This window comes from Pseudomonas sp. URMO17WK12:I12 (assembly GCF_000514395.1).
Lineage (GTDB): Bacteria > Pseudomonadota > Gammaproteobacteria > Pseudomonadales > Pseudomonadaceae > Aquipseudomonas > Aquipseudomonas mucoides.
Genome location: NZ_AZVV01000015.1, coordinates 1 through 115343, shown reverse-complemented (window position 1 = coordinate 115343; position 115343 = coordinate 1). Strand labels below are relative to the sequence as shown.

Below are 115343 nucleotides of genomic sequence, written 5' to 3'. Positions count from 1 at the left end.
CCGCCGACGGTCGTTTCACCCTGCTGCCGGTCTGCTGCCTCGGCAACTGCGACAAGGCGCCGGCGTTGATGATCGACGACGACACTTTCGGTGATGTGCAGCCTGCCGGCGTTGCCAAATTGCTCGAGGGCTACGTATGACCCTGACTTCCTTCGGTCCTGCCAACCGCATCAAGCGTTCGGCCGAGACTCACCCGCTGACCTGGCGTCTGCGTGACGACGGCGAAGCCGTGTGGCTCGACGAGTACCAGGCCAAGAACGGTTACGCCGCTGCGCGCAAGGCCTTCGCCGACATGGCTCAGGACGATATCGTCCAGACCGTGAAAGATTCCGGCTTGAAAGGTCGCGGCGGTGCAGGCTTCCCCACGGGCGTTAAGTGGGGCCTGATGCCCAAAGACGAATCCATCAACATCCGCTACCTGCTGTGCAACGCGGACGAGATGGAGCCGAACACCTGGAAAGACCGCATGCTGATGGAGCAACTGCCCCATCTGCTGATCGAAGGCATGCTGATCAGTGCTCGCGCGCTGAAAACCTACCGTGGCTACATCTTCCTGCGTGGCGAGTACACCACTGCCGCCAAGCACCTCAACCGTGCCGTGGAAGAAGCCAAGGCAGCCGGCCTTTTGGGCAAGAACATTCTGGGCAGCGGCTTCGATTTCGAGCTGTTCGTCCACACCGGCGCCGGGCGTTACATCTGCGGTGAAGAAACCGCACTGATCAACTCCCTCGAAGGCCGCCGCGCCAACCCGCGCTCCAAGCCGCCCTTCCCTGCCGCCGTTGGCGTGTGGGGCAAGCCGACCTGCGTGAACAACGTTGAAACCCTGTGCAACGTGCCGGCGATCATTGCCGACGGCGTGGACTGGTACAAATCGTTGTCCCGTGAAGGCAGTGAAGACATGGGCACCAAGCTCATGGGCTTCTCCGGCAAGGTCAAGAACCCGGGCCTGTGGGAACTGCCATTCGGCGTCACCGGTCGTGAGTTGTTCGAAGACTACGCCGGCGGCATGCGCGACGGCTTCAAGCTCAAGTGCTGGCAGCCTGGCGGCGCCGGTACCGGTTTCCTGTTGCCGGAACACCTGGACGCACAAATGTACGCCGGCGGCATCGCCAAGGTGGGCACCCGTATGGGTACCGGCCTGGCCATGGCGGTGGACGACAGCGTCAACATGGTGTCCCTGCTGCGCAACATGGAAGAGTTCTTCTCCCGTGAGTCGTGCGGTTTCTGCACCCCGTGCCGTGACGGTTTGCCGTGGAGCGTCAAGCTCCTGCGTGCGATCGAGAACGGTGAAGGGCAAGCCGGCGATATCGAGACCCTGCTGGGTCTGGTCGGTTTCCTCGGCCCTGGCAAGACCTTCTGTGCTCACGCACCGGGCGCCGTGGAGCCGTTGGGCAGCGCAATCAAATACTTCCGCCATGAGTTCGAAGCCGGCATCGCGCCCACCAGCGCCGTCGTCCCGCCTCTGGCAAGGCCGATCGTAGTCGGCGCGTAAACGCTTAAAAAGGCGAAGGGTCCGTGCCCTTCGCCTTCTCGTTCGATGACGCCTTTTATGGGCTGTTTGGATTCGAACGAATAACAAGATTCCATTAGCCACGCCCGCTGACACCGGGCCAACGAAGAACTTTGAACCATGGCCACTATCCACGTAGACGGCAAAGAGCTCGAAGTCGATGGGGCAGACAACCTGTTACAGGCATGTCTGTCGCTAGGCCTCGATATCCCTTATTTCTGCTGGCACCCAGCCCTTGGCAGCGTTGGCGCTTGCCGCCAGTGCGCGGTCAAGCAGTACACCGACGAGAACGACAAGCGTGGTCGTATCGTCATGTCGTGCATGACGCCGGCGACCGACGGCAGCTGGATCTCCATCGACGACGAAGAAGCGAAAGTGTTTCGCGCCAGCGTCGTTGAATGGCTGATGACCAACCACCCTCACGACTGCCCGGTCTGTGAAGAAGGCGGTCACTGCCACCTGCAAGACATGACGGTAATGACCGGCCACAACGAGCGCCGTTACCGCTTCACCAAGCGTACCCACCAGAACCAGCAACTGGGCCCGTTCATTTCCCACGAAATGAACCGCTGCATCGCTTGCTACCGCTGCGTGCGCTTCTATAAGGATTACGCCGGCGGCACCGACCTCGGTGTGTTCGGCGCCCATGACAACGTGTACTTCGGTCGCGTTGAAGACGGCACCCTCGAAAGCGAGTTCTCCGGCAACCTCACCGAGGTCTGCCCGACCGGTGTGTTCACCGACAAGACTCACTCCGAGCGCTACAACCGCAAGTGGGACATGCAGTTCTCGCCGAGCATCTGCCATGGCTGCTCCAGCGGTTGCAACATCTCCCCGGGCGAGCGCTACGGTGAACTGCGTCGTATCGAAAACCGTTTCAACGGTTCGGTCAACCAGTACTTCCTGTGCGACCGTGGCCGTTTCGGCTATGGCTACGTCAACCGCGAAGACCGTCCGCGTCAGCCTCTGCTGGCCAACGGCGCCAAGCTGAGCCTCGACGAAGCGCTGGACAAAGCCGCAGACCTGCTGCGCGGTCGCAACATCGTCGGTATCGGTTCGCCGCGTGCCAGCCTTGAAAGCAACTACGCGTTGCGCGAACTGGTCGGCGCCGAGCACTTCTACTCCGGTATCGAAGCGGCCGAGCTGGAGCGCATTCGTCTGGTCATGCAGGTGCTCAAAGACAGCCCGCTGCCGATCCCGAACATGCGCGACATCGAAGACCATGACGCGATTTTCGTCCTCGGCGAAGACCTGACCCAGACTGCAGCGCGTATGGCGTTGTCCCTGCGTCAATCGGTCAAAGGCAAAGCCGAAGACATGGCCGATGCCATGCGCGTTCAGCCTTGGCTCGACGCCGCCGTGAAGAACATCGGTCAGCACGCGCTGAACCCGCTGTTCATCGCCAGCCTGGCTGAAACCAAGCTCGACGACGTCGCCGAAGAATGCGTTCACGCAGCACCGGACGACCTGGCCCGCATCGGTTTCGCCGTGGCTCACGCCCTCGACGCCAGCGCTCCTGCCGTTGAAGGCCTGGACGCTGAAGCCCTCGAACTGGCCAAGCGCATCGCCGACGCCCTGCTCGCGGCCAAGCGCCCATTGATCATTGCCGGCACCTCGTTGGGTTCCAAGGCGCTGATCGAAGCGGCGGCAAACATCGCCAAGGCCTTGAAGCTGCGCGAGAAGAACGGTTCCATCAGCCTGATCGTGCCAGAGGCCAACAGCCTCGGCCTGGCCATGCTCGGTGGCGACTCGGTCGACGCCGCACTGCAAGCAGTCATCGACGGCAAGGCCGACGCCATCGTCGTGCTGGAAAACGATCTGTACACCCGTACCGACAAAGCCAAGGTTGATGCCGCCCTGACCACCGCGAAAGTGGTGATCGTTGCCGACCATCAAAAAACCGCCACCAGCGATCGCGCGCACCTGGTTCTGCCAGCCGCCAGCTTCGCTGAAGGCGACGGTACCCTGGTCAGCCAGGAAGGCCGCGCCCAGCGCTTCTTCCAGGTCTTTGATCCGAAGTACATGGACGCGAGCATCCTGGTTCACGAAGGCTGGCGCTGGCTGCATGCCCTGCGCGCGACCCTGCTGAACCAGCCGATCGACTGGACCCAGCTGGACCACGTCACCGCTGCCGTCGCCTCGAGCACGCCGCAACTGGCGCGCATCGTTGATGCCGCACCGTCCGCCGCGTTCCGCATCAAGGGCATGAAACTGGCCCGCGAACCGCTGCGTTATTCCGGTCGTACCGCCATGCGTGCTGACATCAGCGTGCACGAACCGCGTACCCCGCAAGACATCGACACCGCGTTCAACTTCTCGATGGAAGGTTACTCGGGCTCGGTCGAACCGCGTCAGCAAGTGCCATTCGCCTGGTCTCCGGGCTGGAACTCGCCGCAAGCCTGGAACAAGTTCCAGGACGAAGTCGGTGGTCACATCCGCGCTGGCGACCCGGGCACCCGCCTGATCGAAAGCACCGGTGACTCACTGAACTGGTTCGCCGCTGTGCCGCGTGCGTTCAATCCGGCTCCGGGCACCTGGCAGGTTGTGCCGTTCTTCCACCTGCTGGGCAGCGAAGAGACCTCGTCCAAAGCCGCGCCGGTTCAGGAACGCATCCCGGCCGCTTACGTTGCCTTGGCCAAGTCCGAAGCCGATCGCCTGGGTGTCAATGACGGTGCCATGCTCAGCTTGAACGTGGCTGGCCAGACCCTGCGTCTGCCACTGCGCATCAACGAAGAACTGGGTGCCGGTCTGGTTGCATTGCCTGCGGGCATCGCCGGCATTCCGCCAGCGATCTTTGGCAAATCCGTTGACGGTCTGCAGGAGGCAGCGCAATGACTTGGTTCACTCCTGAAGTGATCGACGTGATCATCGCAGTCATTCAGGCCATCGTGATTCTGCTCGCCGTAGTGGTGTGCGGCGCGCTGCTCAGCTGGGTCGAGCGTCGTTTGCTCGCCCTCTGGCAGGACCGTTACGGTCCGAACCGCGTCGGCCCGTTCGGCGCGTTCCAGATCGCGGCCGACATGATCAAGATGTTCTTCAAGGAAGACTGGACCCCGCCGTTCGCCGACAAGATGATCTTCACGTTGGCACCGGTCGTGGCCATGAGCGCCCTGCTGATTGCCTTCGCGATCATCCCGATCACCCCGACCTGGGGTGTGGCGGACCTGAACATCGGCATCCTGTTCTTCTTCGCCATGGCCGGTCTGTCGGTGTACGCGGTGTTGTTCGCCGGTTGGTCGAGTAACAACAAGTTCGCCCTGTTGGGCAGCTTGCGGGCTTCGGCACAAACCGTGTCGTACGAAGTGTTCATGGGCCTGTCGCTGATGGGCATCGTGATCCAGGTCGGCTCGTTCAATATGCGCGACATCGTTGATTACCAGGCCCAGCACCTGTGGTTCATCATTCCGCAGATCTTCGGCTTCCTGACCTTCTTCATCGCTGGCGTCGCCGTGACTCACCGTCACCCGTTCGACCAGCCGGAAGCGGAACAGGAACTGGCAGACGGTTACCACATTGAATACGCCGGCATGAAATGGGGCATGTTCTTCGTCGGTGAGTACATCGGCATCGTGCTGATTTCGGCGCTGCTGGTGACCTTGTTCTTCGGTGGCTGGCACGGTCCGTTCGATATCCTGCCGCAGATCCCGTTCATCTGGTTTGCACTGAAAACCGCGTTCTTCATCATGATCTTCATCCTGCTACGCGCTTCGATTCCGCGCCCACGGTATGACCAAGTGATGGATTTCAGCTGGAAGTTCTGCCTGCCGCTGACCCTCGTCAACATGCTGGTGACCGCTGCGATCGTGTTGCTCAACACGCCCGCCGTCGCGGCTCAGTGAGGATAGAGAATCATGAAGTACATATTTGACATCGTGCATGGCTTCTTCACCCAGCTTCGCAGCCTGGTGATGATCTTCGGCCACGCCTTCCGCAAGCGCGACACGCTGCAGTACCCGGAAGAAGCCGTGTACCTGCCGCCGCGCTACCGTGGCCGCATCGTCCTGACCCGCGACCCTGATGGCGAAGAGCGCTGTGTAGCCTGCAACCTGTGTGCCGTGGCGTGCCCGGTGGGTTGCATCTCGCTGCAGAAAGCTGAAACCGAAGACGGTCGCTGGTACCCGGACTTCTTCCGCATCAACTTCTCGCGCTGCATCTTTTGCGGCCTCTGCGAGGAAGCCTGCCCGACCACCGCAATCCAGCTGACACCGGATTTCGAGATGGCCGAGTTCAAACGTCAGGACCTGGTGTACGAGAAAGAAGATCTGCTGATCTCCGGCCCCGGCAAAAACCCTGATTACAACTTCTATCGTGTTGCAGGCATGGCGATTGCCGGGAAGCCGAAAGGCTCCGCGCAGAACGAAGCCCAGCCGATCAACGTGAAGAGCTTGCTGCCTTAAGGAAGAAAGATGGAATTCGCTTTCTATTTCGCATCGGGTATCGCTGTGGTGTCCACGCTTCGCGTGATCACCAACACCAACCCTGTGCACGCCCTGCTCTACCTGATCATTTCGCTGATCGCCGTGGCCATGACGTTCTTCGCCCTCGGCGCACCGTTTGCCGGTGTCCTGGAAGTGATCGCCTACGCTGGCGCCATCATGGTGCTGTTCGTGTTCGTGGTGATGATGCTGAACCTTGGCCCGGCCTCGGTTCAGCAAGAGCGCGTCTGGCTCAAGCCCGGTATCTGGCTCGGCCCGGTCGCCCTCGGCACCCTGCTGCTGGTTGAACTGCTGTACGTACTGTTCAGCCATTCCAGCGGCCAGGCCATCGGCCACACCACTGTAGACGCCAAGGCCGTGGGCATCAGCCTGTTCGGTCCGTACCTGCTGGTGGTTGAACTCGCCTCGATGCTGCTGCTCGCTGCAGCCGTCACGGCGTTCCACTTGGGCCGCAACGAAGCCAAGGAGCAATGACGATGCCTGCTATCCCTATGGAGCATGGTCTGGCGGTCGCCGGCATCCTGTTCTGCCTCGGTCTGGTCGGCCTGATGGTCCGCCGCAACATCCTTTTCGTGCTGATGAGCCTGGAGGTCATGATGAATGCCTCCGCACTGGCGTTCATCGTTGCCGGTAGCCGCTGGGCGCAGCCGGATGGACAGATCATGTTCATCCTGGTGATCAGCCTGGCAGCCGCCGAGGCCAGTATTGGCCTGGCGATTCTGTTGCAGCTGTATCGCCGCTTCCACACTCTCGATATCGACGCTGCCAGCGAGATGCGCGGATGAATCTTCTCTATCTGACTTTCGTATTCCCTCTCATAGGTTTCCTGCTGCTGGCGTTCTCACGCGGCCGCTTCTCGGAAAACCTGTCGGCGCTGATCGGCGTCGGTTCCATCGGTCTGTCGGCCATCGTCACGGCTTACGTGATCTGGCAATTCAACGTCGCCCCGCCTGAGGGCGGTCACTACACCCAGGTGTTGTGGCAGTGGATGGCGGTTGAAGGCTTTACGCCGAACTTCGCGCTGTACCTGGATGGCCTGTCGGTCACCATGCTCGGTGTGGTCGTCGGCGTCGGCTTCCTGATCCACCTGTTCGCGTCCTGGTACATGCGCGGTGAAGCCGGTTACTCGCGCTTCTTCGCCTACACCAACCTGTTTATCGCCAGCATGCTGTTCCTGGTCCTGGGCGATAACCTGTTGTTCCTGTACTTCGGCTGGGAAGGCGTGGGCCTGTGCTCGTACCTGTTGATCGGTTTCTACTACAGCAACCGCAACAACGGTAACGCGGCACTCAAAGCCTTTATCGTCACCCGCATCGGCGACGTGTTCATGGCCATCGGCCTGTTCATCCTGTTCCAACAGTTGGGCACGCTGAACATCCAGGAGTTGCTGGTCAAGGCACCTGAGCACTTCAAGGTCGGCGACTTCTGGATCGTTCTGGCGACCCTGATGCTGCTGGGCGGCGCTGTCGGTAAATCCGCGCAACTGCCGCTGCAAACCTGGCTGGCGGATGCGATGGCCGGTCCTACTCCGGTTTCGGCACTGATCCACGCCGCAACCATGGTGACCGCTGGTGTTTACCTGATCGCCCGTACCCACGGCCTGTTTGCGTTGGCGCCGGACATCCTGCACCTCGTCGGCATCGTCGGCGGCGTGACCCTGGTGCTCGCCGGTTTCGCGGCACTGGTGCAGACCGACATCAAACGTATCCTCGCCTACTCGACCATGAGCCAGATCGGCTACATGTTCCTGGCGCTGGGCGTTGGCGCATGGGAAGGCGCGATCTTCCACCTGATGACCCACGCCTTCTTCAAGGCGCTGCTGTTCCTTGCCTCCGGTGCGGTGATCGTTGCGTGCCACCACGAGCAGAACATCTTCAAGATGGGCGGCCTGTGGAAGAAACTGCCGCTGGCCTACACCAGCTTCATCGTCGGCGGCGCGGCACTGTCTGCCCTGCCACTGGTCACCGCCGGTTTCTACTCCAAGGATGAAATCCTCTGGGAAGCGTTCGCCAGCGGCAACCACGGTCTGCTGTACGCAGGTCTGGTCGGCGCATTCATGACCTCGCTGTACACCTTCCGCCTGATCTTCATCGCGTTCCACGGTGAAGCGAAGACCGAAGCGCATGCGGGTCACGGTATCGCTCACTGGCTGCCACTGTCGGTGCTGATCGTGCTGTCGACCTTCGTCGGCGCCATGATCGTTCCGCCGCTGCACGGTGTGCTGCCCGAAAGCGTCGGCCATGCCGGCGGCGAAGCCAAGCACAGCCTGGAAATCGCCTCGGGCGCTATCGCCCTGGCCGGTATCCTGCTGGCCGCGCTGCTGTTCCTCGGCAAGCGTCGTTTCGTCACTGCTATCGCCAACAGCGGCATCGGCCGCTTCCTTTCGGCCTGGTGGTTCGCTGCCTGGGGCTTCGACTGGATCTACGACAAACTGTTCGTCAAGCCATACCTTGCGATCAGCCACGTACTGCGCAGAGACCCGCTCGACCAGACCATCGGTCTGATCCCGCGTATGGCCAAAGGCGGCCACACCGCCCTGAGCCGTACCGAAACCGGTCAACTGCGTTGGTACGCAGCCTCGATGGCAGCCGGCTCCGTGCTGGTCATCGGCGCCATCGTGCTGGTAGCGGTCTGAATATGAACCTTGCGAACTTGCGAAAGGAATTGAGCCCGTCATGATTCTGCCTTGGCTAATCCTGATCCCCTTCATCGGCGGCCTGCTGTGCTGGATGGGTGAGCGCTTCGGCGCCACCCTCCCCCGCTGGATTGCGCTGTTGACCATGACCCTGGAACTCGCACTCGGCCTCTGGCTGTGGGCCCACGGTAACTATTCATTTGCTCCGGCGCCTGGCGCCGATCCGACCTGGGCGCTTGAGTTCAAGCACATCTGGATCCAGCGTTTCGGCATCAGCGTGCACCTGGCCCTCGACGGCCTGTCGCTGCTGATGATCCTGCTGACCGGTCTGCTGGGTATCCTCTCGGTCCTTTGCTCGTGGAAAGAGATTCAACGTCACGTTGGCTTCTTCCACCTGAACCTGATGTGGATCCTGGGCGGTGTCGTCGGCGTGTTCCTCGCCCTCGACCTGTTCATGTTCTTCTTCTTCTGGGAAATGATGCTGGTGCCGATGTACTTCCTCATCGCGCTCTGGGGTCACAGTTCTTCGGACGGCAAGAAAACCCGGATCTACGCGGCGACCAAGTTCTTCATCTTCACTCAGGCGTCCGGCCTGATCATGTTGGTGGCGATCCTGGGTCTGGTGCTGGTCAACTTCAACAACACCGGCGTGATTACCTTCAACTACGCCGACCTGTTGAAGACCAAGATGTCGATGACCACCGAGTACATCCTGATGCTCGGTTTCTTCATCGCCTTCGCGGTGAAGCTGCCGGTCGTACCGTTCCACTCGTGGTTGCCTGACGCTCACGCCCAGGCGCCAACCGCAGGTTCGGTCGACCTGGCCGGTATCTTGTTGAAGACGGCGGCTTACGGCCTGTTGCGTTTCGCCCTGCCGCTGTTCCCGAATGCCTCGGCCGAGTTCGCGCCGATTGCCATGACCCTGGGTCTGATCGGGATTTTCTACGGTGCGTTCCTGGCCTTCGCCCAGACCGACATCAAGCGTCTGATCGCCTACTCCTCCGTTTCCCACATGGGCTTCGTGTTGATCGGCATCTATTCCGGCAGCCAACTGGCGCTGCAGGGCGCGGTGATGCAGATGCTGGCACACGGTCTGTCGGCGGCGGCACTCTTTATCCTCAGCGGTCAGTTGTACGAGCGCACCCACACCCGCGACATGCGTGAAATGGGTGGCCTGTGGTCGAAGATTGCTTACCTGCCGGCCATCAGCCTGTTCTTCGCTGCGGCGTCCCTGGGCTTGCCGGGTACCGGTAACTTCGTCGGTGAGTTCCTGATCCTGATCGGCACCTTCGCCGCTGCGCCGTGGATCACCGCGATCGCAACGTCGGGCCTGGTGTTCGGTTCGGTCTACTCGCTGATCATGATCCACCGTGCCTACTTCGGCCCGTCCAAGTCGGACGCGGTGTTGCATGGCATGGATGGTCGCGAACTGATCATGGTGGTCGGTCTGGCGGCGCTGCTGATTTACATCGGCGTGTACCCGCAACCGTTCCTCGATACCTCTGCCGCGACGATGCATGGCGTGCAGCAGTGGCTCGGCTCCGCCTTCACTCAACTCGCTTCGGCCCGGTAAGAGCGCTATGGAATTCACGACTCAACACTTTATCGCGCTAGCGCCGTTGTTGATCACCAGCGCCACGATCATCGTGGTGATGCTGGCGATTGCCTGGCGCCGCAACCACTCGCAGACCTTCCTGATTTCCGTGGCGGGCCTGAACCTGGCGTTGCTGTCGATCCTGCCAGCCCTGAAAGTCGCGCCATTGGCCGTGACCCCGTTGCTGCAAATCGATAGCTTTGCCTGCTTGTACATGGCGCTGATCCTGGTCGCCACCCTCGCTTGTGTGACCCTCGCCCACGCCTACCTCGGCGATGGCGGTTCGGGTTACCCGGGCAACCGCGAAGAACTGTACCTGCTGATCCTGATGTCCGCCGCCGGCGGCCTGGTTCTGGTCAGCGCGCAACATCTGGCCGGGTTGTTCATCGGTCTGGAACTGTTGTCGGTGCCGGTCTACGGTCTGGTGGCCTACGCCTTCTTCAACAAGCGTTCGCTGGAAGCCGGTATCAAGTACATGGTGCTGTCGGCCGCCGGTTCTGCGTTCCTGTTGTTCGGCATGGCACTGCTGTACGCCGATTCGGGCAGCCTGAGCTTCGTCGGTATCGGCCAGGCGCTGGCCGCCACTGGCCTGCCAAGCTCGCTGGCGCAACTGGGCCTGGGCATGATGCTGATCGGTCTGGCGTTCAAGCTGTCGCTGGTACCGTTCCACCTCTGGACCCCGGACGTGTACGAAGGTGCTCCGGCACCGGTGGCCGCGTTCCTGGCAACCGCTTCCAAAGTCGCGGTGTTCGCGGTAATGGTGCGTCTGTTCCAGATCTCCCCAGCGGCAAGCAGCGGTGTGCTGAGCGACGTACTGACCATCATCGCCATCGCGTCGATCCTGTTCGGTAACCTGCTGGCACTGACCCAGAGCAACCTCAAGCGTCTGCTGGGTTACTCGTCCATCGCCCACTTCGGCTACCTGCTGATCGCCCTGGTCGCGAGCAAGGGTCTGGCCGTGGAAGCCATCGGCGTGTACCTGGTCACCTACGTGATCACCAGCCTCGGCGCGTTCGGCGTGATCACCCTGATGTCCTCGCCGTACAACGGCCGTGACGCAGACGCGCTGTACGAATACCGCGGCCTGTTCTGGCGCCGTCCGTACCTGACCGCCGTACTGACCGTGATGATGCTGTCCCTGGCCGGTATCCCGCTGACCGCGGGCTTCATCGGCAAGTTCTACATCATCGCCACCGGTGTCGAATCGCATCAATGGTGGCTGGTCGGTTCCCTGGTACTGGGCAGCGCCATCGGCGTGTTCTACTACCTGCGTGTGATGGTCACTTTGTACCTGATCGAGCCGAACCTGCGTCGCCACGATGCGCAACTGCACTGGGAACAACGTGCAGGCGGCGTGATGCTGCTGGCTATCGCGCTGGTCGCGTTCTTCCTCGGCGTTTACCCGCAGCCATTGCTGGTCCTGGTTCAACAGGCCGGCTTGGCGGGTTGATCGCTTAAGCGACACTCGGTCGAAAACAGAAACGGCACCTTCGGGTGCCGTTTTTGCATTTGTGGGATGTGGTATGGCGGCCCCCCAAATACGCTTTTGTGCGGGTAGCAAATGCCTTTCCGGTTGAGCTTGATGGGTAGCACCTTTACGGCTGTCCGAAGAGACTTCAAACACGATAGGAAAAGTCTCTACGCGCCTCCAGAAAAAATTGCTAATCCGTTAATTATTGCGATTTACCGTACTAAACGAGCTGAACTATCTCTCATGCCATTCGACCCAATTGCGGACGCGAATGCATCATCAACCCGGGCTCTACCCCTATTTACGAATCACAATCGTCAATCGCCGATTGATGTGCACTTATTTCATTACAGCGACAATAACAACACTGAAACTTTCAGTCATTTTTGACCGATCATTTTCTAACTCATACAGTTGCTTCGTGCTTGATTTGGCACACTCACCAACCAACAACAAAGAGAGTCTAAACATGGGTTATCTCGTAAGCTGGAACGCCAACAAAGTCATCGACCTTGAACAACAGGACGCCCCTACTGCAGAGCAAATTGAAGAACTGCAACTGACCGAGACTGAACAGGCCGAGCTGGAAGCCGTTTAAAAAAACGGGGGGGTAATGCCCCCCGTTTTTCAAGGGAGTCAACCATGGACAGTTTCACACCTGCAGAACGAGACCTCACCCTTGCGCAGGCCGAACAGCGGATTTACGCCGAACTGGCGAGTCTGGGACTTCGCGCCGAGCCCCGCGTATTAGGCCAACAAATCGTCGCGGTGCAGGTCTGTGCCAGTTCCGGCAACCCGCGCGGCATCGCCCGGGGGGCGGGCAAGGGTTATCAGCCTCACGCCCATGTTGGAGCACTTTACGAAACACTGGAGCATTATTTAAGCGATCATTTCAATACGTCCGATATTGATTACATCGCCCCGTGTTATTTTGCCGAGTCTGAATTATTTATCGATGACACCGTCCTTTCCCCCCTGATCGAACAAAACAACGTATTGACAGCCTGCAGAACTTATTCGGATGTTTTCAAACAAACTTCATTCTATTACCCGGTTGCTTTATGCACTCCCGACTATTCATCCAACCCACTGAAACAAGACACAACACACTACGGTGTGTTGCGACGTTACGCCTCTAACAGTGGAACAGCCATTGGCGCCAGTTACAACGAAGCCGTCTTGCATGCCACCAATGAATGCATCGAACGCGATGCGGTCTCGTTGTTTCTGCTGGAGCATTTTTACTACGAAAACCAGCCAGCGCTGCGCCGGGTCGCTCGAGTGACGGATGACGAAGAACTGGGCCGATTATGGCGAGATGCCGAATCGGAGATCGGAGCAGAAATCGCCCTGGTCGACATCAGCACCGAATTCCTGCCACACACGTTCCTGGCGTTCTCTACCAAACCTGGCACCCACCCCAACGTGTTTGGGAGCGGTTGCTCAATCAGCCCCCGGCATGGCGCATGGCGGGCGTTGACCGAACTCGTCCAGCTGCATCACACCGCCTCGGAGCCAGAACTGCAGTATTTCCTGAGTAACGCGCAACGGCACCTGAGCAAATTTCCGCGCCTGCTTCGCTGCCTGCAATTCGATCTGTCTCCACTGCTGAGTCTGTGCGAGCAACTCACGGTTCAATTACCCGACGCAGTCAATGAGCGCCCGTTGGCGGAGCAAATCAACTTGCTGGCCAACGACCTGCAGCGGCATGGGCGCACGCTCGGGGTAACCCAGCTGCATCAGACCCAACTGGGGACCACGCTGGTGAATGTGGTCATTCCGGGGCTGGAACGGTTTTTCGTGATATCCAGTGGCAATGTGGTGATCCCGCAGGCACGCGGACGGCGCCTGCAAAAACATCAGGAAGTGGCAGCATGACTCCTGCCTTTCGTCGAGAGCGCCACCTCACTCATGCCTTCGCCCATCGCAAAGCAATGCCAGACGAACTCGATGTCCACATCGAACCCTTCGGCCCGGGCCTGCATCATTTGTTCGTTTTGCGCGTGAACGGCAACGATTGGGTAGGTCGCAAAGTCCTGCAACACCGCGACACTGACGGCTGGCACATCAGCAGCCTGCTCAAGCCCTGGATGCTGCTCGGGCCGTTGGCTGAATGGCAGTGGGGCAATCAAGGCGCAGTGATCTATTTCCGTGCGGTGTCTTTGCAGGAGAAGGAAACGGCGTTCACCAACGCAGTGGCGCAACCTGACGGCGAAGTGCGTTTCCCGTTTCCGCCCATGGATGACAGGGGTGTTGAATCGGTATGCCCGCCCGAGTATTGGCAGTGCAACGAGTCACTCGCCACACAGTTGAATGCCGACGAAACACATTTTCGCGAGCATTGCGCAAACCTGCTCAAGACCCTGTCGGATCCGGGAGCAGTGATCCTTGATCCGGCGTGTTCGACGGGCGAATTCATCGCTCATCTGGCCACCGAACTCCCGGACCGTCAGTGTCTGGGCTCTGATCGCTCAGCGTCGATGATTGAACATGCCAAGATGCGTCACGGCACGTCACCCGTCCGGTTCTACTGTGCCGACGCCGGCGACGTCGCAACAGCCGGCATCACATGCGATGTGCTGATACTGCGTTTCCTCAATGCCGAAGTGATGACGCGCGAGGACGCGCAGAAAGCGTTCCACGATTTGGCGGCATGCGTTAAGCCGGGCGGCACCCTTCTTCTTTTCGGCCATACACCGGTGCTGATCGCCGTGCCTTACATGGCGCAGCTGCTCAAGCTTGAGCTGATGTCCTGCGTTGCGGCCCGTCCAGGCCACACGGAACTGTTTCAGTTCTACCGGCTGAGGATGCCCCTCTGATGGTCAGAAACGGCTACTACCCGACAGACGACGGCCATCATCTCTATTGGGAGCGATACGGTACGCCAGGTGGCGAACCGATATTTTTTCTGCATGGCGGACCGGGTGGTCGCAGCAACCGCCATCACCTGGAGTTTTTCGATGAGCGTTGTTTCGACATCATTCTGTTCGACCAGCGTGGCTGCGGACGCTCCCTTCCCCAAGGCGAACTCCAGCACAACAATACCTGGCTTTGTGTCCAAGACATCGAAGCCCTGCGCCAGCACCTGGGCTTCGAAAAAATCAGCCTGCTCGGCGTCTCCTGGGGAAGCTGGCTGGCCATCCAGTACCAACAACGCCATCCCGAGGCTGTTCTGAAAACCACGTTGGTCTCTGTGTTCGTGCCGTTTGCGGCCAATGTAGGTGCCTACGATAAAGCCTTGAGCGACGGCTTGTCGGCAATGCCTCATGGAACCTGCGCCGCCAGTGCGGAGGCGATCTACCAAGCCCTGATTAACGGCTGTTCAACACAGCAGCGTCATGCGGCGCTTCACTGGTTGGGGGCGGCATTGCATTTGAATGGACAATCGATGCTCCCTGGCGCACTCGAAGATTTCGTTGACGACGACGCCGTGCGCGGCATCCGCCTGGAATTGCACTACCACGTTAACCGGTACTTCTTCAGCGTGGATGACGAAAACCTTTCGCTCAACGCCGACACCCTGGTGATACAAGGCATCAAAGACACCTTCGGCCTTTTCAGCCTGCGCTGGTTGCGCGAGCGCCAGCCCATTCACTGCCGCCTCCTACGCGCCGGGCACAACGCTTTCGAGTTGCCGGTACTAAAAACCGTGCGTCTGTCGTTGAAACGCGCGTATGCGCAGGCGACTCCGACATGACGAAATTGTAATGCCCTCATCACCTTCGCGTTATCCGCAGCTTGCAACGATGTGACCCGGCGACCATGCCGGCGGGCCGATGCCCGCCGAACAATAAAACCCACGCCGAAGCACGTTCCCGTTCTGCCGAACCCAAGGAGTGATTGATGGTTAACAATAAAAAAATGTCGATGGCCGCGTTGGCTGTAGTGGTCGGCTCAGGGCCGTCCATGGTCCTGGCGGAAGATAAGGCCGAGGGGTTTATCGAAGGCAGCAGCCTGACGGTGCTCAACCGCAACTTCTACTTCAATCGTGATTACCGCCATGGCCAGTCGAGCCCTACCGGCAATGGATATTCCGAGGCCTGGGCCCAAGCCATCATCAGCAAGTTCGAGTCCGGGTTTACTCAAGGCTCCGTCGGGGTCGGCGTTGATGCGTTTGCCATGATTGGCCTGAAGCTCGATACCGGTGACGGCCGCAACGGTGGCCGCAGTTCGTTCGACGTGCTGCCGGTCAACAGTGAAGGCGAAGCGCGGGATGAATACACCAAGGTCGGAGGCGCCGCCAAAATCCGGGCCTTCGATACGGTGGTCAAGGTCGGTGATGTGTTCCCTGCCGCCCCGGTCGTCGCGGCAGGTGATTCACGATTGCTGCCGGAAAGCTTTCGCGGCGTCACGGCGACCAACACCAGCCTCGAGGGATTGTCGGTTCAGGGCGGACGCCTGCATGCGATGAGTCAACCGGTGTCCAGTGACATGCGCGAAAACTTCGCGACGTTTTACGCCGGCCCGGTCAATTCGCCGTGGATCGCTTACGGCGGCGGCGATTATGCGCTGAACAAGAACCTCAGCTTCAGCCTGTATTCGAGCCGCCTCAAGGATGCCTGGAATCAGTATTACGCCGGCACCGCGTGGACGTATCCGCTGTCGGACGACCTGTCGGTGTTTGGCGGCCTCAACTATTACAAGGCAGTCGATGAAGGCAAGCAGTTGCTCGGCCGGTTCGACAACAACATATGGAGCGGCCGGGTCGGCGTGAAACTTGGTGCGCATTCCGTGGCGTTGTCGCACCAGCGCAACAACGGCAATGACGACTTTGACTACCTGCGCCAGTCCGACTCGATCTTCCTCGACAACTCCATCCAGTACAGCGACTTCAACTCGCCCAAGGAACGTTCGTGGATGGTGCGTTACGACCTCGACATGACGACCTATGGCGTACCGGGATTGTCGTTCATGACCCGCTACGCCCGTGGCACCGACGCCGACTATTCCAACGCCAACGCCGTGTACATGCGCCGCGATGCCGACGGTAATCCACTCACCGACCAGAAGCGCTGGGAACGCGACATCGAAGTCAAATACGTGGTGCAGACCGGCTCGCTGAAAGACCTGTCGCTGCGCCTGCGCCAGGCCAATACCCGCGCCACTGCATATGAATCGGATCTGGATGAAGTGCGGGTGATTATCGAGTACCCGTTGGCGATTCTCTGACTTTACGGGTTATAGGCATTCACCTTTAGAAGCTCCTGGCTCCTTTGGTAAGAGGTGAATTTTTTGGCGTCCTTTGGGGCGCCTTTTTTTTGCGCCCGGATTTGGCCGGCTCATCCAACCTCTTCATCGACTGACCCACTGCTATCGCGAGCAGGCTCACTCCAACAGGGGGTCAGCGGTGAATAGCCGACCGGATCAATGTTATCCAGTGCTTTGTTCACCGCCAGTTCGCCGAGCATGACGCCCTGCGCAATTCCCTGCAGCGTCCTGCGGTGGGTGCCTTCCACAACCTTAAACATCGCGAATTGAAGTACGCAATGTAAGCCTTACCCACCGCGCTTAGGGCAATCCCCAGCCACGGTGTATTTGAGGGTGTTGAGTTGGCCCTTGGAGTCTTCGTAGGTCATTGCGGCCGGCACCGCAGCGCAAGCCGCTTGCGGGCGCACCACACTGACCACTTTCACCACATCCAGCTTCATCCCGTACGCATAATCCTTAACCACCGGCGCAGCTTTACCCTGGTCGGCGGCATACTGTTCCATGGCTTTGGCATTGGCGCTGAGCGCACGCTCAAACGTGCGATCGCCGCCGCCCTCAGCAAACACATTCAGGGACATCGCCATCACGCTGGCGAACGTCATCAACTTGATCAATTTCATGTTCATCACCTTCATAAAAAAGCCCATCACCGGAATTCGATGACGGGCTTGTTCAAGTGCGGCACGCTTACAAGTCTTTGGTCTTATCGTCCTTCTTTTCATTGACGACGACGGTGTCGCGGGCCTGTTCCTTGGCGACGAACAGCTCAACGGAACGGTCTTTGGCCGCCATCATTCTTGCGAATGTCCTGTCGCCGCCACCGGCCGCCATGACCACAGAAGACATCACCAACGCCGCTGCAAACGCACCCAGTTTTACAAGTTTCATCTTTGATTCCTCGTTTAATTAACTAACGGGATCAAGGTAACAATCCGAACCTTTCGTGACGGTGGCGTGCAAATTACATATCCGTTATGTGCGCGCTAAACCTGTAGAAGTGAGCCTGCTCGCGATGACGGTGGGTCAGTCAATGAACGTTTGCCTGATAGACCGCTATCGCGAGCAGGCTCACGCCTACAAGGGATCAGTGGGGTCCTCATCCCTGCGATGGGCGAGCTGATACAGCGCCGGCAAGATCAGCAACGTGAGGAGAGTCGAGGACACGATTCCGCCGATCACCACCGTCGCCAGCGGCCGCTGCACCTCTGCCCCGGTGCCAGTCGCCAGCGCCATCGGAATGAAGCCCAGTGACGCCACCAGGGCCGTCATCAACACCGGCCGCAACCGCGTCAGCGCACCCACGTTGATCGCATCAGACAGCGAACGCCCCTCCTCGCGCAAATTGCGGATGAACGCGATCATTACCAACCCGTTGAGCACCGCCACCCCCGACAGCGCAATGAATCCGACGCCTGCCGAGATCGACAGCGGGATGTCCCGCAACCACAACGCCATGACGCCACCGGTCAAGGCAAACGGAATCCCGGTGAACACCAGCAGCCCGTCCTTGAGGTTGTTGAACATCATGAACAACAAGCCGAACACCAACAGCAGCGCCACCGGCACCACGATCTGCAAGCGCCTGGCCGCCGACTGCAACTGCTCGAACTGGCCACCCCAACTGGTCCAGTAGCCCGCCGGAACCTGCACATCGCGCTCGATCACCTCGCCGGCCTCTTTAACGAACGAACCAATGTCGCGCCCACGCACGTTCGCGCTGACAATCACCAGCCGCTTGCCATTTTCGCGACTGACCTGATTGGGTCCGAGCACCAGATCGAGGCTGGCGACGTCCTTGAGTGCGATGAAGCCAATCTGGCCGGCAGTGCCATTGAGCGGCGCCGGCACCGGGATCAGCAGCGCCGACAGGCCGTCGATGTCCTTGCGCATGGCATCGGACAGGCGCACCACCATGTCGAAACGCCGGTCGCCTTCATACAGCGTCCCGGCCTTGCGCCCGCCGACCGCCACCGCAATGGTGTCTTGCACATCGCCCACGTTGAGGCCATAACGCGCGGCCTTGTCGCGGTCGATGTTGATGGTCAGCACCGGCAGGCCGCTGGTTTGTTCAACCTTGACCTCGGAAGCGCCATCGACCTTCTGCAACGCTGCGGCCACCTTCGCCGCCGTGGCGTTGAGCACGTCCATGTCGTCGCCGAACACCTTGACCGCCACGTCGCTGCGCACGCCGGAAATCAGTTCGTTGAAGCGCAACTGGATCGGCTGCGACAGTTCATAGTTGCTGCCCGGCAACGTCGCGGCGGCTTGTTGCAGTTCGGCCATGAGGGTTTCACGGGACTTGCCGGGGTCCGGCCACTGCTCTTTCGGCTTGAGCATCACGTAGCTGTCGGAGATGTTCGGCGGCATCGGGTCGGAGGCGATTTCGGCGGTGCCGGTGCGGGCGAACACACGCTCGACTTCCGGCACTTTGCCAAGGATCAGGGTTTCCAGACGCTGCTGCATGTCGACCGACTGGGTCAGGCTGGTGCCTGGCACGCGCAGGGCTTGCAGGGCAAAATCGCCTTCGCTGAGGCTGGGCACAAACTCGCTGCCCATGCGGCTGGTCATGACCCCGCTGAGCACAATCACGCCCAAGGCCATGCCCACGGCCAGCGCCCGATGGCTCATCACCCAGGCCAACGCCGGCGCATAAACCTGGCGCGCGCCGCGCATGACCACCCCCTCCTCTTCCTTGACCTTGCCGGTCACGAACAGCGCAATGGCTGCCGGAACAAACGTCACCGACAACAGCATGGCGCCCAACAACGCGATGACCACGGTGAACGCCATCGGGTGGAACATTTTCCCTTCGACACCGCTCAAGGCGAAGATCGGCAGGTATACAACCATGATGATCAACTGGCCGAAAATCAGCGGACGCCGCGCCTCCTTGGCGGCGGCAAACACTTCGTGAAACCGTTCGGAACGGGTCAGCAATCGCCCGTGATGCTGCTGCGCATGGGCCAGCCGTCGCAAGGTGTTTTCAACGATCACCACGGCGCCATCGACGATGATCCCGAAGTCCAGTGCGCCAAGACTCATCAGGTTGGCGCTGACCTTGTTGCTGAACATGCCGGTGAAGGTGAAGAGCATCGACAGCGGAATCACCATCGCGGTAATCAGCGCCGCACGGATATTGCCGAGAAACAGGAACAGAATCGCGATCACCAGAATCGCGCCTTCGACCAGGTTTTTCTTCACCGTGGCGATGGCTTTGTCCACCAGGTGCGTGCGGTCGTACACCGGCACCGCGATCACGCCTTTGGGCAGGGATTTGTTGATCTGTTCGAGCTTGCTGGCAACCGCTTGCGAAACGGTTCGGCTGTTCTCGCCGATCAGCATGAACACCGTGCCCAGCACCACTTCGCGACCGTTTTCAGTGGCGGCACCACTGCGCAATTCGCGGCCGATGTCCACGGTCGCGACGTTCTTCACCCGGATCGGCGTGCCGTCGACATTGGCCATGACAATGTTGGCGATGTCCTCGGTGCTCGCCACTTGCCCCGGCGCACGAATCAACAATTGCTCGCCGCTGCGCTCGATGTAACCGGCGCCGACGTTGGCGTTGTTGCGCTCCAGCGCCGTCACCAGATCGGTGAGGGTCAACTTGTAAGCCGCCAGCCGTTTCGGATCGGGAGCAATCTGGTATTCCTTGGCGAAGCCACCGATGGTGTTGATCTCGGCGACACCCTGGACGTTGCGCAATTGCGGCTTGATGATCCAGTCCTGAATCACCCGCAGATCGGTCGGCGTGTATGGCGTGCCGTCGTCCTTCAGCGCCCCGTCCTGCGCTTCCACCGTCCACAGGAAAATCTCGCCGAGACCGGTGGAAATCGGCCCCATCACCGCCTCCGCGCCCTCGGGCAATTGTTCCCTGGCGATCTGCAATCGCTCGTTGACCAGTTGCCGGGCGAAGAACAGGTCGGTGCCGTCCTTGAAGATCACCGTGACCTGCGACAGCCCCGAGCGCGACAGCGAACGGGTCTGCTCCAGCGCCGGCAAACCAGCCATCGCGGTTTCAATCGGGAAGGTGATGCGCTGCTCGGTTTCCAGCGGGGAGAACCCGGGGGCGCCGGTGTTGATTTGCACCTGGACGTTGGTGATATCCGGCACGGCGTCGATCGGCAGTTTTTGATAACTGGCGATGCCGAGGCCGGCCATGAGCAAAACGGCGAGCAGCACGATGATGCGCTGCTCGATGGCAAACTGGATCAGGCGTTCGAACATGAGAACCTTCTCGTCGAGGGGGCGTATCGGTGGGAGTCTTCAGTCACTGTCTGCGGTGAGCGTCTTTAGTGAGCGTGCTCAGCCGAGGCTTTGCCCAGTTCCGATTTGAGGATGAAGCTGCCGGCAGCAGCGACCTGCACGCCCGGCTCCAGCCCCTGGATGATTTCCACCTGACCGGCCGCGCGACTGCCCAGCTCCACCGCTTGCGCCTTGAAGCCGTCGTCGGTGCGCACAAACACCGTGGGTTTGTCCTCGACCGTCTGGATCGCGGTTTCGGGGATGGCGACCTTGACCTGGCGGCTGTCGGTGGCGACCCGGGCAGCGACGAACAGTCCCGGACGCCACGAACCTTGCGGGTTTTCCAGGGTGACGCGAACCGTCGCGGTGCGCGTCTGTTCGCCGAGCAAGCTGCCGACGTAAGCCACGGTGCCGACGACTTCGGCGTTCAATTCCGGGGCGCTGACGGTGACTGTTTTGCCCACTTGCACCTGGTTCAGGTCCTTGGGCGACACGCCGAAGGTCACCCACACCCGCGACAGGTCCGAAAGCGTGAACGCCGCCGTGGTTTCGTCAACCACCTCCCCCGGCGTCAGGTGTTTTTCCACCACCACACCGTCGAACGGCGCGCGCAACTCATAGCGATTGCCGCCGGTGGCGACCACGCTGCCGCTGAGCACGCTGATTTTCTGCCGGGCATTGTTCAGGGCGATTTCGGCTTCCTCCAGCGCCTGGCGCGCCTGAAGGAAATCCTGCTCGGCGGAAATCTTGTCCTGCCACAACTGCTTCTCGCGCTCGTAAGTGGTGCGCGCCAATGTCAGGCGCCGCTGTGCAGCAGCTTGTTCGCTGCGCTGATCGGAGATCTGCTGACTGGCGATCACCGCCAGCAACTGCCCCTTTTTCACCGGCTGCCCGAGATTGACCGACACCGACTCGACCACCCCCGGGACGCGTGGCACAACGTGGGCGGTACGGTCTTCGTCGAAGCGCACTTCGCCGGGAAACGACAAACCGAGGCTGATGTTCTGCGCCCCGGCTTCGGCCAATTGAATGCCCGCTGTAGCAACTTGCTCGGCGCTCAACGTCAGGTGTCCTTCTTCGCCTTCGGCCTGTTCGCCGTCGGCAGCGGCGCCTGCTTCGGCGTGGTCGGCATGCTCCGCCGCCTCATCGGCGTGGGCGTCGACGGAGGCACTGCCCGTCCACATCGAACCGATGCCAATGCCCAGTGCCAACGTCGCCGCAGCGACAACAATCAGTTTTTTATCCATGGAAACTCCTCTGCGTCAGACCATCGCGCAGTCAGGTAAAAGGTGAAATTCAAGGGCTGACGGCGAGATCGCCAAAAATGCGTTCGATGCGCACCCGCGCGTCCGTCGCCTCGGCAACGGCCTGGATGTACTGGGTGCGGGCACTGATCAAGGTGCGCTGGGCATCGAGCACGTCGAGGAAGCCGAACTTGCCCATTTCGAAACCGCGGGTGGCGCTGTCAACGGCACTTTGCGCGGCGGGCAGGATGGTCTGGTTGAACGCTTTGACTTCGCCATTGGCGGTCTGCCATTGCTCCAGGGTGGTCTGGATTTCGGTGCGCAAGCGCAGCTCGGTGGCATTGCGCAGGTCCCGCGCCTGATCAGCGCGGCGCGCGGCGGCCAGCACGTTGCCCTGATTGCGGTTGAACAGCGGAATCGGCATCGACAGCCCCACCACGTTCACTCGCTCGCGCTCCGTTTCGCTGTACTGGCTGCCGACACTGACGGTCAGATCGGGCATCCGCTGTGCTTTCTCCAGCCCCAAAGAAGCTTCACGCTGATCGATCTGCAATTTGGCCAGCCGCAGCTCGGCGGTTTCGTTCAAGCGTTCGAGCAACCGGGTCGGCGGTGGTACGGCGGGCATGCCTTGAGGAGCGGCCTGCACATTCACCGACGTCGGCAGCGGTGAACCCATGACCTGCGCCAATTGCTGATAGGCATTGCTCTGATCCCGTTCGGACCGGCTCAACTCCAGCCGCACTTCCGACAATTGCACCTGCGCCCGCGTGCCTTCGACCGGTGACGATTTACCCGCCTCGATACGCCCTTGCGCCACGCGCACACCCTGCTCGGCGAGTTGCAGCGACTGACGGGACAACCGCAACCGCTGCTGGGCGGTCTGTGCGCCGGTAAACGCCTGGATCACATCGGCGCGCAAGGCATTGCGCTGGCGTTCCAGCTCGATTCCGGCGGCGTCCTGCGCGCGGCTCGCCACCTCGATACGTGCACCGCGCTTGCCACCCAGTTCAATCGGCTGGCTGAGCATCACCGTGGTGGTGCGCGAATCGCGCCGGGTATCTTCAGCCTCCCACGACACTTCGGGGTTGGGAATCAAGCCAGCCTGCTGCCGGTCCCCTTGGGCGATGCCGATTTCCCACTGCGCTGCCGCCAGGTCAGGGTTGCCGGCGAACGCCGTTTGCAGGGCCTGGTCCAGCGTCAGCGTCGAGCCGGGCAAGTCCGCTGCGAAACCTGGACCGGCCAGCCATAAAAAACAGGTGGCACTCACCACCCGCCGCGTTTTTTTCAGGCGTGATCGCGCCGTCAGTTCTCTTAAACCGGGCAATGGAATACTTCCTTAAATCAAGAATCTTCGGTGCCGCCACGGTAAAGTTCTGAACTTATCGACAAGGTGACTGGAACATTACAAATCCGTTATCCACGGTTCCGGCAAGTTGTTTTGCTCTAGCATGCGAAGTACAAAAGCCAACATCGCAATACACAGAAACAAATGCTCAGTGGTTATCCGCCGAACAGTACTTGCCCGAACTCAGTTCTCATGCAGCGGATGAAATTTTGGACACATGCACTGCGACAAGCCGTCGCAGAGGGCCGGTTTAAAGGCACAGCACCGATGTTTTTGGTTGACCCTGTAGCCACTACAACCTTTACCTTGCACACATTGATACGGAGAACCGCTGAAGCAAAACACAAAACCCGTACAATTCGCCGTTATTGAAACCCGTCCGGACACCCTTACAAAAACAACAACTTTCCCGACCAACTTAGTTACATATCCTTTAAACAGAAGTGGTGATTAATCATGCGAATCCTTGTCGTCGAGGACGAGCTTAAAAGTGCCGAATACTTACATCAGGGACTGACGGAAAGTGGTTATATCGTTGACCACGCGGCAACGGGGGCCGATGGACTGCATCTGGCCCTGCAACAGGTTTATGACCTGGTGATCCTGGACGTGAATCTGCCCGAACTGGATGGCTGGGGCGTACTTGAACAACTGCGGCGCACCCGCTCCACCCGGGTGATGATGTTGACCGCGCGCGGTCGACTCGCCGACAAGATTCGTGGCCTGGACCTGGGCGCCGATGACTACCTGGTCAAGCCGTTCGAGTTTCCGGAATTGCTGGCGCGGGTACGCACCTTGATGCGCCGCAGCGAAAACATCCCGGTGCCACAGGTGCTCAAAGTCGCCGACCTCGAACTCGACCCGGGGCGCCACCGCGCCTTTCGCGGCGAGCAGCGCATCGACCTGACCACCAAGGAATTCGCGCTGCTGCATCTGCTGATGCGCCAGTCCGGCGAGGTGCTCACCCGCACCCAGATCATTTCGCTGGTGTGGGACATGAACTTCGACTGCGACACCAACGTGGTCGAAGTCTCGATCCGGCGCTTGCGGGCGAAAATCGATGACCCCTTCGACAACAAGTTGATTCATACCCTGCGCGGTGTCGGCTACGTGCTGGAGGCGCGGGAATGAAGCCGGTGAGCCTGTCGCTGCGCCTCGGCCTGACGGTGAGTATTCTCGGGGCGCTGTTGGTGGTGTTTCTGGCGAGCTTGGCGTATTTCGCCCTGACCCATGAGCTCAATTCACTCTCCCGGGACAGTCTGGAAAAGAAAATGGCGCAGGTGGAACACAGCCTGTCGCTGTACATCGATGCCAATGAAGTCAGTGGCAAACCGCACATTCTGCTCGATCAGGTCATGGGGCATGACAACCTGACGCTAACGATTTATGACCGCTCGAACCTGCGATCACCGTTGTTGAAGTCCGGCTCCGGCATGGCCGATCCGCGCGTCGAACTGAAGGTCATGCGGGCGGCCACCGATCAGTTGGCTTACTCCACCAGCACCGATGCCCAAGGCGTAAAGTTTCTGACCGCCTCCCGATTGATCCGCCTGAAGGACGGCACCAGCGTCCCGGTAATGCTGTCGATGGACAATGCCCACGATCAGGCATTGCTCAGTGCCTATCTGCGCACGACGCTGATGGCGTTGCCGTTGCTGCTGATCCTCATCGGCCTCTGTGCCTGGGCGGCCGTGCAGCGTGGCCTGGCACCGATGCGCGAGTTTCGTAAAGTGGCGGAGATGGTGTCGACGCAAGACCTCGACCATCGACTCTCGGTGGTGAACATGCCGCAGGAACTCAGTGAACTGGCGCAGGGCATCAATTTCATGCTGCATCGCCTCGACAGCGGCGTGCAGCAGTTGTCGCAGTTCTCCGATGACCTGGCCCACGAACTGCGCTCGCCGATCAACAACCTGATGGGCAAGGCACAGGTGACGCTCTCCCGTGAACGCACGACGGATGAGTACAAGGACGTTTTAGTGTCGTGTACCGAAGAACTGGATCGCCTTGCGCGGATTGTCTCGGACATGCTGTTTCTGGCGCAGGTCAGCCACCCGGCGGCGCTGACGCCTTTCGAGCTGATTGCGCTGGAAGATGAAGCCCTGAAAGTCGCCGACCTGTTTTCCCTGTCCGCACAGGACAAGCAGATTCAGTTGACGGTCATTGGCAGTGCCCGGGTGATGGGCGACCGGCTGATGATCCAGCGGGCGATCTCGAACCTGCTGTCCAACGCCCTGCGCCACTGCCCCGCCGGGCAAACGGTGTCGCTGCTGATTGAACAAGGCGCGACGCAAGTTTCCCTGCTGGTCAGCAACCCCGGTGCGGGCATCGAGGCGCAGCATCTGCCCCATCTGTTCGACCGCTTTTACCGCGTCGACAGCAGCCGCTGCCGCGCACACGGCAGCACTGGACTGGGCCTGGCCATCGTGCGCTCGATCATGAGCCTGCATCAGGGCGTGGCGGAGGTTAAGAGCCTGCCGGGAGTGATGACGGTGTTTCGGTTGGGGTTTCCTGCGATTGAGGGGGTGGCGCACTGAAGCATCGGATTTGAGATATCCGCTGCCGGGGCCGGCCTCATCGCGGGCGAGCCCGGCTCCCACAGTGATCACCGTCGTCCGCAGCATGTGTGCCCCCGCTGAAACCTGTGGGAGCGTGGCTTGCCCGCGATGGCGGTGGGTCAGGCACCCACAAAAACGGCACCTTTCGGTGCCGTTCGCCTTGCTCAGTACAGAGGTTTACTTACGCGCATCCGCCCACGATTTCAGCAGCTCGTTGTAGCTCACGGTTTCGCCTTTCGGCTTCTCGTTCGCCAGTTTCGGCTTCGGTGCGCCCGGTTGATCGAACCAGTATTGCGCATCGCGCTCGGGGTTCATTTTCGGGGCGCAGGTGGTTTGCGCCTTCGAACGTTCCAGACGGGACATGATCGCGTCCTGATCCTTGGCCAGACCATCAAGTGCCTGTTGCGGGGTTTTCTCGCCGCTGGCCGCTTCGGCGATGTGGCTCCACCACAGTTGCGCCAGACGCGGGTAGTCCGGCACGTTGGTGCCGGTCGGGGTCCATTGCACGCGGGCCGGGCTGCGGTAGAACTCGACCAGACCACCGAGTTTCGGTGCCAGGTCGGTCATCGCTTGCGAGTTGATGTCCGACTCGCGGATCGGCGTCAGGCCGACGATGGTTTTCTTCAGCGACACGGTTTTCGAGGTCACGAACTGCGCATACAGCCACGCCGCCAGTTTCTGCTTCTCAGGCGTGGACTTCATGAACGTCCACGAACCCACGTCCTGATACCCCAGCTTCATGCCCTCTTCCCAATACGGACCGCGCGGCGATGGCGCCATCCGCCACTTCGGCGTGCCATCGGCATTGACCACCGGCAGGCCCGGCTTGGTCATGTCGGCGGTGAACGCGGTGTACCAGAAGATCTGTTGGGCGATGTTGCCCTGGGACGGCACCGGCCCCGACTCGGAGAAGGTCATGCCCGCCGCTTCCGGTGGCGCATAGGCCTTGAGCCAGTCGACGTATTTCTGCGTGGCAAAGACTGCCGCCGGGCCGTTGGTGTCGCCGCCGCGGGTCACGCTGGAACCCACCGGGTGGCAATCCTCGACGCGGATGCCCCACTCGTCCACCGGCAAACCGTTCGGCAGGCCTTTGTCGCCGCCACCGGCCATGGAGAACCAGGCATCGGTGAAGCGCCAGCCCAGGGACGGGTCTTTCTTGCCATAGTCCATGTGCCCGTAGACTCGCTTGCCGTCGATTTCCTTGACGTCTTCACTGAAGAATTTGGCGATGTCTTCATAGGCCGACCAGTTCACCGGCACGCCCAATTCGTAGCCGTACTTTTCCTTGAACTTGGCTTTCAGCTCCGGCCGTTCGAACCAGTCGGCGCGGAACCAGTACAGGTTGGCGAACTGCTGGTCAGGCAGCTGATAGAGCTTGCCGTCCGGGGCGGTAGTGAAGGAAATACCAATGAAGTCCTTCAGGTCCAGGGTCGGCGAGGTGAAGTTCTTGCCTTCGTTGGCCATCAGGTCGGTGATCGCTTCGGTCTTGCCGTAGCGGAAGTGCGTACCGATCAGGTCCGAGTCGTTGACCCAGCCGTCATAGATGCTCTTGTCCGACTGCATCACGGTCTGCAGTTTTTCCACCACGTCGCCTTCTTGCAGCAGGTCGTGGGTCACCTTGATCCCGGTGATCTCGGTAAAGGCCTTGGCCAGCACCTTGGACTCATATTCGTGGGTGGTCAGGGTTTCGGAGACGACTTTGATGTCCATCCCTCGAAAAGGCTCGGCTGCCTTGATGAACCACTTCAATTCCGCGAGCTGCTGCTCGGCCGTCAGGGTGGACGGTTTGAACTCGGCGCCAATCCATTTCTTCGCAGCGTCTTCATAGGCGTCGGCCCAGGCCGCAGCGCTCAACCCACTGAGTGCCAGCATGGCTGCCAATGAAATGCTATGTCGCAGCTTATTGTTTTTGTCGAACATAGAGACCTCCTGTTTGATTTTCGGAGCAACATTGCCGAGCGATTCGACTAGCCCCAACGCATCACAGCCAACAGCCACACCAGGGACAACGCGGACGCTACCCAGATGCTCCAGTCGGTGACGCCGATTACCAGCAAATGCAGGTAGGCGCTGCCGAGAAGACCGATAAACAGCCGATCGCCACGGGTGGTGGCAATCGGCAACAAACCCCGCCGAAGAATGCTCGGCGAACGCAATTCCCAGGTCGTCATGCCCACCAGAATCAGGCCAATGACGATGAAGAACGCCGCGGTCGGGACCGTCCAACTCATCCATTCCATCATCAGCTCCTCATACCCGGCCGAGGGCAAAGCCCTTGGCCACGTGGTTGCGAACAAACCAGATCACCAGCATGCCCGGCAGGATGGTCAACACCCCCGCCGCCGCCAGCACGCCCCAATCGATACCGGACGCCGATACCGTGCGCGTCATCACCGCCGCAATCGGCTTGGCGTTGACCGACGTCAGCGTGCGCGCCAACAGCAACTCGACCCAGGAAAACATGAAGCAGAAAAACGCCGTGACGCCGATCCCGGAACCGATCAGCGGGATGAAAATCTTCACGAAGAACTTGGGAAAACTGTAGCCGTCGATGTAGGCGGTTTCGTCGATTTCCTTGGGAACACCGGACATGAAGCCCTCAAGAATCCATACCGCCAACGGCACGTTAAACAGGCAGTGAGCCAGGGCCACGGCGATGTGGGTGTCGAACAGCCCGATCGAGGAATACAGCTGGAAGAACGGCAGCAGGAACACCGCCGGCGGTGCCATGCGGTTGGTCAGCAGCCAGAAGAACAGGTGCTTGTCACCGAGGAAGCGATAGCGCGAAAACGCATACGCCGCCGGCAGCGCCACGCTCAGGGAAATCACCGTGTTCAGGCTCACGTAATACAGCGAGTTGAGGTAACCGGTGTACCAGCTCGGATCGGTGAAAATCACCTTGTAGTTATGCAAGGTGAAGTCCGAGGGAAACAGCGTCAGGCCGCCGAGGATTTCGGTGTTGCTCTTGAAGGACATGTTCAGCAGCCAGTAGATCGGCACCAGCAGGAACAGGATGTAGATCAGCAGTGGAATCAGCTTTCTCTTGCTCATGATGGGCCTCAGCGGTTGGCGTCAGAGTGAGTCATGGCGGTGTAGAACAACCAGGACACCAACAGGATGATCAGGAAGTACACCAGCGAAAACGCCGCTGCCGGTCCCAGGTCGAATTGCCCTACGGCCATCTGGGTCAACGTCTGACTGAGGAACGTCGTGGCATTCCCAGGGCCGCCACCGGTCAGTACGAACGGCTCGGTGTAGATCATGAAACTGTCCATGAAGCGCAGCATCACCGCGATCAGCAGCACGCTTTTCAGCTTGGGCAACTGGATGTGCCGGAACACTGCCCACGCCGAGGCCCGATCAATCCGCGCCGCCTGGTAATACACGTCCGGAATCGCCCGCAGCCCGGAGAAGCACAACAGCGCCACCAGCGACGTCCAGTGCCACACGTCCATCACCAGCACCGTGACCCAGGCGTCCATGGTGTTCGACGCATAGTTGTAGTTAATGCCCATGGCATTCAGGCTCGAACCCAGCAGGCCGATGTCGGCGCGGCCGAAAATCTGCCAGATGGTGCCGACCACGTTCCATGGAATCAGCAGTGGAATGGCCAGGATGATCAGCACCAGTGACGACCAGCGGCCCTTGGTCGGCATGGTCAGGGCGATGGCGATGCCCAGCGGGATTTCGATCAGCAGCACGCAGGCCGAGTAGATGAACTGCCGCAGCAGCGAGTCATGCAGGCGCGGATCGAGCAGCACCTGCTTGTACCAGTCGGCGCCGACGAAGTAGCGGCTGGACTGGTCGAAGATGTCCTGCACCGAATAGTTGACCACCGTCATCATCGGGATCACCGCACTGAAGGCCACCAGCAGGAACACCGGCAACACCAGCCACCAGGCCTTGTTGTTTTGCACCTTGTTCATGGCTGTGTCTCCAGCAGGTAATCATCGGCATAGACCATCAACCACTGCGCCGGAAAACTGATGTACGCCGTGCCTTCGGGCACCGGTTTGTCTTCGGCCAGGCGCACTTTCAACGGCGCGCCGTCGAGGTTCAGGGTCAGGATCTTGTAGGTCCCGAGGTCTTCGATGTGTACGACCTGTGCTTGCATCGCGTCATCAAAGGGTTCTTCCCACACGTGGACGAACTCCGGACGGATGCCGACTTTCAGGGTTTTCCACTCGGACTCGGCGATGCGCTGCTGTTGCGCCTCGGACAGCGGCAGGTGCGTCGAGGCGAACCCCACGCCACCCGGTTGCGGCGTGACCTCGATCAGGTTCATCCCCGGGCTGCCGATGAAATAGCCGACAAAGGTGTGGCTCGGCCGTTCGAACAATTCCCGCGGCGTACCGAATTGCACGATCTGCCCGCCGTACATCACCGCAATTTTGTCAGCGAAGGTCGAGGCCTCCAGCTGATCGTGGGTGACGTAGACCATGGTGATGTTGAACTGCTCGTGAATCTGCTTGAGCTTGCGCCGCAGCTTCCACTTCAGGTGCGGATCGATCACGGTCAGCGGTTCGTCGAAAAGGATCGCCGAGACGTCATCGCGCACCAGCCCACGGCCCATGGAGACTTTCTGTTTTTCATCGGCGGTGAGGTTGCTGGCCTTTTTGCTCAGCAACGCCTGCAGGTCAAGGACCTCGGCGATTTCCTGCACCTTGCTGTGAATTCTCGCCTCGGCCATGCCCTGGTTACGCAGCGGAAACGCCAGGTTATCGAACACCGTCATGGTGTCGTAGACCACCGGGAACTGAAAAACCTGGGCGATGTTGCGCTTCTCCGGCGTCAGGTCGTTGACCGCTTTGCCGTCGAACAACACATGCCCCTGCGAGGGGCTGAGCAGCCCGGAAATGATGTTGAGCAAGGTCGACTTGCCGCACCCCGATGGCCCGAGCAACGCATAGGCGCCGCCCTGCTCCCAGATGTGATCCATCTCGCGGATCGCGTAATCCTCAGGGCCGGTGGGGGTTTTGGTGTAGCTGTGGGCGAGGTTCTGCAAACGGATTTCGGCCATCAGGCAACCCTCGCAATACGGCGGCCGGGCGCCTGGACCAGACGTCCCTGCGCATCGAACACAAACAGTTTATGGGTCGGGATATAGATGCGAATCGGTGCATCGACGTCGTATTCGTGAACGCCAGGCAAGTGCAGCACCAGCAGGAAATGCTCGTTGCGCACGTGCAGGAAGGTTTCCGAACCACTGATCTCGGCGACCTCGACGGTCACGGCCAGCTCCAGGTCATCGTCGTTGCTCGGCACCAGCGAGATGTGGCTCGGCCGCACGCCAAAGCGGAATTCGCCCTCGCCCACCGGCCGCAAATCCACGTTCAACGGGAAGTGCACGAAATTGGCGAAGCTGACTTCGTTGCCGGCAATGCGCCCCGGCATCAGGTTGATCGGCGGCTCGGAGAACAGCTCTGCCGCGAGCACGCTTTGCGGCTGGTGATAGACCTCGGACGACTTGCCGCTCTGGATCACCCGGCCTTCGTGAAGAATGGTCGTGGTGCCGCCCAGCGCCAGGGCTTCGTTGGGTTCGGTGGTGGCGTAGATGGCGATGGTGTGGCGGGCCTTGAACAGCTCGCGCATTTCCTGGCGCAATTCTTCGCGCAGCTTGTAATCGAGGTTGACCAGCGGCTCGTCGAACAGGATCAGCTCGGCGTCCTTGACCAGCGCGCGGGCCATGGCCGTGCGCTGTTGCTGACCGCCGGAGAGTTCAAGGGGATGGCGCTGGAGAAACTTCTCGATGCGCAGCATCTTCGCGGTTTCCAGCACTTTGCTCTGGATCAGCTCATTGGACACACCGCCCTGGCGCAATGGCGAGGCAATGTTCTCGAAGACGGTCATGGTCGGGTAATTGATGAACTGTTGATAAACCATCGACACGTTGCGCAAACGCACCGGGCGCTGGGTGACATCGACGCCGTTCATGAGGATGCGGCCGCTGTCGGGCTTGTCCAGCCCGGCCATCAGGCGCATCAGACTGGTTTTGCCGGACAGCGTGCGCCCGAGCAAAACGTTGAAGGAACCGGGTTCAAAACTCAGGCAGGCATCGTCGATCCAGGTCTGGCCCTCGACGGTGCGGCTGACGTGCTCCAGGGTTAATGACATGGCTCGGCCTTTTTATTATTTGGAGTCAAGCGACCGGAGCTACAGAGCGAGTTTCGTGCCAGAAATTGCAAGCTATTGATCTGGTTTGAAAATCCTTCAGTGAAGGGTGTGAGCACTTTCGTTGCTGAACAGAAATGAACAACTGAGGCTGAACAACTGAACAATCCGCTGGTTGACAATGAACAATAGTGAACAACACTCTACACACCGTTTTACTGCGAAATATTCCGAATTACGCACGGCCCTGTAGCAGCTGCCGAAGGCTGCTACATGAATCGCGTTACTCACAACAAAAATAATAATGTTCAGAGATCGACTGCCATGGCCGCACCCGCCTCGCCGCTCTCCCACGACGCCGTCATTCAGGACTCCTGGAAGCGTTGCCGCGCCTTCGGGCTTGATCATCAGAGTGCGCCCGCGTTTGATCAGCTGCCGGCCGAAGGCATCGCACAATTGCTGGAGAGCCAGCATTCCCTGGTGCAAACCACGCATCAAGAAGTCCTGCCGTATTACGAAAACATCCTGAGCAATTCCAACTGCCTGATCATGCTCGCCGACAATCAAGGCCAGGTGCTCACGTCGTGGGGCACCCAGCGCTTTATCGAGCCGAGCCTGACCCGTGGTTTCAGCGCCGGCGCCAGCTGGATGGAGCGTTGCAGCGGCACCAACGCCATCGGCACCGCCCTCGCCTGCGAGCAGGCCGTGCACATCGAACACGATGAACACTTCCTGAAAGCCAATCGCTTCATGACCGGTTCCGCCGCGCCGATTTTCGATGCCGAGCGCAAAGTGATCGCGGTGCTGGACGTGTCCAGCGACAGTTACCTGCCGCCGTCCCATACCCTCGGCATGGTCAAGATGATGAGCCAGACCGTGGAAAACCGGCTGATTCTCAACCTGTTCCACGGCCAGCACTTTCAACTGACGTTCAACACCGGGTTGAACAACCTCGACAGCCAATGGGCCGGGCTGTTGATCTTCGACGAGACCGGCCAGGTGCTGTCCGCCAACCGCCGGGCCGACAATCTGCTGGGCATCAGCCTGTCGCGGGTCAGCGTCGAAAGCCTGTTCAAGGTGTCACTGCTGGAATTGCTGAACCAGCCCGACGGCCTGCCGTTCGCGCTGCAAGCCTCGGGGCGCAATCGCTTTCAGTGCCTGCTGCGGCGGCCGAAACAAGTACCGATTCAAGCGCGACTGTTTTCTGAACCCAAGAGCGCTGAACCGGTGGTCGTGGCGGCACCCGAAACGATCAGCCTCAACACCCTGCACTTCGGCGACAGCCGCGTGGAAAAAGCCGTGCGTCAGGCTGAACGCCTGCTGGAGAAGGACATTCCACTGCTGATCCACGGCGAAACCGGGGTCGGCAAGGAAGTCTTCGTCAAAGCCCTGCACCAGGCCAGCTCTCGCAGCAAACAACCGTTCATTGCGGTCAACTGTGCGGCGATCCCCGCCGAACTGGTGGAATCCGAGCTGTTCGGCTACGAGAAAGGCGCGTTCACCGGGGCCAACCAGAAAGGCAGCATCGGGCTGATCCGCAAAGCCGATAAAGGCACCCTGTTTCTCGATGAAATCGGCGACATGCCGCTGCCGACCCAGGCCCGGTTGTTGAGGGTATTGCAGGAACGCTGCGTGCAACCGGTGGGCAGCAGCGAGCTGTTCCCGGTCGATATCCGGATTATTTCGGCGACCAACCGTGCGTTGCGTGAGCAAGTGCAACTGGGGCGGTTCCGCGAAGACCTGTACTACCGGATCGGCGGTTTGACCCTGGAACTACCGCCCCTGCGCGAACGCAGCGACAAGCAGGCCTTGTTCAAACGTTTGTGGGAGCAGCACCGCGAGCCATCGCAGTGGGCCGGGTTGAGCCGTGAGGTGCTGGAACTGTTCGGCCGTCATCCGTGGCCGGGGAATTTGCGCCAGGTCAGCAGCGTGATGCAGGTGGCGCTGGCCATGGCCGAGGAGCAGCCGGTACGACCGGAGCATTTGCCGGATGATTTTTTTGTCGATCTGGAGATGGAACCGGTGGATTCGCCAGAAGTGTTGGCGGTGGATTTGAATGATGTCGAAGATTTGAATCGGCAGTTGCGGGCGGCTGGGGGGAATATTTCGCACTTGGCCCGGCGGTTGGGGGTTAGTCGCAATACCCTTTATAAGCGGTTGCGCCAGGCTGAGTGATGAGTGAACCGCAATCCTGGTGTTCGGCTTTAGACCATCGCGAGCAAGCTCGCTCCCACAGGGTTCAGTGTCGTGCGCAGAACTCAAACCAAGCGAAGATCAACTGTGGGAGCGAGCTTGCTCGCGATAGCGCCAGCCGGGACACCACAACCTTTGAGCCCTGCACATAAACAAAAACCCGCACAAGGCGGGTTTTGTTTTGCAGCGGATAACGCAATCAGTCAGCCAACCGCCAGGTCGTGCCGCCCTTGCCGTCTTCCAGCACCACGCCCATGGCGGTGAGCTGGTCGCGGATGCGGTCGGATTCGGCCCAGTCTTTACCGGCACGAGCCGCCAGACGCGCAGCAATCAGCGCGTCCACTTCAGCGGCATCCACACGCCCTTCAGCGCCGGCCTGCAAGAAATCATCGGCCTCAAGCTGCAACACGCCCAGCACGCTCGCCAGTTCCTTCAAGCGCGCTGCCAGGCCCGCCGCCGCATTGAGATCGCTCTCGCGCAGGCGGTTGATCTCACGCACCATTTCGAACAGCACCGCGCAAGCTTCCGGCGTGCCGAAGTCGTCGTTCATCACCTGGGTGAAGCGCTCGACAAAGGCCTCGCCACCGGCCGGTGCCACGTTCGGCAGACCTTTCAACGCGTGGTAGAAACGCTCGAGCGCGCCTTTGGCGTCCTTGAGGTTGTCTTCCGAATAGTTGATCGCGCTGCGGTAGTGGCTCGACACCAGCAGGTAACGCACGACTTCCGGGTGGTACTTTTCCAGCACATCGCGAATGGTGAAGAAGTTGTTCAAGGACTTGGACATCTTCTCGCCATTGATGCGAATCATGCCGCAATGCATCCACGCGTTGGCGTAGGTCTTGCCGGTGGCCGCTTCGCTCTGGGCGATTTCGTTTTCGTGGTGCGGGAACTCGAGGTCGCTGCCGCCGCCATGAATGTCGAAAGTCTCGCCGAGGCAGCAGGTCGACATCACCGAGCATTCGATGTGCCAGCCTGGACGACCGTCGCCCCACGGCGAAGGCCAGCTCGGCTCACCCGGCTTGGCGCCTTTCCACAAGACGAAGTCCAGCGGGTCCTGCTTGGACTCGTCGACTTCGATCCGCGCGCCGATGCGCAGGTCTTCGATTTTCTTGCGCGACAGCTTGCCGTAGCCCACGAACTTGGCGACGCGGTAGTACACGTCGCCATTGCCCGGTGCGTAGGCATAGCCCTTGTCGATCAACGTCTGGATCATGGTTTGCATGCCAGCGATGTGATCGGTGGCCCGCGGTTCCATGTCCGGCTTGAGGATGTTGAGGCGCGCCTCGTCCTCGTGCATCGCGGTGATCATGCGCTCGGTCAGCGCCTCGAACGGCTCGCCGTTCTCCTTCGCCCGATTGATGATCTTGTCTTCGATGTCGGTGATGTTGCGCACGTAGGTCAGGTTATAACCGCTGAACCGCAACCAGCGGGTCACCAGGTCGAACGCGACCATGCTGCGGCCATGGCCAATGTGGCAGTAGTCGTACACGGTCATCCCGCAGACGTACATGCGCACATTGTTGCCATCCAGAGGCTTGAAGACTTCTTTGCTCTTGGTGAGCGTGTTGTAGATCGTAAGCACTTTAGTTTCCTTGAATCACTGGCCCCACGAATCACGCAAGGTCACGGTACGGTTGAACACCGGATGACCTGGTTTCGAGTCCTTGATATCCGCGACGAAGTAACCTTCGCGTTCGAACTGGAAACGGTCTTCCGGCTGTGCATTGCCAAGCGAAGGCTCGGCACGACAACCGGTGAGGACTTGCAGCGAGTCAGGGTTGATGTTGTCCAGGAAACTGGCGCTGTCTTCAGCCTTCTCAGGGTTGGCCGAGCGGAACAGGCGATCGTACAGACGCACTTCGCACTCGACGCTGGCAGCGGCCGGCACCCAGTGCACCACGCCTTTGACCTTGCGGCCTTCAGGGTTCTTGCCCAGGGTTTCCGGGTCGTACGAGCAACGCAGTTCGACGATGTTGCCATCGGCGTCCTTGATTGCTTCGTCGGCGCGGATCACGTAGCTGCCGCGCAGACGCACTTCGCCGTTGGGTTCCAGGCGTTTGTAGCCTTTTGGCGGCTCTTCCATGAAGTCATCGTGGTCGATGTAGATTTCACGGGCGAACGGCAGCTTGCGCACGCCCAGTTCTTCTTTCTGCGGATGGCGCGGCAGTTCGAGGTTCTCGACCTGGTCTTGCGGGTAGTTGGTGATCACCACCTTCAACGGACGCAGCACGCACATGGCGCGCGGAGCGTTCTGGTCCAGATCCTGGCGGATGCTGAACTCGAGCATGCCGAAATCGACGACGCCGTCAGAACGGTTGGTGCCGACCATGTCGCAGAAATTGCGGATCGACGCAGGCGTGTAACCACGGCGGCGGAAGCCCGACAGCGTGGACATGCGCGGATCGTCCCAACCGAACACGTGCTTTTCATCGACCAGTTGCTTGAGCTTGCGCTTGCTGGTGATGGTGTAATTCAGGTTCAGGCGGCTGAATTCGTACTGACGCGGGTGCGCCGGTACTGGCAGCGCGTCCAGGAACCAGTCGTACAGCGGACGATGGCTTTCGAACTCCAGGGTGCAGATCGAGTGGGTGATGCCTTCGATGGCGTCCGACTGACCGTGGGTGAAGTCGTAGTTCGGGTAGATGCACCACTTGTCGCCGGTCTGGTGGTGATGCGCGTGACGGATGCGGTACATGATCGGGTCGCGCAGGTTCATGTTCGGCGAGGCCATGTCGATCTTGGCCCGCAGCACACGGGCGCCGTCCGGGAACTCGCCGGCACGCATGCGGGCGAACCAGTCGAGGTTTTCTTCCACGGAGCGATCACGGAACGGGCTGTTCTTGCCCGGTTCGGTCAAGGTGCCGCGGTATTCCTTGGCTTGTTCCGGGCTGAGGTCGTCGACGTAGGCCTTGCCGGCCTTGATCAGCTCGACGGCCCAGTCGTGCAACTGGTCGAAATACTGCGAGGCGAAGCGCACGTCGCCGGACCATTCGAAGCCCAGCCATTTGATGTCGCTTTCGATCGCGTCAATGTATTCCTGGTCTTCCTTGGCCGGGTTGGTGTCGTCGAAACGCAGGTGGGTGACGCCGCCGAATTCCTGGGCCAGGCCGAAGTTCACACAGATCGACTTGGCGTGACCGATGTGCAGGTAGCCGTTGGGCTCAGGCGGGAAACGGGTGACGATCTGCGTGTGCTTACCCGAGTCCAGGTCCGCCTGGATGATCGGGCGCAGGAAATTGACCGGCACGGCAGGGCCGGTCTTGGCATTCGAGGTAGGGTCGACAGTGGGCTTGCTCATAGGATCCTTGAACGTACAAGTGCGTGGCCGGAACGAAAGGCCTGACAAAACAAAGCCGCTATCATAGCCGATGCTGTCAAGCTGCTGACAGAGCGGGCCCTAAAACAGGTGCGTTTAATGCACCTGTTTTGAAAAACAGCCTCGAAATTAACGCCTGTCGCGCTAAACTGCGCACCTTGGCTGCTGTTGGCCGGACCGGTTAAGGGCCCTGACGCCCCGAAACCCACGAATTCATTAAAGAGTACCGATCATGACCCAAGTCAAACTGACCACCAACCATGGCGACATCGTCCTGGAACTGAACGCTGAAAAAGCCCCGATCACCGTGGCCAACTTCATCGAGTACGTGAAAGCCGGTCACTATGAAAACACCGTTTTCCACCGTGTCATCGGTAACTTCATGATCCAGGGCGGCGGTTTCGAGCCAGGCATGAAAGAAAAGAAAGACAAGCGCCCAAGCATCCAGAACGAAGCCGACAACGGCCTGCCGAACGTTAAGTACAGCGTGGCCATGGCTCGCACCATGGAACCGCATTCGGCTTCCGCCCAGTTCTTCATCAACGTGGCTGACAACAGCTTCCTGAACCACAGCGCCAAGACCACTCAGGGCTGGGGCTACGCCGTGTTCGCCAAAGTCGTTGAAGGCACCGACGTGGTCGACAAGATCAAAGGTGTTGCCACCACCATGAAGTCCGGCCACCAGGACGTACCAGCAGACGACGTGATCATCGAGAAAGCCGAGATCATTGAGTGATACTGCTGATTTCAGACTTGCATCTGGAAGAGGAGCGCCCGGACATTACCCGGGCGTTTCTGGATTTGCTCGCCGGACGCGCCCGCTCGGCGAGTGCGCTGTACATTCTGGGCGACTTTTTCGAAGCGTGGATTGGCGACGACGCCATGACGCCCTTTCAGCGTTCCATCTGCCAGGCCCTGCGCGAATTGAGCGACAGCGGCACGGCCATTTTTCTGATGCACGGCAACCGCGACTTCATGCTCGGCCAGGCCTTTTGTAAACAGGCCGGCTGCACGCTGTTGAAGGACCCGAGTGTCGTGCCGTTTTACGGCGAACCGGTGCTACTGATGCACGGTGACAGCCTCTGCACTCGCGACGAAGCCTATATGAAGCTGCGTCGCTACCTGCGCAACCCGATCAGCCTGTTCATCCTGCGAAATTTACCGCTGCGCACCCGGCATAAGCTGGCGCGCAAGCTGCGCAGTGAAAGCCGCGCGCAAACGCGGATGAAGGCCAACGACATCGTGGATGTCACGCCGGAGGAAATTCCGCGGATCATGCAGGAATACGGCGTGAAAACCTTGATCCACGGCCATACCCATCGCCCGGCCATCCACAAGTTGCAGTTGGGCGAACAAGCGGCCAAACGCATTGTGCTGGGGGATTGGGATCGCCAGGGCTGGGCGTTGCAGGTGGATGAGAACGGGTTTGCACTGGCCCCCTTCGACTTCACCCCGCCACCGCAATTGGCCGCTCCCACTCACTGACTGCCGAACACAAAACCCTTTGTAGGAGTGAGCCTGCTCGCGATAGCGGTGGATCAGTCAACAAAAGTGTTGAATGTGAATCCGCTATCGCGAGCAGGCTCATTCCTACAGTGGATTGTGTTTAGGTCAGTGACCGGAAGCCGCCGGCCCCGCTTTCGCTGCAAACGGCGGTTTCGCCAGCCATACAATCAGAATCAACCCCATGAACCCCCAGCCCAGCAACGTGAAGTAATCCACGGTGGAGAGCATGTACGCCTGACTCGTCAGCACATGATCCAGCTGCGCATAGGCCGGGTTACCCGCCCCGCCCAAGGTGTTCAGTGCATCACGGGTGGCCGGATCGAATGTGGTGATGCTTTCGCTCAGATACGCGTGATGCTGATCCGCCCGGCGAATCCAGATCCAGGTGGTCAGTGACGCCGCAAAACTACCGCCCAGTGTGCGCAGGAACGTCGCCAGGCCCGCGCCGTCGGCGATCTGGCTCGGTGGCAGGTCCGACATCAAGATGCTCAGGGTCGGCATGAAGAACAGCGCCACGCCAATGCCCATGAACAGTTGCACCAGGGCGATGTGCTGGAAGTCGACTTCATTGTTGAACCCGGCGCGCATGAAGCAGCTCAGGCCAATGGCCAGGAACGCCAGCCCGGCCAGCAATCGCAGGTCGAACTTGTGCGCGTACTTGCCGACAAACGGCGACATCAGCACTGGCAGAATCCCGATCGGCGCCACGGCCAACCCCGCCCAGGTCGCGGTGTAGCCCATCTGGGTTTGCAGCCATTGCGGCAGGATCAGGTTGATGCCGAAGAACCCGGCGTAGCCGAGCACCAGCACCAGCGTGCCGATGCGGAAGTTGCGATACGCGAACAGCCGCAGGTTCACCACCGGGTGCTTATCGGTCATTTCCCAGATGATGAACACCGCCAGCGCGATCACGGAGATGGCCGCGCCAATCAGGATGAAAGTCGACTCGAACCAGTCCAGGTCATTGCCCTTGTCGAGGATAATCTGCAACGCACCGACGCCAATGATCAACGTGATCAATCCCACGTAATCCATCGGTTGGCGGCTGGTTTCCACCGGGCGCGCCTTGAGTTGCTGGCGCACCACCATCACTGCGAAGACGCCGATCGGCACGTTGATGAAGAAAATCCACGGCCAGCTATAGCTGTCGGTAATCCAGCCGCCAAGAATCGGCCCTGCAATGGGCGCCACCACCGTGACCATCGCCAGCAACGCCAGGGCCATGCCGCGCCTCGCGGGGGGATAGACCGCGATCAGCAGCGTCTGGGTCATCGGGTACAACGGACCGGCCACCAGGCCTTGCAGCACCCGAAAACCGATCAGTTCCGGCATCGAGGTCGAGATGCCGCAGAGAAACGAGGCCAGCACGAACAGCACCGTGGCCCAGAGAAACAGCTTCACTTCACCGAAGCGGCGGCTGAGCCAACCGGTCAGCGGCAGCGCAATCGCGTTGCTCACGGCAAAGGAAGTAATCACCCACGTGCCCTGCTCCGAACTCACGCCCAGGTTGCCGGAAATGGTCGGCAGCGCCACGTTGGCGATGGTGGTGTCGAGCACTTGCATAAAGGTCGCCAGCGACAGGCCGATGGTGCTGAGCAACAGGCTGGGCGGCGTGAAAGAGGCGTTATTGCTCATCGCGAATCCTTTGAAACCGGGAGGGCGCGGCGCCCATTAACGGAGCGCCGCTGAGGGATTGGCGAATCAGCGTTGCGCGGTCTTGCTGACCGCCGCGCTGTTGTCGTGGATCAACTGAGTGATCATCGCGTCGGCTTCAGCCAACTGACGGTCGTAGACGTTGGTGCTGAACGAGGCCTTTTGCGGTGGCTGTTGCGCCAGCACCGGGCCGCTCTGGTCGTGCAGGTTCACGTCAACCTGAGTCGACAGCCCCACGCGCAACGGGTGCCTGGCCAGTTCTTCGGCGTTGATGTGGATCCGCACCGGCACGCGCTGGACGATTTTGATCCAGTTACCGGTGGCGTTTTGCGCCGGCAGCAGGGCAAATGCGCTGCCGGTACCGGCGCCGAGGCTGTCGATGGTGCCGCTGAATTTCACGTCGCTGCCGTACAGGTCGGCCTGGATGTCCACCGGCTGACCGATGCGCATGTCACGCAATTGGGTTTCCTTGAAGTTGGCGTCGATCCACAGTTGATCCAGCGGAATCACCGCCATCAGCGCGGTGCCCGGCTGAACCCGTTGACCCAATTGCACAGAGCGCTTGGCCACGTAACCAGTGACCGGCGCGATCAAGGTGCTGCGCGAGTTGTTCAGGTAGGCCTGACGCAGTTGCGCGGCGGCCGACATCACGTCCGGGTGCGACGAGACCACAGTGTCATCGACCAGCGCACTGGTGGTTTTCAATTGCTGCCTGGCGTTGGCCAGGGCGTTTTGCGCCGAGGTCAGGTCGTCGCGAGCGTGGGACAGTTCTTCCTGGGAAATCGCACCGCCAGCGGCGAGGTTTTTCCGGCGATTGAAGTTGTCCTGAGCCTTCTGCACTTCAGCCTGCTGGGCGTTGACCTGGGCTTTCATGCCGTCAACGTTGCTGTACAAACCGCGCACCTGACGCACGGTGCGGGCCAAATTGGCCTGGGCACTTTGCAGGCCGACTTCGGCGTCATTCGGGTCGAAATTGATCAGCACCTGGCCTTCGTGGACCAGGTCACCATCATCCGCGCCGATGCTGACCACGGTGCCGGTGACCAGCGGGGTGATTTCCACCACGTTGCCGTTCACATAGGCGTCGTCGGTGCTCTCGTTCCAGCGCCCGAAGAGTTCGTGATAACCCCAGACGCCGACACCGGCGAGGACAACCACGATGGCCAGAACGACCAGCATGACTTTGCGTTTACGCGAATTGCTCGTGTCTTGAGCGTTGTCTGGTGATGTGTTGGTTGGAGCAGCAGATGTATCGGCAGTGGCCATGACAAATACCTTGAATTAGTTGTGCTGCGTGGCTGGGAGGGCGTTGGCTGCGGTCAGGGTTTCGCCCTGAAAACCGCCGCCCAGCGCTTGCATCAATTGGATCGACAAGTCGATCTGCTCGGCATTCAGGTTGGCCAGCTGACGCTGGGCCTGGAGCAATTGCTGCTCGATGCTGAGCACGTCCAGGTAGTTGCCGATGCCGGAACCGTACCGCTGGACCACGGTGTTGTAAGAATCCTGGGCAATGTCGGTGGCATGCTGCTGGGCACCGATTTGCCGGCCGATATCGCGCAACTGGTTAATGGTGTCGCTGACATCGCCGAGCGCTTTCACCAGGCTTTTGTTGTACTGCGCCACCGCGAGGTCGTAATCGGCGTCGCGGGAATCGAGGTCGGCGCGCAGGCGGCCACCGTCGAAAATCGGCACAGAAATCGTGGGGGCGATGTTGAAGAAACGGCTCGCCGAACCAAACATTGCATCCCCCAACAACGATTCGGCACCGGCCGCGGCGCTGAGGTTCAAGTTGGGATAGAACTGGGTTTTGCCGGCGGCGATGTTCTTGCTCGCGGCTTCGACCCGCCACCTAGCGGCCACCAGGTCGGGACGACGGCCGAGCAATTCGGCGGGCAGCACCGATGGCAAAGCGACTACGCTGGCCTGAAGAATTTTCGGTCGGGCGATTTCGTTGCCGCGGTCCGGACCTTTGCCGAGCAGTACCGCCAGGGCGATTTTGGCGCTGTTCAAGCGTTTTTCGGCGTCGATCAGGCTGGCTTCGGACGTGGCTTCCAGGCTTTGGGTCTGCTGGAACTGATACTGACTGTCGATGCCCGAGCTCAGGCGACGCTGACCCAAATCGAGCATTTGTTTAGTGCGCTTGAGGTCTTCATTGGCCAGGTCGTAGACGATGTGCGCCTGCCCCAAGTCGCTGTAGGCGCGGGCGACGTCGGCGGACAGGGTCAACTGCGCGGCCTGTTGATCGACTTCGGCGGCGCGAGCTTGCCCCAATGCAGCTTCCCAGGCTTCACGCTGACCGCCCCACAAGTCGAAGTTGTAATTGAAGCTGGCACCGATGTTGCGCACGGTGGCGTAAGTGCCGCCCTGCCCGGTCGGGTCCTGATCGCGGGCCAGACGCGAGCGGCTGACACCGGCGCTGGCATCGAGGGTCGGCATGCGCGCGGCGTCGGCGGCATAGGCAGCAGCGCTGGCCTGGTGCGCGCGGGCGTCGGCGATTTGCATGTCGGGGCTGTCGTGCAAGGCTTCGCGGATCAGACCGTCGAGTTGCGGGTCGCCGAGGCTTTTCCACCAGTCGTTTTTCGGCCAGGCCGCTGGCGACAGGCTTACGCCGCTGAGGGATTGTCCGGCCTTGAGGGTTTTCGCATCGAGGCTTTTGCCTTCTGTGGTCAAGCCGCTGTAGCTGGCGCAACCGGCCAGGGTCATGGCGGCCAGGACCAGGCTCAACCCGGTGCGCAGAGTTTTACTGTTCATTTGTCACCTACCCGCAGCAGGGTGATCGAATCACCGGCGGCTATCAGGATTTTCTTGAGGAGGTGTTCCAGGGTTTTCAGCTCATCGGGGGTGATGGCGCCGGCCAGTTCGTTCATGGCGTCGGCGCCAATGTGCGGCAGGCGGTCGGCAAGGTTCTGGCCTTCTGCCGTCAGCACCAGTTGAACCTGGCGGCGATCCGCCTCGCAGCGTTGGCGGATGAGGAAACCTTTCTGTTCCAGGCGATCAAGCATGCGGGTCATCGAGCCGCTGTCCAGCGACAGGTGACGGCACAACTCGGCCGGGGTATCGACGCCGAACTGGGCCACGATGATCATCACCTTGAACTGAGCGGCGGTGATGCCGTGGGGTTCCATGTGGGTGTCGATGATCCGGTCTTTGAGCAGAGCGGCACGTCCCAGCAGGAGACCGAGGTGGCAGTTTTCGAAATCGTCTGGGGTGAAATGCTTCATCTGACCACCAATTAGCTGCCTAAGCAGTGAATGTATGACGAGATGTTACTGCCTAGGCAGCCAATGTCAACGTAATAGTTAGGTTGCTTTGTATTTGACAGATAAATGGCGCAGCACAAAAGCAAAAAATCGCAGCCTACGGCAGCTTCTTCAGGTTTTTATGTACCCCTGTAGAAGCTGCCGCAAGACTGCGATCTTTATGCTTTTTGCTTACAACGTTGCCGCAGTGGCCGACCCAGGCTTGAACCAAGTCGGCGCGAGGCTACTTACTCAAACGTGCACTGCTCCGGCGCCACGCCCGCGCAACGAGGCAGCACGCTGCCATCGGCCTGGGTCTGGTTGGTCCAGGCAGCGCCCACTGGCTTCACCGCGTCAGCGGATTTCAACGTCATTCGCACACCTTCGCGTTTTGGTCCCACGTAATCGCAGGCTACGAAGTTTTTCGCGTTGACGACATACGCTTCCTCGAAGGCTACGGCTATCAGATCCTCCTTTGCAGCTATCGGGTTCTCGCCTGTCCATTGCAGACCTTTACTGGCAGCTGCGGTGTAGACAAAGCCGCCGTCTTTCATCGCTGTTTGCTGGATCGCCCCGACAGTCGGGCAAGCGTTGCCGGCATAGGCATTAGCCATCAAAGCCATCATTACAACTACGCCAGCGGAAAATTTGTTGGTAATACCGGTCATGCTTGTTACTCCATGTGCACTTAAAGATTCGTCATCATCCATCTACGACTTGTTATTAGCCCAGTCAGATAAATCAATTGATCGCATCAATTGCGATGACGCATCCTAGTACAGAAACTCATTTCAACAAATAGCAGAGATGAGTAAAAAAACATCAAAACGTGTCAACTTACCCCACTACAAAACAATAACAAATAATAAAAAAATAAAATCCAAACTGACAGCCAAACCCCTAGACATCAATATCCTCAACACCTGAAGCGATCAAACCCTCATCAGCACATGCCTCACAAAAAAGACAAACAGACAGTTTCCCACAAGGAAACATCCACTCGCCCTACGAGAACAACAAAGTTAATCCCTCAAACCGCGACAACTTTTCTTATTCCTTATAGTGAATATCCCCACACACTAAAACCTCCCTCCTTACTTCACATTGTTATTACATGAAGAGGAGGGAGCATTTGAAGTTCTTAAATCAAAAATCCCGCTTGTAAAAGATGTCCAGCGAACTCGCCACGCCGCTCGCCGCTTCGAGGTAGACCTTCTTGCTCAGCTTGTAACGCAGGGCAATGGTGTTGGCCGGTTCAAACACGCCCACGCCATAACGCAAACTGAGTTTCTCGGAGATATTGCCGCTGGCCACGACGCTAGTGGCAGTGCCGCTGCCCTCGGTGTCCAGTTGGAAATCCTGGATTCCCAGCTCTTTGGCCAACCCGCCGGTCACCCCGGAACTGCCCATCAAACCCAAGCCAAGTGCAGCCTGGGCGAGCATGTTGTTGTCTTCGCCGTTGCTGCTCAGCGGGCGCCCCAGCACCAGATAGGACAAGGCCTGTTCCTGGCTCATGGCCGGTTCGGAGAAGATCTGCGTGGTCGGCTGCTCGGCACTGCCGCTCAGGCGAATACCGGCGATCACGTCGTCAGTCTGGCGAATCGCCTCGACGTCCAGGTACGGCTGATCGAGCGGGCCGGCAAACAACAAGCGCGCCCGGCGCACGGTCAGGCGCTGACCGTAGGCGCGATAACGCCCGTCGTTGAGCCACAGTTCGCCGCGTGTGTCCAGGTTGTCGCCGATGTGCACATGCCCCTGCACATTCGCGGTCAGGCCAAACCCGGCAAAGCTCAGCTTGTCTTCGCCCACCACCACATCAATGTCCATCTTCATGGCCAAGGGCGGTTTGCCTTCTTCGGTCTGTTGGCCGACGATCACTACGTCATCGGAGATTTTTACCGTGGAAGGCGGCAACTCGCGAATGGTGATCTCGCCTCTGGGCACCAGCACTTTGCCGGCGATCGCCAACTCATCGCCCTTCATCGAGATTTTCAAGTCCGGCGCGACTTCCAGCTTGGCGTACGGCTCGACCGTCACCGGTAGCTGCGAGCCCTTGAGCGCCAGGTCCACCACCAGCGCCTGTCCCCAGGCAATGTTGCCGTTGAGGGTGCCCTGCCCGGCCTTGCCGCTTTTCCAGTCGCCATTCAATTGCACGGTTTCACCGACAATCACTGCTCTCAGTTGCAAGGCGTGCAGCGCCATCGGCAGTTCCGCCCCGGAGACTTCACCGTCGCTGAGCAGCAGGCTGCCGTTGACCTGCGGCGCCAACAGGCCACCGGAAATCGTGCCGCTGCCATTCAGGCGCCCGGTGAGCTTTTCGACCATCGGGACGAACGGCCGCGCCACCGACAGGTCCAGCCCGCTCAAGCGGAACGAACCGGTGAGCGGTTTGTTTTTCGGCAACGGGTTGATCTGCGCCTGCACCATCAGTTCGCCCAGTTTGCCGCCGACGAAGTTGAGATCAGTGTCGATACGTTTCGGCGTGAGTTTGCTGGTGAGTTTCAGCGTCTGGTACGGGAAGTCCAGCCACTGGTCCTTCTCCTTCATGCGCAACGTGCCGCCGCTGGCGTCGATGCTGATCTGGCCGTTCGGGCCGCTGGCCGGCAGGTCCAGTTGCAGGTCGGCGTTGAGGCTGCCCTTCCAGGCGAAATCCTTCGGCAGCCACTGCGCCAGGCTTTCAATCGGGAATTGCTTGAGGTGGAAACGCAGCTTCGGCTCCGGCATTAAACGCTGGTCTTCACCGCACAGGCTGGCCGGGCCGGACATCCAGCAGTGGGCGCCGAAATTGATTTTGCCGTCCGCCAGCCGCTCCAGTTTCGCCGGGCCTTGCAGCTTCCAGTCTTGCCCACCGGTCTGGATATCGCCGCTGGCCAGGCGCCCGCGCCAGTTGCCTTTGTCCAGCGCACCGTCGAGACCGAGCGCCAGTTTCAGCTGCGGGCCTTGCAGGTCGAGGCTGAGTTTCTGGTGTTTGATGTCACCCTGGCCACTGGCGGTCAGCGTACCCAGTGAGGTTTCACCGGCCTGAATGCCGCTGCCCTTGAGGTCGATTTTCGCCCGTTGCGCGCTGTCGAGGGTGGCGTCGAGGTTGAGGCTTTGCAGGCGATTGTCGTCGAACGCCAATTGCGTGCCTTGCAGCCCGAGCTTGCCTTGCGGCGCTTTGAGCGTACCGGCGACATCGATGCGGCCGTTCAGTTGCCCCCGCAGTTGCGGCCAGAGCTGGGCCAGACGCGGCATCTTGATGTCGATCTGGCCGGCGAGTTTCTGTTGCAGGCTGCCCTTGCCGTTGATGCTGTTGTCGCCGAGGCGGATTTGCAGCGCGTTGAGGTTCCATTGCTCGCCGCCGCCATCCGCCTTGGCCTGGATTACGGCGGGTTGCCCACGCAGTTTGCCTTTCAGGTCGAGGTCGGCAGTGAGGCTGAGTGTGTCATTTTTCATCTCGCCTTTGCTGCGTAGCGGTCCGGCCAGTGTGCCCGGCAATTCCGCCACCCAGTACGCCGGGTTGATCGCCGACAGGTCGAGCGCGGTGTCCCAGGCAATGCCGTCGGCGAATTGCAGGTTCAGGTGCCCTTCGGCCTTGCCCTGCCCGGCCTGGAGCTGGATTTGTTGCAGGTAGATTTTCGTCAGGTCGCCGCTGAACGGGCTGTTCAGCGTGAAAGCGCCAGCCGGTCCATCCGCCGCTGCCTGGAAGCTGCCGAGGTACTTGCCGTCGGTGTAGGAGATGTCACCGTTGAAGCTGCGCAACGCCACTTCCGGTTCGTCGATCAGCGGATAGAGGCGGTGCCACGGGAAATCCAGCCAGGCGATTTTCGCGTCGGCGCTCAGGCCTTTGCTCCAGTCGAGGGTGCCGCTGAGCTTGAGGTTTTGCTTGTCGTTGGCGGTGAGGTCGAGGGCGGCGATCTGGGCGCCGTTGGCGTCGACCTTGCCTTGCAGCAGCAACGCGACCGGGCCTTGTTCGGCGGGCAGCGTGGCTTTACCGAGCAATTGGTAACCGTTTTTCAGATCGCCGTCGCCGGTGAGTTCCAGTTGATTGAGTTGCAGGGTGTCTGGCAGGTCGGCGGCGGGTTTGAAGCCGTCGGCGGTGATGCGTACCTTGGCCGGCAAGTTGTCCGCCAGCGGTTGCAGCTCGCCGGTCAACTGTCCGTTCAAGTAACCGCTGCTGTCGGCTTTCAGGTTCAGGGTTTTCAGCAGGTCGCCGTCGACCTTCAGCGCCAGCGTCCAGGGCGCGGGGGCTGACAGGGTCAGTTGACCTTCAACCTTGAGCGGCCAGTTGCCGGTGGGTTGCAGCAAGCCGGAGAGGTTCAGGCTCAGGTCATCGCGCTGCAACTTCACCGAGTCGATCTGCATCCCTTGCGCGGTCCAGTGCGCCGCCAGTTGCAGGCCTTTGAGTGCTTCACTGCCGTTGAACAGCAGGCTGCCGATCTGCACATCACCCAGTTCGATGGCCAGGGGTAGCTTCAGATCCGGAAGGCTGATCGGCCCGCTGCTTTCTTCTTCAGCACCGGGCTGAAATTGCAGGCTGACTTGATCAGCCTTCACTTGCTCAAGGCACAACGTCATGCGTGTCAGGCACAGCGGCGACCAGGCGAAAATCACCTTGCTCAGCTCAACCCGGCTGGTGTCTTGCTGCCACAGCACATGATCGGCGCTCCACTGCCCGCCCAAACGGCCCTGGAAATTCTCGACGGTCAAACCCGGCACGAAGCCCAACGCCCAGCGACTGCCCGTGGCCGTGCCCAGCACCGAGGCGATGCTCAGGACAACCAGCATCAGCAGCGCCAGAATCGCCAGCAGCGTTATTTTCAAACCACGATTCACAGCTCAGGCCCCATGGAAAAGTGCAGCCGAATGCCGCCGTCATCGTCCAGCGCGTGGGCCAGGTCGAGGCGGATCGGCCCCACCGGCGAGACCCAACGCACGCCGATGCCTACCCCGGTCTTGAGGTTTGGCAGTTCGAGTGTATTGAAAGAGTTGCCCTGGTCCACGAAGGTCGCGACCCGCCACTTCTCGGCGATGGAATATTGGTATTCGGCGCTGGCCGCGACCATGTAGCGGCCGCCAATGCGGTCGCCCTCGGAGTTCTCCGGGGACAGGCTTTGATAGTCGTAACCGCGCACGCTCTGATCGCCACCGGCGAAAAACCGCAGTGACGGCGGGACTGAGCTGAAGCCATTGGTGGCGCTGCCGCCCACCTGTACCCGGCCTAGAAAGCGGTGTTTGTCAAAGACTGTGGTCAAGCCTTTCACCAACGCGGTGCCGTAGAGCAAGTTGCTGTCTGAGCCCAGGCCTTCTTTCGCCACTTTGGACTCGAATTGCAGGCGATAGCCGTTGTGCGGGTCGATGCGGTTGTCACTTTTCAGGTAGGAATAGCTGACGCCGGGCATCAACAACGTACTCAAACCCGAGTCGTCGCCCAGGGAGTAATCCTCACGCTGCCATTTCAACGACACCACGCGCTGCCAGCCGCTGGGCAGTTTGCTGTGCCATTCCGGGCCGATGGTCAGCAGCTTGCTGTGGGTGTCGGTGCCGGCGATGTCTTCGTTCTGGTAACCACCGGCAAAACGCAGTTTGTCGGTCAACGGCGGGTCGAGCGGGATGTCGTAGAACAGCCCGACGTTTTGCCGGGGCGCCGACAGCTCGGCTTCCCAGCCATAACTGTGCCCCTGCGGATTGACCCAGTGTCGGGTCCAGTTGGCCTTGACCCGGGGACCGACGTCCGTGGAATAACCCAGGCCCAGGCCCATGGTTCGCGGCTTGCGCGTTTCGAGCTTGACCTCCACCGGGATCACGTCGTTCTTGGACGCCGTCGGTGCCGCATCGACGCGCACACCTTCGAAATAGCCACTCGATTGCAGCGCCTGGTTGAGTTCGGCGATGAGTTCGGAGTCGTAAGGCGCGCCTTGCTTGAACGGCACCATGCGTTGCAACAGGTCTTCGTCAAACGGCGTGTCGCCTTCGAAACTGACCTTGCCCAAGGCGTAGCGCGGGCCGCTTTCGTAGATCAGTTCGATATCGGCCACGCCGGCACGCGGGTCTACCGATAATTTCTGGCGGGTGAAGTGGCCGCTGAAAAAGCCGAAGCGCGAGGCTTGATTCTGGATCAGGCGCTTGGCGTCTTCGTAGTGGCCATGATTGAGCACCGCGCCGGTTTTCAGCGACGCGCCCTGGGGCACACGAAAGGATTTGAGGGAGGCCGCCGGGCCGTCGACGCGAATCGTGACAGTGCGCAGGTGCACCGGCTCACCGGGATCGATGTTGAGCACCAGGCGCGGCGTCTTGCCGCCCTTCACATCGCTATCGATCTGCGGCTGGTAATACCCCAAGGCCTGGGCGGCCTTGCGCGCCTGATCCTCGGCGCCACGACTGAAGCGCAGCAACGCTTCTTCGTCACGATCGCCGAGGTTGCCGATATAGCCTTCTATATTGGCTTTCAGTTCATCGTTGGACGGTTTTATCCGCACATCCAATTCACTTTGCGCCAGCGCCGCGCAGCTGGTGAACAGCATCAACGCGCCACTGGTAATTCGTCCTGGAAATTTCATAGGCGCGGATGCTATCACGAGCTTGGGAGCGTGATAGAGCCTCGCATGGCGTTAAAGTTCTACCGTTTATGCCGTTGCGGTTTGCAACACCTGCGGATTGGCGTGAAAAAACACGTGTTCGCGAATCGGTCCTACCGCGACCTCGCCGATTTCCTCATAACCCTGACGCTTATAGAACTCCAGATAGCGAGGATTCCCCGTGTCGAGGATCACCCCCTGGGAGGTTTCATCGACTGCGCACCAGTTATGCACCGCTTGCAGCAGTTGTTCGCCGAAGTGTTTGCCCTGGAATTGCGGGTGAATCCCCAGCAGCGGCAGCACGTGGACCGAATCACTCGGCACGCAGGCCGCGACGGCGGCGTGGTAATCGAGGTAGCGACGGGTGCAGCGAAACCCGGTACTGAGCACCATGCGCAAACGCCAGGCCCAACTTTCGGTGATACCCAGGCGTCGTTGCGGCGGCGCGATCAGCGCGATGCCGATCAAACGGTCATTGACCAGCAGGCCGATGGCTGGCAAATCCTGAAGGAAATGCTGTTTGACCAATTCACGCACGGTGGCCCGCACACGATGTTCATACCCGGGACGTTCGGCCTCGAACAGGTAACCAAAGGTCGGCTCGTGCCGGTAGGCGTGGTACAGCAGGGAGCGCGCTTCGTGGGCATAGCCGCTGTCGAGCATGTGAATGTCGGCGATGGCGGTCGAGGTTTCAGGCATAACGGTTGATCTCCCCGGTACAGCTCAAATGGCTGTGCTCTTCTTGGTACGAGCCTATCGGTGCTGACACAGTTCCCTACTGATCGATATCAGTGTTGACTGTGATGACGCCATCGCTAGCAAGCTCGCTCCCACAAAGGTATAGACCAGACTCGGACGATAGGAGTGAGCCTGCTCGCGATGAGGCCCGCATCAGCGATGAAAGACCAACCGCCGAACACGAATCCCCTCACCCTACACTGGCCCGATTCCTACATGTCAGCTAGCATCGCCCTTTTGCCAGGACTGCCGACCATGAAGATCGTCTCCTTCAACATCAACGGGCTGCGCGCTCGCCCGCATCAGCTGGCGGCGCTGATCGAAAAACACCAGCCAGACGTCATCGGCCTCCAGGAAACCAAGGTTCACGACGACCAGTTCCCGCTGGCCGAGGTACAGGCGCTGGGCTATCACGTTTATTTTCATGGGCAGAAAGGCCATTACGGCGTCGCCCTGCTCTCGCGCAAAGAACCGCTGGCCCTGCACAAAGGCTTCGCCACCGATGAAGAAGACGCTCAGCGCCGCTTCATCTGGGGCACGTTCGCCGACGCCAACGGCGTGCCGGTGACGATCATGAACGGCTATTTCCCACAGGGCGAAAGCCGCGACCACCCGACCAAGTTTCCGGCCAAGGAACGCTTCTACAGCGACCTGCAGCAACTGCTGGAAAGCCAGTTCAGCAACGATCAGCCGGTGGTAGTCATGGGCGACGTGAATATTTCCCCGGAAGACTGTGACATCGGCATCGGTCCGGACAATATGAAACGCTGGCTGAAAACCGGCAAGTGCAGCTTCCTGCCGGAAGAACGCGAGTGGATGGCCCGCCTGAAAAACTGGGGCCTGGTGGACAGTTTCCGTCACCTGAACCCGGACGTGGCCGACCGTTTCAGTTGGTTCGACTACCGTAGCCGTGGGTTTGAAGACGAACCCAAGCGCGGGCTGCGGATCGACCTGATCATGGCGTCCCATGGCTTGTTGCCACGGGTCAAGGATGCTGGCGTGGATTACGACCTGCGAGGGATGGAGAAACCCTCCGATCATGCGCCGATCTGGCTTGAATTGAGCTGATATCCAAATCTCAACACAATCCCCTAAATGTAGGAGTGAGCCTGCTCGCGATAGCGGCTGTACATTCAGCATCTTTATTGACTGACAGTCCGCTATCGCGAGCAGGCTCACTCCTACATTAGATAACTGTCATCTCTCGGAAATCTTACTGACTTATTCTCCCCGCACTTTCTTTGGTTTTTTAAGGTGCGGGCATGACGCTGCGCGTTTTGTTTCTATGGATGCTGTGCGCCGGCCTGCCCCTGACGGCATCGGCCGCTGATTTACCAATCTCCGCCAATGGCCCGGTGCTGCGCATCCAGGGCTCTAACACCATCGGTGCGGCATTGGGCCCGGCGTTAGTCGAGGGGCTGTTGCGCGAACAGGGCCTGCTCAAGGTTCACAGCGAAGCATCGGACACCGCGAACGAACTGCGCATCGTCGGCGAAACGGCACAAGGCCGTCGCGTTGTGGTGGAGGTGGCAGCGCACGGCTCCAGCACCGGCTTCACCGCGCTGAAGAATACCAATGCCGACCTCGCCGCCTCTTCGCGTCCGATCAAGGACAGCGAAGTGGTGGACCTCGAACCCTTGGGCGACTTCAAAAGCCCCGACGCCGAACAAGTCATCGCCATCGATGGCCTGGCGATCATCCTTCACCCGCAAAACCCGTTGAACCAGCTCAACACCGAACAACTGGCGCGAATCTTCAGTGGCGAAGCCAAAACCTGGGAAGAGCTCGGCGGCAGCGGTGGCGCGATTCATGTCTATGCGCGGGATGACCAGTCGGGCACTTACGACACGTTCAAGGAATTAGTCCTCAGCCGTCGTGGGAAAACCCTGAACGGCGCCGCGAAACGCTTCGAGTCCAGTGAACAATTGTCTGACGCCGTCAGTCTTGACCCGCAAGGTATCGGCTTCATCGGCCTGCCCTATGTGCGCCAGGCCAAAGCCGTGGCAATCGTCGATGGCCAATCCCAGGCGATGTTGCCGCTTAACAGCCTGATCGCCACGGAAGACTATCCGTTGTCCCGCCGGCTGTTTTTCTACCTGCCGCCCCATGGGGAAAACCCATGGGCCGAGGCCCTGGCGGTGTTCACGCAAAGCAGCAAAGGCCAGGCGATTGTCGCGGCCAACGGTTTTATCGCCCAGACGGTCCAGGCCATCACGGTCACGCCGAATGCGTTGATGCCGGAGGGCTATCAGGCACTCAGTCGTCACGCGCAGCGGCTGTCGGTGAATTTCCGCTTTGAAGAAGGCAGCGCAACGCTCGACAACAAGGCGCAACAGGACCTGACGCGGGTGCTCGACTATATAAAGCAGCATGACAAAACCAACCGCGAGGTCACGCTGGTCGGGTTTGGCGATGCCAAGAGCGATCCGGCACGCGCCGATCTGCTGTCGAAGCTGCGGGCGATGGCGGTGCGGCGAGAACTGGTGAAAAGCGGCGTGGTGTTTCGCGAGATTCGCGGCTTTGGTGCGGAAATGCCAGTGGCGGCGAATAACGCGGATGAAGGGCGGATCAAGAATCGACGGGTTGAGGTTTGGGTTTACTGAATCACACCGGCGCCCAACGCCACAAAACCGGCCTGTAAAGATACTAAAACTGATATTTCCTACAGGTTCACTTTGTTGATGGCAGTCGCTTAATGGTGGCATCCCGATCAAGGGTTTCTCACCAGAAAGGAACGCTGACATGACAAACCCCACTCAAGCGCCAATACCGTTGTCAAAGTCTGGTGATCTGGATCAGTCCTTTGGTTTTCTAGGCACTGTGCCGGGTCCTGCCAACGGCACTGTTCATTCGATTGTCTCTTCGGACAACGGCACGCTGACTTACGCCATCGAGGACGGTGTAGCATTTCAAATCCGCAGGAACCTCATCAATGGCGGTCGAGATACTGCATTTGGTGACGACGGTATTGTGACGGGACAGTTTGAAAGTGGCAGAAGATCCAAACCCTGCCGACTGATACTTCAAGAGCAAAAAATTCTGGTCATCGGCGATATTCTCACTGACCAAGGAAAACCAGGAGCACCGGCAGTTTTACGTCTCAATGACAGTGGCAGCCCTGACCTTGTTTTCGGCACCGTACAGTTGCCCCCTCCTGCATTCTCCTCAAATTACGATTCGACTGACGGATGCCTCCAGCACGACGGCAAAATCGTCGTTCTGACCCAGAAGATTGATGCCTCGGGTGTTGGCAATTTGGGGCAACTGACACGCTTGAAAAAGGATGGGAGAGGCGATAACAGTGACGGGATTGATCGCGATTTCGGTGAGCAAGGCAACGTCGAGATCAGTTTTGGCGAGCACCTCAGCCGAATGATTAGCGTGGTTATACAACCGGACAGCAAAATGGTTGTCGGTGGCCATTACGTCACGGCAAGTGCTTCCGTCTCCCAAATTGTGCTGGCGCGGTTTGACATTAACGGCACACGCGACAAGAGTTTTGGCAACGACGGATATGTGCGGTTAGGACCTGAAGACGGCCGGTATGAATTGGGTCAGTTGATCGTTCAGGCCGACGGGAAGCTGCTTTGCGCGGGTATGACCGGGCGTTCTGCAGCCCTGTTGATGCGATTTGACACCCATGGAAAACCTGACCAGACGTTTAACGGAGGTCAGGAATTACGTACGGAGCTAGGTCATCAAAACGCGAATTGGAGCGCACTGTCGATTCAGCCCCACGACGAAAAAATTGTCGTGGCAGGTTGGACGCCCGGGTTCCCCTCTTCAATGTTTTGGGGAAGGTTATTGCCTGACGGTACTTTTGACACAGGTTTTGGTAACACGGGCTGGATTAAATCATCAGTGCCGGGCACCCCGTATTCTGTGACCATTCAGGAACGCGGGAGGATCATCGTTGCAGGCAGGCGAGAAAACGCGTTTATGTCCGTCGTCTGCGGTGTGCAGGGCTGACAAACCTCGCGATAAAGACTCCCGGGACGCCAGCAGCGAAGCCGTCTGCTGGCGTACTCAAGGTTTTGTCAGTGCCCGCTACGCATCATTTCTTTCGGCACATACTTGCCAATCTCGAATTTGCCAATCGCCGCACGGTGCACTTCGTCCGGGCCGTCGGCCAGGCGCAGGGTGCGCTGCATGGCATACATGTAGGCCAGCGGGAAATCGTTGGAAACCCCTGCCCCGCCGTGGATCTGGATCGCCCGGTCGATAACGCGCAAGGCCACGTTCGGCGCGACTACCTTGATCTGCGCGATTTCGCTCTTCGCCACTTTGTTGCCCACGGTGTCCATCATGTACGCCGCTTTCAGCGTCAGCAGCCGTGCCATGTCGATTTCCATCCGCGAGTCGGCGATCTTGTCGATGTTGCCGCCCAGGCGTGCCAACGGCTTGCCGAATGCGGTACGGCTGACCGAGCGTTTGCACATCAATTCCAGCGCGCGCTCCGCCATGCCGATCGAACGCATGCAGTGGTGAATCCGGCCTGGGCCCAAGCGACCCTGAGCGATTTCGAAGCCGCGTCCTTCGCCCAGCAGGACGTTTTCGTACGGCACGCGGACATTTTCGAACAGCACTTCGGCGTGGCCGTGCGGCGCGTCGTCATAACCGAACACCGGCAGCGGACGGACGATCTTCACGCCCGGGGTATCCACCGGCACCAGAATCATCGAGTGCTGGGCGTGGCGCGGCGCATCCGGATCGCTCAGGCCCATGAAGATCAGAATCTTGCAGCGTGGATCGCAGGCGCCTGAGGTCCACCATTTCTTGCCGTTGATGACCCACTGATCGCCATCACGCACGGCGCGGGCGGCCATGTTGGTCGCGTCGGAGGAGGCAACATCCGGCTCGGTCATGGCGAACGCCGAGCGGATTTCCCCGCGCAACAGCGGTTCGAGCCAGCGTTGTTTCTGTTCTTCGTTGGCGTAGCGTACCAACACTTCCATGTTGCCGGTGTCTGGCGCGGAGCAGTTGAACGGCTCCGGGCCCAGCAACGAACGGCCCATGATTTCGGCCAGCGGCGCGTATTCGAGGTTGGTCAGGCCGGCGCCGAGTTCGGACTCAGGCAGAAACAAATTCCACAGACCTTCGGCCTTGGCCTTGAGTTTGAGTTCTTCCATGATCGCCGTCGGCTGCCACCGATCGCCTTCGGCAACCTGGCGCTCGAACACGGCTTCGGCGGGATAAACGTAAGTGTCCATGAACGCGGTTACGCGCTCACGCAGTGCCTGAACCTTGGGCGAATAAGCGAAATCCATGAGCATTTACCTTCTTGGGCAGAGGTTGTTTTTGGTCATGTATCGATGCTAGAACAGCGTTGATAATTTACCTAGCCTATTCTCGGCGTGTATTAACATTCATCACCGATATATGATCGGGTGATTGAGAACCAACAATAAGAGTGCAGCGCAATGAATCTGAGCAAGGTCGACCTCAACCTTTTCATCGTCTTCGACGCGATCTACACCGAAGCCAACCTGACCCGTGCCGGGCAGATTGTCGGCATTACCCAGCCCGCCGTCTCGAACGCTCTGGCCCGCTTGCGCGAGACCTTCAACGATCCGTTGTTTGTGCGCACTGCCCAAGGCATGGTGCCGACGCCCATGGCCCAGAACATCATCGGGCCGGTGCGTAACGCCCTCTCCCTGTTGCGGGTGTCGGTGCAGGAAAGCCGCATTTTCAACCCGTTGCAAGCGGTCAAGACGTACCGCATCAGCATGACCGACCTCACCGAAGCGGTGATCCTGCCGCCACTGTTTCAGCGCCTGCGCCGCCTGGCGCCGACGGTGATCATTGAAAGTTTCCTGTCCAAGCGCCGCGAAACCACCAAGGAACTGGCGGCCGGGCGTCTCGACTTCGCGGTGGATGCGCCGCTCAATACTGACCCGCAAGTGCGCCACGTCAAGTTGATGGAAGACCGGTACGTGTGCGCCATGCGCAAGGGCCACCCAATGGCGGGCAAAGAGAAATTCACTCTGGATGATTATCTGTCGCTGACCCACATCCATATTTCCAGCCGCCGCAGTGGTCTGGGGCATGTCGACCTGGCACTGGGGAAAATGGGCATTCAGCGCAAAATCGCCCTGCGCTCCCAGCATTACCTGATGGCCTCGCAAGTATTGCAGCAGACCGACATGGTCATGACCGTGCCGGAGCGCTTTGCCCGTCGCAATGACTTGCACGCCTTCAGCTTGCCGGTCAATGACGTGCCGCCGGTGGAAACTCATCTTTACTGGCACGAAAGCACTGACCAGGACCCGGCGAACCGCTGGATGCGCGAGCAGATGATCGAGTTGTGCCAGCAGGTGACGGCGCATGAGAAGAAGCTTGAAAAGGTGTAGGACTTGATACCGAGGTGCTCCCATCGCGAGCAGGCTCACTCCTACAGGGGATCTACGGTGACTAGTCAATCTATGTCGGTGCAGAGATCTCCTGTAGGAGAGAGCCCGCTCGCGATGAGGCCCTTAAGAAAACCATAGACCCCAGCCCCTTGACGTAAACGTCAACCTGCCATTAGCTTAGCGCCATGACCTTTTTCGAGCGCTTCCATGAGCAGCCAGACCTATAGCATTTCCGACCTCGCCCGCGAGCTCGACATCACAACGCGGGCCATCCGCTTTTATGAAGAGCAAGGCTTGCTCAGCCCCGAGCGTCGCGGCCAGGAACGTATCTACTCGCCCCGCGACAAGGTCAGCCTGAAGCTGATTCTGCGGGGCAAGCGCATCGGCTTCTCCCTGGCCGAGTGCCGCGAGCTGATCGAGCTATATGACCCCACAGGCGGCAATCAGAAACAACTGCAAACCATGTTGAGCAAGATCGCCGAGCGCCGCGAGCAGCTGGAACAGCAGATGCTCGACATCGAGCAGATGAAGCTGGAACTGGATACCGCGCAGGAACGCTGCACTCAAGCGCTGGAACAGACCATCCAGAACCAGAAGGTTATTCAATAGGGCCACACAATCCCCTTGCAGGAGTGAGTCTGCTCGCGATAGCGCCGGATCAGTCAATACATGTGTTGAATGTAAATCTGCTATCGCGAGCAGGCTCACTCCTACAGGGTTATTTGAACATTCAGACAATCAACACAGGTCGATTCCCATGTCTCTACCCACCCACGTACGCATGGTCGAAGTCGGCCCCCGCGACGGTCTGCAAAACGAAGCCCAACCCATCAGCGTTGCCGACAAGGTTCAACTGGTCGACGCCCTGACCGCCGCCGGCCTCGGCTATATAGAAGTCGGCAGTTTCGTTTCCCCAAAATGGGTGCCGCAAATGGCCGGTTCCGCTGAGGTTTTCGCACAAATCCAGCGCAAACCCGGCGTGACCTATGGCGCCCTCGCCCCCAATCTGCGCGGGTTTGAAGATGCGATGGCGGCCGGGGTCAAGGAAGTCGCGGTGTTCGCCGCCGCGTCTGAAGCCTTCTCGCAACGCAACATCAACTGCTCGATCAGCGAAAGCCTGGAGCGTTTCGTACCGATCATGGACGCCGCCAAGCAACACGGCGTGAGCGTGCGCGGTTACGTGTCCTGTGTGCTGGGCTGCCCTTACGAAGGTAACGTCGCCCCCGAGCAAGTCGCCCGGGTCGCGCGCGAGCTCTATGCCATGGGCTGTTACGAAGTGTCGCTGGGCGACACGATCGGCACCGGCACCGCTGGCGCCACGCGCAAGATGTTCGAGGTGGTCGCAGCCGACGTGCCCCGTGAAAAACTCGCCGGGCACTTCCACGACACCTACGGCCAGGCCATGGCCAACATCTACGCCAGCCTGCTGGAAGGAATCTCGGTGTTCGACAGCTCCATCGCCGGCCTCGGCGGCTGCCCGTACGCCAAGGGTGCCAGCGGTAACGTTGCCACTGAAGACGTGGTTTACCTGCTCAATGGCCTGGGTATAGAGACCGGTATCGACCTGGATGCATTGATCCTGGCCGGCCAACAGATTTGCACGGTGCTGGGGCGTCCAAGCGGTTCGCGCGTGGCCAAGGCTCGCAGCGCACAGTGAGTGTGTCCGGGTGTTACCGCGTGGACACAAAGGTGGGCGCAAGCGAGTAACACGGAAACAGATTCCAGGGTTTTCCCTGATACGGAAAACCCTACAAAATCTTAAAGCATTGATTTTAAAGGGTTTTAAAAAGTTGGCACGGCTTCTGCTATCTCTACTGCATAACAAGAACAAAAAAAGCAGCAAGCCCTAATAAAAATAAGACGTAACGACTCTGACATAACAAAAACAACACGGCAGAGACGCAGCTAACAGATTTTTTTGGAGAGGATGTGCTTTTCAGGGTGCTTTTCGAAGTTACCCGCAACCGGGCAGAGAACAATAAAACTACCCTCAGGTAGCTCCCGAACTGGTTGGATCGCTCAGCGAAAAAGTAGATCAGCGCTCAAAAAAATACGTTTGCTCTTGATCCCGGATGGGGATCGACAAAAACAGCGGTAAAGGGTCACGGTCACTAAAAACAAAAACAGACCGCCCCTCAATAATAAAAAAAGAGCACGCGCAACGACAAAATTAAAGGGGAGCTTCGGCTCCCCTTTGTGCTTTCCGGGATTTGTGATTTCCCCCGCTCTCTGTAGGAGTGAGCCTGCTCGCGATGGCGGCAGCACATCCAACATCGATGTCGACTGACTCACCGCTATCGCGAGCAGGCTCACTCCTACAGGGGGATGGGTTTAGCCTTTGTTTTCACGCAGTTCTTCGATACTGATCTCACGCATCCGGAATTTCTGGATCTTGCCGGTCACGGTCATCGGAAACTCCTCCACAAACTTGAAGTAACGCGGCGTCTTGAAGTGCGCGATGCGCTCCTTGCACCAGGCTTGCAGTTCCTGCTCGGTGGCGCTGTGGCCCGGGTGGAACTTGATCCAGGCAACTATCTCTTCGCCATAACGCGAGCAGGGAATGCCGATCACCTGCACGTCCGCCACCGCCGGGTGGGTAAAGAAAAACTCTTCCAGCTCCCGCGGGTAAACGTTCTCGCCGCCACGGATGATCATGTCCTTGTTGCGCCCGGCAATGCACACGTAGCCTTCATCGTTCATGCTCGCCAGGTCGCCGGTGTGCATCCAGCCGGCCTGATCGATGGCTTCCGCGGTGCCTTGCGGGTTGTTCCAGTAGCCGAGCATCACGCTGTAGCCACGGGTGCACAGTTCACCAATGGTGCCGCGCGGCACGAGATTACCGGCCTCGTCGATGATTTTGCTTTCCAGCTGCGGCTGGGTGCGGCCGACGGTGGTCACGCGTAACTCCAGCTCGTCTGACGGACCGGTCTGTAACGACACAGGGCTTGTTTCCGTCATGCCGTAGGCAATCTGCACTTCATTCATGTGCATTTCGTTGATGACCCGGCGCATCACTTCGATCGGGCACGTGGCACCGGCCATGATTCCGGTGCGCAGGCTCGACAGATCGAATTCGGCGCGCTGGGGCTGATCGAGCATGGCGATGAACATGGTCGGTACGCCATACAGCGCCGTGGCTTTTTCTTCGGCGACAGTGGTCAGGGTCAGCAATGGATCGAAGGCATCGTTCGGGTAAATCATCGTGCTGCCGTGGGTGATGCAGCCGAGGTTGCCCATGACCATGCCGAAGCAGTGATACAGCGGCACCGGGATCACCAGGCGATCATTAGCGGTCAGGCCGAGGCTTTCGCCGACCATGTATCCGTTGTTGAGAATGTTGTAGTGACTGAGGGTCGCGCCTTTCGGGAATCCGGTGGTGCCGGAGGTGTACTGGATGTTTACCGGTTGATCGAAATGCAGGCTGTCCTGGCGTTCGCGCAGCTGTTCATTCGAAACGCTGGCGGCCAGATCCGCCAATTGCGACCACGGCAGAAAACCTGAAGGTGGCTGCGCATCCAGGCTGATGACGCCGCGCAAATCAGGCAGGCGCTCACTGTGTAACTGTCCGATGGATTGCTCGGCCAGTTCGGGAACGAGCCCTTGCAGCATTCCGTGATAGTTGGATGTTTTGAACGCGCCGGCGCAGACCAGCCATTGGCAACCGGATTGTTTCAACACGTATTCGAGTTCGGAGCTGCGGTACGCCGGGTTGATGTTGACCAGAATCACGCCGATTTTCGCGCTGGCGAACTGGCTGATGCACCACTGCGCGCAGTTCGGCGCCCAGATGCCGAGTCGATCACCGGCCTGCAAGCCCAGCGCGAGCAGCGCTCTGGCATGCAGGTCAACGACCTCGGCCAGTTGCTGCCAGGTGTAGCGCAACTGTTGATGGCGCACGACCAGCGCCTCCCCGGTCGCCTGCTGCGCGACGGTGTTATCGAACGCCTGGCCGATGGTCATCGCCAGCAAGGCTTTGTCCTGGGAACCACGGGTATAGCTGCGCTGCGGGCTTGCACTGGGTTGATCCATGATGACCCCTATTGTCTTTATTAATGGGCTGGCGGCGCTCCCACAGGATGCCCGCGTTCTATCTTGAACTGGCTCTACTCTCGCTCAAGTTGACGTTAACGTAAAGGGTGATTGACAGCCATTCGTCACAGGCTTACGTTAACGTAAAGGTGAGAGCCGAATCATTGCCCTCCCCACCCTACAAAAAAGCCAAAAGGTGCCCCATGAGCTACCCATCCCTGAATTTTGCCCTCGGTGAAACCATCGACATGCTGCGCGATCAGGTTCAGTCCTTCGTCGCCAAAGAGATCGCCCCGCGCGCCGCTGAGATCGACATCGACAACCTGTTCCCCGCGGACCTGTGGCGCAAATTCGGCGACATGGGCCTGCTCGGCATTACCGTACCGGAAGAATACGGCGGCGCTGGCCTGGGCTACCTGGCCCACGTTGTGGCGATGGAAGAAATCAGCCGCGGTTCGGCGTCGGTGGCCTTGTCCTACGGCGCCCACTCCAACCTCTGCGTCAACCAGATCAACCGCAACGGCAACCACGAGCAAAAATCCAAGTACCTGCCGAAGTTGATCAGCGGTGAACACATCGGCGCCCTGGCCATGAGCGAACCGAACGCCGGTTCCGATGTGGTCTCGATGAAACTGCGCGCCGACAAACGCGGCGACAAGTACGTGCTCAACGGCAGCAAGACCTGGATCACCAACGGCCCTGACGCCAACACCTACGTGATCTACGCCAAGACCGACCTGGAAAAAGGTCCGCACGGCATCACCGCATTCATCGTCGAACGCGACTGGAAAGGCTTCAGCCGCAGCAACAAGTTCGACAAGCTCGGCATGCGCGGCTCCAACACTTGCGAGCTGTTCTTCGACGACGTCGAAGTGCCGGAAGAAAACATCCTCGGCGTGCTCAACGGCGGCGTGAAAGTGTTGATGAGCGGCCTCGACTACGAGCGCGTCGTGCTCTCCGGCGGCCCGACCGGCATCATGCAGGCGTGCATGGACCTGATCGTGCCGTACATCCATGACCGCAAGCAATTCGGCCAAAGCATCGGCGAATTCCAGCTGATCCAGGGCAAAGTCGCCGACATGTACACCCAACTCAACGCCAGCCGCGCGTACCTCTATGCGGTGGCCCAGGCTTGCGAGCGTGGCGAAACCACGCGCAAGGACGCTGCCGGCGTGATCCTCTACAGCGCCGAACGCGCCACGCAAATGGCCCTCGACGCAATCCAGATTCTCGGTGGCAACGGTTACATCAACGAATTCCCGGCCGGTCGTCTGCTGCGTGACGCCAAGCTGTACGAAATCGGCGCCGGCACCAGTGAGATCCGTCGCATGCTGATCGGTCGCGAACTGTTCAACGAAACCCGCTAAACGGAGCTGTCCATGGCTATCCTGCATACCCAGCTCAACCCCCGTTCGGCGGAGTTCGCCGCCAACAGCGCGGCGATGCTCAAACAGGTCGACGCCCTGCACACCCTGCTCGCCCAAGTGCAGCTCGGTGGTGGCCCGAAGGCTCAAGAGCGCCACACCTCGCGGGGCAAATTGCTGCCTCGCGAGCGCATTAATCGTTTACTCGATCCGGGCTCGCCGTTTCTTGAGATCAGCCAACTGGCGGCCTACGAGGTGTACGGTGAAGACGTTCCGGCCGCTGGCGTGATCGCCGGAATCGGTCGCGTGGAAGGTGTCGAGTGCATGATCGTCGCCAACGACGCCACGGTGAAAGGCGGTTCGTATTACCCGCTGACCGTGAAAAAACACCTGCGCGCCCAAACCATCGCCCAGCAGAACCGCCTGCCGTGCATCTATCTGGTGGACTCCGGTGGCGCCAACCTGCCGCGTCAGGATGAAGTGTTCCCGGATCGCGAGCACTTCGGGCGGATCTTCTTCAACCAGGCCAACATGAGCGCCATGGGCATTCCGCAGATTGCCGTGGTGATGGGTTCGTGCACCGCCGGTGGCGCTTATGTGCCAGCGATGGCCGACGAAGCAATCATGGTACGCCAGCAAGCGACGATTTTCCTCGCCGGTCCGCCGCTGGTAAAAGCCGCGACCGGTGAAGTGGTCAGCGCCGAAGACCTCGGCGGGGCCGATGTGCATTGCAAGATTTCCGGGGTCGCCGACCACTATGCCGAGAGCGATGAACACGCCTTGGCCATTGCCCGACGCAGCGTCGCCAACCTCAACTGGCGCAAGCTCGGCGAACTGCAACAACGCGCCCCGATTGCCCCGCTCTACGCCAGCGACGAGTTGTACGGCGTGGTCTCGGCGGACGCCAAGCAGCCGTTCGATGTGCGCGAAGTGATCGCGCGGCTGGTCGACGGTTCGGTGTTCGATGAATTCAAAGCGCTGTTCGGCACCACACTGGTGTGCGGCTTTGCCCACCTGCACGGTTACCCGATCGCGATCCTCGCCAACAACGGCATCCTGTTCGCTGAAGCCGCGCAGAAAGGCGCGCACTTCATTGAACTGGCCTGCCAGCGCGGTATTCCGCTGCTGTTCCTGCAAAACATTACTGGTTTCATGGTCGGCCAGAAGTACGAGGCCGGCGGCATCGCCAAGCATGGCGCGAAACTGGTGACCGCCGTGGCGTGCGCCAAGGTGCCGAAATTCACCGTGATCATCGGCGGCAGTTTTGGTGCCGGTAACTACGGCATGTGCGGTCGGGCCTACGACCCGCGCTTCCTGTGGATGTGGCCAAACGCACGCATCGGCGTAATGGGCGCCGAGCAAGCCGCCGGCGTATTGGTGCAGGTCAAACGCGAGCAGGCCGAGCGCAGCGGCCAAGGCTTCAGCGCCGAGCAGGAAGCCGAGATCAAACAACCGATCCTCGATCAATACGAAGAACAGGGTCACCCCTACTATTCCAGCGCACGGCTATGGGACGACGGCGTCATCGACCCCGCTCAGACCCGCGATGTGTTGGCCCTGGCCTTGTCCGCGTCGTTGAACGCGCCTATCGAACCGAGCCGCTTCGGCGTGTTCCGGATGTGATCGGGAGAAAACCATGAGCGACTTCAAGACCCTCGAACTGCTGACCGACCCACGGGGTTTCGCCACCCTGTGGCTCAGCCGTGAAGAAAAGAACAACGCGTTCAACGCAGAAATGATCCGCGAACTGATCCTCGCGCTGGACACCGTGGCCAGCGACGCCAGCCTGCGGTTCTTGCTGGTGCGTGGACGCGGCAAGCATTTCAGCGCCGGCGCGGACCTGGCGTGGATGCAGCAATCGGCCGAGCTCGATTACCACACCAACCTTGACGATGCCCGGGAACTGGCGGAGTTGATGTACAACCTCGCCAAACTGAAAATCCCCACCCTTGCCGTGGTGCAAGGCGCCGCCTTCGGCGGTGCGCTGGGCCTGATCAGTTGCTGCGACATGGCGATTGGCACCGACGACGCGCAGTTCTGCCTGTCGGAAGTGCGCATTGGCCTGGCGCCAGCGGTGATCAGCCCGTTCGTGGTGCAAGCCATCGGTGAGCGTGCGGCCCGCCGTTATGCGCTGACCGCGGAACGTTTCAGCGGGCAACGGGCGCGGGAAATCGGTTTGTTGTCGGAAAGCTATCCGGGCACCGAGCTGGAGCAGAAAGTCGATCAGTGGATCGACAACCTGTTGCTCAACAGCCCCGCCGCCATGCGCACCAGCAAAGACTTGTTGCGTGAAGTCGGCCACGGCGCGCTGACCCCGGCCCTGCGCCGTTACACCGAAAACGCCATCGCCCGCATCCGCGTCAGCCCTGAAGGTCAGGAAGGCCTGCGCGCCTTTCTGCAAAAACGTCCACCGAACTGGCAAGCCCCCACCACCAAGGAGCCACGTTGATGAGCGCACCTGTTCTCACCACCTTGCTGGTGGCCAACCGTGGCGAAATCGCCTGCCGGGTCATGCGCACCGCAAAGGCTCTGGGCCTGACCACCGTGGCCGTGCACAGCGCCACTGACCGTGACGCGCGACACAGCCGTGAAGCGGACATCCGCGTCGACCTCGGTGGCAGCAAAGCCGCCGACAGTTACCTGCAAATCGACAAGCTGATTGCGGCAGCCAAGGCCAGCGGCGCTCAGGCGATTCACCCGGGTTACGGCTTTTTGTCGGAGAACGCCGGGTTTGCCCGCGCGATTGAAGACGCCGGCCTGATCTTCCTCGGCCCACCCGCCTCGGCCATTGATGCGATGGGCAGCAAATCCGCCGCCAAAGCGCTGATGGAAACTGCTGGCGTGCCATTGGTGCCGGGCTATCACGGCGAAGCGCAGGACTTCGACACCTTCCGCGAAGCGTGTGATCGCATCGGTTATCCAGTGCTGCTCAAGGCCACCGCCGGCGGTGGCGGCAAAGGCATGAAAGTGGTCGAGGATGTCAGCCAGTTGGCCGAAGCCCTGGCCTCCGCCCAACGTGAGGCGAAGTCCTCCTTCGGCGACTCACGGATGCTGGTGGAGAAGTACCTGCTCAAACCGCGCCACGTGGAAATCCAGGTCTTCGCCGACCAGCATGGCAACTGCTTGTACCTGAATGAACGCGATTGCTCGATCCAGCGTCGCCACCAGAAAGTCGTCGAAGAAGCACCTGCGCCAGGCTTGAGTCCGGAGCTGCGCCGCGCCATGGGCGAGGCAGCCGTGCGTTCGGCGCAAGCCATCGGTTATGTCGGCGCCGGCACCGTGGAGTTTTTGCTGGATTCGCGCGGTGAGTTCTTCTTCATGGAAATGAACACGCGCCTGCAGGTTGAACACCCGGTCACCGAAGCCATCACCGGCCTCGACCTGGTGGCCTGGCAGATTCGTGTGGCCCGTGGTGAAGCGCTGCCAATGACCCAGGCCGACGTGCCGCTGATCGGTCACGCGATTGAAGTGCGGCTGTACGCCGAGGACCCGGCCAATGATTTCCTGCCGGCCACCGGGCGTCTGGAACTGTATCGTGAATCCGCCGCAGGCCCGGGGCGTCGGGTCGACAGCGGTGTTGAAGAAGGCGATGAGATTTCGCCGTTCTACGACCCGATGCTCGGCAAGCTGATTGCCTGGGGTGAGGATCGCGAACAGGCGCGGTTGCGCTTGTTGAGCATGCTTGATGAGTTTGCGATTGGCGGGCTCAAGACCAACATCAACTTCCTGCGCCGGATCATCGCGCACCCTGCGTTTGCCGCGGCAGAACTGGACACCGGGTTTATCCCGCGCTTCCAGGAGCAATTGCTGCCCGCGCCTTCGGACCTCAGTGATGCGTTCTGGCAAGCGGCCGCTCAGGCCGTTGCCCAGAGCCAGGCCGATTCACCGCGCGCAGATGACGTGAGTTCGCCATGGGCAATCAGCAATGGTTTCCGGGCTGGATTGCCGAAAGAAATCACCTTGCACTTGAGCTGCGAAGGCCAGGACCGCGCATTGACCCTGGGCGATGTCTGCACGGCCCAGCTTAAAGGCGAGCAATTGCTGACCGAACACCACGGTGTACGCCGCCAGCACCGAGCAATCCGTCGTGGCGACTCTGTTTATCTGCAATGGGAAGGTGAACTGCGCCGCATCGAGTCCTACGATCCGATCGGCGCCGTCGAAGCCAGCCACAGCCATCAGGGTGGGCTCACCGCCCCGATGAACGGCAGCATCGTGCGTGTGCTGGTAGAGACCGGGCAAACGGTCGAAGCCGGGGCGCAATTGGTGGTGTTGGAGGCGATGAAAATGGAGCACAGCATTCGTGCGCCCCACGCGGGTGTGATCAAGGCCTTGTATTGCCAGGAAGGCGAGATGGTCAGCGAAGGCAGTGCATTGGTCGAACTGGAAGAAGCGTGAAATGAAGATCGGTCCTACGTTCTAGGAGGACCGATCTGATTAGAATTTGGCCGTTGCCTGAACCACTACGCCGAGAATTCGGCATTCATCGGTATAAAGGGCTTTCGGATACGTCGGATTGAGCGGGACCAGGTAACGCTGCCCGCCCTCTTCGATCAGCTTGCGAAACGTCGCCTCGGTGCTGTCCGACCACTGCGCGATCACCAGTTTTCCGGGCTCCGGCACAATGGCCGGGTCCACCAGGATCATCATGCCCTCGGCGATGCTCACGCCCGTGGGTGCCGTCATCGCATCACCCACGACCACCAGCCAGAACGCCGCGCCCTGGGCGTGGTAGTCGGTGAGTTCGAAGCGTGGCTTGCCGTAGACCGCCAGCTCACCGTCACGCAGCTGCATCGGCTCACGCCAGTCACTGACCGGGTAACGGAAGTACGGGTTGTACTTGTGCGTCAGGCAAGGCTCGTCGTCCTGCAAGACCTCGCGAACCACCATCGCCACTTCCAGAAAATCCATCCCGAGCGCGCGCAAGACACGATTCATGTCTTGAATGCTCGGCTGACGGCGTTTATTCAGCCAGTGACCCACGCCACCCTGGGACATCCCGAGGCGGTCGGCGAGTACCTCTTGAGTGACTTTGAGGTCACTCATCTTGGCTTTGACTAACTCAATCCATTTATCCATGTGCGGCACGATACGTGGGGTACTCCGACCAACAAAACACAACTTGTAGTATTTAAATTCCAGTCACAAATACAGTTCGTACTAGGATGGATTCACGGATCTGAATCTATCACGGAGCTTGCCATCGTCATGACGTTACCCAGCAATGACCTGCCAGATATGCACATCGATACCACCCTGACCTCGCCCAAAGGCAACGCCGCCGCACAGCGAGCGCTGGATTATTACTTGAAACCAACTGTGTCCGAACCCGCTGCCGTGGAGCGGTTCTTCGATGTGAACCCGGGGATCAGCGCAGAAGAGGCGCTGGTTCATGCCTCGGATTTGTTGCGATGTGCCGCGGCGACTGCACATGAATCAGCCAGCAACCTGAACGGTCCCAGTCGCGACCTGGCCTATTCGACGGTGCACATGATCGACATGGCGAAGGCGATGATCGATCGGTCTTTGCAAGCGCATCGGAACGCATGAAACGGGTGAGCGTTTGGGGAGGACAGGAAAGAGCTTTCCTGTCGCGCAGATAAAATCATTTGACTCTCAAACGAGAATGATTATTATTGCATTCAACTGATCGCGAGATCAGTCGATTGTCCAAGTGACCTCAGGTCGGTCTCCTGGACTATCTCCTCATCAGGCTAATCACGGTTTTTAACCCGGCTTTTTGCCGGGTTTTTTTTGCCAGTTATTCTGGCTTTTACCTTCAGGCTAATGAAGTCTTTGGGGGCTGCAAATTCGATGGCGTGGATAATATCAAAGGAATATTGGTTGGCAAGAGAAGCCCGGCTTCATTGGGCCAAACGATTCTAAAAATAGCACTTGAGAATCAATCGCACAGTCTCTAAGCTGCGTCGGCGTCATGGAAGACGCCCCCTCTGCACCCCGCAATTCCCCTCGGTTTTACTTCGGCAAGCCGTCACGCTTTCGACTTTACTCTTGGCTGAACAACCTGCGATTCCTCACTCACTGCCGAGGTGACCATCGTCGCTATGATCGACTTCAGCGCCAACTGCCCGACCGGCTGCCCCTGACTGTCAGTGACCACCAATTCATCGAACCCCGCCTTAACCAGTCTTTTGACCGCTGACTCCAATGACGTCCCCATGGGTACGGTCAGCGTCGCTCCACCTTTCACCTGAACAATGGGCCGCATGATGGCTTCGACGCCGATCACCCGCCCCCGATTCACTTCTTTGACGAAGTTGGCAATGTAATCATCGGCAGGCGTCATGACGATTTCCTGTCGGGTGCCTTGTTGCACCACCTCACCGTCACGCAAGATCGCGATGCGATCACCAATGCGCAGTGCCTCATCAAGATCATGGGTAATGAATACGATGGTCTTCTTGATCTCTTTTTGCAGGTCCAGCAACACCGACTGCATGTCCATGCGGATCAGCGGATCCAGGGCCGAGAACGCTTCATCCATCAACAGAATAGGCGCATCACTGGCCAATGCCCGGGCAAGGCCGACGCGCTGCTGCATGCCTCCGGACAGCTGATTGGGATAGTGACTTGCGTAACCCTGGAGCCCTACCCGGTCCAACCAGCCTGTAGCGATTTCTACTTGCCTGTCACGGGACATGCCCTGGATCTCCAACCCATACACCGCGTTGTCGAGCACGGTGCGGTTTGGCAGCAGCGCGAACTTCTGGAACACCATGGAAATTTTATGTCGGCGAAACGCTCGCAAATCAGTCGGGCTCATTTTGAGCACATCCACGCCACCCACGATGACTTCGCCGGCGGTGGGTTCGATCAATCGGTTGATATGGCGGATCAAGGTCGACTTGCCCGAACCGGACAGCCCCATGATCACCTGAATCCCCCCGGACGGCATGCTGATATTGATGTCCTTCAACCCCAGCACATGACTGTGATTGCTCAACAGTTCAGCCTTGCTCATGCCCTGTTTGACCCGCTCGATACTGGCCTGTGCCTGGTAACCGAAGATCTTGTAGAGATGCCTGATTTCGATGCCGAAATCGTTGGTCAGATCAGTGGCCATGAACCCTCTCCAAATGCTTTTGCAGTCTTCGGCCATAGGCTTGGCTGACTCGGTCGAAGATCACCGCAATACCGACAATAGCCAGCCCGTTGAAAATGCCCAGGGTGAAATATTGATTGGAAATAGCCTTGAGCACCGGTTGGCCCAAGCCTTGAACCCCGATCATCGACGCGATGACCACCATGGCCAGCGCCATCATGATCGTCTGGTTGATGCCGGCCATGATCGAGGGCAACGCCAAGGGTAACTGGACGTTTTTCAGTTTCTGCCAACTGGATGAGCCAAAGGCGTCGGCGCACTCCAGCATCTCGGCGTCAACGTGACGGATGCCGAGGTTGGTCAAGCGGATCATCGGCGGCAAGGCGTAGATCACAACCGCAATCAGCCCCGCGACCTTGCCAATCCCCAGCAACATCACCACTGGAATCAAATAGACAAAGCTGGGCAGGGTCTGCATCACGTCCAGTACCGGGCTGACAAGGTTCTGCAGACGGTTGGAACGGGCCATCGCGATCCCGGTCGGCAAGCCGATGACGATGGATATCACCGTGCAGACGAAGATCATCGACAGGGTCTTCATCGTGTCAGACCACATGTCCAGATAACCGATTGCCATCAGTGTGAACACGCAACCCAGGACAATTCTCCAACTGCGGCTGGCGAACCAGGCAATCAAGGCGACCAGCACAATGATGATCGGCCATGGCGTCGTGGTCATGAACCTTTCGGACTGATTGAGGAAAACCTGCAACGGCTGGAAAAAGGCTTCAAAGCTGTCGCCGTAAGTGCTGGTGAAGTTACGAAAGGCGCCATCGATGGCCTTTTTCAAGGCCCGGAGTCTTTCGTCCTCCATGTGTGGAAAGCTGAGTAACCACTCCATGACATTCCCCTTTTGTAGAAGACCGTAGGAAGCTGGCAGGTCGTTTCAATACGTGGGTGTTTTTATTGTTATCGGTGCGCGAGGCTCAATGCAGCGCGAACAGGCGAGCTGCATCGACCCAAGTGGATTAAAGCGCAGCCTTGATCTTGCCGCTGGCTTCAGGGGTAACCCATTTAGTCCAGAGCGCTTCGTTGTTTTTCAGGAAATACTTGGCGCCTTCCTCACCGGTGGCCTGGTTGTCAGTCATCCAGGCAATCAGTTTATTCACCGTCTCGTTGGACCAGGCGCGCTTGTTCAGATACGCCATGACCGTTGGCGAGCGAGCGGCGAAGGACTTGGTGGTGAGGGTGTAGACCCGATCAATCGGCCAGCCATTCGGTTTGGGATCAGGACAGTCAGCAACGGTATTGCAACGTTTCCACTCCGCCGCATCGACCGGATGGCCGTTGTCCAGCTTCACCATGGGGTACTTGCCCAGTAAAGCCGTGGGCTCCCAGTAAAACCCAAGCCAGGGCGCCTTGCGCTCGTAGGCTTTGGCGATGGAACCATCCAGCGCGGCGGCCGAACCGGTGTCCACCAGGACGAAACCGGCCTTCTCGAAATCGTAGGCCTTATAAAACTGACTGGTGACCACGGTGCCGCCCCAACCCTGCGGGCCGTTGTAGATCGCGCCTTTTTTCTTGTCGTCAGGGGCCGGGAACAGTTCGGGATGTTTTTTCACATCCTCGAAGCTTTTGATGTCCGGATGGGCATCGGCAATGTACTTCGGAATCCACCAGCCCTGCGAGCCGCCGTCGGATAACGAGTTCGCCGCCTGGATCAGATTGCCACTTTGAATGCCGCTCCTGGCGACCTCCGGAACCAGGTCGATCCAGCCTTCGGGGGCGATGTCAGGCCGGCCCTTCTCGACCATGGAGGTGATGGTCGGAACCGTATCCCCGGTGACCAGATCGGCATTGCAACCGTAACCTGCGTTGAGAATCAGCTTGTCGACGTTGGCCATGACTTCAGCCGATTGCCAGTTCATGTTGGCAATCGTCACATCACCACACTCGGAGGCTGACACCCAACCGCTGAAGGCGACGATGCCGAGTGCAAGTCCCGTTTTCGAGAAAGACTTTAAATTCATAAACGCTAACCTCGATTGCGGCCAGAGTTAAGGAGGGCCAACTACCGCGTCATTGGACCTTCTTTCGTGTCAGCAGAATGGGCAAAGGGATTCATGCAACTGGCGACCGAGGCCGCTGAATCCAGACCTGCTTTTATTGTTTTATCGAATCCGCTGGCGAGCATGGCGTCGAGACCCGCCGCCGTGACCCCGCGATAATTGATGAGCGTCTGCAAGAGTTCGTCGACGGAGCGCCCATCGCCAATCAACTGACTGGCTTGCACCACCACTGCATGGCAAGCGCGCTGGGCGATTGCCGGTGGCAAACCGCTGCTCACGGCATGCTGAAACAGGCTGCGAGCCAACAATGCCGGGTAAGCAGGCCCTGTACCCACCAACGCCGTCAGGTAGTTCAAATGCCTTTCGCTGAAGACTTCATCGGCACCACCAAAGGTTTCGAACAAACACTGGGCGAACGCTTTTTGCTCTTCGCTGACCTGTTGAGTCGCCAGCCAGGGCGTATAGGATTTGCCGATTTCGGCGGCGGCATTCGCCATGGCGCGAATCACCTGCCGACTGCCGGTACGCTGCACCACATCTTCCAGAGAAACGCCTGCCATCAAGGAAATCACCAGCCGGTTTTCAGCGAAGATTTCTACCTCGGCAAACTGCTCGGGGCGCACGGACACGATGACCACCTCGCAGCGCTCCACCAACTCCTGGTTGTCGCTCGTTACCGTCACCTGTGACCACTTGGCACTCGTCAGCGGGTTGCTCGCACTGCGGTTCGAAAGCACCAAAGCCCCGGGCTGGACAAACGCCTTGTCGAGCATTGCCAGGGCAATCGAACGGCCAAGCCATCCCGATCCACCGATAATGCCTATCGTGGGTTCTTCGTACATGTGAACCTGCCTTCGTCAGTCAGACGTTGCGATCAGTCCTGGGTAGACGATGAAACCTCATCCATCACATACCCATGGCGGGAGTAGAAGCGTTTCAATTCACGCTCCAGGGGTTCCTGGCCGGTGAAGATCTTCACGTACTCGGGAATCCGCCGCATTCGCTCCCCGATATCCTCTCGGGTGTTGGTGCTGATGTAGCCAATCTGTGTCAGGTAAATCGTGCGGGCCCGCACATCGGCCCCCTCGTAGGTGTAGTCGAAGCGCATGAACATCCGGATCAAGGCTTCGCGGCGGGCAATGTCGGCCACGCGGATATGCTCGGACACTTCAGCGGACTGCAAGGCCCAACTGCGCATGGCAAATTCGAACTGTGAATCGAACAGATCGGGGTTCAGCCAACAGTCGAAAACATTGAGCATCGCTTCGGCAATGCTCTCGGCATAACACTCGGTCTGGGCGACCAGATTACCGGTGTTCTTCACCCGCCAGCGCTCGATCAAAGCAGCGAGCAGCTCTTCGCGGTCCTTGAAAAACCAGTAAAAGCTGGTTCTCGACAACCCCAGCTTTTTGGCCAGCGGCATCACCCGCACCGTGTCGACTCCGCACTCGGTCAGGCTTTCATAGGCTGCATCGAGCCACCCTTCCAGGGACCCTCTCCAGCCGGTTTCTACTGCTTTGGTTTGTTCGTTCATGGCTCGATCCTAGCCGCTCACACAACACCACGCAAGCAAAATGTACACCTGTGTCCATAGTATTGACACAGGTGTACATTTCACCCTAACGTAATTTCAACGCAGGTCCTTGCCCGCTTTCGGAGAGTCTTGACGATGCTGAATGATCCGCTCCTCCAGCCCTATCAGTTGAAGCACCTGACTTTACGAAATCGCATCATGACCACCGCCCACGAACCGGCTTATCCCGTGGACGGCATGCCCAAGGAGCTCTATCGCGCCTACCACGTGGAACGGGCGAAGGCCGGCGTGGCCTTGACCATGACCGCAGGCTCCGCTGCGGTTTCCCGGGACAGCCCGCCGGTGTTCAACAACATCCTGGCCTACAAGGACGAGGTGGTCGGCTGGATGCGCGACCTGAGTGACGCCTGCCACGAACATGGCGCGGCCGTCATGATCCAGTTGACGCACCTGGGCCGGCGCACGCGCTGGGACAAGGGCGACTGGCTGCCCGTGGTGTCACCCTCGTTCGAGCGCGAAGCCTCCCATCGCTCCTTCCCGAAGAAGATGGAAGACTGGGATGTGGAACGCATCATCAAGGACTATGCCGACGCCGCCGAACGGATGAAGTTTGCAGGTCTGGACGGCATTGAGCTGCAAGCCTATGGGCACCTGATGGATCAATTCTGGTCGCCACTGACCAACGACCTCGATGCCCCCTACGGCGGCTCCATCGACAACCGGCTGCGCTTTACCTTCGACATCCTCAGCGCCATTCGCCAGCGCGTCGGCCACGAGTTCATCGTCGGCGTGCGTTATACCGGCGATGAATTGACGCCCGGCGGGCTGACCGCGGCGGATGGGCTGGACATCTCCAGGCGCTTGAAAGACAGCGGCATGGTGGACTTTCTCAATGTTGTCCGCGGCCACATCGACACCGACGCGGGTTTGACCGACCTGATTCCGATCCAGGGCATGCGCAATTCACCGCACCTGGACTTCGCGGGAGAAATTCGCGCCGCCACCGACTTCCCCACCTTTCACGCGGCGAAGATTCCAGACGTGGCCACCGCCCGCCATGCCATCGCTTCGGGCAAGATCGACATGGTGGGCATGACCCGCGCGCACATGACCGATCCGCATATCGTGCGCAAGATTATCGAAGGCCGCGAAGACGATATTCGCCCCTGTGTCGGCGCCAATTATTGCCTGGACCGGATCTATCAGGGCGGTGCTGCCTATTGCATTCACAACCCGGCCACCGGCCGCGAAACCAGCATGCCCCATGACATTCCCAAGGCGGCGAGCAAACGCAAGATTGTGATTGTCGGGGCTGGCGTCGCCGGGCTGGAAGCGGCGCGAGTGGCGGCCGAGCGCGGCCATGAGGTGGTGGTGTTCGAAGCCGCCAATCAGGCCGGTGGTCAGGTTCGGCTCACCGCGCAATCGGAACGCCGACGGGAAATGATCAGCATCGTCGAGTGGCGCATGGCCCAGTGCCTGGCACGTGGCGTCAGTTTTCGTTTCAATACCTGGGCCGAGGCCAGCACCGTCCACGACGAAAACCCGGACGTGGTGATCATCGCCACCGGCGGCCTGCCCCATACCGAGATTCTCTCGACAGGCAATGATCTGGTGGTCTCCACCTGGGACATTATTGCCGGGGATGTGAAACCCGGGCGCAATGTCCTGCTGTTCGACGACGCCGGTGATCATGCGGCGCTGCAAGCTGCCGAATTCATCGCCAGAAGTGGCGCAAAAGTCGAAATCATGACGCCGGACCGGACCTTCGCGCCGGAAGTCATGGCAATGAATCTGGTGCCGTACATGCGCTCGCTGCAAGCTTTGGATACCACCTTCACCGTCACCTTCAGGCTGCTCGCAGTCGAGCGCGAGGGGCAGGATCTGCTGGCAACGATAGACAGCGATTACGGCAGTGCGCGCAAGGTCCGACGCGTCGATCAAGTGGTGGTCAACCACGGCACCCGACCGCTGGACGAACTGTATTTCGAATTGAAATCCGCTTCCAGCAACGGCGGTGTGATCGAACATCAGGACCTGATCGTTGGCAACCCACAACAGGTGGTGACCAACCCGGACGGCAGATTTCAGTTGTTCCGCATCGGCGATGCCGTGGCTGCGCGCAACACCCACGCCGCGATCTACGATGCCTTGAGACTGGTGAAGGACTTGTAAACGAACCCAGGTGAAAAACATGCCAAGCGATGAAACACCCTCATGGAAAATTGCCGGGAAAAACGGCATCCAGGGACCGGTTGAAGGCTCTCTTTATTATTCGTCCTCAATGGATGACTGGTTGCCGACGAAGGCTGAAGGCTTCTGGATCAAGCCGCTGTTCGAGGACAGCGAACGCGGCGAAAAAACCATGCTGATGAAAGTCGACCCTGGCGCCCAAGTCGCCAGTCATACCCATGAAGGCGAGCAGGAACAACTGTTCGTTTTGCAAGGCTCCTTCTACGACCAGGACCGCACACTGAACGTCGGCGACTACTGTTGCCGCGCTCCGAACGCGGCACACAGTGCGGGCTCGGTGCAGGGGGCCGTCCTGATGGTGATCTATACACGCCGATGACGGTTTCACCAGGGGCGATTTTTCCAACCGCCTAATCCCTTTCCAGCGTGTAAAGTAGCAGCCATACAATCATATTCAGGAACCGACTATGACCGTGGCCAAATCTTCCTTCGACATCAGTGCAAACTTCGACAGCGGCAACATTGAAGTGCTGGATATCAGCAACCCGCTTCAAGCGCTGCTGGCCATCAAACCTGACACCCGCAGCCCGCACTTCCAGTGGTTCCACTTCAAGGCCAGCGGTCTGCACGTCGGTCAAGAGCACTGGTTTCGCCTGAACAACGCCAGCAAGTCCTCGTACAACAAAGCCTGGGACGGTTATCAGGCTGTTGCGTCGTACGACCACGTCAACTGGTTCCGCGTACCGACTATCTTCGAAGGCGACTGCCTGCGCTTCAGCCTCGAGGCCACCGCTACTCACGCCTGGTTCGCCTATTTCGAACCTTACAGCCGTGGCCGTCATGACTGGCTGATCGAACAGGCACTGACCAAGGCCGGCACCGAGCTGCTGGCGACCGGCAAGAGTGTTGAAGGGCGCGACATTCAGTTGTTGCGCAAAGGTACCGGTGCCGAAGGCCGGCGCAAGGTCTGGATGATCGCTCAGCAACACCCTGGCGAACACATGGCCGAATGGTTCATGGAAGGCGTGATCGAGCGCCTGGAAAAGCACGACGACCCGGTGTTGAACAAACTGCTGGCCAGCGCCGACCTGTACCTGATCCCGAACATGAACCCGGACGGCGCCTTCCACGGTCACCTGCGCACCAACGCCATGGGCCAGGACCTGAACCGTGCCTGGCAGAGCGCCAGCCAGGAGATCAGCCCGGAAGTGCTGTTCGCGCAACAGCAGATGGAAAAATATGGCGTCGACCTGTTCCTCGACATCCATGGCGATGAAGAAATCCCGTACGTGTTCACCGCTGGCTGCGAAGGCAACCCGGGCTTTACGCCGCGCATCGAAAAACTCGAAGAGCATTTCCGCAGCCATCTGAAACACCTGACCAAGGATTTCCAGACCAAGCACGGCTACACCCGCGACGAGCCGGGAAAAGCCAACATGACCCTGGCCTGCAACAGCGTCGGTCAGAAATTCGACTGCCTGTCGTTGACCCTGGAGATGCCGTTCAAGGACAACGACGATGCTCCGAATGCGCTGACAGGCTGGTCCGGCAAGCGCTCCAAGCAATTGGGCAAGGACGTGCTGACCACCGTCGCCGACATGATCGACACCCTGCGCTGATCACCCGAATCCTGTACGTTCGGCTCATGTAGCAGCTGCCGAAGGCTGCGTTCGACAGCGGCTACATGAGCCGAACGCAGGCTGCGCCAGCTGCTACAGGGATCAGCCGCGGTCCTTGCCCCGCAACATGCTGTCCAGCACATCATCGCGCCGCACCCAGCCGTGAAACAACGCCGCCGCCAAATGCAGCAGCACGGTCAAGAACAGCAAATACGCCAAATACCCATGCGCCTTGCGTAAAAACGCAAACACCTGCGCATTGGCCGGCAGGATCGATGGCAACTGGAACGAGTTGCTGAGCATCACCGGATCACCCGCCGCCGAAATCATTGCCCAACCTAGCAACGGCAACACGAACATCAAGGCATACAGCAAGACGTGCGAGGCCTTGGCTGCCAGCGCCTGCCAGCTCGGCAAATCGGCCGGCAACGGCGGTTGTCGGGTGGAAAAGCGCACGAACAAACGCACGATCACCAGCAGCAGAATCGCAATGCCCAACGGTTTGTGCAGATGGATCAACCACTCATGGCGCTCGGACACCGAAGCCACCATCCCCGCACCGATAAACAGCATCGAAATGATCATCAGCGCCATCAGCCAATGCAGCAGCCGCGCCAATGGCGCGAAATGGTTCGGTTGGGCGCTCATTGTTGAGCCTCCTGTTTAGCGGTGGGCAACTGACTGACTTCACTGGTGCGGCGCAAGTAGGAACTGGCGTAACCGGCTGAACGAGCCGCGAGCAACGGGTCGTCGGAACCTTCGATACCACTGGGCAACACGAGCGGGTCGTAGTTGATGTCACGGCACTCGCCATTGAGTTGCGGCTGGGTACGTTCAAGGACCAGCGTGCCGGCGTTCAACACTTTGCGACCATCGGGCCAGGCCTTGCTGGCGTCGTTGACCGGGTCCCCCGGGTTGGCCAGCGTGATCATCAACTGCCAACGCAACGGTCCGGCCGACAAGCGCTGAACCAGGTCTTTCTCCAGAAAATCGCTGCCTTCAGGTGCTGTGGCGCCCGCCGCATCCTGTGCCACCGGCACCATGTTCCAACGCACTGCCTGGCGTTGACCGGCCGCATTCACCAGGTAGAACGCATTGACGCTGTTGTACGTCTCGGTCGCATAACTGGCCGACGGCTTGGCGGTTTTGATCCAGGCCAGGAACGGCGCCGCTTCCGGATGGGAGCCGAAGAATGCCGGGACCGCCGCCGGATCAGGTTTACCGGTGGTGGGAAGCGGCGACTGGGCTTGCTGCAATTGATAGAACGCTTCAGGCGTGCCCACCGGGAACACCGGCATGCTGTTCATCCCGGTGCGCCACTGCTGGCCGTTGGCCTGGGTAAATCGCAACGCCATGCTGCGAATCGGCACGGCGCTGTCAGGCGCGTAAGGATTGCCGGCGGGCAATGCGAACCGCCCGACCACCGGGGTCTGTGCTTCGCTGAACACCTGGGCACTGGAATAATTGCGCGCTTCACTGCTGCTTTCGAAATGGCCGATCACGCACACGCCTTTGGCGTGATTGCGCCGGAAACCCGGGTGCACGCCGTTGTTGGTTTCCAGCACATTGATCAGTTTTTTCGGTGTCAGACGTTGTGGGTCAAAGGTGCCGTTGACGTAGGCAAAGGCCCCGGCCAACGCGGCGACCACCACGGCAATGCCGGTCAGGCGTAACGTCAGGCTTGCGCCACTCAGCGGTGGCCGGGTGGGCCCGGTTGGCGGTGTTGAGCGATCAACCATGAAAGACTCCAGGGCCATCGGCCACAGGGGGAAGGAGCTATGAGACGAACGTCACGTAGGATTATTCCCCCTGAACTGTAGTTTCTTTCAAAGCGTCGCGAGCGACGAATACTCAAACCCCATCAGGCAGGGTTAAAACATGCCTCACGTTTATCGAGAAAAGCCTGCATGCCTTCTTTTTGCCCGGGGGTTGCAAACAACCCATGGAACGCCCTTCGCTCGTGCAACAGGCCTTCGCGTAATCCCGGCTCCAGCGCGCGATCAACCGCTTCGCGCGCTGCCATGGTGGCGGTTTTGGCGAAACCGGCGATGGTCTGCGCCGCCGCCAGGGATTCTTCCAGCAGGTCGGCGGCGGCAATGACTCTCGACACCAGCCCTGCCCGTTCGGCCTCCTGGGCAGACATCGAGCGGCCGGTCAGGATCATGTCCATGGCTTTCGATTTTCCGATCAGGTGCGTGAGACGCTGAGTGGCGCCCATGCCGGGCATCACGCCCAGTTTAATTTCCGGTTGAGCAAATCGCGCCGTATCGGCCGCAAAGATCAAGTCGCACATCATCGCCAACTCGCAGCCGCCACCAAACGCATAACCGGTGACCGCGGCCAGCGTGGGGGTGCGTAACGTGGCAAAGGCTTCCCACCCGGCAAAATAATCCTCGTGGACCATGTCCAGATAGGACTTTTGGCTCATCTCCTTGATGTCGGCACCCGCCGCGAAATAGTCCACGGTACCGGTCAGGACGAAACACCCCACCCCCGGATCCCGATCCAACCGTTGCAGGGTGTCCAGCAATTCGCGCATGACCTCATCGCTCAGGGCGTTCCGGGCTTGCGGGCGGTTCAGACGAATCAAGACGACTCGATCATGATGTTCGATCAATGTGTGCATGGTGACCTCTTTGAAAAATAGTTGAAGGGTTAATAGCCAGCGCTCACGTCAGGAATCCCAGATCGCGCCGTAGGCTGGAATGCCTCGACTCTCCATTTCCTCGACCACTCGCTGAGTCAGTGTCTGGTTGGAAATGCAGATCACGGCCTCTGCACCGAACGCTTGAACCGCGTCATAGGCCAGTTGCACCAGATCGGGTTTGCCGAGCACATCGGTGTCCCAGATCAAGGCGTCGGGCTGGGCCTGAAGAATCTCCTCCACCAGCTCGTCACCGTAGGTTTTTCGTGGATTGCGGGTCGACCAGATCAGATGGATCGGCACTTGCCTTGCGAGCAGATGGGGCAGCACCGGGCCGATACCGCTGCCGGTGGCGACATACACCACCGACTTGAACAGGGTTTCGATGTGCGCCACGCCAGCGGTGGTAATGCCTTTGACCCAGACGTGAGTTGGCATTTGCTCGATGAATTCGCCGGTCCAGTCCCCGGCCCGGGAAATGATCAGCCGAAAACCGGCCTCCCCCGGCGTGGGAATGTTGGCAAACGAATGCCATTCCAACAGCGGGTTGAGACTGATGGCGTTGGACGAACCGGCAAACGGCGTGACATGCCCGAACCGGGCAATGACGGCGTGGGATGAAGTCCTGAGTAACTGCACCGGCACTTTGCGCAAACGCAACCATGGCAACGCAATGCTGAACGTCAGCACCATCAGCATCCAGAAGGGCACCGAGGTGGCCAGCACCTCTTGCAGCGGCACTTGCGGGTTCTGATCACGAGCAAACAGAAGGGTCGAGCCCCAAAACATGACGAGTGCGGCCCAGCCACCGAAGCGGTGAGTTCGCTCGAACCCATTGTGGAAACGCGAACGAATCCACGGATGCGCCATGGTCGCCACCAGTAGCAACACCCCCAACAGCCCTGCATTCACCCAAAGCAGCGCGGTCGAAACGCCACCTTTGCCGTCAATCCAATGCCAACCCAATGAGCCCAGCAACGCCACGAACCAACCCATGGCGGCCAAGGCTCCGCCACTGTGCAGGCCCCCCAAGTGATAGACCTTGGCCAATGAGCGACGAATCATCAGTGGCCAATGGGTGGGGGCCCGGGTGGCCAGCCAGAACAGCAGATTGATGACGTATTGCTGGCGGATCAAAATCGCCATCGACAGATTCGCCACTACCAGCCCCGCCAGCGTTTCAAGGGCAATACCGGTGGATGTCCACCATTGCCCGGCGTTCAATCCATGCACCAGCGCGGCACCATTGAGTATCAGGACCAGTGCCACAAGCCGGTTGTAATGGGAAAACCACGGCAGCGTTCCAAGGCGTCGCCACAGCGCACGCTTGGCGGGTAAACCGCGAGCGGCGCTCATGCGCTCACCCTCGATACAGCGTTGGCATCAAGGTTGGCCTGCTGCGCCTGGGCCAGCAGCCGCCGCTTGTCGACTTTACCCCGTGAAGTCAGGGGAATGTGGTCCACGGCGATGATCAACGAAGGGACGCAATAATAGGCGAGGCGCGCCTCACAGCGACGTCGCGCCGCTTCGATGTCGGTGGACGCAGGGCTGACGAAGGCCACCAGATGACGACTGTCGAGTTTCAGCGTAACCGCTCGCTCGCAGGCGTCGCATGACTCCAGCACCGCCGACACACTGTCGAGCTCAACCCGAAAGCCCCTCACCTTGACCTGATCATCAACGCGTCCCAAGTGTTCGAGCTCGCCCTCCTCCGTCCAGCGCCCCAGGTCGCGAGTCCGAAACATCATCCGGTCCTGACCCAGAAATGGATCGGGTCGATAACGTTCGGCGGTGAGCGCCGCATTCCCCAGGTAACCCGCCGTTACGCAATCCCCGCCCGCCCACATTTCCCCTTGCACCCCAGTGGCACACGGTCGACCGTCTTCATCGAGTACGTATACCGTGTTATTGGGCGTGGGTTTGCCGATGGTCAGGGGCCTTCCGGCCTGATACCGCTGCATGGTGTTGACGATGGTGGTCTCGGTCGGGCCGCAGGCATTGTAAAACGTGCAAAACGACGACCAGTGATCGGCGAGTGGCTGTGGGCACGGCTCGCCGGCAACGGCCACGACCTTGGCCTGTTGGCAACGCGCGGGATCGAGTGTGCCGAGAATCGACGGCGTGGCGATCAGTACGTCGCATTGCTCGGCGGTCTGAGCAATGTCTTTGCCCCGGATCATCAACGTCGCGCCATGGGCCAGGCAACCCAGAATCTCCCACGCGGCCATATCGAAGGCGATGTTCAGCATCTGCCCGACCTTGAACCCAGGCTTCATGCCGAGGTTGCCCGGTTCCGTCAGCAGAATATTGCAGACATTGCGGTGGGTAACCCGAACCCCGTTGGGCTGCCCGGTGGTGCCGGAGGTGAACAACAGGAAGCACAGTAGATCCGGGATCGTTGACGGCGTACCGGCCACGTTCACTTCGTCCGATGAGGTGGTCGGGGCTGTCATGAAATCATCAAGGCATATGCAGTGCTGCGCTGCTGTCAGGGGAATCTGCGACTCAAGATTCGACAGCGTCAGCACAAGACGCGTGGCGGCAACCTCCATGATGTGGCGCAATTGTGTCGTGGGGGTGATCCCCACGTGCTGGGGAATGTAGGCCGCGCTCGCCTTCAATACGGCCAACATGCCCACCAGCATGGGGATCGAGCGTTCCACGAACAGGGCAACGTGATCACCGGGCTTGACGCCCTGGCTGATCAACACGGCAGCCAGTCGATTGGCCTGCCTGTTCAATTCGTTGTAGGTGATGGATTCACCTTGCCAAAGGGCCGCAATACCTTGTGGATGGGTCACGGCTTGCGCTTCGATTGCGTGATGAATCAAGGAGAACGCGGGCTTGACCGTCGGCCCACGGCCCAATGTCTGCCAAAGGTCATGATCCACAGCTGGCGCAGGCATCGGCGAAAAGACCACTGCGGGTTTGAGGGTGATAGCGTGCTCTTGCATGTCAAAAATCTCATCGGGCTCTATGTTCAAGCTCAAGACCGGACGGTGGCGCCGAGCCGACTGACTGGCTGGACGGAATGCCGCTTGCGCTTGTTACGAGGGTTGAGCCACGACGCTTGACGCAATTACAGGATTACAACCAATGAAGAAAAGTCCTACAAAAAACAGTCCGTGGGATTTTCTTTTACGGCAGAGGGAATAACCTGCGTCAGACGGCGTCTTCCTTGTCACTGCCGCCCTTCACTGACTCAGAACCCGCCCTATCCCATGAACGATATCGACGAACAACTCAGAGAAATCATTCCCAGGCTCCGGCGCTTCGCCGTGTCGCTGACGCGCAATCCCAGCAGCGCCGACGATCTGGTGCAGTCGAGTCTGGAACGAGCGCTGTCGAGTTGGGCGGACAAACGCCCCGAAGGCGACTTGCGCGCCTGGCTGTTTTCGATACTGTACCGGCAGTTTCTGGATGCCCACCGCCGTTCCCGGCGCTATGCGCGGATGCTCGAATTCTTTACCGGGCGTGACGACGCACAGCCCTCGGTCGAACGCACGGTGATTGCTCAATCGACGCTGCAAGCCTTCGACCGACTCACCACCGAACAGCGCGCCCTGCTGCTCTGGGTGTCGGTGGAAGGTTTGAGTTATAAAGAGGTCGCCGAGATTCTCGACGTCCCCACCGGCACCGTGATGTCCCGCCTGTCCCGCGCCCGCCAGGCCTTGCGCCAGCTCAGCGACGGCGAAATCATCAGCCCATCTTTGCGGATACTCAAATGATCAGCATGCCCCCGAGCGAGCGTGACCTGCACGCCTACGTCGATCACCAACTCAACGACGCCGACCGACGTCTGGTGGAAACGTATCTGGCCAGCCACCCGGAAACGGCCGCGCAAGTGCGCGCCTGGCAGCACGACGCCCAACAACTGCGCGCAGCCATGAGCGGCGCCCTGCACCACACCGCCAACCCGGACCTCGACCCGGCACTGATTCGCCAGCGTCTCAAACGCCAGTCGCGTCGTCATCTGGCCAGTGCAGCGGTGCTGTTGATTGCCGTCAGCGTCGGTGGGTTGAGCGGCTGGCAAGCGCGCCAAATGACCCTGCCCAGTCCCCCGCTGCCGATGACCGATGCGCTGCAGGCTTACCGGCTGATCGCCCAGCAGGGCATTCTGCCGGCCGACTACACGGTCAGCGACGATGGCGACATGCAGGGCTGGCTCGACCGTTATTTCACCCGCGCCAATCGCCTGCCGGACCTGTCGAGCGCAGGCTTCAAACCGGTCAGCGGCCGTTTGCTCAGCACCGAGCAAGGGCCGGCGGCGATGGTGGTTTACGAGGATCAGGGCGGGCACAAGATCAGCTTCTACGTGCGCCCACCGGGACCGAAAAACATTTTCCTGCCGCGAGGCAGTCGCAGCGATGGCGAGTTGCAGGCCGAATATTGGTCCGGCAGCGGCTACAACTACGCGATGGTCAGCCCGAGCGACACGCCGACGGCGCAGATGCTCAAGCAAACGGAGCAGTTCTGACCACCTAAAGGGATTCGGCGTCGATCACAAAACCTGGCCCCCCCAATCAACGGTAGGAGTGAGCCTGCTCGCGATAGCGGTGGGTCAGTCAACAGCAATGCTGGATGTACCGACCTCATCGCGAGCAGGCTCACCCCTGCAAGGGGTTCAGCGATCTGTTCAGCCCTGCCCAAACACCTGTGAAGGCCGGCGCAGCAGCGGATCGAATGGATTAATCCGCGGCCCGATCATCGCCGCTTCGCGCTTGAGCATCTCCACCACCGTCGGCAATCGATCCGGCCCCAGCCGGTCACTCACCGTCGCCACGCTCAACGCCGCCACCGCCCGCCCCTCTCGATCCAGAATCGGCACCGCCACCCCGGCCATGCCTTGCAGCACACCGGTGTTGCGCCCCGCATACCCCAACGCACGCACGTTCTCGACCTCCGAGCGCAGGAACACTTCGTCGTACAAATGGAAATCCTTGAGTCGCGGCAAGTTGTAGTGGATCACCGTATCGCGCTCCTCCTCCGGCAGGAACGCCAGAATCGCCAGGCTGCCCTGGCCCACGCCCAGCGCCACGCGCCCGCCGATATCGCCGGTGAACGTGCGGATCGGAAACGGCCCTTCGCTGCGGTCCAGGCAGATCGCGTCAAAACCGCTGCGCGCCAGTAAAAACAACGAATCCCCCAACGACGCCGAGAGCCGCAGCAACGACGGCCGCACCAGTTCACGCAGGTTGCCGGTATTGCCCGCTCGCGCCGCCAAGGCAAAAAAATCCAGGCTCAGGCGATAACGTTTGCTGCGTACATCCTGCTCGACCATGCCCTCGTCCATCAGGCTGCGCAACAAACGGTGCGTGGTCGGTTGCGACAAGCCAATGCGCTGCGCCAGTTGTGTCACGCGCTCCCCGCCCTCGACGGTGTCACCGAGGCTGCGCAACACGGCAAACAATCGGGAGACCGCACCGACACCGACTTCATTTTTGTTTTCATTCCGCTCAGTGGAATCTGACATGTGGTTTCTCGACAATAAATTTACTCAATGAATGAAATCGAAAATAATCATCGCTTCAGTGAAATAGGCCATTGAGCCCATCCTAGTCTTCGTCCTAATCTGCGTCCACAGGGGCGATTCGAACAACAGCGGCAGCCGACTCCAGTCGAGCGCCAACGCACCCCGCAAGACCTTTTCGTATCTGCCCATACAAAAAAGCGCGCCTTCGGGTGACGCATAACAATCTCAGGTGGAGCGCAGTCATGGCTTTTGTGCAACTTGAAGGACTCGGCAAACGTTACGGTGAGATCGACGCCGTCGTCGCCACTAACCTCTCGGTAGAGAAAGGCGAGTTCGTGTCCCTGCTCGGTCCGTCCGGGTGCGGCAAAACCACCACCCTGCAAATGATCGCCGGCTTCGTCGAAGTCACCAGCGGTCGCATCCTGCTCGACGGCCGCGACATCACCCACGCCAAACCCGCCAGCCGTGGACTGGGCGTGGTGTTCCAGAGTTACGCGCTGTTCCCGCACATGACCGTCAAGGACAACGTCGCCTTCGGCCTGCGGATGCGCAAAGTGCCCGCCGCCGAGTTGCAGCAACGCGTGGCCCGGGTGTTGAAACTGGTGCGCCTGGATCAACACGCCGAGCGTTATCCCCGCGAGCTTTCCGGTGGTCAGCGCCAGCGTGTGGCACTGGCCCGGGCCTTGGTGATCGAGCCGCCGGTGTTGCTGCTCGACGAGCCGCTGTCCAACCTCGATGCCAACCTGCGCGAAGAGATGCAGTTTGAAATCCGCCGCATCCAGCGCGAAGTCGGGATCACCACGCTGATGGTCACCCACGACCAATCCGAAGCGCTGTCCATCAGCGACCGCGTGGTGGTGATGCAGGCCGGGCGCATCACGCAAATCGACGCGCCCTACACCCTCTACGAACATCCGCGCACCGAGTTCATTTCCGGCTTCGTCGGCAAAGCCAACCTGCTGCCCGGCGAGCGTGACAGTGCCGGCGTGGTGCAGGTGCGCAGTGGCGGCGACCTGACCCTGAGCCTGCGCCCGGAAAAAATAGATCTGCGCGAACAAGATCACGGGCGTCTGCAAGGCAAGATTGCCAGCCGCTTCTTCCTCGGCAGCCAATGGTTATACGGCGTCTCCACGGCCTTGGGTGACATCAGTGTGGTGCGTCGCAACGACGGCTCGACGCCGCTGAACGAAGGCACGGCGGTCGGCCTCGACTGGGATGCAAAGTTGCTGCGGGTGCTGACGGTCGACGAGGTGTCGGCATGAGTACGTTGGCCGCCGTTCGCCAGGGGCGTCAGGGCTACTTGTTGTTGGCACCGGCCCTGGCGTTGTACATCAGCCTGTTGGCCATCCCGCTGCTACTGACGCTGGTGTTGTCGTTCAACGTCTTCGACTACAGCTCGGGGATCAAGAGCGACGCCTACACCCTCAGTCACTACAGCAGCCTGCTGGGCGACCCGTACTTCTACGAAATCTTTCTGCGCACGATGTGGATCAGCGCTCTGACCACCCTGCTGTGCGTGGTGATCGGCGTGCCCGAGGCTTACATCCTCAGCCGCATGGGCGCGCCGTGGCGTTCGATCTTTCTGATCTTGATCCTCACGCCGCTGCTGATTTCGGTGGTGGTGCGCGCGTTCGGCTGGAGCCTGCTGCTCGGCGCCGACGGCCTGGTCAATCAAACCCTGCAAGCCTTCGGCGGTTCGCCGATGAAGCTGTTGTACACGCCGTTTGCGGTGGTGATTGCGCTGGTCCACGTGATGCTGCCGTTCATGATCATTCCGGTCTGGACCTCACTGCAGAAACTCGACCCGGCCGCCGAACAAGCCGCGATGTCCCTCGGCGCCAGTCACTTCACGGTGATGCGCCAGGTGATTCTGCCGCAGATCATGCCCGGCGTTCTTTCCGGCACCTTGATCGTGTTCGGCCTCGCCGCCAGCTCATTTGCGATCCCCGGCCTGCTGGGCGGGCGTCGCCTGAAAATGGTCGCCACGCTGATCTACGACCAGTACCTGTCGGAGCTGAACTGGCCGATGGGCGCGGCGATTGCCGTGGCGCTGCTGGTGCTCAACCTGCTGATCATGCTGTCGTGGAACCGGATGATCGAAGGCCGCTACAAGAAGTCATTGGGATAACTCGTCATGTCCAAGAACGGTCCTTTCGCCCTGCTGTTTCACGCCCTGGTGGTGCTGTTCATGCTCGCGCCGCTGGTGGTGGTCTGCCTCGTCGCGTTCACCCCGGAAAACACCCTGAGCCTGCCGACCACCGAGTTTTCCCTGCGCTGGTTCCGCGCGGTGTTCGAGCGCGCCGACTTTGTCGATGCGTTCTACAACAGTTTGATCCTGGCGTTTTGCGCCGCCAGCCTGGCGACCCTGATTGCGGTGCCGGCGGCGTTGGCAATCACCCGTTTCGAGTTTCCCGGACGGGATTTTTTCAACGGTCTGTTCCTGTCGCCGATCATCATTCCACACCTGGTGCTGGGCGTTGCCTTGCTGCGTCTGTTTGCGCTGATGGGGGTCAACGGCAGCTTCGCCTGGCTGATTTTCGCCCACGTGCTGGTGATCACGCCGTACGTGCTGCGACTGGTGCTGGCGTCGGCCATTGGCCTGGACCGCAGCGCCGAACATGCCGCGCAATCCCTCGGCGCCGGGCGCTTCACGCTGTTCCGGGAAATCACCTTGCCGATGATTCTGCCGGGCGTTGCGGGGGGCTGGTTGCTGGCGTTCATCAACAGCTTTGACGAGGTCACGCTGTCGATTTTCGTTACCTCGCCGGCCACGCAAACCCTGCCGGTGCGCATGTACGTGTACGCCACCGAATCCATCGATCCGATGATGGCGGCGGTGTCGGCCCTGGTGATCGCGCTGACCGCGCTGACGATGATTCTGCTTGATCGGGTCTACGGCCTTGATCGGGTGCTGGTGGGAAAACAATGAGGGCGCCATGGCTTTGCTGAAACGACTGGCCGAGGGCGATCGCCCGGCCGTGAACTTTACCCTCGACGGCCAACCGGCCAGCGCCCTGCTCGGCGACACCGTGCTGACCGCGGTGCTGACCTGCAGCGAGCACCTGCGCGGCAGCGACTTCAGCGCCGAACCCCGCGCCGGGTTCTGCCTGATGGGCGCGTGCCAGGACTGCTGGGTCCGCCTGGGCGACGGCCGACGCGTCCGCGCGTGCTCGACGCTGCTTGAAACCGACCACCACATCACCCGCGAACCGGGGCGCTCGCTATGAACACCGTGTCTATCTGCCGAAACCTCCCCCCCTGTGGGAGCGGGCTTGCCCGCGATGGCGGACTTTCAGCCAACATCGATTTTGAATGTGCGATCGTCATCGCGGGCAAGCCCGCTCCCACAGGGATTTTGTGGCTGTCGGCTAAAGGGTGGTGGGTATGAAGAAGCCTGTGGTCATCATCGGCGCCGGCCCCGCCGGGATTCGGGCGGCGCAGACGCTGGTGGCACATGGCGTTCGCCCGGTGTTGCTGGATGAAGCCGCGCGCGGTGGCGGGCAGATTTATCGGCGTCAGCCGGCCAACTTCAAGCGCTCGGCGGTCAAGTTGTATGGCTTCGAAGCACGCAAGGCCAAGGCGCTGCATCAGACCCTCGACACCCTGCGCGAACAGCTCGACTATCGGCCCGACACCCTGGTGTGGAACGCCGAAGCGGAGGCGCTCGACACGCTGCATGAAGGCCGCGCCGCACGCATTGAGTTCTCCCGCGTGATTGTCGCCACGGGCGCCACCGACCGGATTCTGCCGGTGCAAGGCTGGACGCTGCCAGGCGTCTACAGCCTCGGCGCCGCGCAGATCGCCCTGAAATTCCAGGGCTGCGCCATCGGTGAACGCGTGGTGTTCGCCGGCAGCGGCCCGTTGCTGTACCTGGTCGCGTACCAATACGCCAAGGCCGGTGCGAAGGTGGTCGCGGTACTCGACAGTTCGCCGTTCAGTGCCCAGGTCCGCGCCCTGCCCGGCCTGCTCGCGCAACCGGCCACGCTGGCTAAAGGCATTTATTACCGCAGCTGGCTGAGCGCTCACGGCATCCCGGTGCATCAGGGCGCCACCTTGCAACGCATCGAGGGCGAACACCGCGTGCGGTCGCTGAACTGGTCCAACGCAAAGGGCGAACATCAAATGGCATGCGACGCCGTCGCGTTCGCCCATGGCTTGCGCAGCGAAACCCAACTCGCCGATTTGCTCGGCTGCGAATTTGCCTGGAACCCGCTCAACCGCGCCTGGCTACCGCAACGTGACAGCGCCGGACGCAGCAGTGTCGCCGAGGTGTACCTGGCCGGTGACGGCGCCGGGATCATGGGCGCCGATGCCGCGGAAATGGCCGGTGAACGAGCCGCCTTGGCGGTGCTCGAAGACAGCGGCCACCTGATCGCGCCACAGCGCTGCGTCCAACTCGAGCAATCGCTCACCCGGATAAACACCTTTCGCAAAGGGCTGGAACAGGCCTTCATCTTCCCCGAACACTGGGCAGCCCAAACCGCTGACGAGGTGATGATCTGTCGCTGCGAAGAAGTGCGCGCCGGTGACATTCGTCAGGTTGTGCGCGAGGGCCACTGGGAAATCAACCGGGTCAAAGCCCATTGCCGCGCGGGCATGGGTCGCTGCCAGGGGCGGATGTGCGGCGCCGCCACCGCAGAAATCATTGCCGGTGAGAGTCAGCGTGCCGTGTCGCAGATCGGTCGGCTGCGCGCACAGGCGCCGGTCAAGCCGCTGCCGTTTGGCCTGGAGGTCGAATCGTGATCGAAGTCGATGCGATCATCATCGGCGGCGGCATTGTCGGCGCCTCGGCCGCCCTGTTCCTGAGCAAAGCCGGACGTCGCGTGGCGTTGCTGGAGCGGGACTTTTGCGGCTCGCATTCCAGCGGTGTGAATTATGGCGGCGTGCGGCGTCAGGGTCGACCGCTGTCACAACTGCCCTTGTCGCAACGGGCACACGAGATCTGGGAACAACTGCCCCAGTTGATTGGCATTGACGGTGAATATCAACGCAGTGGTCATTTGAAGCTCGCACGCAGCCTCGACGACTTGCGTGCGTTGCAGGATTACGCCGCCAGCAGCCAGGGTTTCGGCCTCGATTTGCAGCTACTGGATCGCGCTGAATTGCGCGCACGTTTTCCCTGGGTCGGCGACGTCGCCGTGGGTGCTTCGTATTGCCCCGACGACGGTCACGCCAACCCGCGACTGGTCTCACCCGCCTTCGCCCAAGCCGCGCGGCGCCACGGCGCACAGGTGCATGAACAGTGCGCCGTCACTGCGGTGGAGCACGACGGCCAGTGCTTTCGGGTCAGCGCCCACAACGGTCTGGAACTGCACGCGCCATGGCTGCTGAACTGCGCTGGCGCCTGGGCCGACCGCCTCGCCGAACAGTTCGGCGAAGCAGTGCCCATGCACGCCGGGCACCCGGCGATGCTGGTCACCGAGCCGTTGCCACTGGTGATGAACGCCAGCACCGGCGTCGAAGGCGGCGGCATTTATGCCCGTCAGGTCGCTCGCGGTAATTGCGTGCTTGGCGGTGGACAGGGCTTTGCCCTCGACGCGGCCCGCGCACGCCCCGGCCAGCAGGCGGTGATCGAAATCCTGCGCCAGGCCGTCGAGCTTTATCCATTTCTTGAAGGTGCCCAGGCGATTCGCACCTGGAGCGGCACCGAAGGTTATCTGCCCGACCGCCAACCGGTGATCGGCCACAGCAGCACGCAACCCGGTCTGTTGCACGCGTTCGGCTTTGCCGGCGCGGGTTTCCAGATCGGGCCGGCGGTGGGCCAGGCGCTCACCGAGATCATCTGCAACGGCGCCTCGTCGACGTCGCTGGATGCGTTTTCCATCACCCGGTTTCACTCCATTTCCGTAGCTTGATAGAGGAAGGTCGCGCCAATGAATCATTTCAAACGCACTGCACTGCTCGGATTTTCATGCCTGAGCGCCCTGCTCACGGTGACCCAGGCTCACGCCGAGCCGACGCTTTACCTGGGCATGAACGGCGGGACCATGGAGCGGCTGTACGCCGACAAGGTGTTGCCGGTGTTCGAAAAAGCCAACAACGTCAAAGTGGTCATCGTGCCCGGCACCTCCGCCGACATCCTGGCCAAGGTCCAGGCCAGCAAAGGCAACCCGCAGTTGCACGTGATGTTCCTCGACGACGGCATCATGTACCGCGCCATCGCCATGGGCCTGTGCGACAAACTTGAGGACAGCCCGACCCTGGCGCAGATTCCGGCCAAGGGCCGAATCAAGGACCAGGCCGTGGCAGTGAGCCTCGGCGTCACCGGGCTGGCGTACAACACCCGGTTGTTCAAGGAAAAAGGCTGGAGCGCGCCGACGTCGTGGATGGACATGGCCGACCCGCGCTTCAAGGACAAACTGGTGTTCCAGTCGATGGCCTCGTCGACCTTCGGCCTGCACGGTTTCCTGATGTTCAACCGCATTCAGGGCGGCAGCGAAACCGACGTCGAACCGGGCTTCAAGGCCTGGCCGAACACCGTCGGGCGCAACGTGCTGGAATACATTCCGAGCTCGGCGAAAATTTCAGAAATGCTTCAGACCGACGAAGCCGCGCTGTTCCCGTTGACCCCGACTCAAGTCACCGCGCTGAAGCTCAAAGGTATGCCGGTCGAGTACGCGCAACCGAAGGAAGGCGCCGTGGTGCTCAACGTTGCCGAGTGCGCCATCGCCAACAATACCCAGCCGGGACTGGCACAAAAACTCGCCGCGTTCCTGCTGACGCCTGAAGCGCAAGCCGCCGCACTTGAAGACGGCGACCAGATCCCGTCCAACCCGAACACCCCGACCACCGACAAGACGCGCGGCCAGGTCGAGGCGATGAAGCATTACCTGGAAACAGCGATTGCCATCGATTGGGACCAGGTCAACGAACAGCGCCCGGCGTGGAACGCACGCTGGAATCGCAGCATCGAACGCTAGATAACCGCCCCCGCACCCAGCTCGGCAGCCACACGATTGATGTAGCAGCTGTCGAGCTCCAGGGGTCTACCCGATTCGTCCGTCGACATGACTGGATGGGTAATTACCCATCTGGTTACACTACGCCGCCGCTGCTCGGGGAGCCGGCTGACGACTTCGGGGTGACATGACAATGGCCGCTCGACTGCCCAACCGTTCGCGACTGACTCCACGCTTGCCTTCCTTGCGCAGCCTTTTCGGCAAGGCGCTTGCCGCCCCTGCCAGCGGTACGGCGGCCGGTAAAGCCGTCCACGATTACTTCCGCCAGAAAGCCCATGCCCAGGGCTACACCCTCAGTCACAGCCAGCAGCGAGTGATCGACTGCATGGCGCAACACGCCACGGCGCTGCTTGGCGCGTCGACAAAAACGCTTCCCGGTCTCTATTTGCATGGCGCAGTCGGTCGCGGCAAGAGCTGGTTGCTCGACGGCTTTTTCCAGGCGATTGCGGTCGAGGAAAAACAGCGACTGCACTTCCACGAGTTCTTTGCCCGCTTGCATCAGGGCATGTTCACCCACCGCGATCAGCCCGATGCGCTGGCCTTCACCCTCGATGAACTGCTGAGCGACTGCCGGGTGCTGTGTTTCGACGAGTTTCACGTCCATGACATCGGCGATGCGATGCTCATCACGCGGCTGTTCAAGGCGCTGTTTCGTCGCGGCATTCTGCTGCTGGTGACGTCCAATTATCCGCCGGAAGGTTTGCTGCCCAACCCGCTCTACCACGCCCGTTTCAAGCCGGTCATCGACCTGATCCACGCCCGCCTGCAAGTGATGGAAGTCGGGGGCCCGCATGACTACCGCAGTCAGGTCAGATCCCATGCGCAGCAGGTGTTTACCCAAGGCCGGTATGTCTGGCCGGGCAGCGTGACGCAACGGCAGGCGTTGAACCTGCCCGAACGCGTCACCCCGCCGCTGCAATTGGCGGTCGGCACCCGGCACCTTCAAGCGCGGCATTGCGAAGAGCGGACCATCGGGTTCACCTTTGGCGATCTGTGCGATCACCCCACGGCGGTCATGGATTATCTGGAGTTGTGCCGGCGTTTTGATCACTGGATCATCGACGACCTGCCCAACCTCGCCGACTGTTCGATGGCCGCGCAGCAGCGGTTCATCAATCTGATCGACGTTCTATACGATCAGGACAAACACCTGACACTGCTCGGCCAGCAATCGTTGCGCGAAAGCCTGGGCGGCGATGCCATCGACCTGGCGCGCACGCGCAGCCGCTTGGGTCAGTTGCTGGAAGTACGCGCACCGGCCTGACAGACGAGCCTCCTTTACCGCTATCATGTCGCCCATTTCCAGGCCACCGCGCCTTCCCCTGATCAATAGCGAACCCGCCCATGGATACCCTCGCCCAATTGCGCGCCGGCCAATTGACTGGCATCACCCGCCTGGACCTGGCCTGCGGCCTGACAGAGTTCCCTCGGGAAATCTTCGACCTGGCGGACTCGCTGGAGGTGCTCAACCTCAGCGGCAACGCCTTGCGCAGTCTGCCGGATGACCTGCATCGCCTGACCCGGTTACGCGTGCTGTTCTGCTCGGACAACCTGTTCACCGAACTGCCCGCGTGCCTGGGCCAATGCGCCGCGCTGACGATGATCGGCTTCCGCTCCAATGCCATCGAAACGGTCCCCGCCGCCGCGCTGCCGCCGTTGCTGCGCTGGTTGATCCTGACTGACAACCGCATCACTGAACTGCCCACGGAACTGGGCGACCGCCCGAACCTGCAAAAACTCATGCTCGCCGGCAACCGCTTGCAACGCCTGCCCCGCAACCTGAGCCAGTGCCATCGACTCGAGCTGATCCGCATCGCCGCCAATCAGTTCAAGGAACTGCCCGAATGGCTACTGGCCCTGCCCAGCCTGACGTGGCTGGCGTATGCCGGTAATCCGCTGGAAACCGAAGCGGATGCCGCAGCGCTGCAAGCCACTCCGCGGATTCCCTGGGAGCAACTGCACCTGGAGCAGCAATTGGGCGAAGGCGCTTCGGGGGTGATTCATCGGGCCACCTGGGCGCAACCGGAGCAACCGGCCACGCAGGTCGCGGTCAAGCTCTACAAGGGCGAAATGACCAGCGATGGTTCACCCCTGCACGAAATGAACGCCTGCATCACCGCCGGCCTTCACCCGAACCTGATCCGCGTCGAAGGCCGAATCGTCGATCATCCCGAGCAACAAGCCGGGTTGGTCATGCAACTGATCGATCCGAGTTATCGAAACCTGGCCGCGCTGCCAAGCCTGGCGTCCTGCACGCGGGACGTCTACACCGATGACACCCGCTTCAGCGCGGGCGTGGCATTGCGTATCGCCCATGGCGTCGCCTCGGTGGCCAGGCATTTGCACCAGCATGGCATCACCCACGGCGACCTCTACGGCCACAACATCCTGTGGAACGAGGACGGTGATTGCCTGCTGGGGGATTTTGGCGCGGCGTCTTTCCACGCAACCTGCGACAGCCCCGAAAGCCGGGCGCTGCAACGGATCGAGGTGCGGGCATTTGGGGTGTTGCTGGGGGAGTTGCTGGAACGCATCGACTCGGGGTTGAGCGAGGTTGCGCGTGAGGAGCTGGAGGTGTTGCAGGAGCGCTGCTGTCACCCTGAGGTGCTGAAGCGGCCGGGGTTTGGCGAGATTGTGCGGGAACTTCAGGATCGGTGACCGCTGCGGGTCAATCGTCGGAACGCCGCCCGGAGACAGGCTCACTCCTACCTTGGATCTGTGTATGACGCAGACCCGTGCAGGAGTGAGCCTGCTCGCGATAGCGGTATTACTGAAGCAACAAATTACCCAGCCAGACCGACAAACATATCCTGCACATCATCATGGTTGTCGAGGCCTTCCAGGAACGCTTCAACCTCAGCCATCTGCTCATCGCTCAAACCGCTGACCGGATTCTTCGGCTGGTAGCCCAGTTTCGCCGACAACACCGTGAAACCTTGCTCCGGCAGTGCTTTTTGCACCGCGTCCAGGTCCGCAGGTTCGGTCAGGAACAGGGTCGTGCCCTCTTCTTCGCCCGGTTCAAAATCCTGGGCACCGGCTTCAATCGCCGCCATTTCCGGATCGGCATCCGGAGTGTCCGGGGACGCTTCGATCATGCCGACATGGTTGAAGTCCCACGCCACGGAACCGGAAGCGCCCAGTTGGCCCTTACGGAACGCCACGCGGATTTCCGCTACGGTGCGGTTGATGTTGTCGGTCACGCATTCAACGATCAGCGGTACCTGATGCGGGGCAAAGCCTTCGTAAGTCACGCGATGGTATTGCACGGTTTCGCCCAACAGGCCCGCGCCTTTCTTGATCGCGCGATCGAGGGTTTCCTTGGGCATCGAGGCTTTCTTGGCCTGTTCAACCACAAGTCGCAGGTGTGCGTTGGTGGCGGTATCGGCGCCGTTACGCGCAGCAATGGTGATTTCTTTCACCAGTTTGCCGAAGATCTTGCCCTTGGCGTTGGATGCCGCTTCTTTGTGTTTAACCTTCCACTGTGCGCCCATTACTCACTCTCTTGATCTGTGGCGCCGAGACATCTATTGGCCGACGCGTTGCGCAAGTTTATACGGCCTAAAGTTGGCAATCGACCAAAAAATGCGCCGGGTCCACCGGCTTCACCGATCGACATTTTCGCCAGCACTCGTAGGGCGATTCTGAAACAGCGATTTGCGGTGACCATTGAGCGGCGCGGTTTCGTACCCTTCGCGTCCGCAATCCAAGGCAGAAGCGCACTCGATGCACAACGACAAGGAAAGTCTCTACACCCTGACCCTCCTCGACAGCGGTTTAAGCCTGCAGGTGTTGACATTCAGTGGCACCGAAGGCCTGAACCGGCCCTACCGGTTCGACATTGAAGTGATTGGCCTGGCACCGGCGATGAACTTAGACCCGTTGCTGCAACAACCGGCCCTGCTGACGATGGGCGATCGCACCGCTGTTCACGGCATTCTTCACAGCGCCAGCCGTGAACACCGCGGCCCGCATTGCATCGGCTATCACCTGGTGCTGGTGCCTTATATGCAAACCCTCGACCGTCACCGCTGTCGTCGGGTGTTTCATCACCTCAGCGTGCCGGCCATCCTGCGTCAATTGTTCCAGGAGCATGCGCTGCCCGAGGACAGCTATCGTCTGGAACTGGCCACCGTGCACTACCCGCCCCGGCCGTTTTGCATTCAATACGAAGAGTCCGACCTGACACTGATGCAGCGGCTGTGCGAAGAAGAAGGCATCCACTATCACTTCGAACAGCAGTGCAATGGGCATGTGCTGGTACTGGCGGATGACAGCCAGACATTCCCCCAGGAGCCGCTCGTGCTGCCCTTTCAAGAGGATGCGCCCAGCGAGACGTCTTTGCCGGTGATCAGTGAGCTGTCCCAACGTCATAACGCACGTGTCCTGCCCACCCGCCGCGTTGCCAGCAATCGAGGATTTCAGGCATCGGGTGACGGCGCCGCCAACCATACCTTGGCCAAGACATCCCCCTTCACCGGTCGCCCCGCCCCCGAGCAGGCGCACCTCGAGCAACTCAGTCGCCGGTCACTGGAGCGTCTGCGTTGCCAGCATCGACAGATTGAAGGCCAAAGTGATCACGCCGGCTTGCGCAGTGGCAGCATCGTGCAAGTGATGGAACATCCCCTGTCGGGCTTCAACGATCAGTGGCTGATCACCGACGTCCAGCACGGCGGGCAACAGCCTTCAATCCTCGCCGACCAACGTCCCCGTCGCTATAGCAATCAGTTCACCGCCATTCCCTGGTCAACGGAATTCAGGCCCGCGCTCACGCAACCCCGGCCGAGCATTCCAGGCTATCAGAGGGCGTTAGTGCTGGGCGTCGCCGGACAACCGGCAGCGCTGGATGAGCAACATCGAATCCACGTGCGGCTGTGGCCAGCACTGGAAGAGGACGCGGATGAATCCATCGGCCTGTGGCTTCCCGTGGCCCTCGCCACACCGCAAGGCGGGATTGATCCCTCCAGCCTGCCCCTCGCCGGCACCGAAGTGCTCATCAGCTTTCTCGACAGCGACCCGGATCGCCCGGTGTTGTGCGCCACCGTCTTCCACCCGACCAAGCCCCGCGCCGCCTATCCACCGCGCAGCGATGGGCGATTGCTGCTCGATTGGCTGATCAATCGCTAGCCCTTGTCCGCCTTGCCGGCCGCCGCGGCAAACTTGGCCAGGCGTACGTCCAGGTGCCGTGGCCTGCGGCCGTGATCTTCGGCGCGCTCCTTGCGGCGGATGGCGTTGCGCACCATCAGGGAACCGAGGTAACGAATCGGCTCCGGCGGAAAAAACCCTAAAGGACCGTTCACCAATGGTGAACGGGTCCAGGCATTGTCCAGCCCCAGGACCATCGAGGCCAGAATCTGCCCGCCCATGTGGCACGGGCCAACGCCGCTGCCGGAATAACCGAACCCGTAGAACACATTCCCGCTGGCGCTCATCTGACCAAAGAACGGCAGACCGGTGACCGAACGATCCGACGGACCATTCCAGGTCGCCTCGACCCTGGCGTCGGCAAACGCAGGAAAGAACTCGTTCAGGCTGTCTTTCAACAACCCGGCGTACGGAGACGGCTGATCGAACACCGGCAACATCCGCCCGCCATAGGCGAAGGTGTTGCCGCCCTTGCCGAGCATGATCCGGCCGTCCGGGGTGTTGTGGTAGTAGTGCACGAAAATCCGCGAATCAAGCACGGTGACGCCGCTGGTCAGGCCGATCTCGTCGAGCAGATCGGGGCGCGGCTCGGTGATCAACATGTCGCTGGAGACAATCGCCACGCTGCGCTCGAACTGCGGGAACGCCCGGGCCATCCAGGCGTTCATTGCCAGCACCACCCGGTCTGCGCGAACGGTGCCGTTGCGGGTTTGAATCCCCGCTGGCTTGCCCTCCTCCAACCCGGTCATCGCAGTGTTCTCATGAATGCTCACGCCCAACTGCAACGCCACCCGCCGCAAACCGCGCACCAGTTTCCCGGGTTGCACGCTGGCGGCCGCCGGGGAAAACCAGCCCTCCAGATGCTTGCTGGAACCGGCCATGCGTTGCACGTCGGCGACCGGGCGCTGGGTGAACGAGTTGATGCCGTTGCGCTCCAGCGCGGCAATCACCGCATCGGTCGAGCCACACTGGGCGCGATTGGTCGCGGTGTAGAGCGTGCCATCGAGGCGGTAATCGGCCTCCACGCCATACTGTTCGCAGAAGGTGCCAATCGCGTAAATGCTGCGCTCGGATTCCTTGACCAGACGTACCGCCTCCTCGACACCGAACAGTCGCTCGAGGGTGAAATACTTGGCCGACCACGACAACGCACAACCGCCGTTGCGGCCGCTGGCACCGGCCCCGCAGATGTCGGCCTCGATCAGCACCACATCGAGTTCCGGGTTCTGCTCCTTGAGCATGATCGCCGTCCACAAACCGGTGTAGCCGCCACCGACGATGCACACGTCTGCACGGGTATCGCCGTCCAGCGCCGGGCAAATGTCGGACGTATCAGCCTTTAAGGCCTGGTCCAGCCAAAAGGGTCTCATGGGGAAATCTCCAGTCAGATGCCCACACGCCAGCCTGCCGCCCGTGCAGCAGGCTGCGAGGGACAGGATTCAGGTACGCAGGGGTTTGATCGCCATCGCCCGATTGGGCACGAAGGGATAGTTGGTACGCAGGCCAGCCGGGCGGCTGTTCCAGTGGGGAATCAACACCAGGGCCGAGAACAAGGCGCAACCGGCGAAGACGATGAACACGGTGACCGAGTCGAAGTAGCCCGGCAGCAATCCGCCAAGAATCGCCCCGACCGAACCGCAACCATTGACGAAACCCGCTGCCGTCGCGCCCGCCTTGGCGGTGCCGAAATCAATCGCTGCCGCACCGCTGATCATCGAGTCCGGCCCGTACAGGGTCAGGCCCATGACAAACAACAGCACGACCACCAGCAAGACGCTGCCGGTGTGCAAGGCGCCCATGAACAAGGCCAGGGTCACGGTCAGCGCCAACAGGCTGAGGACGCAGGCCGGCATGCGGCGCGCACCGAACACTTTGTCCGATGCCAGACCCAGCAGGATCGGCCCGAGCAACCCGGCCAGTTCAAACGCGGTCGGGATGATCGCCGCGCCGACCTTGCCCACCGTCGGCATTTGTTCGAACACGATCACCGGGCCCCATAGCAGAATCGCGTAACGCGCCGGTTTCAGCAGAAAGTACGCCAGGCCCAGCACCAGCACCGTGCGGTTGCGCAGGATTTCCTTCAAGGGTTCCAGGATGCTGATCTTGCTTTGCGCGTCAGCCTCTTCGGCGGTCAACTCGGGTTCGATGTCCACCGCCGGCAGGCCGACGTCTTGCGGTGTGTTGCGTTGAAAAATAAAAAACAGCACGGCGACCAGCCCAACCACCGCCGCACTGGAAATGAACGCCGCATGCCAGGTGCCGATCAGCGTATACGCCCACCAGCCCGCAAACGGCGATGCCACTAGCCCACCAAAGGCATAGCAGGAACTCCATAACCCCAGCACCCTGCCGCGCTGTTGCGCGGGGAAGAAACTGCCGAGGTTTTTGCACAGCCCGGACCAGCCGGTGGACTGCGCCAACCCTTGAATCAACATGCAGGTGGCGAAGATCGGCAGTGTCGCGTAAGTGCCCATCACCAGCGCTGCCGCCGCCGAAATCAGTAACCCGCCGAGCACCACGACCCGTGGGCCAAAGCGGTCGGCGAGCATGCCCCAGGTGAACTGCCCGAGGGCGTACGCCGCCAGGTAGATCGCGTCGAGGTTGGCCATGGCCATTTTGTCGAGCATGAAGGTGGGGTCTTCGGCGATCCCCAGTTTGGCCACGGAAAATGCTTTGCGGGTGAAGTAGAAAGCGGCGTAGGCGAGCCAGGTGATCGCGAAGATCTGCACGCGCCAGCGCTTGATGGTGCCGATGGGATTGTTCATTGTGGTTCTGACCTCAGGGTGTGAGTGTGCCGGCAGAATTGGAAGAAAACGCCTGTGTTTTTATTGTTGAGCACTGCGGTATCGCGGATTCCCTGTCGCGATACCGGTCAGATGAGTCCTGCTGTTGCACGCACAGACTCATGGCCACCGCGGCTGTTCGACTGACCAGTCACCGGGGCTGAGGTGGATAAAAACAATTACTGATTAATAAGTGAAATCGATTTATCGTATTTCCAAAATAAGCTCAGCTTGTTACTGGAGGTTTCGATGTCGGTTTCCCACGCCCAACTCAAAGCCTTCCACGCCGTGGCCGTCCACGGAAGCTTTACCAAAGCCGCCGAGCGGCTTTTCCTCACGCAACCGGCGATTTCCGACCAGGTGCGCAAACTCGAGGAGCGCTTCGGTGTGTTGTTGTTTCACCGCAACAAACGCTCGGTGCGCCTGACGGATCTGGGCGAGCGCTTGCTCGCCATCACGCAACGGCTGTTCGTGATCGAGGCCGAAGCCCAGGAGCTTTTGCAGGACTCTCAAGCCTTGCAGACCGGCAGCCTGATCCTCGCGGTGGATGCGCCGGTGCACGTGCTGCCGCAGATCGCGCGGTTCTGCGAACGCTATCCGGGCATCAGCGTGAAGATTGAAACCGGCAACACCGATGAGTCGCTGTTTCGTCTGTTCAACTATCAGGCCGACCTGGCGTTGTTGGGCCGGGATGTCAGTGATGAACGGCTGATCTCGCTGCCATTGCGCAATGACCCGATGGTGGCGTTTGTTTCACGCCATCATCCGTGGGCGGATCGCGAATCGATCTGCCTTGCGGACCTGGATGACACGCCGTTGGTGCTGCGTGAAATCGGTTCGGTGACACGCCAGACGCTGGAAGAGGAAATGGCCCGGGCGGGGTTTCGCATTCGCCCGGCGATTCAGGTGGAAGGACGGGAAGCGGCGCGGGAGGCGGTGGTGGTCGGGATTGGGGTTGGGGTGGTGTCGGCCGCCGAGTTTGGTGCCGACTCAAGGGTTTGCGCGTTGCCGATTACTGATTGCAAACGGCGGCTGACGGAGACGCTGGTGTGCTTGCGTGAGCAGAGTTCGCGGCGGGTGGTGGCGACGTTTCTGGAGATGGTTCGCGAGAGTCTGGTGTAGGCAGGCCCGCGATAGCCGCACCTCGTTTCTAACTGACCGGCGCCAGATCAAAAAACGCCTGAATCAAGCGCAAATCCCGCCGCCGCTCCATGCACCCGATCATGTGCCGGTTAACCAACCCCTCGCCCACAATCGGCACCGCCGCCACCCGTGGGTCATGGCTGACTTCCACCGACGACACCACCCCCACCCCCAACTCCGCCGCCACCGCCTCGGTCACTGCTTCACGACTGTCCAGCTCCAGCAACACCCGTGGACTGACCTTCGCCGAATCGCAGGCCTGATCGAACGTGCGTCGGGTAATCGAACTCGGCTCACGCAACACCATGATCACCTGATCCAGTTCCTTGAGCTTCACGCTGGAAGCTTTCGCCCAACGATGACTTTGCGGCACCAATGCGCAAATCCGCGATTCGCTCAGTGCCTGTAAATGCAGGCCCTTGCGCGGTTCAACCTCGGTCAACACCGCCACGTCGGCGTGCTCGGACAATAACGCCGCCAGGGTTTCCTGGGCATTGCCCAGCCGCAGGTTGACGGTGATGCCGGGGTAGCGCGCGCGCAGACTGGCCAGCATCGGCATGACCATGTGCGGCCCGTCTGCCGCCACTTCAAGCCGTCCGGTCAGCAACTGCCGGTTCGCTTCGAGCATCACCTGTGCCTCTTCCGCCAGGCCGAACATGGCCCGGGTGATCGCGGCCAGTTTGGTGCCCTCCTCCGTCAGCTCCACCCGTCGTGCGGTACGGCGCAACAAGGTGATCTGGTAATGCTCTTCCAGGGCCTTGATGTGCCCGGTCACCGCCGGCTGACTAATGAACAACCGCGCGGCGGCGCGGGTAAAGCTGCCTTCGCGGGCCACGGCATCAAAGGCCCGAAGCTGAAACAGGTTCATGAATAACCCTCACTGATGGCTGGCATAACAACAAACAATTTGATTGATAGCACGGCAAATTGCAATTTATGTCCCGTAGCTTCATCCCATCGAATGCGAGGACACGAGAATGAGTACTGCCGAACCCATCCTGCTTACCCCCGGCCCACTGACCACATCGGCCCGCACCCGTCAGGCGATGATGGTCGACTGGGGTTCATGGGATGACCGCTTCAATCAACTGACCGCCAGCCTGTGCGAGCAACTGCTGGCGATCATCAACGGCGGCACCAGCCACCACTGCGTGCCCCTGCAAGGCAGCGGTACTTTCGCGGTCGAGGCAGCGATCGGCACGCTGGTGCCCCGCAATGGCAAAGTATTGGTGCTGATCAACGGCGCCTACGGCAAACGCCTGGCGAAGATCTGCGAAGTGCTCGGCCGCTCCTTCAGCACCTTCGAAACCGCTGAAGACGAACCGACCACCGCCGCCGACGTCGACCGTCTGCTGCACGCCGACGCCAGCATCACCCACGTCGCACTGATTCACTGCGAAACCAGCACCGGCATCCTCAATCCGCTGCCGGAAATCGCCAACGTCATTGCGCAACACGGCAAGCGCTTGATCATCGACGCCATGAGCTCTTTCGGCGCGCTGCCGGTGGATGCGCAACAGGTGCCGTTCGACGCCCTGATCGCCGCGTCGGGCAAATGCCTGGAAGGCGTACCGGGCATGGGCTTCGTCTTTGCTCGCAAAGAGTCGTTGGCCAACGCTGCCGGCAACTCGCACTCGCTGGCGATGGACCTGTTCGACCAGCACACCTACATGGCCAAGACCGGTCAATGGCGCTTCACCCCGCCGACCCATGTGGTCGCGGCGCTGCACGAAGCCTTGCTGCAATACAACGAAGAAGGTGGCCTGCCGGCGCGGCATCAGCGCTATGCCGACAACTGCAACGTGTTGCTGGAAGACATGGCCCGGCTCGGTCTGCGCAGCTTCCTGCCCGCCGCGATTCAGGCGCCGATCATCGTCACGTTCCACGCGCCGAAAGACCCGCGTTACCAGTTCAAGGAGTTCTACGAACGGGTCAAGGCCAAGGGATTCATCCTCTACCCCGGCAAATTGACTCAGGTTGAAACCTTCCGCGTCGGCTGCATCGGCCACGTCAACCAGGCCGAGATGCACGCGGCCGTGGCGGCGGTTGCCGAAGTCCTGCGCGAGATGGAAGTGTTAGAGATCTGACGCACAACCATCTGCTACACAAATTTGCTCATCATTCCAACAGACAGGATTTGAGACATGAACTACGCAAACCCAACCAAACTCCAGGCCGCCATCCTCGACTGGGCCGGTACCGTCGTTGACTTCGGCTCCTTCGCTCCCACCCAGATTTTCGTCGAAGCCTTCGCCGAGTTCGACGTCCAGGTCTCCATCGAAGAAGCCCGCGGACCGATGGGCATGGGCAAGTGGGACCACATCCGTACCCTGTGCGATCAGCCACAAGTCGCTGAGCGTTATCGCGCCGTGTTCGGCCGCGCACCGACCGACGATGATGTCACCGCTATCTACAAACGCTTCATGCCGCTGCAAATCGAAAAAATCGCCGAACACTCGGCCCTGATTCCGGGCGCACTGGACACCATCGCCACCCTGCGTCAGCAAGGGATCAAGATCGGTTCGTGCTCCGGCTACCCGAAACAGGTCATGGACAAAGTGGTCGAGCTGGCCGCCACCAACGGTTACGTCGCCGACCACGTGGTCGCCACTGACGAAGTCCCCAACGGTCGCCCTTGGCCGGCCCAGGCCCTGGCCAACGTCATTGCGCTGGGCATCGACGACGTCGCCGCCTGCGTGAAGATCGACGACACCGTGCCGGGCATTCTCGAAGGTCGTCGTGCCGGCATGTGGACCGTGGCGCTGATCTGCTCGGGCAACGCGCTGGGCCTGGACTACGAAGGCTATCGCGCCCTCGGCAGCGATAAGCTGGACAGCGAACGCAAGCGCATCCACGCGATGTTCGAAGGCTCGCGTCCGCACTACATGATCGACACCATCACCGACTTGCCGGAAGTAATCGCCGACATCAACAAGCGCCTGGCGAATGGCGAAATGCCGCAAAGCAGTTGATCGCGGTTTTCTGCGCATAAAAAAGCGTCAGCTCCATTACGGAACTGGCGCTTTTTTGATGTCGATCACCTGAACCAGAGCGTTATACGGCACAATCACCCAAGGCAAATCCGCCAAAGCGGATTACAGTTAAGGAACGCCGTCGGTCAAGAACGGTGGTTTCAGACCAGACCTGTGAGGAACACCGTATGCCCTGGAAGAATTCCGAATCACGCTACAGCACCGTATCGATCACGCTGCATTGGTTGATGCTGGTCTTGTTGGCGCTGGTTTATGCCTGTATCGAGTTTCGCGGGATCTTTCCCAAAGGCAGTGGCGGTCGCGCGCTGATTGTTGAATCGCACTTCATGCTGGGCCTGACCGTGTTCGTGCTGGTCTGGCTGCGCTTGTTCGCCCGCAGCCTGGGACCCGCACCGCAGATCTTCCCCGCCTCGCCCAAATGGCAAATTACGTTGGCGAAGTTAATGCACTGGGCGCTGTACATTTTCATGATCGCGATGCCGATTCTCGGGTGGCTGGTCACCAGCGCCAAGGGTAATCAAGTGATGTTTTACGGCTTTGACCTGCCAATGCTGGTTTCGGAAGACAAGGCGCTGGCCAAGCAGATCCAGGAGTGGCATGAACTGGGCGGCACCATTGGCTACTGGCTGATCGGCCTGCACGCTCTGGCCGGGATCTATCACCATTACGTGGTGCGGGATAACACCCTGCTGCGGATGATGCCCAAGCGCGGCTGAACACAGCTGAACGCGATCCTTGTAGCAGCTGGCGAAGCCTGCTGCGACAAGGATGGGGTGGTTACTGAAATCCCCGGCGGCCTTGCAAGCCGCCGGTGTGGATGAAGATCAAGCGTGTACCCTTTTCAAAATGCCCTGCCTCGACTTGCTCCTTGAGCATCAGCAACGCCTTGCCGGTGTACAGCGGCTCTAAAGGCACACCGCTGGCGTGTTCGGCTTGATCGATGAAGTCGAGTAACGACTGATCGACTTTGGCAAAGCCGCCACGGCTGGCGTCCAGCAGTTCGAAGTTACGCTGCGGCACACCGGCCTCTTGCAGTATCGATTCGACCTGTTGCGCAACGCCGTGATCGTCGGGCACCGCCATCGCGCCATACACACTGCGTTCACCCGCCTCGGCCAGCACCAGGCCGGCCAGGGTGGTGCCGGTTCCGCACGCCAGCCACCAGCCGTCGAAGTCGCTCCATCCCAAACGATTCAATTGATCGTCGACCATTGCCTTCAACGTTATGCACCCTCGCGCGCCACGCAGACCGCCGCCCCCTTCTGGCACTGGATACAGGTCGGGGTATTGCGCCTGCCAGGGCTGCCAGAAACCCGGTTCATGCCGCGCCCGGTAGCCGCCGTAGCCCAACCAGTGCAATTGCATGCCCAATGCCTGCAAGTCCTTCACCGTCGGGGTGTCTTGTGGATGGCCACGCAGCAGTCCCACGGTGGTGAAACCAAAGCGTTTACCGGCGGCGGCCAGTGCGTGCAGGTGATTGGAGTGAGCACCGCCCAGGCTGATGATGCCGTTGGCGCCGGCGAGGTTGGCGGCGTTGAGGTGTTCGATGAGCTTGAACCACTTGTTGCCGCTGATTAGCGGGTCGATTTTCTCCAGGCGCAGGATCGCGACTTCGATGCCGGCGGCGGTGAGCCAGTCGAGAGGGAGGGGGTCGAGGGGGGCTTGGGGTAGCCAGTCGCTGGGAGGGAGGAGCATTGGCGGTACGCATTCTGTCAAAAGACAGCAGCGTAGCAGCTGTCGAGCCCCAGCGAGGCTGCGTTCGGCTGCGAAGCAGTCGTAAAACCAACCACCGCGGTGTTCCAGATAAACCGCGGTGAATGGGTTGACGACTGCTTCGCAGCCGAACGCAGCCTCGCTGGGGCTCGACAGCGGCTACGAGGGATGTGACATGGCCTTAGAGTTCGGCGGCGAGGCGCGACCCCTGATTGATCGCCCGCTTGGCATCCAGCTCCGCTGCCACGTCCGCACCACCAATCAAATGCACGCTCTGCCCGGCCGCGACCAACCCGTCCTGCAATTCACGCAGCGGATCCTGCCCGGCACAGATCACGATGTTGTCCACCGGCAGCACTTGCGGCTCGCCGGTTTCGCCGATGCGGATGTGCAGGCCTTCATCGTCGATCTTCAAATACTCGACGCTGTTGAGCATCTGCACCTGCTTGTTCTTGAGCCCCGTGCGGTGAATCCAGCCCGTGGTTTTGCCGAGGCCGTCGCCGACCTTGGATTTCTTGCGTTGCAGCAGGAACACGTCACGCGCCGGTGCATGCGGCTCAGCCTTGATGCCCGCCACACCACCGCGCGCTTCAAGGTGAGTATCGATGCCCCACTCCTTCCAGAACGCTTCGCGGTTCTGACTGGTGGCGACGCCCTGGTGCACGAGAAATTCCGACACGTCGAAACCGATACCGCCCGCGCCGATCACCGCGACACGCTTGCCCACCGGTTTGCGCTCCAGGATCACGTCCAGGTAGCTCAACACCTTGGCGTTTTCCACACCGGGAATCGCCGGGGTCCGTGGCGCGATGCCGGTGGCGAGAATAATCTCGTCGTAACCGCCCTCGACCAGTCGAGCCACGTCGACGCGGGTGTTCAGGCATACCTCGACGTTGGTGGTCTGCAATTTACGGTTGAAATAGCGCAGGGTTTCGAAGAACTCTTCCTTGCCCGGCACGCGCTTGGCGATGTTGAACTGACCGCCGATTTCGCTGGCCGAATCAAACAGCGTCACCTGATGCCCGCGCTCGGCGGCCACCGTCGCAGCGGAAAGCCCGGCAGGACCGGCACCGACCACGGCGATTTTCTTGATCTGCTGCACCGGCAAGTAGTTGAGCTCGGTTTCGTGGCAAGCACGCGGGTTGACCAGGCAACTGGTCAACTTGCCGCCGAAGGTGTGGTCCAGGCACGCCTGGTTGCAACCGATGCAGGTGTTGATTTCATCGGCACGCCCTTCAGCGGCCTTGTTGACGAAGTCCGGGTCGGCGAGAAACGGCCGCGCCATCGACACCATGTCGGCATCGCCTTCGGCCAGAATCTGCTCGGCCACTTCCGGGGTGTTGATGCGGTTGGTAGTGATCAGCGGAATGCTCACCGAGCCACGCAATTTGGCGGTGACTTTGCTGAACGCCGCGCGCGGCACTTTGGTGGCGATGGTCGGGATCCGCGCTTCGTGCCAGCCGATGCCGGTGTTGATGATCGTTGCACCGGCCTGTTCGATGGCCTTGGCCAGGGTGACGATTTCTTCCCAGCTGCTGCCGCCTTCCACGAGGTCGAGCATCGACAGGCGGAAGATAATGATGAAGTTCGGCCCCACCGCTTCACGCACGCGACGAACGATTTCCACCGGCAGGCGCATACGGTTTTCGTAGCTGCCGCCCCAACGGTCGGTGCGGTGGTTGGTGTGGGCAGCGAGGAACTGGTTAATGAAATAACCTTCGGAGCCCATGATCTCGACACCGTCGTATTCGGCGGCTTGCGCCAGTGCCGAACAGGTCACGAAATCGCTGATCTGTTTTTCGATGCCTTCCTCGTCCAGCTCTTTGGGCTTGAACGGGTTGATCGGCGCCTGGATGGCGCTCGGGGCGACCTGTTTCGGGCTGTAGGCATAACGCCCGGCGTGGAGGATCTGCATGCAGATTTTCCCGCCCGCCTCGTGCACGGCGCGCGTCACGATCCGATGCTTGAGCGCTTCTTCCTCGGTGGTCAGCTTGGCTGCACCGGAATACACCCCGCCCTCGTCGTTAGGGCCGATGCCGCCGGTCACCATCAGGCCAACACCGCCGCGCGCACGTTCGGCAAAGTACGCCGCCATACGCTCGAAACCGCCAGGTTTCTCCTCAAGACCGGTGTGCATCGACCCCATCAGGGTGCGGTTGCGCAGCGTGGTAAAACCCAGGTCCAGCGGGGCCAACAGGTGCGGGTAGTGAGCGGCGGCCATTTGTAACTCCACATCGAGCGATCACGGAAAAAGTGCAGGAGCTCTTCGGCTCCCGTCAGTCATGGTGGACAGACTAAGAGTCGCATCGCTGTCACTCAATGACCGAAACTGACAAGTTAATGATCAAAATGCGCAGCCGCCCTTGGCAAGGGCCGACAGGAACCCCGGCCCTGGCCGCAAACCCTGCCATGGGTTTCAGTTGGATTGGAATTCTTAGCACTGGCGATACGTGTACCCGAGGCCTTTCTCACAACATTTACCCAGGTTTAACTCCCGACATAGCCTTGCTGATACTCACGCGGCGTGCAGCCAAATTCACGCTTGAACACCGTGTGCAGGTATTGCGCCGACTTGAAGCCGCAATCCTGGGCAATCTCGGCAATCCCGGACGTCGTGTTTTCCAACCCGGCAGCGGCAGCGGCCAGTTTGAAACGCAGCACTTCATCATGAACGCTGCGCCCCAACTTGCGACGAAAGTGCGACTCAAGAGATGACCGCGACACCCCCACATAATTCGCCACCTGCTCGGTCTTGATGCCTTGGCAAGCGTATTGCCGAATAAAGTGCAGCGCCTGCATGACATACGGGTCGTCGAGAGGTTGGTGCAAGCTGGAAGTCTGCACATTGATCCCTTCCGGCGGCACCAGGATCTGCGTGCCGGTCGAAGGCATGCCACACAGCATCTGGTGCAGCAAACGTGCGGCGGTACGGCCCATGCTGTCGGTACCCTGGATCACCGAACTGAGCGGCACCCGGGTCAGGCTGCGGGTCAGCGGATCGTTATCGATACCAATCAACGCCACCTGTTCCGGCACCGCGATCCCCGCCGTCAAGCAGGCTTGCAGCAGTTGCCGGGCCCGCGCGTCACTGACCGCGATGATGCCAATGGGTTTAGGCAGGCTGTGCAACCAGGCGATCTGCTGCGCGACGGCGCTGTCCCAAAGCGGTGCGCTGGTTTCCAGGCCACGATAAATTTCGGCGGGCAAGCCATCGCGCTGTAGCAGACGGCGGAAGGCACTCTCGCGCTCCTGCGCCCAGCGATTGGTCTGCGCTTCGGGCAGGCTGAAACAGGCAAAACGGGTCAGGCCGGCGTCGATCAGGTGTTTGTAGGCCAGATTGATCAAAGCGAAATTGTCGGTGGCCACATAAGGCATGTGCCGCGGGTAAGCGCGCTCATCCTCATAGGACCCCCCCACAGCCACCACCGGCAGCTTGATCCCCGCCAGCGCCTGACCAATGACCGGGTCGTCGAAGTCGGCGATGATGCCGTCGCCCTGCCAGCGCTCGATACCCTTCAGCCGGCAGAGAAAGTCCTCCTCCAGAAACAAATCCCAGGACGCCCGGGTGCTGCTCAGATAGTTGCCGATCCCGCTGATGATGCCGCGGTCGTAGATCTTGTTTCCATTGAACAACAGGGCGATGCGGTGGCTGGGCGGAACGGTTTTCATTGTTTTTGTCTCCAGGCCGGTCGGCACAGACTAGGCGCGCGGAGGCGGAATCTCAATACTCAAAATCGAACCCGTGTTTGGTGATTTTCGCAATCGGTCAGCGCCGGGGCGGCGTTACTATCAAGGTCAGTCAGGGCCGCTCTCAAATAACAAGGAAATTGCAGATGACCTACTTCCCCGCGGTCGTCCGGGTTCGCCACAGGACCGACCAACTGCTTCAGTCATCAGCGCTTTACGACCGGCTCCACAAGTAACCTCTCCCCCAAAGTGTTTCCCTGTGTCGCACCGCATGACCGCGACTCTCGAGACCGGACTGCTCGCCTGTACGCGCCGGTTCTCTTGTCCGCCATTGCAGTACGTTTCCAGTATCGATGTGCATCTAAACAACAATAAAAGGACATAACCCTATGAAGAACCTGAAAACCGCCCTGCTCGCCAGCTTCCTGGTCATGATCGGCAACTCGGCCATGGCTGACGCACAACACCCGAAAATCGGCTTTTCGATCGATGATCTGCGCCTTGAGCGCTGGTCCCGCGACCGCGACTACTTCACCGCCGCAGCCGAGCAATTGGGCGCCAAGGTTTACGTGCAATCAGCCGATGCCAACGAGCAGCGGCAGATTTCCCAGATCGAAAATCTGATTTCGCGCGGCGTCGACGTGATTGTCATCGTACCGTTCAACGCCACGGTGCTGAACAATGCGGTCTCCGAAGCCAAGAAGGCCGGGGTCAAAGTTCTTTCCTATGACCGCCTGATCCTGAATGCCGACATCGACGCCTACATCTCTTTCGATAACAAGAAGGTCGGCCAGATGCAGGCTGAAGGCGTGGTCAAGGCGCAACCCAAGGGCAATTACTTCTTGCTGGGCGGAGCGCCGACTGACAACAACGCCAAGATCTTGCGTGAAGGCCAGATGGAAGTGCTTCAACCCTTGATCGACAAAGGCGACATCAAGGTGGTGGGTCAACAGTGGGTGAAAGAGTGGAACCCGACCGAGGCGCTGAGCATTGTCGAGAACGCCTTGACCGCCAATAACAACAAGATTGACGGCATCGTTGCGTCCAACGATGCCACCGCCGGGGGGGCGATCCAGGCCCTCGCTGCGCAGAAGCTGGACGGCAAGGTACCGGTCTCCGGCCAGGATGCCGACCTTGCGGCGATTAAACGGGTGATCGCTGGCACCCAGACCATGACCGTCTACAAACCATTGAAACTGTTGGCCTCGGAGGCCGCCAAACTGTCTGTGCAATTGGCGCGCAACGAGAAGCCTACGTACAACTCGCAATATGACAACGGCGCCAAAAAGGTCGACAGCATCCTGCTCAAACCGACGCCTTTGACCAAAGACAACATCAACGTGCTTGAGGACGACGGGTTCTATACAAAAGCGCAGATTGCCGGGCAGTAATCGCCAGGTTTTCGACGCTTGCCTGACAATATTGGGCGGCTGACAGTCAGTCGTCGCAGGCAAGCGTTCGTCGAGAAGATTTCCAATCTTTGCTTTCGTTCGAGAGTTTTCAATGTCTGACTATCTGCTGGAAATGAGAGGCATCGTCAAAGCCTTCGGCGGGGTTCGTGCGCTGAATGGCATCGACATCAAGGTCAAACCGGGCGAGTGCGTGGGCTTGTGTGGAGAGAACGGGGCCGGTAAATCGACCCTGATGAAGGTGCTGTCGGCGGTCTATCCTTGCGACACTTGGGAGGGCGACATTCTTTGGCGTGGCCAGCCACTCAAGGCCTATTCGATCAAAGAGACCGAAGCCGCCGGTATCGTCATCATTCATCAGGAACTGACCCTGGTCCCTGATCTTTCCGTCGCCGAAAACATCTTCATGGGCCACGAACTGACACTGCCGGGTGGACGCATGAATTACCCGGCGATGATCCACCGCGCCGAAGCACTGATGCGTGAGCTGAAGGTGCCGGACATGAACGTCTCCCTCCCTGTGTCGCAGTACGGCGGCGGTTATCAGCAATTGGTGGAAATCGCCAAGGCATTGAACAAGAAGGCGCGCCTGCTGATCCTCGACGAGCCCTCCTCGGCCCTGACCCGTTCGGAAATCGAGGTGTTGCTGGACATCATCCGCGATCTGAAGGCCAAGGGCGTTGCCTGCGTCTACATCTCGCACAAGCTCGACGAAGTGGCGGCGGTCTGCGACACCATCTCGGTCATCCGCGACGGTAAACACATCGCGACCACCGCGATGGCCGATATGGACATTGCGCAGATCATCACCCAAATGGTCGGTCGGGAAATGAGCAACCTCTACCCCAGCGAACCGCACGAGATCGGCGAAGTGCTGTTCGAAGCACGCCACATTACCTGCTACGACGTCGACAACCCCGGCCGCAAACGTGTGGACGACATTTCTTTTGTGTTGAAGCGCGGCGAAATCCTCGGCATCGCCGGACTGGTGGGCGCAGGGCGCACGGAGCTGGTGTCGGCGTTGTTCGGCTCGTATCCCGGTCGCTATGAAGGCGAAGTCTGGCTGGACGGCAAACCCATCGATACCCGCACCCCACTGAAATCGATCAGGGCCGGTTTGTGCATGGTCCCTGAAGATCGCAAACGTCAGGGCATCATCCCGGACCTGGGGGTGGGACAGAACATCACCCTGGCAGTACTCGACAGTTTTTCCCGCATGAGCCGCATCGATGCCGAAGCCGAGCTCAGCAGCATCCAGCAGGAAATCGCCCGGATGCAACTGAAAACCGCGACGCCCTTTTTGCCGATCACCAGCCTCTCCGGCGGGAACCAGCAGAAAGCCGTGCTGGCCAAGATGCTGCTGACCAAACCCCGAGTGTTGATCCTCGATGAACCCACGCGTGGCGTCGATGTCGGCGCCAAATATGAAATCTACAAATTGATGGGTGCGCTCGCGGCCGAAGGCGTAGCGATCATCATGGTGTCGTCGGAACTGGCCGAAGTGCTGGGCGTTTCCGACCGAGTGCTGGTGATTGGTGAAGGCCAGCTGCGCGGTAACTTTATCAACCACGAATTGACCCAGGAGCACGTGCTCGCTGCGGCGCTCAGTCAGCCGAACGGGCATGACAACAACGATCGGAAATCTGCGTAAATGAATCAGGTTAAACAGTTGTTCACCCGCTACAAAATGCTCGCCCTGCTGATTGCCGTGATGATTATCTGGCTGTTTTTCAGCTGGCAAACCGAAGGCGGGTTTCTAACCCCACGCAACCTGTCGAACCTGCTACGGCAGATGTCGATCACCGGGATTCTCGCCTGCGGCATGGTGCTGGTAATCATCAGTGGCGAAATCGACCTGTCGGTGGGCTCGATGCTCGGCCTGCTGGGCGGGGTCGCGGCGATTCTCGATGTGGTTTATCACGTGCCGTTGCCGCTCAACCTTGCGATCGTCGCCCTCTGCGGATTGTTGATCGGCCTGGGCAATGGCTACATGACCGCCTACCTGCGCATCCCCTCCTTCATCGTCGGCCTCGGCGGTATGCTGGCGTTTCGCGGGGTGCTGCTGGGCATTACCGGCGGCACTACCATTGCCCCGGTATCGAGCCAGCTGGTCTACATGGGTCAGGGTTACCTGCCACAACTGGCGGGGATAATTCTCGGCGTGCTGTTGTTTGGCCTGGCCCTGTTCCTCACCTGGCGCCAACGCCTCAACCGCGCCCTGCATGGTTTGTCCATGCACTCGCTGCTGCGCGACAGCATACGTGTGGTACTGATCGGCGTGGTGCTGGCCGGTTTCGTCTACACCCTCAACAGCTACGATGGCATTCCGGTTCCCGTGCTGCTCCTGCTGGTCCTGCTGGGACTGTTCAGTTACGTCACCAGCCAGACCGTGTTCGGCCGCCGCATCTATTCGGTGGGCAGCAACATGGAAGCCACACGCCTGTCCGGCATCAATGTGCAGGCGGTCAAACTGTGGATCTTCGGCATCATGGGCGTCATGTGTGCGCTCGCCGGCCTGGTCAACACCGCCCGCCTCGCGGCCGGCTCACCCTCCGCCGGCAACATGGGTGAGCTGGATGCCATCGCGGCATGCTTCATCGGCGGGACGTCCATGCGGGGTGGCTCTGGCACCGTATATGGTGCGTTGATGGGAGCATTGGTGATCAGCAGCCTGGATAACGGAATGTCGATGCTGGACGTCGACAGCTACTGGCAGATGATCGTCAAGGGCAGCATCTTGGTATTGGCGGTTTGGGTAGATGTCAGTACACGGGCAGGACGTCGCTGACTCTCGTTGTCTTCGCCGTCTGGACGCCCCACTCGCAGGCAAGCCGGCATAAAGCCTGAATAGAGAAACGGCTTTTTCAACCTCGAGGGAGCCCAGGGTATTTGTCAGGTCGTTTGCCGTTCACATCCTCTGTTGTCCAGCATCGCAAACCAGGTGCGTGCGGTGCTCGGGCAACAGCAGGACCAGGGACTCATCCCGCTTGGTCTTGCTTTAAATTCAGTAGGGTTTGCCGCAATAGGCCAGGTCATTCGACCCGGCTTGTTAGCCCATTCGCAGACCACAACCCTTCGCTAAATGACGCACAACAGCTGGCGGACTCAACCCGCCAGCGTCCCCAATTGTCTGTCCGGTATTGTCAATTAACCCAGACGCACTGGACGAACAGACGCTACTGACGTCGATCACCACCCACCAGAATACGCGACTGGCGCACCGCTATGAGCAGCATAAAAAATGGGCAGCACAGGCTGCCCACACAAAAAAAAAAGCGGACAGCCTGGGCTGTCCGCAAATATGCGCACATAGAGAGGAGCTTATCGCAACAGCGTTAGAACACCGACTGAATTTTCAGGCCGGCCACCAGCGCGTTATCGACTTCATCAACACCGCCCGGGTGAGTGATGTATTGCAGGTTAGGACGCACGGTCAGCCAGTTGGTAACGTGGAAGCCGTAGTTGATTTCGTAGTTGTACTCGGTGGTCCGCAGTGGCGAGAACAGTGGGTTCTCGTAATCAGTGACATTGTTCGCCGCGTTCACCAGCTCGGCGTTTTTCTTCACGTCATCGTTGACGTGGGTGCGGGCGAAACCGATACCCATGTCATCTTTAGGACG

The 115343-nt window shown here is 60.1% G+C and carries 96 protein-coding genes (1 of these 96 running past the window's edge); 53 read left to right on the top strand and 43 right to left on the bottom strand.

Annotated elements, in window-relative coordinates; all coding sequences use genetic code 11:
* From nuoE to D882_RS0121290, 15 genes are all read left to right on the top strand, one after another.
* Positions 1-140 carry the 3' end of an NADH-quinone oxidoreductase subunit NuoE gene (gene nuoE, locus D882_RS0121360; RefSeq protein WP_008020715.1) on the top strand. The gene continues 358 nt to the left of window position 1, outside the view, so 140 of the gene's 498 nt are visible here — the last part of the coding sequence; its start codon lies beyond the left edge, outside the window; its stop codon occupies positions 138-140.
* Positions 137-1492, top strand: coding sequence for an NADH-quinone oxidoreductase subunit NuoF (nuoF, locus tag D882_RS0121355; RefSeq protein ID WP_027925111.1), 1356 nt, complete (start codon positions 137-139; stop codon positions 1490-1492). The genes nuoE and nuoF overlap by 4 nt, the downstream gene beginning before the upstream one ends.
* A gap of 138 nt (positions 1493-1630) precedes the next feature.
* Entirely contained in the window at positions 1631-4345 is a 2715-nt protein-coding gene (nuoG, locus tag D882_RS0121350; RefSeq protein ID WP_027925110.1) for an NADH-quinone oxidoreductase subunit NuoG, read from the top strand.
* The gene (gene nuoH / locus D882_RS0121345; RefSeq protein ID WP_027925109.1) at positions 4342-5349 is read left to right on the top strand and encodes an NADH-quinone oxidoreductase subunit NuoH; all 1008 of its coding nucleotides are present in this window, start codon (positions 4342-4344) and stop codon (positions 5347-5349) included. Before nuoG ends, nuoH begins: the two co-directional genes overlap by 4 nt.
* A 12-nt stretch (positions 5350-5361) precedes the next feature.
* Positions 5362-5907: an NADH-quinone oxidoreductase subunit NuoI gene (gene nuoI / locus D882_RS0121340; protein WP_007946418.1), complete on the top strand. Its 546-nt coding sequence runs from the start codon at positions 5362-5364 to the stop codon at positions 5905-5907.
* A gap of 9 nt (positions 5908-5916) precedes the next feature.
* On the top strand, positions 5917-6420 hold the full coding sequence (gene nuoJ, locus D882_RS0121335; protein ID WP_027925107.1) for an NADH-quinone oxidoreductase subunit J: 504 nt from the start codon (positions 5917-5919) through the stop codon (positions 6418-6420).
* A gap of 2 nt (positions 6421-6422) precedes the next feature.
* Entirely contained in the window at positions 6423-6731 is a 309-nt protein-coding gene (gene nuoK / locus D882_RS0121330; protein ID WP_007946416.1) for an NADH-quinone oxidoreductase subunit NuoK, read from the top strand.
* Positions 6728-8581 carry an NADH-quinone oxidoreductase subunit L gene (gene nuoL / locus D882_RS0121325; RefSeq protein ID WP_027925106.1) on the top strand — a complete coding sequence of 618 codons (1854 nt, stop codon included), beginning with the start codon at positions 6728-6730 and terminating at the stop codon, positions 8579-8581. Before nuoK ends, nuoL begins: the two co-directional genes overlap by 4 nt.
* Before the next feature lie 40 nt (positions 8582-8621).
* Entirely contained in the window at positions 8622-10154 is a 1533-nt protein-coding gene (gene nuoM / locus D882_RS0121320) for an NADH-quinone oxidoreductase subunit M (protein ID WP_027925105.1), read from the top strand.
* Positions 10155-10161: 7 nt separating this feature from the next.
* Positions 10162-11625: an NADH-quinone oxidoreductase subunit NuoN gene (gene nuoN / locus D882_RS0121315; RefSeq protein ID WP_027925104.1), complete on the top strand. Its 1464-nt coding sequence runs from the start codon at positions 10162-10164 to the stop codon at positions 11623-11625.
* A gap of 490 nt (positions 11626-12115) precedes the next feature.
* Positions 12116-12244, top strand: a complete 129-nt coding sequence (locus tag D882_RS1000000133240; protein WP_256218451.1) for a hypothetical protein — start codon at positions 12116-12118, stop codon at positions 12242-12244.
* A 44-nt stretch (positions 12245-12288) separates the two neighbouring features.
* Complete coding sequence (locus D882_RS0121305; RefSeq protein WP_027925103.1) at positions 12289-13524, top strand: YcaO-like family protein; 1236 nt, start codon at positions 12289-12291, stop codon at positions 13522-13524.
* Positions 13521-14465 carry a trans-aconitate 2-methyltransferase gene (locus tag D882_RS0121300; protein WP_027925102.1) on the top strand — a complete coding sequence of 315 codons (945 nt, stop codon included), beginning with the start codon at positions 13521-13523 and terminating at the stop codon, positions 14463-14465. The genes D882_RS0121305 and D882_RS0121300 overlap by 4 nt, the downstream gene beginning before the upstream one ends.
* Positions 14465-15343, top strand: coding sequence for an alpha/beta fold hydrolase (locus D882_RS0121295; protein WP_032833625.1), 879 nt, complete (start codon positions 14465-14467; stop codon positions 15341-15343). The genes D882_RS0121300 and D882_RS0121295 overlap by 1 nt, the downstream gene beginning before the upstream one ends.
* Positions 15344-15489: 146 nt before the next feature.
* A complete protein-coding gene (locus D882_RS0121290) occupies positions 15490-16815 on the top strand; it encodes an OprD family porin (protein ID WP_027925100.1) in 1326 nt (441 codons plus the stop codon).
* Between the two features lie 326 nt (positions 16816-17141).
* On the opposite strand, the gene D882_RS0121285 is transcribed toward D882_RS0121290, so the two are convergent.
* The 5 genes from D882_RS0121285 to D882_RS0121265 form a co-directional block, all read right to left on the bottom strand.
* Complete coding sequence (locus D882_RS0121285) at positions 17142-17474, bottom strand: DUF2790 domain-containing protein (protein ID WP_027925099.1); 333 nt, start codon at positions 17472-17474, stop codon at positions 17142-17144.
* Between the two features lie 67 nt (positions 17475-17541).
* Positions 17542-17742 (bottom strand): co-regulatory protein PtrA N-terminal domain-containing protein, encoded by a 201-nt coding sequence (locus tag D882_RS0121280; RefSeq protein WP_027925098.1) that lies wholly within the window; start codon positions 17740-17742, stop codon positions 17542-17544.
* 186 nt (positions 17743-17928) lie between these two features.
* A complete protein-coding gene (locus tag D882_RS0121275) occupies positions 17929-21081 on the bottom strand; it encodes a CusA/CzcA family heavy metal efflux RND transporter (protein ID WP_027925097.1) in 3153 nt (1050 codons plus the stop codon).
* Positions 21082-21146: 65 nt separating this feature from the next.
* Entirely contained in the window at positions 21147-22346 is a 1200-nt protein-coding gene (locus D882_RS0121270; protein ID WP_027925096.1) for an efflux RND transporter periplasmic adaptor subunit, read from the bottom strand.
* Between the two features lie 49 nt (positions 22347-22395).
* Positions 22396-23667: a TolC family protein gene (locus D882_RS0121265; protein WP_027925095.1), complete on the bottom strand. Its 1272-nt coding sequence runs from the start codon at positions 23665-23667 to the stop codon at positions 22396-22398.
* Between the two features lie 477 nt (positions 23668-24144).
* Between D882_RS0121265 and D882_RS0121260 the strand changes: the two genes are divergently transcribed.
* Both D882_RS0121260 and D882_RS0121255 read left to right on the top strand, forming a co-directional pair.
* Positions 24145-24819, top strand: coding sequence for a heavy metal response regulator transcription factor (locus D882_RS0121260; protein ID WP_027925094.1), 675 nt, complete (start codon positions 24145-24147; stop codon positions 24817-24819).
* Positions 24816-26225 carry a heavy metal sensor histidine kinase gene (locus D882_RS0121255; protein WP_027925093.1) on the top strand — a complete coding sequence of 470 codons (1410 nt, stop codon included), beginning with the start codon at positions 24816-24818 and terminating at the stop codon, positions 26223-26225. Before D882_RS0121260 ends, D882_RS0121255 begins: the two co-directional genes overlap by 4 nt.
* A 198-nt stretch (positions 26226-26423) precedes the next feature.
* Here D882_RS0121255 and D882_RS0121250 read toward each other — a convergent pair whose 3' ends face one another.
* From D882_RS0121250 to D882_RS0121225, 6 genes are read right to left on the bottom strand one after another with little or no spacing between them, the layout of a single operon-like run.
* Positions 26424-28166 carry an ABC transporter substrate-binding protein gene (locus D882_RS0121250; RefSeq protein ID WP_027925092.1) on the bottom strand — a complete coding sequence of 581 codons (1743 nt, stop codon included), beginning with the start codon at positions 28164-28166 and terminating at the stop codon, positions 26424-26426.
* A 47-nt stretch (positions 28167-28213) separates the two neighbouring features.
* Entirely contained in the window at positions 28214-28486 is a 273-nt protein-coding gene (locus D882_RS0121245; protein ID WP_027925091.1) for a DUF2160 domain-containing protein, read from the bottom strand.
* A gap of 10 nt (positions 28487-28496) precedes the next feature.
* Positions 28497-29297, bottom strand: a complete 801-nt coding sequence (locus D882_RS0121240; RefSeq protein WP_027925090.1) for a carbohydrate ABC transporter permease — start codon at positions 29295-29297, stop codon at positions 28497-28499.
* A gap of 8 nt (positions 29298-29305) precedes the next feature.
* On the bottom strand, positions 29306-30172 hold the full coding sequence (locus tag D882_RS0121235; RefSeq protein WP_027925089.1) for a carbohydrate ABC transporter permease: 867 nt from the start codon (positions 30170-30172) through the stop codon (positions 29306-29308).
* The gene (locus tag D882_RS0121230; protein WP_027925088.1) at positions 30169-31266 is read right to left on the bottom strand and encodes an ABC transporter ATP-binding protein; all 1098 of its coding nucleotides are present in this window, start codon (positions 31264-31266) and stop codon (positions 30169-30171) included. The genes D882_RS0121235 and D882_RS0121230 overlap by 4 nt, the downstream gene beginning before the upstream one ends.
* A complete protein-coding gene (locus D882_RS0121225; RefSeq protein WP_027925087.1) occupies positions 31266-32360 on the bottom strand; it encodes an ABC transporter ATP-binding protein in 1095 nt (364 codons plus the stop codon). The genes D882_RS0121230 and D882_RS0121225 overlap by 1 nt, the downstream gene beginning before the upstream one ends.
* Before the next feature lie 321 nt (positions 32361-32681).
* On the opposite strand from D882_RS0121225, the gene D882_RS0121220 reads away from it, so the two are divergent.
* Positions 32682-34532, top strand: a complete 1851-nt coding sequence (locus tag D882_RS0121220) for a sigma-54-dependent Fis family transcriptional regulator (protein ID WP_027925086.1) — start codon at positions 32682-32684, stop codon at positions 34530-34532.
* Positions 34533-34749: 217 nt separating this feature from the next.
* Here D882_RS0121220 and cysS read toward each other — a convergent pair whose 3' ends face one another.
* Positions 34750-36132: a cysteine--tRNA ligase gene (cysS, locus tag D882_RS0121215; protein ID WP_027925085.1), complete on the bottom strand. Its 1383-nt coding sequence runs from the start codon at positions 36130-36132 to the stop codon at positions 34750-34752.
* A 15-nt stretch (positions 36133-36147) separates the two neighbouring features.
* Positions 36148-37848 (bottom strand): glutamine--tRNA ligase/YqeY domain fusion protein, encoded by a 1701-nt coding sequence (locus D882_RS0121210; protein ID WP_027925084.1) that lies wholly within the window; start codon positions 37846-37848, stop codon positions 36148-36150.
* 250 nt (positions 37849-38098) lie between these two features.
* Between D882_RS0121210 and D882_RS0121205 the strand changes: the two genes are divergently transcribed.
* Both D882_RS0121205 and lpxH read left to right on the top strand, forming a co-directional pair.
* Complete coding sequence (locus D882_RS0121205; protein ID WP_027925083.1) at positions 38099-38602, top strand: peptidylprolyl isomerase; 504 nt, start codon at positions 38099-38101, stop codon at positions 38600-38602.
* Positions 38599-39351, top strand: a complete 753-nt coding sequence (gene lpxH / locus D882_RS0121200) for a UDP-2,3-diacylglucosamine diphosphatase (RefSeq protein WP_027925082.1) — start codon at positions 38599-38601, stop codon at positions 39349-39351. The genes D882_RS0121205 and lpxH overlap by 4 nt, the downstream gene beginning before the upstream one ends.
* A 126-nt stretch (positions 39352-39477) precedes the next feature.
* Here lpxH and D882_RS0121195 read toward each other — a convergent pair whose 3' ends face one another.
* From D882_RS0121195 to D882_RS0121160, 8 genes are all read right to left on the bottom strand, one after another.
* Entirely contained in the window at positions 39478-41007 is a 1530-nt protein-coding gene (locus tag D882_RS0121195; protein WP_027925081.1) for a DHA2 family efflux MFS transporter permease subunit, read from the bottom strand.
* Between the two features lie 66 nt (positions 41008-41073).
* A complete protein-coding gene (locus D882_RS0121190; protein ID WP_027925080.1) occupies positions 41074-42291 on the bottom strand; it encodes an efflux RND transporter periplasmic adaptor subunit in 1218 nt (405 codons plus the stop codon).
* Positions 42292-42306: 15 nt separating this feature from the next.
* On the bottom strand, positions 42307-43776 hold the full coding sequence (locus D882_RS0121185; RefSeq protein WP_027925079.1) for an efflux transporter outer membrane subunit: 1470 nt from the start codon (positions 43774-43776) through the stop codon (positions 42307-42309).
* Complete coding sequence (locus tag D882_RS0121180; protein WP_027925078.1) at positions 43773-44246, bottom strand: MarR family winged helix-turn-helix transcriptional regulator; 474 nt, start codon at positions 44244-44246, stop codon at positions 43773-43775. The genes D882_RS0121185 and D882_RS0121180 overlap by 4 nt, the downstream gene beginning before the upstream one ends.
* Before the next feature lie 266 nt (positions 44247-44512).
* Positions 44513-44932 carry a DUF3757 domain-containing protein gene (locus D882_RS0121175; protein ID WP_197622302.1) on the bottom strand — a complete coding sequence of 140 codons (420 nt, stop codon included), beginning with the start codon at positions 44930-44932 and terminating at the stop codon, positions 44513-44515.
* Between the two features lie 478 nt (positions 44933-45410).
* Positions 45411-49079, bottom strand: coding sequence for a translocation/assembly module TamB domain-containing protein (locus D882_RS0121170; RefSeq protein WP_027925076.1), 3669 nt, complete (start codon positions 49077-49079; stop codon positions 45411-45413).
* Positions 49076-50803 (bottom strand): autotransporter assembly complex family protein, encoded by a 1728-nt coding sequence (locus D882_RS0121165; protein ID WP_027925075.1) that lies wholly within the window; start codon positions 50801-50803, stop codon positions 49076-49078. Before D882_RS0121165 ends, D882_RS0121170 begins: the two co-directional genes overlap by 4 nt.
* Positions 50804-50869: 66 nt before the next feature.
* A complete protein-coding gene (locus D882_RS0121160; protein ID WP_027925074.1) occupies positions 50870-51520 on the bottom strand; it encodes an N-acetyltransferase in 651 nt (216 codons plus the stop codon).
* Positions 51521-51814: 294 nt separating this feature from the next.
* On the opposite strand from D882_RS0121160, the gene xthA reads away from it, so the two are divergent.
* From xthA to D882_RS01000000131320, 3 genes are all read left to right on the top strand, one after another.
* Positions 51815-52627, top strand: coding sequence for an exodeoxyribonuclease III (xthA, locus tag D882_RS0121155; protein ID WP_027925073.1), 813 nt, complete (start codon positions 51815-51817; stop codon positions 52625-52627).
* A gap of 194 nt (positions 52628-52821) precedes the next feature.
* Positions 52822-54162 (top strand): substrate-binding domain-containing protein, encoded by a 1341-nt coding sequence (locus D882_RS0121150; RefSeq protein WP_027925072.1) that lies wholly within the window; start codon positions 52822-52824, stop codon positions 54160-54162.
* Between the two features lie 139 nt (positions 54163-54301).
* Positions 54302-55528, top strand: a complete 1227-nt coding sequence (locus D882_RS01000000131320; protein ID WP_050590224.1) for a hypothetical protein — start codon at positions 54302-54304, stop codon at positions 55526-55528.
* Positions 55529-55596: 68 nt separating this feature from the next.
* Here D882_RS01000000131320 and D882_RS0121140 read toward each other — a convergent pair whose 3' ends face one another.
* Complete coding sequence (locus tag D882_RS0121140) at positions 55597-56826, bottom strand: acyl-CoA dehydrogenase (protein WP_027925071.1); 1230 nt, start codon at positions 56824-56826, stop codon at positions 55597-55599.
* A 153-nt stretch (positions 56827-56979) separates the two neighbouring features.
* On the opposite strand from D882_RS0121140, the gene D882_RS0121135 reads away from it, so the two are divergent.
* The 3 genes from D882_RS0121135 (at position 56980) to D882_RS0121125 (ending at position 59566) form a co-directional block, all read left to right on the top strand.
* Positions 56980-57909, top strand: a complete 930-nt coding sequence (locus D882_RS0121135; RefSeq protein WP_027925070.1) for a LysR family transcriptional regulator — start codon at positions 56980-56982, stop codon at positions 57907-57909.
* A 207-nt stretch (positions 57910-58116) separates the two neighbouring features.
* Positions 58117-58518 carry a MerR family DNA-binding transcriptional regulator gene (locus D882_RS0121130; RefSeq protein ID WP_027925069.1) on the top strand — a complete coding sequence of 134 codons (402 nt, stop codon included), beginning with the start codon at positions 58117-58119 and terminating at the stop codon, positions 58516-58518.
* Between the two features lie 148 nt (positions 58519-58666).
* Positions 58667-59566 (top strand): hydroxymethylglutaryl-CoA lyase, encoded by a 900-nt coding sequence (locus tag D882_RS0121125; protein WP_027925068.1) that lies wholly within the window; start codon positions 58667-58669, stop codon positions 59564-59566.
* Between the two features lie 674 nt (positions 59567-60240).
* Here the strand turns inward: D882_RS0121125 and D882_RS0121120 are convergent.
* Positions 60241-61938, bottom strand: coding sequence for an AMP-binding protein (locus D882_RS0121120; protein WP_027925067.1), 1698 nt, complete (start codon positions 61936-61938; stop codon positions 60241-60243).
* A gap of 203 nt (positions 61939-62141) precedes the next feature.
* Here D882_RS0121120 and D882_RS0121115 point away from each other — a divergent pair, with 203 nt between their 5' ends.
* Genes D882_RS0121115 through D882_RS0121100 form a run of 4 tightly spaced genes read left to right on the top strand, consistent with a single transcriptional unit; the run spans position 62142 to position 67700 of the window.
* Positions 62142-63305 carry an isovaleryl-CoA dehydrogenase gene (locus tag D882_RS0121115; protein ID WP_027925066.1) on the top strand — a complete coding sequence of 388 codons (1164 nt, stop codon included), beginning with the start codon at positions 62142-62144 and terminating at the stop codon, positions 63303-63305.
* 12 nt (positions 63306-63317) lie between these two features.
* Positions 63318-64925, top strand: a complete 1608-nt coding sequence (locus D882_RS0121110) for a carboxyl transferase domain-containing protein (protein ID WP_027925065.1) — start codon at positions 63318-63320, stop codon at positions 64923-64925.
* Between the two features lie 13 nt (positions 64926-64938).
* On the top strand, positions 64939-65751 hold the full coding sequence (locus D882_RS0121105; RefSeq protein ID WP_027925064.1) for a gamma-carboxygeranoyl-CoA hydratase: 813 nt from the start codon (positions 64939-64941) through the stop codon (positions 65749-65751).
* The gene (locus D882_RS0121100) at positions 65751-67700 is read left to right on the top strand and encodes an acetyl/propionyl/methylcrotonyl-CoA carboxylase subunit alpha (RefSeq protein ID WP_027925063.1); all 1950 of its coding nucleotides are present in this window, start codon (positions 65751-65753) and stop codon (positions 67698-67700) included. The genes D882_RS0121105 and D882_RS0121100 overlap by 1 nt, the downstream gene beginning before the upstream one ends.
* 39 nt (positions 67701-67739) lie before the next feature.
* Here D882_RS0121100 and D882_RS0121095 read toward each other — a convergent pair whose 3' ends face one another.
* Positions 67740-68381: a LexA family transcriptional regulator gene (locus D882_RS0121095; RefSeq protein ID WP_027925062.1), complete on the bottom strand. Its 642-nt coding sequence runs from the start codon at positions 68379-68381 to the stop codon at positions 67740-67742.
* Between the two features lie 129 nt (positions 68382-68510).
* Here D882_RS0121095 and D882_RS0121090 point away from each other — a divergent pair, with 129 nt between their 5' ends.
* Positions 68511-68852: a DUF6124 family protein gene (locus tag D882_RS0121090; protein ID WP_027925061.1), complete on the top strand. Its 342-nt coding sequence runs from the start codon at positions 68511-68513 to the stop codon at positions 68850-68852.
* 442 nt (positions 68853-69294) lie between these two features.
* Here the strand turns inward: D882_RS0121090 and D882_RS01000000131315 are convergent, their stop codons facing one another.
* The 5 genes from D882_RS01000000131315 to D882_RS01000000131310 all read right to left on the bottom strand — a co-directional run bounded on the left by D882_RS01000000131315 (position 69295) and on the right by D882_RS01000000131310 (position 73968).
* The gene (locus tag D882_RS01000000131315) at positions 69295-70386 is read right to left on the bottom strand and encodes a glycine betaine/L-proline ABC transporter ATP-binding protein (protein ID WP_032833624.1); all 1092 of its coding nucleotides are present in this window, start codon (positions 70384-70386) and stop codon (positions 69295-69297) included.
* Positions 70376-71239, bottom strand: coding sequence for an ABC transporter permease (locus tag D882_RS0121080; protein WP_371258955.1), 864 nt, complete (start codon positions 71237-71239; stop codon positions 70376-70378). Before D882_RS0121080 ends, D882_RS01000000131315 begins: the two co-directional genes overlap by 11 nt.
* Positions 71240-71393: 154 nt before the next feature.
* A complete protein-coding gene (locus D882_RS0121075; protein ID WP_027925059.1) occupies positions 71394-72395 on the bottom strand; it encodes an ABC transporter substrate-binding protein in 1002 nt (333 codons plus the stop codon).
* 41 nt (positions 72396-72436) lie between these two features.
* Positions 72437-73276 (bottom strand): pyrroline-5-carboxylate reductase, encoded by an 840-nt coding sequence (locus D882_RS0121070; protein WP_027925058.1) that lies wholly within the window; start codon positions 73274-73276, stop codon positions 72437-72439.
* A gap of 32 nt (positions 73277-73308) precedes the next feature.
* The gene (locus tag D882_RS01000000131310) at positions 73309-73968 is read right to left on the bottom strand and encodes a TetR/AcrR family transcriptional regulator (protein ID WP_032833623.1); all 660 of its coding nucleotides are present in this window, start codon (positions 73966-73968) and stop codon (positions 73309-73311) included.
* A gap of 135 nt (positions 73969-74103) precedes the next feature.
* Between D882_RS01000000131310 and D882_RS0121060 the strand changes: the two genes are divergently transcribed.
* The 3 genes from D882_RS0121060 (at position 74104) to D882_RS0121050 (ending at position 77777) form a co-directional block, all read left to right on the top strand.
* Positions 74104-76140, top strand: coding sequence for an NADH:flavin oxidoreductase (locus D882_RS0121060; RefSeq protein WP_027925057.1), 2037 nt, complete (start codon positions 74104-74106; stop codon positions 76138-76140).
* A gap of 19 nt (positions 76141-76159) precedes the next feature.
* The gene (locus D882_RS01000000131305) at positions 76160-76537 is read left to right on the top strand and encodes a cupin domain-containing protein (protein WP_081743992.1); all 378 of its coding nucleotides are present in this window, start codon (positions 76160-76162) and stop codon (positions 76535-76537) included.
* Positions 76538-76625: 88 nt separating this feature from the next.
* Positions 76626-77777: a M14-type cytosolic carboxypeptidase gene (locus D882_RS0121050; protein WP_027925056.1), complete on the top strand. Its 1152-nt coding sequence runs from the start codon at positions 76626-76628 to the stop codon at positions 77775-77777.
* A 102-nt stretch (positions 77778-77879) separates the two neighbouring features.
* Here the strand turns inward: D882_RS0121050 and D882_RS0121045 are convergent, their stop codons facing one another.
* The 5 genes from D882_RS0121045 to D882_RS0121025 form a co-directional block, all read right to left on the bottom strand.
* Entirely contained in the window at positions 77880-78425 is a 546-nt protein-coding gene (locus D882_RS0121045) for a cytochrome b (RefSeq protein WP_027925055.1), read from the bottom strand.
* On the bottom strand, positions 78422-79516 hold the full coding sequence (locus D882_RS0121040) for a catalase family peroxidase (RefSeq protein WP_027925054.1): 1095 nt from the start codon (positions 79514-79516) through the stop codon (positions 78422-78424). The genes D882_RS0121045 and D882_RS0121040 overlap by 4 nt, the downstream gene beginning before the upstream one ends.
* Positions 79517-79638: 122 nt before the next feature.
* Complete coding sequence (locus D882_RS0121035; RefSeq protein WP_027925053.1) at positions 79639-80403, bottom strand: enoyl-CoA hydratase-related protein; 765 nt, start codon at positions 80401-80403, stop codon at positions 79639-79641.
* A gap of 48 nt (positions 80404-80451) precedes the next feature.
* Entirely contained in the window at positions 80452-81777 is a 1326-nt protein-coding gene (locus D882_RS0121030) for a membrane protein (protein WP_027925052.1), read from the bottom strand.
* Complete coding sequence (locus D882_RS0121025; RefSeq protein WP_050590226.1) at positions 81774-83327, bottom strand: amino acid adenylation domain-containing protein; 1554 nt, start codon at positions 83325-83327, stop codon at positions 81774-81776. The genes D882_RS0121030 and D882_RS0121025 overlap by 4 nt, the downstream gene beginning before the upstream one ends.
* A gap of 315 nt (positions 83328-83642) precedes the next feature.
* On the opposite strand from D882_RS0121025, the gene D882_RS0121020 reads away from it, so the two are divergent.
* Both D882_RS0121020 and D882_RS0121015 read left to right on the top strand, forming a co-directional pair.
* On the top strand, positions 83643-84149 hold the full coding sequence (locus tag D882_RS0121020) for an RNA polymerase sigma factor (protein ID WP_027925050.1): 507 nt from the start codon (positions 83643-83645) through the stop codon (positions 84147-84149).
* Entirely contained in the window at positions 84146-84898 is a 753-nt protein-coding gene (locus D882_RS0121015; protein ID WP_027925049.1) for an anti-sigma factor, read from the top strand. The genes D882_RS0121020 and D882_RS0121015 overlap by 4 nt, the downstream gene beginning before the upstream one ends.
* Before the next feature lie 159 nt (positions 84899-85057).
* Here D882_RS0121015 and D882_RS0121010 read toward each other — a convergent pair whose 3' ends face one another.
* The gene (locus D882_RS0121010; protein WP_027925048.1) at positions 85058-85894 is read right to left on the bottom strand and encodes an IclR family transcriptional regulator; all 837 of its coding nucleotides are present in this window, start codon (positions 85892-85894) and stop codon (positions 85058-85060) included.
* Positions 85895-86136: 242 nt separating this feature from the next.
* Here D882_RS0121010 and D882_RS0121000 point away from each other — a divergent pair, with 242 nt between their 5' ends.
* The 9 genes from D882_RS0121000 to D882_RS0120960 all read left to right on the top strand — a co-directional run bounded on the left by D882_RS0121000 (position 86137) and on the right by D882_RS0120960 (position 95511).
* Positions 86137-87156 carry an ABC transporter ATP-binding protein gene (locus D882_RS0121000; protein WP_027925047.1) on the top strand — a complete coding sequence of 340 codons (1020 nt, stop codon included), beginning with the start codon at positions 86137-86139 and terminating at the stop codon, positions 87154-87156.
* The gene (locus tag D882_RS0120995) at positions 87153-88022 is read left to right on the top strand and encodes an ABC transporter permease (protein ID WP_027925046.1); all 870 of its coding nucleotides are present in this window, start codon (positions 87153-87155) and stop codon (positions 88020-88022) included. The genes D882_RS0121000 and D882_RS0120995 overlap by 4 nt, the downstream gene beginning before the upstream one ends.
* 6 nt (positions 88023-88028) lie before the next feature.
* Positions 88029-88823, top strand: coding sequence for an ABC transporter permease (locus D882_RS0120990; RefSeq protein WP_027925045.1), 795 nt, complete (start codon positions 88029-88031; stop codon positions 88821-88823).
* A 7-nt stretch (positions 88824-88830) separates the two neighbouring features.
* The gene (locus D882_RS0120985) at positions 88831-89121 is read left to right on the top strand and encodes a (2Fe-2S)-binding protein (protein WP_027925044.1); all 291 of its coding nucleotides are present in this window, start codon (positions 88831-88833) and stop codon (positions 89119-89121) included.
* A 157-nt stretch (positions 89122-89278) separates the two neighbouring features.
* Positions 89279-90637: an NAD(P)/FAD-dependent oxidoreductase gene (locus D882_RS0120980; protein WP_032833621.1), complete on the top strand. Its 1359-nt coding sequence runs from the start codon at positions 89279-89281 to the stop codon at positions 90635-90637.
* Positions 90634-91749 (top strand): FAD-binding oxidoreductase, encoded by a 1116-nt coding sequence (locus D882_RS0120975; protein WP_027925042.1) that lies wholly within the window; start codon positions 90634-90636, stop codon positions 91747-91749. Before D882_RS0120980 ends, D882_RS0120975 begins: the two co-directional genes overlap by 4 nt.
* 18 nt (positions 91750-91767) lie before the next feature.
* Entirely contained in the window at positions 91768-92814 is a 1047-nt protein-coding gene (locus D882_RS0120970) for an ABC transporter substrate-binding protein (protein WP_027925041.1), read from the top strand.
* Positions 92815-92986: 172 nt separating this feature from the next.
* Positions 92987-94117 (top strand): cell division protein ZapE, encoded by a 1131-nt coding sequence (gene zapE, locus D882_RS0120965; RefSeq protein ID WP_027925040.1) that lies wholly within the window; start codon positions 92987-92989, stop codon positions 94115-94117.
* 80 nt (positions 94118-94197) lie between these two features.
* The gene (locus tag D882_RS0120960; protein ID WP_027925039.1) at positions 94198-95511 is read left to right on the top strand and encodes a leucine-rich repeat-containing protein kinase family protein; all 1314 of its coding nucleotides are present in this window, start codon (positions 94198-94200) and stop codon (positions 95509-95511) included.
* A gap of 125 nt (positions 95512-95636) precedes the next feature.
* On the opposite strand, the gene D882_RS0120955 is transcribed toward D882_RS0120960, so the two are convergent.
* On the bottom strand, positions 95637-96344 hold the full coding sequence (locus D882_RS0120955; RefSeq protein ID WP_027925038.1) for a YebC/PmpR family DNA-binding transcriptional regulator: 708 nt from the start codon (positions 96342-96344) through the stop codon (positions 95637-95639).
* Positions 96345-96576: 232 nt separating this feature from the next.
* Between D882_RS0120955 and D882_RS0120950 the strand changes: the two genes are divergently transcribed.
* Entirely contained in the window at positions 96577-97977 is a 1401-nt protein-coding gene (locus tag D882_RS0120950; protein ID WP_027925037.1) for a type VI secretion system Vgr family protein, read from the top strand.
* On the opposite strand, the gene D882_RS0120945 is transcribed toward D882_RS0120950, so the two are convergent.
* Positions 97974-99365 carry an FAD-dependent oxidoreductase gene (locus D882_RS0120945; protein ID WP_027925036.1) on the bottom strand — a complete coding sequence of 464 codons (1392 nt, stop codon included), beginning with the start codon at positions 99363-99365 and terminating at the stop codon, positions 97974-97976. The genes D882_RS0120950 and D882_RS0120945 overlap by 4 nt on opposite strands.
* Positions 99366-99434: 69 nt before the next feature.
* Positions 99435-100760: an MFS transporter gene (locus D882_RS0120940; protein WP_027925035.1), complete on the bottom strand. Its 1326-nt coding sequence runs from the start codon at positions 100758-100760 to the stop codon at positions 99435-99437.
* A 267-nt stretch (positions 100761-101027) separates the two neighbouring features.
* Between D882_RS0120940 and D882_RS0120935 the strand changes: the two genes are divergently transcribed.
* Entirely contained in the window at positions 101028-101900 is an 873-nt protein-coding gene (locus D882_RS0120935; protein WP_027925034.1) for a LysR family transcriptional regulator, read from the top strand.
* A gap of 28 nt (positions 101901-101928) precedes the next feature.
* Here D882_RS0120935 and D882_RS0120930 read toward each other — a convergent pair whose 3' ends face one another.
* Complete coding sequence (locus D882_RS0120930; protein WP_027925033.1) at positions 101929-102789, bottom strand: LysR substrate-binding domain-containing protein; 861 nt, start codon at positions 102787-102789, stop codon at positions 101929-101931.
* Between the two features lie 109 nt (positions 102790-102898).
* On the opposite strand from D882_RS0120930, the gene D882_RS0120925 reads away from it, so the two are divergent.
* The 3 genes from D882_RS0120925 (at position 102899) to D882_RS0120915 (ending at position 105630) form a co-directional block, all read left to right on the top strand.
* Complete coding sequence (locus tag D882_RS0120925) at positions 102899-104008, top strand: 2-aminoethylphosphonate--pyruvate transaminase (RefSeq protein ID WP_027925032.1); 1110 nt, start codon at positions 102899-102901, stop codon at positions 104006-104008.
* Between the two features lie 57 nt (positions 104009-104065).
* Complete coding sequence (gene phnX / locus D882_RS0120920; protein ID WP_027925031.1) at positions 104066-104893, top strand: phosphonoacetaldehyde hydrolase; 828 nt, start codon at positions 104066-104068, stop codon at positions 104891-104893.
* Positions 104894-105081: 188 nt separating this feature from the next.
* Positions 105082-105630, top strand: coding sequence for a cytochrome b (locus D882_RS0120915; protein WP_027925030.1), 549 nt, complete (start codon positions 105082-105084; stop codon positions 105628-105630).
* 61 nt (positions 105631-105691) lie between these two features.
* Here D882_RS0120915 and D882_RS0120910 read toward each other — a convergent pair whose 3' ends face one another.
* The 3 genes from D882_RS0120910 to D882_RS0120900 form a co-directional block, all read right to left on the bottom strand.
* A complete protein-coding gene (locus D882_RS0120910; protein ID WP_027925029.1) occupies positions 105692-106609 on the bottom strand; it encodes a 1-aminocyclopropane-1-carboxylate deaminase/D-cysteine desulfhydrase in 918 nt (305 codons plus the stop codon).
* A 199-nt stretch (positions 106610-106808) separates the two neighbouring features.
* Entirely contained in the window at positions 106809-108848 is a 2040-nt protein-coding gene (locus tag D882_RS0120905; protein ID WP_027925028.1) for an FAD-dependent oxidoreductase, read from the bottom strand.
* Positions 108849-109114: 266 nt separating this feature from the next.
* Positions 109115-110296 (bottom strand): XylR family transcriptional regulator, encoded by a 1182-nt coding sequence (locus D882_RS0120900; RefSeq protein ID WP_027925027.1) that lies wholly within the window; start codon positions 110294-110296, stop codon positions 109115-109117.
* 407 nt (positions 110297-110703) lie between these two features.
* Here D882_RS0120900 and xylF point away from each other — a divergent pair, with 407 nt between their 5' ends.
* The 3 genes from xylF (at position 110704) to D882_RS0120880 (ending at position 114511) form a co-directional block, all read left to right on the top strand.
* Positions 110704-111705 carry a D-xylose ABC transporter substrate-binding protein gene (gene xylF / locus D882_RS0120890; protein WP_027925026.1) on the top strand — a complete coding sequence of 334 codons (1002 nt, stop codon included), beginning with the start codon at positions 110704-110706 and terminating at the stop codon, positions 111703-111705.
* Positions 111706-111817: 112 nt separating this feature from the next.
* Complete coding sequence (xylG, locus tag D882_RS0120885; RefSeq protein ID WP_027925025.1) at positions 111818-113374, top strand: D-xylose ABC transporter ATP-binding protein; 1557 nt, start codon at positions 111818-111820, stop codon at positions 113372-113374.
* Entirely contained in the window at positions 113375-114511 is a 1137-nt protein-coding gene (locus D882_RS0120880) for a sugar ABC transporter permease (protein ID WP_027925024.1), read from the top strand.
* Positions 114512-115058: 547 nt separating this feature from the next.
* Here the strand turns inward: D882_RS0120880 and D882_RS01000000131300 are convergent.
* Positions 115059-115343, bottom strand: a 285-nt coding sequence (locus D882_RS01000000131300) for a carbohydrate porin (protein WP_032833544.1), incomplete at its 5' end; no start/stop codon positions are given.

Excerpts from the sequence above, each read along its gene's own strand:
- nuoF (WP_027925111.1), top strand. The coding sequence starts at position 137 with ATGACCCTGACTTCCTTCGGTCCTGCCAACCGCATCAAGCGTTCGGCC.
- nuoG (WP_027925110.1), top strand. The coding sequence starts at position 1,631 with ATGGCCACTATCCACGTAGACGGCAAAGAGCTCGAAGTCGATGGGGCA.
- nuoH (WP_027925109.1), top strand. The coding sequence starts at position 4,342 with ATGACTTGGTTCACTCCTGAAGTGATCGACGTGATCATCGCAGTCATT.
- nuoI (WP_007946418.1), top strand. The coding sequence starts at position 5,362 with ATGAAGTACATATTTGACATCGTGCATGGCTTCTTCACCCAGCTTCGC.
- nuoJ (WP_027925107.1), top strand. The coding sequence starts at position 5,917 with ATGGAATTCGCTTTCTATTTCGCATCGGGTATCGCTGTGGTGTCCACG.
- nuoK (WP_007946416.1), top strand. The coding sequence starts at position 6,423 with ATGCCTGCTATCCCTATGGAGCATGGTCTGGCGGTCGCCGGCATCCTG.
- nuoL (WP_027925106.1), top strand. The coding sequence starts at position 6,728 with ATGAATCTTCTCTATCTGACTTTCGTATTCCCTCTCATAGGTTTCCTG.
- nuoM (WP_027925105.1), top strand. The coding sequence starts at position 8,622 with ATGATTCTGCCTTGGCTAATCCTGATCCCCTTCATCGGCGGCCTGCTG.
- nuoN (WP_027925104.1), top strand. The coding sequence starts at position 10,162 with ATGGAATTCACGACTCAACACTTTATCGCGCTAGCGCCGTTGTTGATC.
- D882_RS1000000133240 (WP_256218451.1), top strand. The coding sequence starts at position 12,116 with ATGGGTTATCTCGTAAGCTGGAACGCCAACAAAGTCATCGACCTTGAA.
- D882_RS0121305 (WP_027925103.1), top strand. The coding sequence starts at position 12,289 with ATGGACAGTTTCACACCTGCAGAACGAGACCTCACCCTTGCGCAGGCC.
- D882_RS0121300 (WP_027925102.1), top strand. The coding sequence starts at position 13,521 with ATGACTCCTGCCTTTCGTCGAGAGCGCCACCTCACTCATGCCTTCGCC.
- D882_RS0121295 (WP_032833625.1), top strand. The coding sequence starts at position 14,465 with ATGGTCAGAAACGGCTACTACCCGACAGACGACGGCCATCATCTCTAT.
- D882_RS0121290 (WP_027925100.1), top strand. The coding sequence starts at position 15,490 with ATGGTTAACAATAAAAAAATGTCGATGGCCGCGTTGGCTGTAGTGGTC.
- D882_RS0121285 (WP_027925099.1), bottom strand. The coding sequence starts at position 17,474 with ATGAAATTGATCAAGTTGATGACGTTCGCCAGCGTGATGGCGATGTCC.
- D882_RS0121280 (WP_027925098.1), bottom strand. The coding sequence starts at position 17,742 with ATGAAACTTGTAAAACTGGGTGCGTTTGCAGCGGCGTTGGTGATGTCT.
- D882_RS0121275 (WP_027925097.1), bottom strand. The coding sequence starts at position 21,081 with ATGTTCGAACGCCTGATCCAGTTTGCCATCGAGCAGCGCATCATCGTG.
- D882_RS0121270 (WP_027925096.1), bottom strand. The coding sequence starts at position 22,346 with ATGGATAAAAAACTGATTGTTGTCGCTGCGGCGACGTTGGCACTGGGC.
- D882_RS0121260 (WP_027925094.1), top strand. The coding sequence starts at position 24,145 with ATGCGAATCCTTGTCGTCGAGGACGAGCTTAAAAGTGCCGAATACTTA.
- D882_RS0121255 (WP_027925093.1), top strand. The coding sequence starts at position 24,816 with ATGAAGCCGGTGAGCCTGTCGCTGCGCCTCGGCCTGACGGTGAGTATT.
- D882_RS0121250 (WP_027925092.1), bottom strand. The coding sequence starts at position 28,166 with ATGTTCGACAAAAACAATAAGCTGCGACATAGCATTTCATTGGCAGCC.
- D882_RS0121245 (WP_027925091.1), bottom strand. The coding sequence starts at position 28,486 with ATGGAATGGATGAGTTGGACGGTCCCGACCGCGGCGTTCTTCATCGTC.
- D882_RS0121240 (WP_027925090.1), bottom strand. The coding sequence starts at position 29,297 with ATGAGCAAGAGAAAGCTGATTCCACTGCTGATCTACATCCTGTTCCTG.
- D882_RS0121235 (WP_027925089.1), bottom strand. The coding sequence starts at position 30,172 with ATGAACAAGGTGCAAAACAACAAGGCCTGGTGGCTGGTGTTGCCGGTG.
- D882_RS0121230 (WP_027925088.1), bottom strand. The coding sequence starts at position 31,266 with ATGGCCGAAATCCGTTTGCAGAACCTCGCCCACAGCTACACCAAAACC.
- D882_RS0121225 (WP_027925087.1), bottom strand. The coding sequence starts at position 32,360 with ATGTCATTAACCCTGGAGCACGTCAGCCGCACCGTCGAGGGCCAGACC.
- D882_RS0121220 (WP_027925086.1), top strand. The coding sequence starts at position 32,682 with ATGGCCGCACCCGCCTCGCCGCTCTCCCACGACGCCGTCATTCAGGAC.
- D882_RS0121210 (WP_027925084.1), bottom strand. The coding sequence starts at position 37,848 with ATGAGCAAGCCCACTGTCGACCCTACCTCGAATGCCAAGACCGGCCCT.
- D882_RS0121205 (WP_027925083.1), top strand. The coding sequence starts at position 38,099 with ATGACCCAAGTCAAACTGACCACCAACCATGGCGACATCGTCCTGGAA.
- D882_RS0121195 (WP_027925081.1), bottom strand. The coding sequence starts at position 41,007 with ATGAGCAATAACGCCTCTTTCACGCCGCCCAGCCTGTTGCTCAGCACC.
- D882_RS0121190 (WP_027925080.1), bottom strand. The coding sequence starts at position 42,291 with ATGGCCACTGCCGATACATCTGCTGCTCCAACCAACACATCACCAGAC.
- D882_RS0121185 (WP_027925079.1), bottom strand. The coding sequence starts at position 43,776 with ATGAACAGTAAAACTCTGCGCACCGGGTTGAGCCTGGTCCTGGCCGCC.
- D882_RS0121180 (WP_027925078.1), bottom strand. The coding sequence starts at position 44,246 with ATGAAGCATTTCACCCCAGACGATTTCGAAAACTGCCACCTCGGTCTC.
- D882_RS0121175 (WP_197622302.1), bottom strand. The coding sequence starts at position 44,932 with ATGACCGGTATTACCAACAAATTTTCCGCTGGCGTAGTTGTAATGATG.
- D882_RS0121165 (WP_027925075.1), bottom strand. The coding sequence starts at position 50,803 with ATGAAATTTCCAGGACGAATTACCAGTGGCGCGTTGATGCTGTTCACC.
- D882_RS0121160 (WP_027925074.1), bottom strand. The coding sequence starts at position 51,520 with ATGCCTGAAACCTCGACCGCCATCGCCGACATTCACATGCTCGACAGC.
- xthA (WP_027925073.1), top strand. The coding sequence starts at position 51,815 with ATGAAGATCGTCTCCTTCAACATCAACGGGCTGCGCGCTCGCCCGCAT.
- D882_RS0121150 (WP_027925072.1), top strand. The coding sequence starts at position 52,822 with ATGACGCTGCGCGTTTTGTTTCTATGGATGCTGTGCGCCGGCCTGCCC.
- D882_RS01000000131320 (WP_050590224.1), top strand. The coding sequence starts at position 54,302 with ATGACAAACCCCACTCAAGCGCCAATACCGTTGTCAAAGTCTGGTGAT.
- D882_RS0121140 (WP_027925071.1), bottom strand. The coding sequence starts at position 56,826 with ATGGATTTCGCTTATTCGCCCAAGGTTCAGGCACTGCGTGAGCGCGTA.
- D882_RS0121135 (WP_027925070.1), top strand. The coding sequence starts at position 56,980 with ATGAATCTGAGCAAGGTCGACCTCAACCTTTTCATCGTCTTCGACGCG.
- D882_RS0121130 (WP_027925069.1), top strand. The coding sequence starts at position 58,117 with ATGAGCAGCCAGACCTATAGCATTTCCGACCTCGCCCGCGAGCTCGAC.
- D882_RS0121125 (WP_027925068.1), top strand. The coding sequence starts at position 58,667 with ATGTCTCTACCCACCCACGTACGCATGGTCGAAGTCGGCCCCCGCGAC.
- D882_RS0121120 (WP_027925067.1), bottom strand. The coding sequence starts at position 61,938 with ATGGATCAACCCAGTGCAAGCCCGCAGCGCAGCTATACCCGTGGTTCC.
- D882_RS0121115 (WP_027925066.1), top strand. The coding sequence starts at position 62,142 with ATGAGCTACCCATCCCTGAATTTTGCCCTCGGTGAAACCATCGACATG.
- D882_RS0121110 (WP_027925065.1), top strand. The coding sequence starts at position 63,318 with ATGGCTATCCTGCATACCCAGCTCAACCCCCGTTCGGCGGAGTTCGCC.
- D882_RS0121105 (WP_027925064.1), top strand. The coding sequence starts at position 64,939 with ATGAGCGACTTCAAGACCCTCGAACTGCTGACCGACCCACGGGGTTTC.
- D882_RS0121100 (WP_027925063.1), top strand. The coding sequence starts at position 65,751 with ATGAGCGCACCTGTTCTCACCACCTTGCTGGTGGCCAACCGTGGCGAA.
- D882_RS0121095 (WP_027925062.1), bottom strand. The coding sequence starts at position 68,381 with ATGGATAAATGGATTGAGTTAGTCAAAGCCAAGATGAGTGACCTCAAA.
- D882_RS0121090 (WP_027925061.1), top strand. The coding sequence starts at position 68,511 with ATGACGTTACCCAGCAATGACCTGCCAGATATGCACATCGATACCACC.
- D882_RS01000000131315 (WP_032833624.1), bottom strand. The coding sequence starts at position 70,386 with ATGGCCACTGATCTGACCAACGATTTCGGCATCGAAATCAGGCATCTC.
- D882_RS0121080 (WP_371258955.1), bottom strand. The coding sequence starts at position 71,239 with ATGGAGGACGAAAGACTCCGGGCCTTGAAAAAGGCCATCGATGGCGCC.
- D882_RS0121075 (WP_027925059.1), bottom strand. The coding sequence starts at position 72,395 with ATGAATTTAAAGTCTTTCTCGAAAACGGGACTTGCACTCGGCATCGTC.
- D882_RS0121070 (WP_027925058.1), bottom strand. The coding sequence starts at position 73,276 with ATGTACGAAGAACCCACGATAGGCATTATCGGTGGATCGGGATGGCTT.
- D882_RS01000000131310 (WP_032833623.1), bottom strand. The coding sequence starts at position 73,968 with ATGAACGAACAAACCAAAGCAGTAGAAACCGGCTGGAGAGGGTCCCTG.
- D882_RS0121060 (WP_027925057.1), top strand. The coding sequence starts at position 74,104 with ATGCTGAATGATCCGCTCCTCCAGCCCTATCAGTTGAAGCACCTGACT.
- D882_RS01000000131305 (WP_081743992.1), top strand. The coding sequence starts at position 76,160 with ATGCCAAGCGATGAAACACCCTCATGGAAAATTGCCGGGAAAAACGGC.
- D882_RS0121050 (WP_027925056.1), top strand. The coding sequence starts at position 76,626 with ATGACCGTGGCCAAATCTTCCTTCGACATCAGTGCAAACTTCGACAGC.
- D882_RS0121045 (WP_027925055.1), bottom strand. The coding sequence starts at position 78,425 with ATGAGCGCCCAACCGAACCATTTCGCGCCATTGGCGCGGCTGCTGCAT.
- D882_RS0121040 (WP_027925054.1), bottom strand. The coding sequence starts at position 79,516 with ATGGTTGATCGCTCAACACCGCCAACCGGGCCCACCCGGCCACCGCTG.
- D882_RS0121035 (WP_027925053.1), bottom strand. The coding sequence starts at position 80,403 with ATGCACACATTGATCGAACATCATGATCGAGTCGTCTTGATTCGTCTG.
- D882_RS0121030 (WP_027925052.1), bottom strand. The coding sequence starts at position 81,777 with ATGAGCGCCGCTCGCGGTTTACCCGCCAAGCGTGCGCTGTGGCGACGC.
- D882_RS0121025 (WP_050590226.1), bottom strand. The coding sequence starts at position 83,327 with ATGCCTGCGCCAGCTGTGGATCATGACCTTTGGCAGACATTGGGCCGT.
- D882_RS0121020 (WP_027925050.1), top strand. The coding sequence starts at position 83,643 with ATGAACGATATCGACGAACAACTCAGAGAAATCATTCCCAGGCTCCGG.
- D882_RS0121015 (WP_027925049.1), top strand. The coding sequence starts at position 84,146 with ATGATCAGCATGCCCCCGAGCGAGCGTGACCTGCACGCCTACGTCGAT.
- D882_RS0121010 (WP_027925048.1), bottom strand. The coding sequence starts at position 85,894 with ATGTCAGATTCCACTGAGCGGAATGAAAACAAAAATGAAGTCGGTGTC.
- D882_RS0121000 (WP_027925047.1), top strand. The coding sequence starts at position 86,137 with ATGGCTTTTGTGCAACTTGAAGGACTCGGCAAACGTTACGGTGAGATC.
- D882_RS0120995 (WP_027925046.1), top strand. The coding sequence starts at position 87,153 with ATGAGTACGTTGGCCGCCGTTCGCCAGGGGCGTCAGGGCTACTTGTTG.
- D882_RS0120990 (WP_027925045.1), top strand. The coding sequence starts at position 88,029 with ATGTCCAAGAACGGTCCTTTCGCCCTGCTGTTTCACGCCCTGGTGGTG.
- D882_RS0120985 (WP_027925044.1), top strand. The coding sequence starts at position 88,831 with ATGGCTTTGCTGAAACGACTGGCCGAGGGCGATCGCCCGGCCGTGAAC.
- D882_RS0120980 (WP_032833621.1), top strand. The coding sequence starts at position 89,279 with ATGAAGAAGCCTGTGGTCATCATCGGCGCCGGCCCCGCCGGGATTCGG.
- D882_RS0120970 (WP_027925041.1), top strand. The coding sequence starts at position 91,768 with ATGAATCATTTCAAACGCACTGCACTGCTCGGATTTTCATGCCTGAGC.
- zapE (WP_027925040.1), top strand. The coding sequence starts at position 92,987 with ATGGCCGCTCGACTGCCCAACCGTTCGCGACTGACTCCACGCTTGCCT.
- D882_RS0120960 (WP_027925039.1), top strand. The coding sequence starts at position 94,198 with ATGGATACCCTCGCCCAATTGCGCGCCGGCCAATTGACTGGCATCACC.
- D882_RS0120955 (WP_027925038.1), bottom strand. The coding sequence starts at position 96,344 with ATGGGCGCACAGTGGAAGGTTAAACACAAAGAAGCGGCATCCAACGCC.
- D882_RS0120950 (WP_027925037.1), top strand. The coding sequence starts at position 96,577 with ATGCACAACGACAAGGAAAGTCTCTACACCCTGACCCTCCTCGACAGC.
- D882_RS0120945 (WP_027925036.1), bottom strand. The coding sequence starts at position 99,365 with ATGAGACCCTTTTGGCTGGACCAGGCCTTAAAGGCTGATACGTCCGAC.
- D882_RS0120940 (WP_027925035.1), bottom strand. The coding sequence starts at position 100,760 with ATGAACAATCCCATCGGCACCATCAAGCGCTGGCGCGTGCAGATCTTC.
- D882_RS0120935 (WP_027925034.1), top strand. The coding sequence starts at position 101,028 with ATGTCGGTTTCCCACGCCCAACTCAAAGCCTTCCACGCCGTGGCCGTC.
- D882_RS0120930 (WP_027925033.1), bottom strand. The coding sequence starts at position 102,789 with ATGAACCTGTTTCAGCTTCGGGCCTTTGATGCCGTGGCCCGCGAAGGC.
- D882_RS0120925 (WP_027925032.1), top strand. The coding sequence starts at position 102,899 with ATGAGTACTGCCGAACCCATCCTGCTTACCCCCGGCCCACTGACCACA.
- phnX (WP_027925031.1), top strand. The coding sequence starts at position 104,066 with ATGAACTACGCAAACCCAACCAAACTCCAGGCCGCCATCCTCGACTGG.
- D882_RS0120915 (WP_027925030.1), top strand. The coding sequence starts at position 105,082 with ATGCCCTGGAAGAATTCCGAATCACGCTACAGCACCGTATCGATCACG.
- D882_RS0120910 (WP_027925029.1), bottom strand. The coding sequence starts at position 106,609 with ATGCTCCTCCCTCCCAGCGACTGGCTACCCCAAGCCCCCCTCGACCCC.
- D882_RS0120905 (WP_027925028.1), bottom strand. The coding sequence starts at position 108,848 with ATGGCCGCCGCTCACTACCCGCACCTGTTGGCCCCGCTGGACCTGGGT.
- D882_RS0120900 (WP_027925027.1), bottom strand. The coding sequence starts at position 110,296 with ATGAAAACCGTTCCGCCCAGCCACCGCATCGCCCTGTTGTTCAATGGA.
- xylF (WP_027925026.1), top strand. The coding sequence starts at position 110,704 with ATGAAGAACCTGAAAACCGCCCTGCTCGCCAGCTTCCTGGTCATGATC.
- xylG (WP_027925025.1), top strand. The coding sequence starts at position 111,818 with ATGTCTGACTATCTGCTGGAAATGAGAGGCATCGTCAAAGCCTTCGGC.
- D882_RS0120880 (WP_027925024.1), top strand. The coding sequence starts at position 113,375 with ATGAATCAGGTTAAACAGTTGTTCACCCGCTACAAAATGCTCGCCCTG.